Annotated in this window: 103 protein-coding genes and 3 tRNA genes (2 of these 106 cut by a window edge); 45 read left to right on the forward strand and 61 right to left on the reverse strand. The window is 60.6% G+C overall.

Annotation, left to right across the window (positions count from 1 at the left end):
- From algW to AC1Q9F_RS08800, 3 genes are all read left to right on the forward strand, one after another.
- Positions 1–312 carry the end of a Do family serine endopeptidase AlgW gene (gene algW / locus AC1Q9F_RS08790; protein WP_492619533.1) on the forward strand. It extends 846 nt beyond the left edge of the window, so the window shows 312 of its 1,158 coding nt (coding positions 847–1,158); the start codon falls outside the window, past its left edge; it ends in the stop codon at positions 310–312.
- A gap of 87 nt (positions 313–399) precedes the next feature.
- Complete coding sequence (locus AC1Q9F_RS08795) at positions 400–2,505, forward strand: TonB-dependent siderophore receptor (RefSeq protein ID WP_492619532.1); 2,106 nt, start codon at positions 400–402, stop codon at positions 2,503–2,505.
- A 12-nt stretch (positions 2,506–2,517) separates the two neighbouring features.
- Complete coding sequence (locus AC1Q9F_RS08800; protein ID WP_492619531.1) at positions 2,518–3,237, forward strand: DUF4198 domain-containing protein; 720 nt, start codon at positions 2,518–2,520, stop codon at positions 3,235–3,237.
- A 48-nt stretch (positions 3,238–3,285) separates the two neighbouring features.
- Here AC1Q9F_RS08800 and hisC read toward each other — a convergent pair whose 3' ends face one another.
- The 10 genes from hisC to AC1Q9F_RS08850 all read right to left on the reverse strand — a co-directional run bounded on the left by hisC (position 3,286) and on the right by AC1Q9F_RS08850 (position 11,236).
- Positions 3,286–4,338, reverse strand: coding sequence for a histidinol-phosphate transaminase (hisC, locus tag AC1Q9F_RS08805; RefSeq protein ID WP_492619530.1), 1,053 nt, complete (start codon positions 4,336–4,338; stop codon positions 3,286–3,288).
- 2 nt (positions 4,339–4,340) lie between these two features.
- Positions 4,341–5,666 carry a histidinol dehydrogenase gene (gene hisD / locus AC1Q9F_RS08810; protein WP_108559608.1) on the reverse strand — a complete coding sequence of 442 codons (1,326 nt, stop codon included), beginning with the start codon at positions 5,664–5,666 and terminating at the stop codon, positions 4,341–4,343.
- Positions 5,667–5,789: 123 nt separating this feature from the next.
- The gene (gene hisG / locus AC1Q9F_RS08815; RefSeq protein WP_007953554.1) at positions 5,790–6,425 is read right to left on the reverse strand and encodes an ATP phosphoribosyltransferase; all 636 of its coding nucleotides are present in this window, start codon (positions 6,423–6,425) and stop codon (positions 5,790–5,792) included.
- 127 nt (positions 6,426–6,552) lie between these two features.
- Positions 6,553–7,818, reverse strand: coding sequence for a UDP-N-acetylglucosamine 1-carboxyvinyltransferase (murA, locus tag AC1Q9F_RS08820; protein ID WP_207985041.1), 1,266 nt, complete (start codon positions 7,816–7,818; stop codon positions 6,553–6,555).
- Between the two features lie 22 nt (positions 7,819–7,840).
- A complete protein-coding gene (locus AC1Q9F_RS08825; RefSeq protein ID WP_007953556.1) occupies positions 7,841–8,080 on the reverse strand; it encodes a BolA family protein in 240 nt (79 codons plus the stop codon).
- A 115-nt stretch (positions 8,081–8,195) separates the two neighbouring features.
- Entirely contained in the window at positions 8,196–8,501 is a 306-nt protein-coding gene (locus AC1Q9F_RS08830; protein WP_207985040.1) for an STAS domain-containing protein, read from the reverse strand.
- Positions 8,498–9,148 (reverse strand): MlaC/ttg2D family ABC transporter substrate-binding protein, encoded by a 651-nt coding sequence (locus AC1Q9F_RS08835; protein ID WP_007953558.1) that lies wholly within the window; start codon positions 9,146–9,148, stop codon positions 8,498–8,500. The genes AC1Q9F_RS08830 and AC1Q9F_RS08835 overlap by 4 nt, the downstream gene beginning before the upstream one ends.
- Positions 9,149–9,159: 11 nt before the next feature.
- Positions 9,160–9,627 carry an outer membrane lipid asymmetry maintenance protein MlaD gene (gene mlaD, locus AC1Q9F_RS08840; protein ID WP_007953559.1) on the reverse strand — a complete coding sequence of 156 codons (468 nt, stop codon included), beginning with the start codon at positions 9,625–9,627 and terminating at the stop codon, positions 9,160–9,162.
- Positions 9,627–10,424 (reverse strand): lipid asymmetry maintenance ABC transporter permease subunit MlaE, encoded by a 798-nt coding sequence (mlaE, locus tag AC1Q9F_RS08845; RefSeq protein WP_007953561.1) that lies wholly within the window; start codon positions 10,422–10,424, stop codon positions 9,627–9,629. The genes mlaD and mlaE overlap by 1 nt, the downstream gene beginning before the upstream one ends.
- Positions 10,424–11,236 (reverse strand): ATP-binding cassette domain-containing protein, encoded by an 813-nt coding sequence (locus AC1Q9F_RS08850; protein ID WP_085746930.1) that lies wholly within the window; start codon positions 11,234–11,236, stop codon positions 10,424–10,426. The genes mlaE and AC1Q9F_RS08850 overlap by 1 nt, the downstream gene beginning before the upstream one ends.
- A gap of 275 nt (positions 11,237–11,511) precedes the next feature.
- On the opposite strand from AC1Q9F_RS08850, the gene AC1Q9F_RS08855 reads away from it, so the two are divergent.
- From AC1Q9F_RS08855 to AC1Q9F_RS08900, 10 genes are all read left to right on the forward strand, one after another.
- Positions 11,512–12,486, forward strand: a complete 975-nt coding sequence (locus AC1Q9F_RS08855) for a KpsF/GutQ family sugar-phosphate isomerase (RefSeq protein WP_011332477.1) — start codon at positions 11,512–11,514, stop codon at positions 12,484–12,486.
- Complete coding sequence (locus AC1Q9F_RS08860) at positions 12,487–13,011, forward strand: KdsC family phosphatase (RefSeq protein WP_011332476.1); 525 nt, start codon at positions 12,487–12,489, stop codon at positions 13,009–13,011.
- 8 nt (positions 13,012–13,019) lie between these two features.
- On the forward strand, positions 13,020–13,592 hold the full coding sequence (gene lptC / locus AC1Q9F_RS08865; RefSeq protein ID WP_127796935.1) for an LPS export ABC transporter periplasmic protein LptC: 573 nt from the start codon (positions 13,020–13,022) through the stop codon (positions 13,590–13,592).
- Positions 13,579–14,124 carry a lipopolysaccharide transport periplasmic protein LptA gene (gene lptA, locus AC1Q9F_RS08870; protein WP_207985039.1) on the forward strand — a complete coding sequence of 182 codons (546 nt, stop codon included), beginning with the start codon at positions 13,579–13,581 and terminating at the stop codon, positions 14,122–14,124. The genes lptC and lptA overlap by 14 nt, the downstream gene beginning before the upstream one ends.
- Positions 14,124–14,849, forward strand: coding sequence for an LPS export ABC transporter ATP-binding protein (gene lptB, locus AC1Q9F_RS08875; protein WP_007953572.1), 726 nt, complete (start codon positions 14,124–14,126; stop codon positions 14,847–14,849). Before lptA ends, lptB begins: the two co-directional genes overlap by 1 nt.
- A gap of 186 nt (positions 14,850–15,035) precedes the next feature.
- Positions 15,036–16,529 (forward strand): RNA polymerase factor sigma-54, encoded by a 1,494-nt coding sequence (locus tag AC1Q9F_RS08880; RefSeq protein ID WP_011332472.1) that lies wholly within the window; start codon positions 15,036–15,038, stop codon positions 16,527–16,529.
- Positions 16,530–16,602: 73 nt separating this feature from the next.
- Positions 16,603–16,911 carry a ribosome hibernation-promoting factor, HPF/YfiA family gene (hpf, locus tag AC1Q9F_RS08885; RefSeq protein ID WP_007953578.1) on the forward strand — a complete coding sequence of 103 codons (309 nt, stop codon included), beginning with the start codon at positions 16,603–16,605 and terminating at the stop codon, positions 16,909–16,911.
- A gap of 11 nt (positions 16,912–16,922) precedes the next feature.
- A complete protein-coding gene (ptsN, locus tag AC1Q9F_RS08890) occupies positions 16,923–17,387 on the forward strand; it encodes a PTS IIA-like nitrogen regulatory protein PtsN (protein WP_007953580.1) in 465 nt (154 codons plus the stop codon).
- Between the two features lie 2 nt (positions 17,388–17,389).
- Positions 17,390–18,247, forward strand: a complete 858-nt coding sequence (rapZ, locus tag AC1Q9F_RS08895) for an RNase adapter RapZ (protein ID WP_207985037.1) — start codon at positions 17,390–17,392, stop codon at positions 18,245–18,247.
- A 15-nt stretch (positions 18,248–18,262) separates the two neighbouring features.
- Positions 18,263–18,538, forward strand: coding sequence for an HPr family phosphocarrier protein (locus tag AC1Q9F_RS08900; RefSeq protein ID WP_007953585.1), 276 nt, complete (start codon positions 18,263–18,265; stop codon positions 18,536–18,538).
- 39 nt (positions 18,539–18,577) lie between these two features.
- On the opposite strand, the gene AC1Q9F_RS08905 is transcribed toward AC1Q9F_RS08900, so the two are convergent.
- The 6 genes from AC1Q9F_RS08905 to pmbA all read right to left on the reverse strand — a co-directional run bounded on the left by AC1Q9F_RS08905 (position 18,578) and on the right by pmbA (position 23,857).
- The gene (locus AC1Q9F_RS08905; protein ID WP_492619529.1) at positions 18,578–19,471 is read right to left on the reverse strand and encodes a ZIP family metal transporter; all 894 of its coding nucleotides are present in this window, start codon (positions 19,469–19,471) and stop codon (positions 18,578–18,580) included.
- A gap of 30 nt (positions 19,472–19,501) precedes the next feature.
- Positions 19,502–20,113, reverse strand: coding sequence for a superoxide dismutase (locus AC1Q9F_RS08910; protein WP_207985036.1), 612 nt, complete (start codon positions 20,111–20,113; stop codon positions 19,502–19,504).
- 1 nt (position 20,114) lies between these two features.
- Complete coding sequence (locus tag AC1Q9F_RS08915) at positions 20,115–20,555, reverse strand: DUF2753 family protein (protein WP_492619528.1); 441 nt, start codon at positions 20,553–20,555, stop codon at positions 20,115–20,117.
- A gap of 27 nt (positions 20,556–20,582) precedes the next feature.
- Positions 20,583–21,959 carry a class II fumarate hydratase gene (locus AC1Q9F_RS08920; RefSeq protein WP_492619527.1) on the reverse strand — a complete coding sequence of 459 codons (1,377 nt, stop codon included), beginning with the start codon at positions 21,957–21,959 and terminating at the stop codon, positions 20,583–20,585.
- Complete coding sequence (locus AC1Q9F_RS08925; protein ID WP_085711791.1) at positions 21,940–22,347, reverse strand: FagA protein; 408 nt, start codon at positions 22,345–22,347, stop codon at positions 21,940–21,942. Before AC1Q9F_RS08925 ends, AC1Q9F_RS08920 begins: the two co-directional genes overlap by 20 nt.
- A 163-nt stretch (positions 22,348–22,510) precedes the next feature.
- Complete coding sequence (gene pmbA, locus AC1Q9F_RS08930) at positions 22,511–23,857, reverse strand: metalloprotease PmbA (RefSeq protein ID WP_039769277.1); 1,347 nt, start codon at positions 23,855–23,857, stop codon at positions 22,511–22,513.
- Between the two features lie 108 nt (positions 23,858–23,965).
- Here pmbA and yjgA point away from each other — a divergent pair, with 108 nt between their 5' ends.
- Positions 23,966–24,490, forward strand: coding sequence for a ribosome biogenesis factor YjgA (gene yjgA, locus AC1Q9F_RS08935; protein WP_007953598.1), 525 nt, complete (start codon positions 23,966–23,968; stop codon positions 24,488–24,490).
- 51 nt (positions 24,491–24,541) lie between these two features.
- Here the strand turns inward: yjgA and tldD are convergent, their stop codons facing one another.
- The 8 genes from tldD to mreB all read right to left on the reverse strand — a co-directional run bounded on the left by tldD (position 24,542) and on the right by mreB (position 35,736).
- Positions 24,542–25,984 (reverse strand): metalloprotease TldD, encoded by a 1,443-nt coding sequence (tldD, locus tag AC1Q9F_RS08940; RefSeq protein WP_492619526.1) that lies wholly within the window; start codon positions 25,982–25,984, stop codon positions 24,542–24,544.
- Between the two features lie 5 nt (positions 25,985–25,989).
- Positions 25,990–26,850: a carbon-nitrogen hydrolase family protein gene (locus tag AC1Q9F_RS08945; RefSeq protein WP_207985034.1), complete on the reverse strand. Its 861-nt coding sequence runs from the start codon at positions 26,848–26,850 to the stop codon at positions 25,990–25,992.
- A gap of 58 nt (positions 26,851–26,908) precedes the next feature.
- Positions 26,909–30,712, reverse strand: a complete 3,804-nt coding sequence (locus AC1Q9F_RS08950; RefSeq protein ID WP_492619525.1) for a YhdP family protein — start codon at positions 30,710–30,712, stop codon at positions 26,909–26,911.
- A 75-nt stretch (positions 30,713–30,787) separates the two neighbouring features.
- Positions 30,788–32,245: a ribonuclease G gene (gene rng / locus AC1Q9F_RS08955; protein ID WP_007953605.1), complete on the reverse strand. Its 1,458-nt coding sequence runs from the start codon at positions 32,243–32,245 to the stop codon at positions 30,788–30,790.
- A gap of 57 nt (positions 32,246–32,302) precedes the next feature.
- Positions 32,303–32,899, reverse strand: coding sequence for a Maf family protein (locus AC1Q9F_RS08960; protein ID WP_492619524.1), 597 nt, complete (start codon positions 32,897–32,899; stop codon positions 32,303–32,305).
- Positions 32,900–32,942: 43 nt separating this feature from the next.
- Positions 32,943–33,434, reverse strand: a complete 492-nt coding sequence (gene mreD, locus AC1Q9F_RS08965) for a rod shape-determining protein MreD (protein WP_064593386.1) — start codon at positions 33,432–33,434, stop codon at positions 32,943–32,945.
- On the reverse strand, positions 33,434–34,558 hold the full coding sequence (gene mreC / locus AC1Q9F_RS08970; RefSeq protein WP_492619786.1) for a rod shape-determining protein MreC: 1,125 nt from the start codon (positions 34,556–34,558) through the stop codon (positions 33,434–33,436). Before mreC ends, mreD begins: the two co-directional genes overlap by 1 nt.
- 140 nt (positions 34,559–34,698) lie before the next feature.
- A complete protein-coding gene (gene mreB, locus AC1Q9F_RS08975) occupies positions 34,699–35,736 on the reverse strand; it encodes a rod shape-determining protein MreB (protein WP_002555108.1) in 1,038 nt (345 codons plus the stop codon).
- Between the two features lie 211 nt (positions 35,737–35,947).
- On the opposite strand from mreB, the gene gatC reads away from it, so the two are divergent.
- The 6 genes from gatC (at position 35,948) to AC1Q9F_RS09005 (ending at position 41,164) form a co-directional block, all read left to right on the forward strand.
- Positions 35,948–36,235: an Asp-tRNA(Asn)/Glu-tRNA(Gln) amidotransferase subunit GatC gene (gene gatC / locus AC1Q9F_RS08980; RefSeq protein ID WP_007953612.1), complete on the forward strand. Its 288-nt coding sequence runs from the start codon at positions 35,948–35,950 to the stop codon at positions 36,233–36,235.
- Between the two features lie 16 nt (positions 36,236–36,251).
- Positions 36,252–37,703 (forward strand): Asp-tRNA(Asn)/Glu-tRNA(Gln) amidotransferase subunit GatA, encoded by a 1,452-nt coding sequence (gatA, locus tag AC1Q9F_RS08985; protein WP_492619523.1) that lies wholly within the window; start codon positions 36,252–36,254, stop codon positions 37,701–37,703.
- A gap of 10 nt (positions 37,704–37,713) precedes the next feature.
- On the forward strand, positions 37,714–39,159 hold the full coding sequence (gene gatB / locus AC1Q9F_RS08990; protein ID WP_230735433.1) for an Asp-tRNA(Asn)/Glu-tRNA(Gln) amidotransferase subunit GatB: 1,446 nt from the start codon (positions 37,714–37,716) through the stop codon (positions 39,157–39,159).
- A 145-nt stretch (positions 39,160–39,304) separates the two neighbouring features.
- Positions 39,305–39,679: a septal ring lytic transglycosylase RlpA family protein gene (locus AC1Q9F_RS08995; RefSeq protein WP_039769262.1), complete on the forward strand. Its 375-nt coding sequence runs from the start codon at positions 39,305–39,307 to the stop codon at positions 39,677–39,679.
- A 46-nt stretch (positions 39,680–39,725) separates the two neighbouring features.
- Entirely contained in the window at positions 39,726–40,787 is a 1,062-nt protein-coding gene (locus AC1Q9F_RS09000) for a calcium/sodium antiporter (RefSeq protein ID WP_492619522.1), read from the forward strand.
- Positions 40,784–41,164 (forward strand): carboxymuconolactone decarboxylase family protein, encoded by a 381-nt coding sequence (locus AC1Q9F_RS09005; protein WP_011332452.1) that lies wholly within the window; start codon positions 40,784–40,786, stop codon positions 41,162–41,164. The genes AC1Q9F_RS09000 and AC1Q9F_RS09005 overlap by 4 nt, the downstream gene beginning before the upstream one ends.
- Before the next feature lie 9 nt (positions 41,165–41,173).
- On the opposite strand, the gene AC1Q9F_RS09010 is transcribed toward AC1Q9F_RS09005, so the two are convergent.
- The 5 genes from AC1Q9F_RS09010 to kdgD form a co-directional block, all read right to left on the reverse strand.
- Positions 41,174–42,115 carry an AEC family transporter gene (locus AC1Q9F_RS09010; RefSeq protein WP_085746914.1) on the reverse strand — a complete coding sequence of 314 codons (942 nt, stop codon included), beginning with the start codon at positions 42,113–42,115 and terminating at the stop codon, positions 41,174–41,176.
- A gap of 97 nt (positions 42,116–42,212) precedes the next feature.
- Complete coding sequence (gene garD, locus AC1Q9F_RS09015) at positions 42,213–43,766, reverse strand: galactarate dehydratase (protein WP_007953621.1); 1,554 nt, start codon at positions 43,764–43,766, stop codon at positions 42,213–42,215.
- An 11-nt stretch (positions 43,767–43,777) separates the two neighbouring features.
- On the reverse strand, positions 43,778–45,142 hold the full coding sequence (locus tag AC1Q9F_RS09020) for an MFS transporter (protein WP_127796921.1): 1,365 nt from the start codon (positions 45,140–45,142) through the stop codon (positions 43,778–43,780).
- A gap of 99 nt (positions 45,143–45,241) precedes the next feature.
- The gene (locus AC1Q9F_RS09025; RefSeq protein WP_007953623.1) at positions 45,242–46,681 is read right to left on the reverse strand and encodes an aldehyde dehydrogenase family protein; all 1,440 of its coding nucleotides are present in this window, start codon (positions 46,679–46,681) and stop codon (positions 45,242–45,244) included.
- Positions 46,682–46,742: 61 nt separating this feature from the next.
- Complete coding sequence (kdgD, locus tag AC1Q9F_RS09030) at positions 46,743–47,654, reverse strand: 5-dehydro-4-deoxyglucarate dehydratase (protein WP_007953624.1); 912 nt, start codon at positions 47,652–47,654, stop codon at positions 46,743–46,745.
- Between the two features lie 236 nt (positions 47,655–47,890).
- On the opposite strand from kdgD, the gene AC1Q9F_RS09035 reads away from it, so the two are divergent.
- The 3 genes from AC1Q9F_RS09035 (at position 47,891) to AC1Q9F_RS09045 (ending at position 49,869) form a co-directional block, all read left to right on the forward strand.
- Positions 47,891–49,189: a phospholipase gene (locus AC1Q9F_RS09035; protein WP_492619521.1), complete on the forward strand. Its 1,299-nt coding sequence runs from the start codon at positions 47,891–47,893 to the stop codon at positions 49,187–49,189.
- A gap of 11 nt (positions 49,190–49,200) precedes the next feature.
- A complete protein-coding gene (locus tag AC1Q9F_RS09040; RefSeq protein ID WP_492619520.1) occupies positions 49,201–49,392 on the forward strand; it encodes a hypothetical protein in 192 nt (63 codons plus the stop codon).
- Positions 49,393–49,494: 102 nt separating this feature from the next.
- Positions 49,495–49,869 (forward strand): hypothetical protein, encoded by a 375-nt coding sequence (locus AC1Q9F_RS09045; RefSeq protein WP_492619519.1) that lies wholly within the window; start codon positions 49,495–49,497, stop codon positions 49,867–49,869.
- Positions 49,870–49,873: 4 nt separating this feature from the next.
- Here the strand turns inward: AC1Q9F_RS09045 and AC1Q9F_RS09050 are convergent, their stop codons facing one another.
- From AC1Q9F_RS09050 to AC1Q9F_RS09065, 4 genes are all read right to left on the reverse strand, one after another.
- A complete protein-coding gene (locus tag AC1Q9F_RS09050; protein ID WP_207985026.1) occupies positions 49,874–50,620 on the reverse strand; it encodes a FadR/GntR family transcriptional regulator in 747 nt (248 codons plus the stop codon).
- A 105-nt stretch (positions 50,621–50,725) separates the two neighbouring features.
- Positions 50,726–52,453: an ABC transporter ATP-binding protein/permease gene (locus AC1Q9F_RS09055; protein ID WP_207985025.1), complete on the reverse strand. Its 1,728-nt coding sequence runs from the start codon at positions 52,451–52,453 to the stop codon at positions 50,726–50,728.
- A 96-nt stretch (positions 52,454–52,549) separates the two neighbouring features.
- The gene (locus AC1Q9F_RS09060; RefSeq protein WP_003221630.1) at positions 52,550–53,110 is read right to left on the reverse strand and encodes a response regulator transcription factor; all 561 of its coding nucleotides are present in this window, start codon (positions 53,108–53,110) and stop codon (positions 52,550–52,552) included.
- Positions 53,103–54,365, reverse strand: coding sequence for an ATP-binding protein (locus AC1Q9F_RS09065; protein WP_011332442.1), 1,263 nt, complete (start codon positions 54,363–54,365; stop codon positions 53,103–53,105). Before AC1Q9F_RS09065 ends, AC1Q9F_RS09060 begins: the two co-directional genes overlap by 8 nt.
- Before the next feature lie 315 nt (positions 54,366–54,680).
- Between AC1Q9F_RS09065 and AC1Q9F_RS09070 the strand changes: the two genes are divergently transcribed.
- Entirely contained in the window at positions 54,681–55,397 is a 717-nt protein-coding gene (locus AC1Q9F_RS09070; protein WP_096818907.1) for an SIMPL domain-containing protein, read from the forward strand.
- A gap of 74 nt (positions 55,398–55,471) precedes the next feature.
- Here AC1Q9F_RS09070 and AC1Q9F_RS09075 read toward each other — a convergent pair whose 3' ends face one another.
- On the reverse strand, positions 55,472–55,774 hold the full coding sequence (locus tag AC1Q9F_RS09075; RefSeq protein WP_492619518.1) for a DUF6124 family protein: 303 nt from the start codon (positions 55,772–55,774) through the stop codon (positions 55,472–55,474).
- A 954-nt stretch (positions 55,775–56,728) separates the two neighbouring features.
- Here AC1Q9F_RS09075 and AC1Q9F_RS09080 point away from each other — a divergent pair.
- From AC1Q9F_RS09080 to AC1Q9F_RS09120, 9 genes are all read left to right on the forward strand, one after another.
- Positions 56,729–58,330: an ABC transporter substrate-binding protein gene (locus AC1Q9F_RS09080; RefSeq protein ID WP_492619517.1), complete on the forward strand. Its 1,602-nt coding sequence runs from the start codon at positions 56,729–56,731 to the stop codon at positions 58,328–58,330.
- A 260-nt stretch (positions 58,331–58,590) separates the two neighbouring features.
- Positions 58,591–60,216 carry an ABC transporter substrate-binding protein gene (locus tag AC1Q9F_RS09085; protein WP_492619516.1) on the forward strand — a complete coding sequence of 542 codons (1,626 nt, stop codon included), beginning with the start codon at positions 58,591–58,593 and terminating at the stop codon, positions 60,214–60,216.
- Positions 60,217–60,515: 299 nt separating this feature from the next.
- Positions 60,516–62,114, forward strand: coding sequence for an ABC transporter substrate-binding protein (locus AC1Q9F_RS09090; protein ID WP_179692654.1), 1,599 nt, complete (start codon positions 60,516–60,518; stop codon positions 62,112–62,114).
- 177 nt (positions 62,115–62,291) lie between these two features.
- The gene (locus AC1Q9F_RS09095; RefSeq protein ID WP_179692655.1) at positions 62,292–63,710 is read left to right on the forward strand and encodes an OprD family porin; all 1,419 of its coding nucleotides are present in this window, start codon (positions 62,292–62,294) and stop codon (positions 63,708–63,710) included.
- 78 nt (positions 63,711–63,788) lie between these two features.
- On the forward strand, positions 63,789–65,384 hold the full coding sequence (locus AC1Q9F_RS09100; protein ID WP_492619515.1) for an ABC transporter substrate-binding protein: 1,596 nt from the start codon (positions 63,789–63,791) through the stop codon (positions 65,382–65,384).
- Positions 65,385–65,457: 73 nt separating this feature from the next.
- Positions 65,458–66,468 (forward strand): ABC transporter permease subunit, encoded by a 1,011-nt coding sequence (locus AC1Q9F_RS09105; RefSeq protein WP_007953665.1) that lies wholly within the window; start codon positions 65,458–65,460, stop codon positions 66,466–66,468.
- 11 nt (positions 66,469–66,479) lie between these two features.
- Positions 66,480–67,406 carry an ABC transporter permease subunit gene (locus tag AC1Q9F_RS09110; protein ID WP_115076533.1) on the forward strand — a complete coding sequence of 309 codons (927 nt, stop codon included), beginning with the start codon at positions 66,480–66,482 and terminating at the stop codon, positions 67,404–67,406.
- Between the two features lie 10 nt (positions 67,407–67,416).
- A complete protein-coding gene (locus tag AC1Q9F_RS09115) occupies positions 67,417–68,385 on the forward strand; it encodes an ABC transporter ATP-binding protein (RefSeq protein ID WP_007953667.1) in 969 nt (322 codons plus the stop codon).
- Positions 68,385–69,365: a peptide ABC transporter ATP-binding protein gene (locus tag AC1Q9F_RS09120; RefSeq protein ID WP_007953682.1), complete on the forward strand. Its 981-nt coding sequence runs from the start codon at positions 68,385–68,387 to the stop codon at positions 69,363–69,365. Before AC1Q9F_RS09115 ends, AC1Q9F_RS09120 begins: the two co-directional genes overlap by 1 nt.
- Positions 69,366–69,472: 107 nt before the next feature.
- Here AC1Q9F_RS09120 and AC1Q9F_RS09125 read toward each other — a convergent pair whose 3' ends face one another.
- The gene (locus AC1Q9F_RS09125; protein ID WP_492619514.1) at positions 69,473–69,733 is read right to left on the reverse strand and encodes a hypothetical protein; all 261 of its coding nucleotides are present in this window, start codon (positions 69,731–69,733) and stop codon (positions 69,473–69,475) included.
- Positions 69,734–70,000: 267 nt separating this feature from the next.
- Positions 70,001–71,584: a peptide chain release factor 3 gene (locus tag AC1Q9F_RS09130; RefSeq protein ID WP_085608055.1), complete on the reverse strand. Its 1,584-nt coding sequence runs from the start codon at positions 71,582–71,584 to the stop codon at positions 70,001–70,003.
- 358 nt (positions 71,585–71,942) lie between these two features.
- Between AC1Q9F_RS09130 and AC1Q9F_RS09135 the strand changes: the two genes are divergently transcribed.
- The 5 genes from AC1Q9F_RS09135 (at position 71,943) to AC1Q9F_RS09155 (ending at position 77,253) form a co-directional block, all read left to right on the forward strand.
- The gene (locus AC1Q9F_RS09135; protein WP_172667905.1) at positions 71,943–72,632 is read left to right on the forward strand and encodes an ABC transporter permease; all 690 of its coding nucleotides are present in this window, start codon (positions 71,943–71,945) and stop codon (positions 72,630–72,632) included.
- 21 nt (positions 72,633–72,653) lie between these two features.
- Positions 72,654–73,547, forward strand: a complete 894-nt coding sequence (locus AC1Q9F_RS09140; RefSeq protein ID WP_492619513.1) for a glycine betaine ABC transporter substrate-binding protein — start codon at positions 72,654–72,656, stop codon at positions 73,545–73,547.
- 13 nt (positions 73,548–73,560) lie between these two features.
- A complete protein-coding gene (locus tag AC1Q9F_RS09145) occupies positions 73,561–74,214 on the forward strand; it encodes an ABC transporter permease (protein WP_007953690.1) in 654 nt (217 codons plus the stop codon).
- On the forward strand, positions 74,211–75,365 hold the full coding sequence (locus AC1Q9F_RS09150) for an osmoprotectant ABC transporter ATP-binding protein OsmV (RefSeq protein WP_007953692.1): 1,155 nt from the start codon (positions 74,211–74,213) through the stop codon (positions 75,363–75,365). The genes AC1Q9F_RS09145 and AC1Q9F_RS09150 overlap by 4 nt, the downstream gene beginning before the upstream one ends.
- Positions 75,366–76,089: 724 nt before the next feature.
- Positions 76,090–77,253: a type III PLP-dependent enzyme gene (locus AC1Q9F_RS09155; RefSeq protein ID WP_007953693.1), complete on the forward strand. Its 1,164-nt coding sequence runs from the start codon at positions 76,090–76,092 to the stop codon at positions 77,251–77,253.
- A 60-nt stretch (positions 77,254–77,313) separates the two neighbouring features.
- On the opposite strand, the gene AC1Q9F_RS09160 is transcribed toward AC1Q9F_RS09155, so the two are convergent.
- Complete coding sequence (locus AC1Q9F_RS09160) at positions 77,314–78,015, reverse strand: tetratricopeptide repeat protein (protein WP_207986175.1); 702 nt, start codon at positions 78,013–78,015, stop codon at positions 77,314–77,316.
- Between the two features lie 57 nt (positions 78,016–78,072).
- Positions 78,073–78,753: a Fe2+-dependent dioxygenase gene (locus AC1Q9F_RS09165; protein ID WP_115076523.1), complete on the reverse strand. Its 681-nt coding sequence runs from the start codon at positions 78,751–78,753 to the stop codon at positions 78,073–78,075.
- 207 nt (positions 78,754–78,960) lie between these two features.
- Between AC1Q9F_RS09165 and AC1Q9F_RS09170 the strand changes: the two genes are divergently transcribed.
- Together AC1Q9F_RS09170 and AC1Q9F_RS09175 are read left to right on the forward strand one after the other, a co-directional pair.
- On the forward strand, positions 78,961–81,288 hold the full coding sequence (locus tag AC1Q9F_RS09170; protein ID WP_207985017.1) for a TonB-dependent receptor: 2,328 nt from the start codon (positions 78,961–78,963) through the stop codon (positions 81,286–81,288).
- 132 nt (positions 81,289–81,420) lie between these two features.
- On the forward strand, positions 81,421–83,949 hold the full coding sequence (locus tag AC1Q9F_RS09175) for a PepSY domain-containing protein (RefSeq protein WP_492619512.1): 2,529 nt from the start codon (positions 81,421–81,423) through the stop codon (positions 83,947–83,949).
- Between the two features lie 121 nt (positions 83,950–84,070).
- Here the strand turns inward: AC1Q9F_RS09175 and AC1Q9F_RS09180 are convergent, their stop codons facing one another.
- Genes AC1Q9F_RS09180 through ptsP form a run of 4 tightly spaced genes read right to left on the reverse strand, consistent with a single transcriptional unit; the run spans position 84,071 to position 91,219 of the window.
- Entirely contained in the window at positions 84,071–85,612 is a 1,542-nt protein-coding gene (locus tag AC1Q9F_RS09180) for an alkaline phosphatase D family protein (protein ID WP_492619511.1), read from the reverse strand.
- A gap of 59 nt (positions 85,613–85,671) precedes the next feature.
- Positions 85,672–87,405, reverse strand: a complete 1,734-nt coding sequence (locus AC1Q9F_RS09185) for a PTS fructose-like transporter subunit IIB (RefSeq protein WP_492619510.1) — start codon at positions 87,403–87,405, stop codon at positions 85,672–85,674.
- Between the two features lie 11 nt (positions 87,406–87,416).
- Positions 87,417–88,358: a 1-phosphofructokinase gene (gene pfkB, locus AC1Q9F_RS09190; RefSeq protein ID WP_492619509.1), complete on the reverse strand. Its 942-nt coding sequence runs from the start codon at positions 88,356–88,358 to the stop codon at positions 87,417–87,419.
- Positions 88,358–91,219, reverse strand: a complete 2,862-nt coding sequence (gene ptsP, locus AC1Q9F_RS09195; RefSeq protein ID WP_492619508.1) for a phosphoenolpyruvate--protein phosphotransferase — start codon at positions 91,217–91,219, stop codon at positions 88,358–88,360. Before ptsP ends, pfkB begins: the two co-directional genes overlap by 1 nt.
- Positions 91,220–91,525: 306 nt before the next feature.
- On the opposite strand from ptsP, the gene cra reads away from it, so the two are divergent.
- Together cra and AC1Q9F_RS09205 are read left to right on the forward strand one after the other, a co-directional pair.
- Entirely contained in the window at positions 91,526–92,521 is a 996-nt protein-coding gene (cra, locus tag AC1Q9F_RS09200; protein ID WP_492619507.1) for a catabolite repressor/activator, read from the forward strand.
- Between the two features lie 3 nt (positions 92,522–92,524).
- Complete coding sequence (locus AC1Q9F_RS09205) at positions 92,525–93,301, forward strand: TatD family hydrolase (protein WP_492619506.1); 777 nt, start codon at positions 92,525–92,527, stop codon at positions 93,299–93,301.
- Here the strand turns inward: AC1Q9F_RS09205 and AC1Q9F_RS09210 are convergent, their stop codons facing one another.
- From AC1Q9F_RS09210 to AC1Q9F_RS09230, 5 genes are all read right to left on the reverse strand, one after another.
- Positions 93,302–93,691, reverse strand: a complete 390-nt coding sequence (locus AC1Q9F_RS09210) for a hypothetical protein (protein ID WP_007953715.1) — start codon at positions 93,689–93,691, stop codon at positions 93,302–93,304.
- 155 nt (positions 93,692–93,846) lie between these two features.
- Positions 93,847–95,877 carry a methyl-accepting chemotaxis protein gene (locus AC1Q9F_RS09215; RefSeq protein WP_492619505.1) on the reverse strand — a complete coding sequence of 677 codons (2,031 nt, stop codon included), beginning with the start codon at positions 95,875–95,877 and terminating at the stop codon, positions 93,847–93,849.
- A gap of 156 nt (positions 95,878–96,033) precedes the next feature.
- Positions 96,034–96,867, reverse strand: a complete 834-nt coding sequence (ampE, locus tag AC1Q9F_RS09220) for a regulatory signaling modulator protein AmpE (RefSeq protein WP_492619504.1) — start codon at positions 96,865–96,867, stop codon at positions 96,034–96,036.
- Positions 96,864–97,424, reverse strand: coding sequence for a 1,6-anhydro-N-acetylmuramyl-L-alanine amidase AmpD (gene ampD, locus AC1Q9F_RS09225; protein WP_492619503.1), 561 nt, complete (start codon positions 97,422–97,424; stop codon positions 96,864–96,866). Before ampD ends, ampE begins: the two co-directional genes overlap by 4 nt.
- A gap of 64 nt (positions 97,425–97,488) precedes the next feature.
- Positions 97,489–99,678: a DUF1631 domain-containing protein gene (locus AC1Q9F_RS09230; protein WP_492619502.1), complete on the reverse strand. Its 2,190-nt coding sequence runs from the start codon at positions 99,676–99,678 to the stop codon at positions 97,489–97,491.
- A 255-nt stretch (positions 99,679–99,933) separates the two neighbouring features.
- Between AC1Q9F_RS09230 and nadC the strand changes: the two genes are divergently transcribed.
- Entirely contained in the window at positions 99,934–100,782 is an 849-nt protein-coding gene (gene nadC / locus AC1Q9F_RS09235; protein WP_007953729.1) for a carboxylating nicotinate-nucleotide diphosphorylase, read from the forward strand.
- A gap of 51 nt (positions 100,783–100,833) precedes the next feature.
- Here nadC and AC1Q9F_RS09240 read toward each other — a convergent pair whose 3' ends face one another.
- Positions 100,834–101,133, reverse strand: coding sequence for a DUF6388 family protein (locus AC1Q9F_RS09240; RefSeq protein WP_492619501.1), 300 nt, complete (start codon positions 101,131–101,133; stop codon positions 100,834–100,836).
- A gap of 276 nt (positions 101,134–101,409) precedes the next feature.
- Between AC1Q9F_RS09240 and AC1Q9F_RS09245 the strand changes: the two genes are divergently transcribed.
- Together AC1Q9F_RS09245 and AC1Q9F_RS09250 are read left to right on the forward strand one after the other, a co-directional pair.
- Entirely contained in the window at positions 101,410–101,913 is a 504-nt protein-coding gene (locus AC1Q9F_RS09245; RefSeq protein WP_207985004.1) for a hypothetical protein, read from the forward strand.
- Between the two features lie 340 nt (positions 101,914–102,253).
- Entirely contained in the window at positions 102,254–103,141 is an 888-nt protein-coding gene (locus AC1Q9F_RS09250) for a formyltransferase family protein (protein ID WP_492619500.1), read from the forward strand.
- Positions 103,142–103,297: 156 nt separating this feature from the next.
- Here the strand turns inward: AC1Q9F_RS09250 and AC1Q9F_RS09255 are convergent.
- The 13 genes from AC1Q9F_RS09255 to glmM form a co-directional block, all read right to left on the reverse strand.
- Positions 103,298–103,373, reverse strand: a tRNA-Thr gene (locus AC1Q9F_RS09255).
- Between the two features lie 129 nt (positions 103,374–103,502).
- Positions 103,503–105,608 (reverse strand): polyribonucleotide nucleotidyltransferase, encoded by a 2,106-nt coding sequence (gene pnp, locus AC1Q9F_RS09260; RefSeq protein WP_007953735.1) that lies wholly within the window; start codon positions 105,606–105,608, stop codon positions 103,503–103,505.
- Between the two features lie 194 nt (positions 105,609–105,802).
- Positions 105,803–106,072 carry a 30S ribosomal protein S15 gene (gene rpsO, locus AC1Q9F_RS09265; RefSeq protein ID WP_011332409.1) on the reverse strand — a complete coding sequence of 90 codons (270 nt, stop codon included), beginning with the start codon at positions 106,070–106,072 and terminating at the stop codon, positions 105,803–105,805.
- Between the two features lie 141 nt (positions 106,073–106,213).
- Entirely contained in the window at positions 106,214–107,131 is a 918-nt protein-coding gene (gene truB, locus AC1Q9F_RS09270) for a tRNA pseudouridine(55) synthase TruB (RefSeq protein ID WP_007953739.1), read from the reverse strand.
- 4 nt (positions 107,132–107,135) lie between these two features.
- Positions 107,136–107,537 carry a 30S ribosome-binding factor RbfA gene (gene rbfA / locus AC1Q9F_RS09275; protein ID WP_007953741.1) on the reverse strand — a complete coding sequence of 134 codons (402 nt, stop codon included), beginning with the start codon at positions 107,535–107,537 and terminating at the stop codon, positions 107,136–107,138.
- Positions 107,538–107,696: 159 nt separating this feature from the next.
- A complete protein-coding gene (infB, locus tag AC1Q9F_RS09280) occupies positions 107,697–110,216 on the reverse strand; it encodes a translation initiation factor IF-2 (RefSeq protein WP_207985001.1) in 2,520 nt (839 codons plus the stop codon).
- A gap of 27 nt (positions 110,217–110,243) precedes the next feature.
- Complete coding sequence (gene nusA, locus AC1Q9F_RS09285) at positions 110,244–111,725, reverse strand: transcription termination factor NusA (protein ID WP_003221546.1); 1,482 nt, start codon at positions 111,723–111,725, stop codon at positions 110,244–110,246.
- A 47-nt stretch (positions 111,726–111,772) separates the two neighbouring features.
- The gene (rimP, locus tag AC1Q9F_RS09290; RefSeq protein WP_039769696.1) at positions 111,773–112,231 is read right to left on the reverse strand and encodes a ribosome maturation factor RimP; all 459 of its coding nucleotides are present in this window, start codon (positions 112,229–112,231) and stop codon (positions 111,773–111,775) included.
- A 138-nt stretch (positions 112,232–112,369) separates the two neighbouring features.
- Positions 112,370–112,446: transfer RNA gene (locus tag AC1Q9F_RS09295), tRNA-Met, on the reverse strand.
- A 97-nt stretch (positions 112,447–112,543) separates the two neighbouring features.
- Positions 112,544–112,629, reverse strand: a tRNA-Leu gene (locus tag AC1Q9F_RS09300).
- A gap of 22 nt (positions 112,630–112,651) precedes the next feature.
- Entirely contained in the window at positions 112,652–113,035 is a 384-nt protein-coding gene (gene secG, locus AC1Q9F_RS09305) for a preprotein translocase subunit SecG (RefSeq protein WP_011332406.1), read from the reverse strand.
- A gap of 4 nt (positions 113,036–113,039) precedes the next feature.
- Positions 113,040–113,795, reverse strand: coding sequence for a triose-phosphate isomerase (gene tpiA / locus AC1Q9F_RS09310; protein ID WP_492619499.1), 756 nt, complete (start codon positions 113,793–113,795; stop codon positions 113,040–113,042).
- A gap of 65 nt (positions 113,796–113,860) precedes the next feature.
- Positions 113,861–114,968 carry the 3' portion of a phosphoglucosamine mutase gene (gene glmM, locus AC1Q9F_RS09315; protein WP_492619498.1) on the reverse strand. It continues 230 nt past the right edge of the window, so the window shows 1,108 of its 1,338 coding nt (coding positions 231–1,338); the start codon falls outside the window, past its right edge; it ends in the stop codon at positions 113,861–113,863.

Here is a 114,968-nt window from a genome sequence, read left to right on the forward strand (position 1 = left end):
GGCATCGAAGTGCAACCATTGACTCAGGAACTGGCCGAGTCGTTCGGTCTGTCGGGCCGTCCGGGGATCGTGGTGGCGGGGATTTTCCGCGACGGCCCGGCACAGAAGGCCGGCCTGCAACTGGGTGACGTAATTCTCAGCATCGACGGCGAACCGGCCGGTGATGGTCGCAAGTCGATGAACCAGGTGGCGCGGATCAAGCCGACCGACAAGGTCACGATTCAGGTGATGCGCAATGGCAAGGAGTTGAAGCTGACCGCTGAAATCGGCCTGCGTCCGCCGCCGGCTCCGGTGAAGGAAAAAGAAGAGTAAGACTTTGTTCGCGTCATTGGCGCGAATAACAGACATTCTCAACAGGCATGTTATATTGTTTCAATTAGCACATTGGAACAACATAACATGTCGTCTCGAAAAAAGGCCTCCCTCCTCGGCCTGACCCTTGGCCTGCTTGGCGATCCCGTGTTTGCCGATGAACCGCAAACGCTCGAACTCGACGCCATCAGCGTCACCTCCGATTACGAATCCCCTACCGGCCCGGTCAAAGGCTACCGCGCTACCCGCTCGTCCAGCGCCACCAAAACCGACACCGCAATCCGCGATATTCCGCAGGCCATCAGCGTGGTGCCCGCCAGCGTACTCAAGGATCTGGGCAGCACCAGCGTCGAGCGCGCGCTGGATTTCGCCGGTGGCGTTTCAAAGCAAAACAACTTCGGCGGCCTGACACTTTACGAATACAGCGTGCGCGGCTTCACCACTTCCGAGTTTTACCAGGACGGCTTCAGCGCCAACCGTGGTTACCCGAGCACACCGGACGCTGCCAACATCGAGCGCATCGAAGTGCTCAAAGGACCGGCCGCCAGCCTTTACGGCCGAGGCGATCCGGGTGGTACGGTGAACATCGTTACCAAGAAACCGCAGCCCGAAGCGTTCACTACCCTGCAAACCAGTGCCGGCAGTTGGGATCGTTATCGCACCGCGCTGGACGTCAACACGCCGCTGAATGATCAGGGTGATGTGCTGTCGCGAATCAACCTCGCGGTCGAGGACAACAACAGCTTTCGCGATCACGTCGACAGCAAACGCGTATTCCTCGCCCCCTCTTTCAGTTGGCAGTTGAACCCGGACACCAGCCTGCTGGTGGAGAGCGAATTCGTGCGTCATAGCTCGACCTTCGACCGCGGCATCGTTGCGCCAAACAATAAATGGAGCGGCGTCTCGCGCTCGACATTCCTGGGTGAGCCGAACGACGGCAACATCGACAACCACAACAACAGACTGCAAGCCACGCTTGAGCACCACCTCAACGATGCCTGGAAACTGCGCCTGGCCAGCCATTACAAGGAAGGCAAACTGTGGGGATTCGCCTCCGAAAACCGTCCTTTGAATGCCGATGGCCACACAATCAACCGCCGCTATCGCGAACGCGATACCAACTGGCACGACAGCATCACCCAGCTGGAACTGCGCGGCCTGTTCGACCTCGGCACCTGGCAGCACGAACTGCTGATCGGCAGCGAGTACGAGAACTTCCGCAAGAACGAGCGCGTCACCACCATCGCCGGCGGGCCTTACGCCATCGATATCTATAACCCGGTGTACGGCCAGCCCAAACCCAACGGCGCACGCTCCGGCACAGACTTCTTCGAACACGTCGAAAGCCATGCGCTGAACCTGCAGGATCAAATCGTCTTCAGCGAAAAACTGCGCGGGATGATCGGGGCGCGATTCGAGCACTTTGAGCAAAACATCGATGACCACAGCCGCAACACCACCAGCCGCCAGAGCCACGATGCACTCACCCAACGTGCCGGCCTGCTCTATCAACTGACACCGGACACAGGCCTGTTCGCCAACGCCTCGACCTCATTCAAACCGAACAACGGCCTCGATGCCGCTGGCAAATCCTTCGATCCGGAGGAAGGTGTGGGTTACGAAATCGGCATCAAGAACGAGCTGTTCGACGAACGGTTAAGCAGCACCCTCGCCTTCTTCCATATCGACAAGGAAAACGTCCTCGCCCTCGACCCTGGCACCGACACCAGCCGCGCCATGGGCAAGGCCCGCAGCCGGGGTTTCGATCTGAAAGTCACCGGGCAAGTCACCGACGCCGTCAGGGTGATCGGCGCCTTCGCCTGGATCGACGCCGAAGTCACCAAGGGTGATGCAGCGATCCCCACCGGTAGCCGCATCCTCGGAGTGGCCAAACGCAGCGGCAGCCTGCTGGGTGTCTATGAGTTTCAGGACGGCCGCTTGCGCGGCTCGGATATCGGCGCGGCGTTCACCTACGTCGGTGACCGCTCGGGTGAGTCCGGCAGCGATTTCGAGCTGCCGGCCTATCACACCGTCGACCTGCTGGCCCATTACAAGGCCAGCGACACCGTCACTCTCGGCCTGAATCTGAACAACCTGTTCGACGAAAAGTATTACGAGCGCTCGTACAGTAACTACTGGGTCAACCCCGGCGAGCCGCGCAATTTCACGGTCAGCCTGACACTCAACCTGTAAAAGGACGTCACCATGCAATACGGCAAATCCCTGCTGCTCATCGCCGCGCTGTTCGCCACACACGCCTCGGCCCATGGTTTGTGGACCGAACAACGGCGCGGCAATATCGAAGTCGTCTACGGCCACGGTGCCGAGGACAATGCGTTCAAACCGCAGAAAGTCAGCGGGGCGTGGGCCTTTGACACGAGCGGCAAGATGATTCCCGTCAGTGTGCAGCGCCTGGCAGATCACGCCCGCCTGCAACCGTTGAAACCGCCGGCGGTGATGGCCGTAGCCCTGAACAATGGCATGTGGTCGCAAACCGCCGACAAGAAATGGGTGAACGAGGGGCGCAGCAAAGTCCCAGGTGCCATCGAGTCGACCGAGACCCTCAAGTACAGCCTGGCGATTTATCAGCCGGGAGCGAAGCTGCCCAAACTGGATCAGATCAAATTGCTGATCCTGCCAGAGGTCGATCCGCTGACCGTCGGGCCGGGGAAATCATTGCCGGTGCGTGTGTTGCTGGATGGCAAACCGGCCGCGGGCGTGAAGTTGATCGGTGACTACCGCAGCGCGCCGAATACCTTGAGCACTGAAACCGACAAGGAAGGCCGCGCGCAGTTGCTGGTGCGCAATGAGGGATTGAATGTGATTGCGGCGCAGGTGGAAGTGCCGGTGAAGGACAGTTCAGAAGTGAGCAGCAGAGGGTTGTTCAGTTCGTTGACGTTCCTGGGCGAACCGCATCACGAATAAACCAACGCTGATCCCTGCGGGACGAAACCCACAGGGATCAGCGTCGTTTCAGAGTTCGCCCAGGCCGTCGATCAACGCCTGATTCTGCTCCGGCGTACCGATCGAGATCCGCAGGAACTGGGCAATCCGCTCCTGCTTGAAGTGGCGCACGATCACGCCCTGCTCACGCAGCTTGGCCGCCAGCCCCGCCGCATCGTGTTGCGGATGACGGGCGAAGATGAAGTTTGCCGCCGACGGCAGCACTTCAAAGCCCTTGGCCTGCAACTGTGCAACCACCCACTCGCGACTCTCGATGACCAGTGCGCAGGTCTTGTCGAAATACTCGCGATCTTCGAACGCCGCGGCCGCGCCGACATTGGCCATGCGATCGATCGGGTAGGAGTTGAAGCTGTTCTTGATCCGCTCCAGCGCCTCGATCAGGTCCGGATGGCCGACCGCCAGGCCGACCCGCAGGCCCGCGAGCGAACGGGACTTGGACAGGGTCTGGGTGACCAGCAGGTTCGGATAACGGTCGACCAGGCTGATCGCGGTTTCACCGCCGAAGTCGATGTAGGCCTCGTCGACCACCACCACCGAATCCGGGCTGGCCTTGAGAATCTGCTCGACCGCTTCCAGCACCAGCAGGCAACCGGTCGGTGCGTTCGGGTTAGGGAAGATGATCCCGCCGTTCGGTTTGGCGTAGTCCGCCGGGTTGATCTGGAACTGCGCATCCAGCGGCACCGCATCGAAATCGATGCCGTAAAGGCCACAGTAGACCGGATAGAAGCTGTAGCTGATGTCCGGGAACAGGATCGGCTGATCGTGTTGCAGCAGGCCGTGGAAGATGTGCGCCAGCACTTCGTCCGAACCGTTGCCGAGGAACACCTGATTGCTTTGTACGCCGTAATACTTGGCGACGGCGTTCTTCAGCAGGTCACTGTTCGGATCAGGGTATAGACGCAGGTTGTCGTTGAGTTCGGTCTGCATCGCCGCCAGGGCTTTTGGCGACGGGCCGTAAGGGTTTTCGTTGGTGTTGAGTTTGACCAGACGGGTCAGCTTCGGCTGCTCGCCCGGCACATACGGCACCAGATCCTTGACGAACGGGCTCCAGAATTTACTCATGTTCAGTTCCCCTTCACGTCGTCTTTGATGCGGTATTCGGCGCTGCGCGCGTGGGCGCTCAGCGATTCGCCACGGGCCAGGATCGATGCAGTCTTGCCCAGCTCGGAAGCACCGGCCTCGGAGCAGAAGATGATCGACGAACGTTTCTGGAAGTCATACACGCCCAGCGGCGAGGAGAAACGCGCGGTGCCGGACGTCGGCAACACGTGGTTCGGACCTGCGCAGTAGTCGCCCAGCGCTTCGGAGGTGTGGCGACCCATGAAGATCGCGCCGGCGTGGCGGATCTGCGGCAGCCAGGCCTGCGGGTCGGCGACCGACAGTTCAAGGTGTTCCGGCGCGATGCGGTTGGCGACTTCGATGGCCTGGGCCATGTCGCGCACGTGGATCAGGGCACCACGGCCGTTGATCGAGGTTTCGATGATGGTCGCGCGATCCATGGTCGGCAGCAGTTTGTCGATGCTGGCGGCGACCTTGTCGAGGAACTCGGCGTCCGGGCTGACCAGAATCGCCTGGGCGTCTTCGTCGTGCTCGGCCTGGGAGAACAGGTCCATGGCGATCCAGTCGGGGTCGGTCTGGCCGTCGCACACCACGAGGATTTCCGACGGGCCGGCGATCATGTCGATGCCGACCTGACCGAACACGTGACGCTTGGCCGTGGCGACATAGATGTTGCCCGGGCCGACGACCTTGTCCACCTGCGGCACGCTTTCGGTGCCATAGGCCAATGCGGCAACGGCTTGCGCTCCACCGATGGTGAACACCCGGTCGACGCCGGCGATGCACGCCGCCGCCAGCACCAGCTCGTTGACTTCACCGCGCGGGGTCGGCACCACCATGACCACCTCGGTCACGCCGGCGACCTTGGCTGGAATCGCGTTCATCAACACCGATGACGGATACGACGCCTTGCCGCCCGGCACGTACAGACCGGCGCGGTCCAGCGGCGTGACTTTCTGGCCCAGTACCGTACCGTCGGCTTCGGTGTAGCTCCAGGAGTCCTGCTTCTGTTTTTCGTGATAGCTGCGCACGCGGGCAGCGGCTTTTTCCAGCGCTTCGCGTTGCGGGACAGTGATGCGGGTCAGAGCCAGCTCCAAGCGCTCGCGCGGCAGGATCAGGTCCGCCATCGAAGCGACTTCGAGGCCGTCGAATTTCTGGGTGAACTCGACCAGCGCCGCGTCACCGCGCTCACGCACAGCCTTGATGATGTCCAGCACCCGCTGATTGACCGAGTCGTCAGACACACTTTCCCAGCTCAGCAGATGATCCAGATGATGCGCGAAATCCGGGTCAGCAGCGTTGAGTCGGCGAATTGCAGTCGGTGCGGTCATAGCGAGAGCCTCATAGGAATGGCAAAAACTCAGGCGCCCGAAACTACCATTCGATCCGCTTGGGCACCTGAGATTCTGGCTATGAGGCGGATAGACGGCGCAACTTAACGTCGCGCAGGTAAATCAGCCGCGGTGTCGAGACTCCACTGCCTTGCGCAGGGTGTCGATCAACGCCTGGATACGGGCGTGTTGCATTTTCATCGAAGCTTTATTGACCACCAGACGCGAGCTGATCGTGGCTATCAGTTCCTGGGGTTCCAGGCCGTTGGCGCGCAGGGTGTTGCCGGTGTCGACCACGTCGATGATCTTGTCGGCCAGGCCGATCAGCGGTGCCAGTTCCATCGAGCCGTACAGCTTGATGATGTCGACCTGACGACCTTGTTCGGCGTAGTAACGCTTGGCGACGTTGACGAATTTGGTGGCGACGCGCAGGCGGCCCTTGGGCTCGACCGCGCCGACCTTGCCGGCGGTCATCAGCTTGCACTGGGCAATCTGCAGATCCAGCGGCTCGTACAGGCCCTGGCCGGTGTATTCCATCAGCACGTCTTTACCGGCAACGCCGAGGTCGGCCGCGCCATGCTCGACATAGGTCGGCACGTCGGTGGCCCGCACGATCAACAGGCGAACGTCTTCCTGGGTCGTGGGGATGATCAGCTTGCGGCTCTTGTCCGGATTCTCGGTCGGCACGATGCCCGCTTCGGCGAGAAGCGGCAGGGTGTCGTCAAGGATGCGGCCCTTGGACAGTGCGATGGTCAACATGGGAAACGTCAGTCCTTATCAAGGTACTCATGTCCGGTCGCAATCGGCGCCGGACATACATCGAGGGCGTTACCACCCCCGATCAAAACGAATTCAACGGACACTTCCCTGTGTCCAGATGCAGCGATTAGCCCGGAACGCGACGGATCTTGGCGCCCAGCATCTGCAGTTTTTCCTCGATGCACTCGTAACCACGGTCGATGTGGTAGATGCGGTCGATCAGCGTATCTCCTTCAGCCATCAGGGCCGAAATTACCAGGCTTGCCGAAGCCCGCAGGTCGGTAGCCATGACCGGCGCGCCCTTGAGGATTTCAGTACCGGTGACAATGGCCGTGTTGCCTTCGACCTGGATCTTGGCGCCCATGCGGTGCAGTTCGTACACGTGCATGAAGCGGTTTTCGAAGATCGTCTCAATTACGGCGCCAGTGCCTTCGGCAATGGCGTTGAGCGAGATGAACTGCGCCTGCATGTCGGTCGGGAACGCCGGGTACGGCGCGGTGCGCACGTTGACCGCTTTCGGGCGCTTGCCGTGCATGTTCAGCTCGATCCAGTCTTCGCCGCTGGTGATTTCGGCGCCGGCTTCACGCAGCTTTTCCAGAACAGCTTCGAGAATGGTCGGATCTGTATCCTTGACCTTCACGCGGCCACCGGTGACCGCAGCGGCTACCAGATAGGTGCCGGTCTCGATACGGTCAGGCATGACTTTGTAGAAGGTCGAACCCAGACGCTCGACGCCGTCGATGGTGATGGTGTCGGTGCCGGCACCGGACACCTTGGCGCCCATGGCGTTGAGGAAGTTCGCCAGGTCGACCACTTCAGGTTCGCGGGCGGCGTTCTGCAACACGCTACGGCCCTTGGCCAGAGCGGCGGCCATCATGATGTTTTCGGTACCGGTCACGCTGACGGTATCGAAGAAGAAGTGCGCGCCGCGCAGGCCGCCTTCAGGCGCCTTGGCCTTGATGTAGCCGCCTTCGACGTCGATGACTGCGCCCATGGCTTCCAGGCCACGGATGTGCAGGTCGACCGGACGCGAACCGATGGCGCAGCCACCAGGCAGTGCGACTTCGGCTTCACCGAAACGTGCAACCATCGGACCCAGTACCAGGATCGAGGCACGCATGGTTTTCACCAGTTCGTACGGAGCGACCAGGGTCTTGATGGTGCGCGGGTCGATTTCGACGCTGAGCTTTTCGTCGATCACAGGCTCGATGCCCATGCGACCGAACAGCTCGATCATGGTGGTGATGTCGTGCAGGTGCGGCAGGTTGCCAACGGTAACCGGGCCATCGCACAGCAGGGTGGCGGCCAGGATCGGCAGGGCGGAGTTCTTCGCCCCGGAGATGCGGATCTCGCCATCAAGACGAGCGCCACCGGTAATAATCAATTTATCCATAAGAATCTCGACGCCCTAGGGCTCAGGTGCGCTCGGCCCAGGCCGCGCTGCTGAAAAATTTCATAGTGACCGCGTGGATGCTGCCATCGGCGATCCAAGGGTTCAAATGGGCATAGATGCTTTGCTGACGCTTGACCGGGCTCAACGCCGCCAGTTCATCACTAATCACGTTCAGCTGAAAGTTGCAGCCTTCGCCTTCAACTTCCACCTGCGTTCCTGGCAGCTTTCCTTCAAGGAAGCTCTTCACTTCTACGGCCTGCATGCTCAACCTCAATCGGCGCCCTGTGCGCACGGGTCGGACATCATACAAAAAAGCCCCGCGCCTGCGAACCCCGCTGCGCAGGACTCTGACGGGGGGCTTCTCTATTGATGCGGGTTCAGGGTTGCGCCAACAGCTCGGTCAGTTCGCTGACCTGAGCAATTTCACGCATGTCTTCGGGCATCCCGCGGATGCTGACCGCCTTGCCGGCGGCCTTGGCATCGCGAATGAAGCACAGCAGCAGCGACAGACCGACGCTGCTGGACTTCTCCACCGCCGAGCAATCGATCACCAATGCCGGGGCATTGCACGACTTGATCAGCGCCCTGCCCTGCTCGCGCAGGTCAGGGGCGGTGCGGTAATCCAGCACGCCGCTGAGCTGCAGTTCACTGGCTTGATCCAGACGAATGGCCGACTCGGTCATTGGGCTGGCTTCTCGTTCTGCTCGGCCGACTGCTTGGCCTTGGCGACTTCACCGGCCCAGCCGTTGATGGTCTTGTCCAGGTCGTTGCCATTGCGCTGCATCGCGTCGGCGAACTGGTCACGGAACAGCTTGCCGATGTTGATGCCGTTGATGATCACGTTACGCAGCTTCCACTCACCGTTGATCTTCTCCAGGGTGTACGACACCGGGTAGATCGCGCCGTTGTTGCCCTTGACGGTCATGCCGACGCTGGTGCGGTCGCCCGACTCATCCTTGGGCGCATCGACGGTGATGCCCTGGTTGTTGTACTCGAGCAGCGCGTTGCCGTAGAACTGGAACAGGCCGCGCTTGAAGTTTTCCTCGAAGGTCTTCATCTGCGCCGGGGTTGCCTTGCGCGAATACTTGACCGTCATGATGCTCTTGGAAATGCCCTCGGCATCCACGACCGGCCCGACGATGGTGTTCAACGCGGTGTAGAAGTCAGCCGGGTCCTGCTTGTACTTCTCTTTATTGGCAGCCAGATCAGCCAGCATCCGGTTGGTGGTGTCCTGAACCAGGTCATGCGCCGAAGGCGCCGCCACGGCATTGGCCACCAGCGGCAGCGCCGCAAGCAACACCAACAGGCCACGTCGCAAGGTAGAGATCATTCAAAAGCTCCTCATTTGGCGTCTTTGCTAACGGTATTGAGCAGGAATTTACCGATCAGGTCTTCCAGTACCAGAGACGACTGCGTGTCGTGGATGGTTCCACCATCCTTCAGGCGGGTGTCTTCCCCGCCCACGCTGATACCGATGTACTTCTCGCCCAGCAGACCCGCTGTCAGGATAGATGCTGTGGAGTCGGTCGGCAGGTTGTCGACGCTTTTATCCACTTGCAGGGTTACCCGACCGGTGAAGCTGTCGCGGTCCAGATCGATCGCGGTGACCTTGCCGATGGTCACACCCGCCATGGTCACTTTGGCTCTGACCGTCAAACCGGCGATATTGTCGAAATAGGCGTAAAGCTTGTAGGTATCGGTGGTCGAAGTCGGAGACAGGCCACTGACCCGCAGGGCCAGCAGCAACAAGGCCAGGATCCCTGCCAGCAGGAACAGGCCGACACCGATTTCCAGGGTGCGGTTTTGCATCAGAAATCTCCAAACATCAAAGCGGTCAGAATAAAGTCCAGGCCGAGTACTGCCAGCGAGGCGTAAACCACGGTCTTGGTGGTGGCACGGCTGATCCCCTCGGAAGTGGGTTCGCAGTCATAGCCTTGAAATACGGCGATCCAGGTGACGACAAAAGCGAATACTGCACTTTTGATGATGCCGTTGAGCACATCGTCACCGAAGCTCACGCTGTTCTGCATGTTCGACCAGTAGGAACCTTCGTAGACGCCCAGCCAGTCGACGGCGACCCACGAACCGCCCCAGATGCCGACCACGCTGAAGATCATCGCCAGCACCGGCAGGGAAATGAAGCCGGCCCACAGACGCGGAGCGATGATGTACTTGAGCGGGTCGACGCCGATCATTTCCAGGCTGGACAACTGCTCGGTGGATTTCATGTTGCCGATTTCCGCCGTCAGTGCCGAACCGGCACGACCGGCAAACAACAGTGCGGTTACCACCGGCCCCAGCTCACGCAACAGGGTCAGCGCCACCATCTGCCCGACAGCCTGCTCCGAGCCATAGCTCGACAGGATGTTGAAGCCCTGCAGCGCCAGCACCATGCCGATGAAAATCCCGGACACCACGATGATCACCAACGACATCACGCCGACGGAATGCAGCTGCTTGACCAGCAGGCCAAAACCGCCACCGATGCCGCCACGCCCGAGCAAGGCATGAAACAGGAACAGGGTCGAACGCCCGAACACTGCGACGCTGTCGATTCCGGCAAGGCCGAAACGACGCACACGCTCCATTAATGTAATTCTGCGCATCAGCGGCGCTTCCCCAGAAGATCGGCGCGGTAATCCGGCGCTGGAAAGTGATACGGCACCGGGCCGTCGGGTTCACCGGTCATGAACTGGCGGATACGCGGATCATCCGAGTTCATCAGTTCGTCCGGCGTACCCTGCCCCAATACCTGCCCATCACCGACCACATAGATGTAGTCGGCGATGCTCGCGGTTTCGGCGAGGTCGTGGGAGACCACGATGCTGGTGATCCCCAGGGCATCGTTGAGCAGACGGATCAGGCGGACCAGAACGCCCATGGCAATCGGATCCTGGCCGACGAACGGTTCGTCGTACATGAGGATTTGCGGATCGAGAGCAATGGCCCGGGCCAGGGCGACACGGCGCTTCATGCCGCCGGACAGTTCGTCGGGCATCAGTTCGATCGCACCGCGCAAGCCCACCGCCTGCAATTTGAGCAGCACGATGTCGCGGATCATCTCGTCCGGCAGGTCGGTATGAACGCGCAGCGGAAAGGCGACGTTCTCGAACACATCGAGATCGGTGAACAGCGCACCGCTCTGAAACAACACGCCCATGTGCTTGCGCGCATCGAACAGGTCGCTGCGCGACAGCTTCGGCAGGTTCTGGCCGTTGACCCAGACCTCGCCTTTGGATGGCCGCAACTGGGCGCCCATCAGGCGCAGCAGTGTGGTCTTGCCACACCCGGAAGGCCCCATGATGCCGGTGACCTTGCCGCGCGGGATGCGGATATCGACGTTATTGAAAATGCTCCGCGCACCGCGCTTGAAGGAGACTCCCTTCAGCTCGACCGCGTAGGCGTTATCGGCACTCATCTAAACTCCTTGCGATGCAGCCTCTCACTCGGACGCCTGGCTTTCTTGAGAAAGCCCCTACATCCCGGGCAGGCCGAACTGGCGGCGAACTATATCACTGCAATGGGCAAGCGCCCAAGGCCTGCACCGGCCCGCATTCGGCGAGTTGAAGGGCCTGGAGCCTTATTTACAGAGTTTTGGTAACGAGGAATGACAAAGCACGACGAACTTGCGTGAGGCTTTTCAACATAACCGCTATAATCGCCGCCTTTTCATCGGGCTATACGATTTCTGACATGAGCCAAACCAGCGACCTGATTCAATCGGCACAACGCACCATCCGCCTCGAAGTGGAAGCCGTACAAGGCTTGTTGCCCCATATCGACGCCGATTTCGTACGCGCTTGCGAGATGATTCTGGCCAGCAAGGGCCGTGTAGTGGTGGTCGGCATGGGCAAGTCCGGGCACATCGGCAACAAGATTGCCGCGACCCTGGCGAGCACCGGCACCCCGGCATTTTTCGTGCACCCGGCCGAGGCCAGCCACGGCGACATGGGCATGATCACCCGTGACGACGTGATTCTGGCCCTTTCGAACTCCGGCTCCACCAACGAAATCGTTACCCTGCTGCCACTGATCAAGCGCCTGGGCATCCAGCTGATCAGCGTCACCGGCAACCCGCAATCGCCGCTGGCCAAGGCCGCCGAGGTCAATCTCAACGTTCACGTCGAGCACGAAGCCTGCCCGCTGAACCTGGCGCCGACCTCCTCGACCACCGCAGCTCTGGTCATGGGCGACGCGCTGGCCGTGGCGCTGCTGGAAGCGCGCGGCTTCACGGCCGAAGACTTTGCCTTTTCCCACCCGGGCGGCGCACTGGGCCGACGCCTGCTGCTGAAAGTGGAAAATGTCATGCACGCCGGTCAGGAGCTGCCGCAGGTACAGCGAGGCACCCTGCTCAAGGACGCATTGATGGAAATGACTCGCAAGGGTCTGGGCATGACCGTCATTCTTGAAGCCGACGGCAAACTGGCCGGGATCTTCACCGACGGCGACCTGCGCCGCACCCTGGATCGCAGCATTGATATCCACAGCGCGACCATCGACCAGGTGATGACCGTGCACGGCAAGACCGCCCGCGCCGAGATGCTCGCCGCCGAAGCCCTGAAAATCATGGAAGACCACCGAATCAACGCGCTGGTTGTCGTGGATGAGGAGGATCGCCCGATCGGCGCCTTCAACCTCTCCGATCTGCTGCGCGCAGGAGTGATGTAAATGAGCACCGATCTGCTGCAACGCGGCAAAGCCATCAAACTGGCGGTTTTCGACGTCGACGGCGTCCTCACCGACGGGCGCCTGTACTTCCTTGAAGACGGCAGCGAGTTCAAGACTTTCAATACACTCGATGGCCAGGGCATCAAGATGCTGATGAACGCTGGCGTACAGACCGCCATCATCAGCGGTCGCAAGACCCCGGTGGTCGAACGTCGGGCAAAGAACCTGGGGATCCCGCACCTGTTTCAGGGGCGCGAAGACAAACTGGTCGTTCTCGACGGTCTTCTGGAGCAACTGGGCCTAAGCTATGAACAAGTGGCCTATCTCGGTGACGATCTGCCCGACCTGCCGGTGATCCGCCGCGTGGGGCTGGGCATGGCCGTGGCCAACGCCGCTGCCTTCGTGCGCGAACACGCTCACGGCGTTACCCAGGCCCGTGGCGGCGAAGGTGCCGCCCGCGAATTCTGCGAACTGATCCTGCGCGCCCAAGGCAGCCTCGACGCCGCCAACAACGCGTACCTGTGAGTCCAACCATGTTTAGCAAAAAGTTTCGCAACATCCTGCTGTTCGGTTGCATCGCAGCGATATTCGGTGCGGTGGGCTACTGGAATATCAGCCCGGAACGCTTCCTCGACAAACCGCCGGTCTCGGCAGAAGAAAGCCCGATCGACTGGTATGCGACCAATACACACACGATCCAGTACCTCGAAGACGGCAAAGTGCAGTACGAAATGACGTCCGAGAAGGCCGAGCACGTCAAGGTGACCGACATTACACTGGTCACCAAGCCTGATCTGAACATGTTCCGTGGCACCGATTTCCCGTGGCACGTGACCAGTGAGCGGGGCGAAGTGAATTCCGGTGGCACCGAGGTCGAGCTGATCGACTCGGTACGCGTCAAGCGCACCGACGAAAAGAACCGCGACACCCTGATCACCTCCACTCGCATGACGGTGTTTCCGCAGCAGCAATATGCGCAGACCCAGCAACCCGTTAGAATCGACGGCGCTGGCGGTGTATCGACTGGCGTAGGAATGAAAGCGTATTTGAAGGAAAGCAGGATACACCTGCTATCGAACGTAAGAGGACAGTATGAGGCTCGTTAAAACCCTCCCTATTTTGCTCAGTCTGGGCGCAGCACTGGGAAGCGTGAGCGCCTGGGCTCTGCCGAACGATCAAGAGCAGCCAATCCGCATTCAGGCCGACGATGCCCAGCTGGACGACAAGAATGGCGTTGCCACCTATAAAGGTGACGTGATCATCACCCAAGGTTCGATGATCGTCAAAGGCAACACCGTGACCATGACCCGTGCGCCGAACGGCGACATCGACGTCGTGACGTCGGTGGGCAACCTCGCTTATTTCGAACAGTTGCAGACTGCCGGCGACGCCAAACCTGTCCAGGGCTACGGCGTGACCATTCAGTACCACGCGCAGCAGAACCGCGTTGTGCTGATCGACAAGGCCAAGGTCATCGACAAGGACAACAACGTCACTCAAGGCGAAAAAATCGTCTATGACACGGTGAAGAAACTGGCCAGCGCCGGTCGAGCCACTGGCAGCAAGGTTACCGAAGCGCGTCCGCGTATCGACATGGTGATCCAGCCGAAGAAGAAAACCGACGAGAAAACCCAGTAATGGCAACTCTGAAAGCTCAGCACCTGGCCAAGGCCTATAAAAGCCGCCAGGTCGTGCGCGACGTCAGCCTGTCGATCGACAGCGGTCAGATCGTCGGCCTGCTCGGCCCCAACGGCGCCGGCAAGACCACCTGCTTCTACATGATCGTCGGCCTGGTCCAGGCCGATCAGGGTCGCGTACTGATCGACGATCTGGACGTCAGCCACCAGCCGATGCATGGTCGCGCCAAGGCCGGTATCGGCTATCTGCCGCAAGAAGCGTCGATCTTCCGCAAACTGTCGGTGGCCGACAACATCATGGCCATCCTCGAAACCCGTCAGGAACTCGACAAGGCCGGTCGTCGCAAGGAGCTGGAGAGCCTGCTGCAGGAATTCCACATCAGCCATATCCGCGACAACCTCGGCATGAGCCTGTCCGGTGGTGAGCGCCGCCGCGTGGAGATCGCCCGCGCACTGGCCACGGCACCGAAGTTCATCCTGCTCGACGAACCGTTCGCCGGTGTCGACCCGATCTCGGTCGGCGACATCAAACAGATCATCCATCACCTCAAGGCCAAGGGCATTGGTGTACTGATCACCGACCACAACGTCCGTGAGACGCTGGATATCTGCGAAACCGCTTACATCGTCAACGACGGCCAGTTGATCGCCGAAGGCGACTCCGCGACCATCCTCGCCAACGATCTGGTGAAGGAAGTCTATCTGGGTCACGAGTTCCGCCTGTAAGCGCGACAGCATTCGACCAGCCGTCCGGGTGCTGTAACGTTGAAGCGCCTTTTTATACGCTTTTATTGTTACAGCGCTCTAGGCAAACACGACAGTTTCAGGCATATAATTTGCTTAAGTTTGGCGCTCCGGCGCCCTGTAGTGGATGGCGCATAGCGCCGGCGAATAAGGTGTTAAGCCCCTGCCATGAAACCATCGCTAGTCTTGAGAATGGGCCAGCAGCTGACGATGACACCGCAGCTGCAACAGGCCATCCGCCTGCTCCAATTGTCGACCCTGGATCTGCAACAGGAAATCCAGGAGGCTCTGGAATCCAATCCGATGCTCGAACGCCAGGAAGACGGCGACGACTTCGACAACTCCGATCCCATGGCCGACAACGCCGAACAGAAGCCCAACACCGAGATCCAGGAACCCTCCTATCAGGAGACCGCGCCGACAGTCGACAACCTCGAAGACGGCGAATGGAACGAGCGAATCCCCAACGAACTGCCCGTCGACACCGCCTGGGAAGACGTCTACCAGACCAGCGCCAGCAGCCTGCCGAGCAGCGACGATGACGAGTGGGACTTCACCACCCGCACCTCCGCCGGCGAGAGCCTGCAAAGCCACCTGCTGTGGCAGTTGAACCTGGCACCGATGTCCGACACCGATCGCCTGATCGCCGTTACCCTGATCGATTGCATCAACAATCAGGGTTACCTCGACGAAACCCTCGAAGAAATCCTCGACGCCTTCGATCCGGAACTCGACATCGAGCTGGACGAGATCGAAGCCGTCCTGCACCGCATCCAGCAATTCGAACCGGCCGGCATCGGCGCACGCAATCTGGGCGAATGCCTGCTGCTGCAATTGCGCCAGCTGTCGGCCAAGACCCCTTGGCTGGCCGAGGCCAAGCGTCTGGTCACCGATTACATCGATTTGCTCGGCAGCCGCGACTACAGCCAGCTGATGCGGCGCATGAAACTCAAGGAAGACGAGCTGCGCCAGGTCATCGAACTGGTGCAGAGCCTCAACCCGCGCCCGGGCTCGCAGATCGAATCCACCGAAGCCGAGTACGTGGTGCCTGACGTCATCGTGCGCAAGGACAACGAACGCTGGCTGGTCGAGCTGAACCAGGAGTCGGTGCCGCGCCTGCGGGTCAACGCCCAGTACGCAGGCTTCGTGCGCCGCGCCGACACCAGCGCCGACAACACCTTCATGCGCAATCAGTTGCAGGAAGCCCGCTGGTTCATCAAGAGCCTGCAGAGCCGCAACGAAACCCTGATGAAAGTGGCCACCCAGATCGTCGAGCACCAGCGCGGCTTTCTGGAATACGGCGACGAAGCCATGAAGCCGCTGGTGCTGCATGACATCGCTGAAGCAGTAGGCATGCACGAGTCGACGATTTCCCGGGTGACCACGCAGAAATTCATGCATACCCCACGGGGCATATATGAACTGAAATACTTTTTCTCCAGCCATGTGAGCACCTCCGAAGGCGGTGAATGCTCGTCCACGGCGATCCGCGCGATCATCAAGAAACTGGTTGCCGCGGAAAATCAGAAAAAGCCGTTGAGTGACAGCAAGATCGCTGGTTTACTGGAGGCACAAGGCATTCAGGTGGCTCGCCGCACCGTCGCCAAGTACCGCGAATCCCTCGGGATCGCGCCTTCGAGCGAACGCAAGCGGTTGATGTAAGCCACGTTACAGCGTTCCAGTGGCAGGCTCTTCGGCCTGCCGCTTTATGCACTGGCAACGAAGGAGAAGCTGTATGCAAGTCAACATCAGTGGACACCAACTGGAAGTTACCCAACCTCTCCGTGAATACGTTGAGCAAAAGCTCAAGAGGCTTGAGGGACATTTCGACAAGATCACCAACGTGCAAGTCACGATGTGCGTCGAAAAGCTGAAGCAGAAAATCGAAGCCACGCTGCATATTCCCGGCAACGAGGTCGTCGCAAACGCGGAACATACCGATATGTACGCTGCGATCGACGCGCTGACCGACAAGCTTGATAAACAACTCAAAAAGCATAAGGAAAAGACCCAGAGCCTGCTCCAGGGCGCTACCGGTCGATAACCCCCACCCCCATGATCCGACTTGAAAGTATCCTGACCCCCGGCCGTTCCCTGGTGAACGTGCCGGGCGGCAGTAAAAAGAAAGCCCTCGAACAAATTGCCAACCTGATCGCCCGGGAAGTCCCGGATCTGGAGATGCAAGATGTCTTCGAGGCATTGATTGCTCGTGAAAAACTGGGTTCCACCGGTTTTGGCAACGGCATCGCCATTCCTCACTGCCGCCTCAAGGGTTGCGAAGCGCCAATCAGTGCGCTGATGCACCTTGACGCTCCTATCGATTTCGACGCTATCGACGGCGCGCCTGTGGACCTGCTGTTCGTCCTTCTGGTGCCGGAAGCCGCCACCGACGCGCACCTGGAACTGTTACGCCAGATCGCCAGCATGCTCGACCGCAAAGACGTGCGCGACAGACTGCGCAGCGCGCCAAGCAACGAAGCGTTGTACCAGGTTGTACTGGAAGAACAGAACAGGCCGTAACCATGCGCTTGATCATTGTCAGTGGCCGTTCCGGCTCGGGTAAAAGTACCGCCCTGGATGTCCTTGAGGACAACGGCTACTACTGCATTGACAACCTGCCGGCCGGTTTGCTGCCAGATCTCGCCGAGCGCGCGCTGGTCCACACCGAAATGCTCCAGCCGCTGGTTGCCGTCTCGATCGATGCGCGCAACCTGCCGAGCCACCTGTCGCGGTTTCCCGAGCTGCTTGAGGAAGTCCGCAGCCGGCATATCCAGTGCGATGTCCTGTACCTGGACGCCGATGACGAAACGTTGCTCAAACGTTTTTCGGAAACCCGTCGTCGTCACCCGCTCAGCAATGCCAACCGCTCGCTGGCCGAAGCCATCAACGACGAAACCGCCCTGCTGGGCCCGATCGCCGACCTGGCCGACCTGAAGGTCAACACCACCAATCTGAACCTCTACCAACTGCGCGATACCATCAAGCTGCGACTGCTGAACCAGCCGGAGCCGGGCACCGCGTTTCTGGTGGAGTCGTTCGGTTTCAAACGCGGCATGCCGGTGGATGCGGATCTGGTGTTCGATGTACGCTGCCTGCCCAATCCGTACTGGAAACCGGAGTTACGTGCGCAATCCGGGCTCGATGAGCCTGTGGCCGAATACCTGGCAGCGCAGCCGGAAGTCGAAGAGATGTTCCAGGACATCTATGCCTATCTGTTCAAATGGCTGCCGCGCTTTGCTGCCAGCAATCGTGCCTACGTGACCATTGCCATTGGCTGTACCGGCGGACATCACCGTTCTGTCTACCTGACCGAACGCCTGGGTCAGGCCTTGCAAAAAACCCTGAAAAACGTCCAGGTCCGCCACCGCGACCTCAGCTAAAGGATTCACACCGCGATGCCTGCTCGTGAAATCGAAATCATCAACAAGCTGGGCCTGCACGCCCGCGCATCGGCAAAGTTCGTCGGAGTGGCGGGCCAGTTTCCCGATTGCACGATCAGAGTGGGCCGCACCCCGGAAACCACGGTTGACGGTAAAAGCATCATGGCAATGATGATGCTCGCTGCGGGCAAGGGCACCAAAATCCACCTGAGTACCGATGGCCACCAGGAACAGGAAGCCATGGACGCGCTGGTGACACTGATCAACAACTACTTCGACGAAGGTGGTTGAAAACGTTTGAGGCGAGGGAGTCAGCTCCCTCCTCCCGGTTCATCCCAACGCAGTATCCATCACCATCATCAGACAGAAGCCGATCAACAACCCCAGGCTTGCCAGCTTCTCGTGACCATTGCGTCGCGATTCCGGGATGACCTCATGAGTCACCACCAGCAACATGGCACCCGCCGCCAACGCCAATCCCAAAGGCAGCAACAACTCGGCAAGACTGACCAGCCACGCGCAGAGCAGCGCGAACACCGGTTCGACCAGACCTGACGCTGCACCAATCAAAAACGCCTTGACCCGCGACATCCCGGCACCGGCCAGTACCAGTGCAATCACCAGCCCTTCCGGCACATCCTGCAAGGCAATGCCCATTGCCAGGCTGTCTGCGTCCGGCATACCACCGCCGGCCGATACTCCGACCGCCATGCCTTCCGGGATGTTATGGGCAATGATGGCGAACACGAACAACCAGATCCGCGGCGGAATGACCGGATGCTTGACGGTACCGATGAGCATTTCCGGCGAAGCGCCCGACACCCGGCGATCAACCAGATACAGGCCGAAAGCTCCGAGCATGATGCCGAAGCAGATCAGGCCGCTGGCGCCCCATGGGCTCAGGCCCAGACTTTCGGCGGCGGCAATTCCCGGCACGATCAGCGAAAACGCAGTTGCTGCCAGCATCACACCGGCGCCAAAACCCAGCAGCGTATCGCCCAACGCCTGGGGCATATTGCGAATCACCAGCACCGGAACGGCTCCCAGTGCGGTGCCGAGGGCGCAGATCGCGCCGCCCTGCAATGCCCGGGACAATCTCGGCTCCAGATTCAGCCATTCCAGTCCGTGGGCAACCAGCAAGGTCATGCCCGCCAACAGCAATAGCGATCCAATTGCGTAACGAAACATACGCCCACTTCCGATCGCCAGTGTTTCAGTGCCCATAGTCAGCCTTGGATTGTTTTTATAGGAGACTTAAACCAGTGCGGCCTGATAGCGCGCAGCGACTTCCGGCCAGTTGATCACGTTGTAGAACGCGCTGATGTATTCCGGCCGACGGTTCTGATAACGCAGATAGTAGGCGTGCTCCCACACGTCGAGGCCGAGAATCGGCGTATTGCCGTTCATCAGCGGGCTGTCCTGGTTACCGCTGCTTTCCACCACCAGCTTCTTGTCCGGCGTCACGCTGAGCCACGCCCAACCACTGCCGAAGCGGGTCAGCGCGGCTTTGGTGAAGGCTTCCTTGAAGCTGTCGAGGCCACCCAGTTGCTCATCGATCGCCTTGGCCAGCGCGCCGTCCGGCTTGCCGCCACCGCCGGGCACCATCACTTCCCAGAACAACGAATGGTTGGCGTGACCGCCGCCCTGGTTGATCACCGCCGCGCGGAGCTTTTCCGGCAACTGCTGGACGCTGGCGACCAGTTTCTCCACCGGCCACTCCGCGAACTCGGTGCCCTCGACCGCAGCGTTCAAGTTATTGATGTAGGTCTGGTGATGCTTGGTGTAATGGATCTCCATGGTTTGCGCATCGATGTGCGGCTCCAGTGCGTCGTAGGCGTAAGGCAAGGCTGGCAGGGTAAAAGCCATTTCAATGGACTCCATGGTGCTGTGGGGCAGGCGCGCGGCGCGCATTGCCGGTATCTGGGTGCAGCAAACGCTGGGTGCGCGGGTATTCGCCGTGTTCGCTGATGAAATTGAGCAGCTCGACGTAGGTTTTGCTGCTCTGGCGCAGCGCTGCTTCACGCAGCGCCGGGCGCAGGCGCTCGTCCTGCATGGTCTGCAACAGCCGTTGATGGATCGCACAGAGATATTCGGCGCTCTCCTCCGGCTGATTCAGGCGCAAATGCAGATCGGCCAGGTTGTGGTGGGAGATGACGCAGGCCGCCACCGCTTCGTCGGCGTCGGCCCAGCGCTCGAACAACACCTGCGCCAAGGCCAATGCTTGCAGGTAGGCCTCGCGGGCATCAATCAGCTCGCCCAGCATGAAGCAGCGATTGGCCCGTTCGATCGTGCGTTTCCAGTGCTCCATGGTGAACCTCCAAAGCGGTTGCAGTGCTTACACGCCGCCGGCGGTGAGTTTCTCGGGATTGAGCAACTCTTCCAGCTGGCTGCGCGACAGGTCGGTGTGTTCCAGCGCGACGTCGATCACCGGGCGACCCTGTTTGTAGGCCTGCTTGGCGATCTCGGCGGCTTTCTGGTAACCGATGATCGGATTGAGCGCGGTGACCAGAATCGGATTGCGCGACAGCGCTTCCTTGAGGCGTGACTCGTTGACCTTGAAGCTGGCGATGGCCTTGTCAGCCAGCAAACGGCTGGAGTTGGCCAGCAACTCGATGCTGCTCAGCAGGTTCTGGGCGATGATCGGCAGCATCACGTTCAGTTCGAAATTGCCCGACTGACCGGCGATGGTGATCACCGAATCGTTGCCGATCACTTGCGCGGCCACCATGGCGGTGGCTTCCGGGATCACCGGATTGACCTTGCCCGGCATGATCGAAGAGCCCGGTTGCAGGCCTTCCAGTTCGATTTCACCGAGACCGGCGAGCGGGCCGGAGTTCATCCAGCGCAGGTCGTTGGCGATTTTCATCAACGACACGGCGGTGGCCTTGAGCTGGCCCGACACGGCCACGGCTGTGTCTTGCGAGCCGATCAGCGCGAACAGATCCTTGCCCGGGGTGAATTGCACGTTGGTCAATTGACTCAACTGGCGGCTGAATCGCGCGGCGAATTCCGGATGCGCATTGATCCCGGTGCCGACCGCCGTACCGCCCTGGGCCAGAGATTGCAGGCTTGGCAGCAAGTCCTGCAGGTGACCGACGTTGGCCTTGAGCTGCTGCGCCCAACCGTTGAGCACCTGACTCATGCGCACCGGCATGGCGTCCATCAAGTGAGTGCGGCCGGTTTTGACGTGGTGATGCACTTGGTCGGACTTGCGTTCGATCACTTGCACCAGATGCAACAGCGCCGGCAGCAACTGTTCGTGCAGGGCCAGTGCCGCACTGACGTGGATGGTGGTCGGGATGATGTCGTTGCTGCTCTGCCCGCAGTTGACGTGATCGTTGGCGTTCACCGACTCTTCGAGCAGACGGCTGGCCAGGGTGGCAATCACTTCGTTGGCGTTCATGTTGGAGCTGGTGCCTGAACCGGTCTGGAAGATATCCACCGGGAAATGCTGCATGAAGTCGCCTTCCAGCAGCCCTTGGGCGGCATCGCTGATGGCTTTGCCTTGAGCGGCGCTGAGCTGGTTGAGTTCGACGTTGGCGCGCGCGGCAGCGGCTTTGGCCAGAATCAGGGCGCGGATGAACTGGGTCGGCATCGGTTTGCCGCTGATCGGGAAATTATCCACTGCGCGCTGGGTCTGCGCGCCGTAGAGAGCGTCCACCGGCACCTGCAGTTCGCCCATGCTGTCGCGCTCAATACGTGTCTTGGTCATCTGAAAATCCTTGCACCAGTTCAATAAGAGGAATCGAGGGTTGCAACTCGCAGGTGGCGAGCTGCCAGGTGTAGCTTTGCCAACGTTTGAGCCGGCACTTGCACAGTGACAGGCGCTCCATTTCACGCAGCGGTCGCCAGGCTTGATCGAGACAGAGGCTGCGCCAGTGCCACGGCAACGCAATGTCGGTGGCCGTGTCGAGCAGCAGACGGAAAGAGGTTTCAGCGACCGTCCAGGGCGAGGTCGCCGTGCAGCAGGCCAGATATCGGCCTTCGGCCAGGTAGTGCTCGATCAGGCGCGGTTCGTCGGGATCCATTGCGCAACGGATCTGGCGACTCATCCAGCGCCAGCTTTCGAGGTACGGCTGCTCGTGCAAGGCAGAACTCATGATCCTGGGCTCATCCGATAATGAGATTTATTATTAGATGATAATGAGAACCAAAACAAGAGCAGCTTTTTTGCTGTCTTCATCAGCCCGAAAAATTTGCGGACACAAAAAAAAGGCGTGCCACCCAATCGGGTGACACGCCTTTTTGGTATCTGCCTGCGGCTTAGCTGCCCGCGACAGTCATCTTCTCGATCAACACCGAACCGGTGCGAATGTTGCTGCGCAGCTCCAGATCGTTACCGACCGCGACGATCTGCTTGAACATGTCGCGCATGTTGCCGGCGATGGTCACTTCCTGCACCGCGAACTGGATTTCACCGTTCTCGACCCAGAAACCCGCCGCACCGCGCGAGTAATCACCGGTCACCATGTTCAGACCGTGGCCCATCAACTCGGTGACCAACAGGCCACGCCCCATGCGCCGCAGCAATGCAGCCTGGTCTTCATCGCCATGGGTGACGAACAGGTTGTGCACGCCGCCCGCGTTGGCGGTGCTTGGCATGCCGAGTTTGCGACCGGAATAAGTGCCAAGGATGTACGAGACCAGCTCGCCTTTCTCGACGAACGGTTTGGCGTAAGTCGCCAGGCCGTCACCATCGTAGGAAGCACTGCCCATGGCACGCATCAGGTGCGGACGCTCGTCGATAGTCAGCCATTCCGGGAACAGCTTCTGCCCCAGAGTGCCTTCCAGAAACGACGATTTGCGGTACAGACTGCCGCCGGAAATCGCCGACAGGAAGCTGCCGAACAACCCACCCGCCAGTTCCGCCGAAAACAAAACCGGCACTTCGCAGGTCGGCACCGGGCGCGCACCCAGACGGCTCGCAGCCCGCTGCGCCGCGCGCTGACCAATGCTCACCGGATCCGCCAGCAAGCTGCCCTGACGGTTCACGTCATACCAGTAATCACGCTGCATCTGGCCATCGGCCTCGGCGATCATCACGCAGCTCAAGCTGTGCCGGGTCGACGCATAACCACCGATAAAACCGTGGCTGTTGCCGTACACGCGGCACCCCTGATGGGTGCTCAACGTGGTGCCATCGGCATTCTTGATGCGCGCATCGGCGTCGAACGCGGCAGCTTCACAGAGCAACGCCTTTTCGATGGCCTGCTCCGGGGTGATGTCCCATTGGTGGAACAGATCAAAATCCTGAATATCCCGGGCCATCAGCGCGGCATCGGCCAGCCCCGAGGCTTCGTCTTCGGAGGTGTGCTTGGCAATCGCCAGCGCCGCAGCGACGGTTTCGCGAATCGCATCCGGCCCGGTGGCGGAGGTGCTGGCCGAACCCTTGCGCTGGCCGACGTACAGCGTGATGCCAAAACCCTGATCGCGGTTGAACTCGACCGTTTCGACTTCACGCTGGCGCACCGAGGTCGACAGGCCCTGCTCCAGCGACACCGCTACTTCGCAGGCACTGGCGCCCTGACGCTTGGCTTCGGCGATGATCTGCTCGACCTGTTCCTGCAGTGCCGGCAATGCCTGTGGGCCGACGCTTTCAACTGCACTCATGCTCATCTCCACTCAAATTCTGCTTTCGGCTGGGGCCTTCGAGCGACCGGGCCGGACAAGCGGCCCCCGACTGGTTATCATGGCGGCGTTTCTTTGCGGACTGCCACCATGGTTGATTCTTACGACGACTCCCTCGATACGGGAGAAAAAAGCAAATCCCAGGTCAAACGCGAGCTGCATGCTCTGGTTGACCTTGGCGAGCGCCTTACAACGCTCAAGCCCGACTTGCAGGCAAAACTGCCATTGACCGACGCCTTGCGCCGGGCCCTGGCCGATGCGCCCAAGCACACCGCGAACATCGCGCGTAAACGGCATTTGCAGTTCATCGGCAAACTGATGCGCGATCAGGACACTGACGCGATTCTCACCCTGCTCGATCAACTCGATGCCTCTACCCGTCAGTACAACGAGCGTTTCCACAACCTCGAACGCTGGCGTGACCGCCTGATCGCCGGTGACGATGCCGTGCTGGAGAAATTCGTCGTCGATTACCCGGACGCCGATCGCCAGCAACTGCGTTCCCTGATCCGTCAGGCCCAGCACGAGGTTGCGCAAAACAAACCTCCTGCCTCGAGCCGCAAGATCTTCAAGTACATCCGTGAGCTGGACGAGACTCAACGCGGTCTGCGTTGATATTCGCCACCGGGTGGCCGCACTGCGCGCCACCCGAAGCTCCATTCCTTCTTATGCGCCCGTGCCACCCACGGTGATCGCATCGATTTTCAGGGTCGGCTGACCTACGCCCACCGGCACTGACTGCCCGTCCTTGCCGCACGTGCCCACACCGCTGTCCAGCGCCAGATCGTTACCGACCATCGACACCCGGCTCATCGCTTCCGGACCGTTGCCGATCAACGTTGCACCTTTGACCGGTGCGGTGATCTTGCCGTCCTCGATCAGATAAGCCTCGCTGGTGGAGAACACGAATTTACCGCTGGTGATGTCGACCTGACCGCCGCCAAGGTTGGCGCAGTAGATGCCCTTCTTCACCGACGCGATGATTTCCGCCGGATCGCTCTGGCCGCCGAGCATGTAGGTGTTGGTCATCCGTGGCATCGGCAGGTGCGCGTAGGATTCCCGGCGACCGTTGCCGGTGCGGGCCACGCCCATCAGGCGCGCATTGAGCTTGTCCTGCATATAGCCCTTGAGCACGCCGTTTTCGATCAGCGTGGTGCACTCGGTCGGGGTGCCTTCGTCGTCGACGCTCAGGGAACCGCGACGACCGCTCAGGGTGCCGTCATCGACGATGGTGCAGAGTTTCGAGGCAACCATTTCGCCCATGCGCCCGCTGTAGGCGGAACTGCCCTTGCGGTTGAAGTCGCCTTCCAGACCATGACCGACCGCTTCGTGCAACAGCACGCCGGACCAACCCGAGCCCAGAACCACCGGCAAAGTGCCGGCCGGGGCAGGAATCGCTTCCAGGTTCACCAGCGCCTGACGCAGCGCTTCACGGGCGTAGCCCATGGCACGGTCTTCGGCGAGGAAATAACGGTAGTCGGTACGCCCGCCGCCGCCATGGCCGCCACGCTCGCGACGGCCGTTCTGCTCGACAATCACACTGACGTTGAAACGCACCAGCGGACGCACGTCCGCAGCCAGGCCACCGTCGGTCGAAGCCACCAGAATACGTTCCCAGACCCCGGCCATGCTCACGCTGACCTGCTGGATACGTGGATCGAGGGCGCGGGTGGCAATGTCGATACGTTTGAGCAGTTCGACTTTTTCAGCGCGGCTCAGGACTTCCAGCGGGTTATCCGGCGCATACAACTGGGCGACGTCCTGGGTGCTGAACGCCTGTACCGTGCCATTCTGCCCGGCGCGGGAAATTGAACGGGCCGCACGGGCCGCTGCGCCGAGGGCTTCGAGGGTGATCGCGTTGCTGTAGGCGAAACCGGTTTTCTCACCGGACTGCGCCCGCACGCCAACACCCTGGTCGAGGTTGAAACTGCCTTCCTTGACGATGCCGTCTTCCAGCGACCAGGACTCGGAAATCTGTCCCTGGAAATACAGGTCAGCCGCATCGATGCCTGGACCCGCCAGATCACCGAGCACGCCTTGCAGGCTCTCGATCGTCACGCCGCCGGGCGCCAACAGGTGATCACTGACTGAGGACAACAACTCGCTCATAGGTTTTACGCCTTAAATTCGTGTTCTGAAGCAGGTCGCTGTGCGCCCTGCGAAAAAAACCGCCGATGACCCGTCACCGGCATTCGCGCCCGGATGGACGCTTGTTCATTGCTGTCGCGTTCGGCCAGCAACACGGCTTCGCCTTGCTCCTGCTGCGCCAGCACGCGGCCCCACGGATCGACAATCGCCCCGTGGCCAAAGGTTTCCCGCGGCCCCGGATGCGTTCCGCCCTGAGCGGCCGCCAGCACATAGCACTGGGTTTCAATGGCCCGCGCGCGGATCAGTACATCCCAGTGCGCCGCCCCCGTCACTGCGGTGAAGGCCGACGGTGCGGTAATCAGTTCGGCCCCGGCTGCGCGTAATTCGCTGTACAGCTCCGGGAAACGCAGGTCGTAGCACACCGTCAGGCCGATTCGGCCGACCGGCGTGTCCGCGACCACCACGCCACTGCCATAAGCATAGTCATCGGATTCGCGGTAACGGCCGCGATTGTCCGCTACGTCGACATCGAACAGGTGCAACTTGTCATAGCGCGCAACGATTTCGCCCTGATCGTTCACCAGCAGCGAACAGGCATGGGACTTGGCCTCGGGCTGCCCCACAGGCGGCAACGGCAACGTGCCGGCCACAATCCATAACCTGAGGTCGCGGGCGGTCTGTTTCAACCACGGCAGTATCGGGCCTTCGCCGAGCGCTTCGGCGCGACCGATATCGGCGATGTCGCGACGGCCCATGGCGGCGAAGTTTTCCGGCAGCACGGCCAGCTTCGCACCGGCGCTGGCTGCTTGTTCGAGCAAACGTCGGGCATCGCGCAGATTGGCCAGCACATCGCTCTGGCTGACCATTTGAATCACCGCTAAAGACATGGCGCACTCCGCAAGAGGTATGCGGCCATGCTACTCCATCGGTTCAGGGGCTGGCTGCTCAAAAAGGCTTGTCGAAGGTGATTTTCGGCTCTTTCCACGGGCCTTTGACGGTGTATTTGACGCTGGCGAACCGTGCCACGCGATCGCCGATCAATTTGTCGATCAGGAACAAGGCACCGCCGACCGCCGGCGCACCGACAATCAGCGCAGCAATCGGCAGGTTGTTGGTCACAGGCAAAGTCACCAGCAATTTGGCATCCACCTTGTCGCCCACCAGATCCAGCGTGCCGTCCAGTTCCAGGTTGCTCGAAGGACCGGTCAACTTGATCGGCTCTTTCGTCACATAAACGCCATTGGTCGCCACCAGCAATCCCTTGACCCGGTCATAGCTCAAGCCCTTGCCGAACAGGTCGGAGAAGTCGAGTCGCAAACGCCGGCCAATCGAGTTGAAGTTGAGCAGACCGAATACGCGCAATGCCTGAGCGCCGCCCTCCACTTCAACAAACTGGCCTTTGTTCAACGACGCATCGAGGGTGCCTGAGAAGCGCTTTGTAGCCAGCCACGCCGGCGAGCCCGGCCAGCGGCCGTCGACATCCATGTGGAATTCTTCGCTGGTCACACTCGGCGCAAACCCCCAACCCTTGAGCACATCGGCGAGGTTCTTGCCACCGATCCGCCCCTTGTACCAACTCGTCGTAGCACCGGGCGTGCCTTCCCAGCCGCCGCTGCCCTGCAGGAGGATGCCCTTGAGGCCCAGATCGAGGTTGTTCAGGGCGATGCCCTTGGCGGTCGGCCGAACCTTGAGCGACCAGCCACCGACCAGGTCCTGGCCCTGGAACAATTGATTGATGGTGATATCCAGCGCCGGAATCTTGCTCGGATCGACCGAAGCCAGTGGATCCGGCGCATTCTCGTCGGCCTGCACCGTCGGGTCCGGTGCCGGCAACCGCACGTATTGCAGGTTCACCGCAATCGGCGCGCCCTTGGCGTCGGGAATGCCAGCCGTGCCTTTGGCCTGCTGACTGTCGAGGGCCAGAGCCCAGGCGCCGGGCTTGCGACTCACCTGCACTGCCGCCTGATCCAGCGTGGTGCCGAAGGCCGTGAGCTTGCCGATCTTGAAATCCGCGCTGCTGAGCAACTGCTTGGCGTTGCCGCCCGGATCCTGGCCAGCGTACTTGTCCAGCAGATCCTGCCAGGGTTTGACGTCCAGCTCGGACAACACGCCGCGTATTCGCAAGCCTTTGTTACCCGGCAATACCGCTTCGCCGGCGCCGAGGAACAATTCGCCCCGACCATCGGCGAAATTGCTTGGTGGCGCGGCGAAGGTGAAGTTGGCCAGTTGATCGTAATTGACCCAGTAACGCCGCTCTTGCCCCTGCAACGTCATACGGAACACCGTGTCACGCCCGACATCGGCGGCCATGCCGAACGGCGCGGGCAGATCCACCGCCACGCCCTTAAGGCTGGAGTTGACCATCAACTGGCTGTCGGCACCGTCCAGATTCAATTGCAGTTGATAAGGGATAGTCCCGGACACCGGCAACGGTTGAGTCACGCCCAGCCAGTCGGTGAGTTTCTTGACCTCGACCTGCCCCGACGCCGCCACCCGGGTCTTGAGTTTGCCGGGGCCGCCGTCGGCGAAGATCTGCGCTGTGACCGATTTGTCGAAGGCCCGGACACTGATGTTCTGCCCGCTCAGGCCCTTGGCGCTGTCGAAGCGGAAATCACCCTTGAGCTGGCTCAGTTCGAGCTTCGGCTCCGCCAGCTTCAATCGCGCATTGGCGGTTTTGAAGTCGACGAGGATTTTCGGCTGATCGCCCTTGGCCAACGGCACATCGAGTTTCAGCTTGCCTTGCAGATCACCCTCGCCTTCCCAGCCGGCGAAGGTGTCGGCGGTACCGATCGGCGCCTCCTGAAGAATCTTCAGGCCATCGCCCAGCCCACCCGCGAAGGTGCCGTCGAGGAACATATGGCTGTGCTCGCCGCTCGGCACATGGGGAATATTGACGAAGACATCGCTGACCTGGGTATTGAGCAACTGCCCCTTGCTGGCAAGAATCCGCACGCCGCTGTCTTCGATGAACACGTCACCGCTGACCTTGCTCACGTGCGGCCAGCCCGGCTGGAACGCCAGCTCGGCGTCGTGCACCTTGAAGAACAGACTGATGCTGCGATCCGCTTCCCCGGCGTTCTTGTTCAGCGAACCCTGATACTGGAAGAAGCCCTGATCCACCGCGCCCTTGAGAATCGCCGTGCGCAGCCACTCGTCGAGGGCCGGGCTCAGGACTTCCGGCAGGTACTTGGCGGTGTAACGACCGTCGCCGTCCACCAGACCGACCCGCAGATCCATGTAGTCTTCCTGGCTGTGATCGAAATGCAGGCGGATCAGGAAGTCGCCGGCAATCTTGCCTTCCTCGCCGAGCACCTTCAGGTAGGGCGCGATCAGGGTGAAACCTTCTTTATCGAGCTTCCAGGTCAACCGCGCGTTGGCCTGAATGTATTGCCACGGCTTGGCGAAAATCGGATCGAGGTGCAGGACGAAATCCTTGCTGTCCATGCGCAGCTCGCCGCCACCGAGGTTACCGGTAAGACTGCCGCTGACATTCCGCGCTGCCGGGGCGCCGTGATAGGCATCGAACCCGACTTGTTCGAGGTTGGCGGCGAAGCCGAATTTGCTGTCGTCGGTGGCGTTCGGCCGGAAATCCAGCAGCACGTTACGCAGACCGCCGGTCACTTTCAGGCGCTCGACCACGGTGGCGAAGCCTTGAGGCAACGGACCGAGGGCATTGAGCAAAGGCGTGATCGGCGTCAGGTCGAGCCGGTCGGCCTGCAGATGCCAGAGTTCTTCGTTCTTGTCGGTGGCGGCAGTCTGTTTGATCTGGACATGCGACTCCCAGCGAGTTTCGCCGAAGTTCATCGCCAGCGAATCAAGCGTGACAGTGGCCCCTTCGGGACCGCGCTGGAAGTAGCCGTTGAGCGCCAGATTGTTGATCTGGATCGGCTTGCGTTCGGCGTAGGCGCCGGTCAGTTGCGGCGCATTGAGACGGATCGCTCCACTCTGCAACGCCCCCTCGCGCCAGTTGACCCACAGCTCGCCACCGGCCTTGATCTCGGAAAAATTCCATTGCTGGGTCAGGCGCTCGGGCAGCCATTTCGACCAGTCGCTCTGCGGCAGGCTGACATAACCTTCCACTTCGCTGTTCTGCCACTGACTCGGACGAATCCGCGTGCGCAGGCTCAGCGCCACGGGCTGGCCGTCAGGCAGGGTCAGTCGTGCATCAAGGCGCTGACGGCTGGTGCCGGTCTTGAGATTGAGGCCGACATACGTGAGGGTCAGCGGTGCCTGTTCCCGCGGCTGCAAGGTCACCTGGCTGTCGAGCACCGACAGTTGCTGAATCATTTGCATGCGGTTGAACAGTTGCTCGGGATCCATGGGCTGATCCTGCTGCACCGGCAAGCCTTCCAGCGCCCACTGTCCGTCTTCGCCTTCCTTGAGGCTGATCTTCAGACCGTTGAGCTCAAGGTGGGCGATGCGCACTTCGCGGGCCAGCAGACTGGCCCAGAGGTCAGGCACTGCGCGCACCCGATCCAGGCGCAAGGCATTGGCGCCGCTGCCGACCATCACATCGTGAGCCAGCAGGATCGGTGCAAACCCGCTCCAGTTGCCTTCCAGCTCGCCGATCTGCAACGGCATGCCCAGGGCGGAACTGGCCTTGTCTTCGATATCGGTGCGGTATTCGGCCACCAGTGGCGTGAGTTCCCGGCCGAGACTGACGTACAACGCCATCAATACCAGAACCAACGCGCACAGGCCCAGACCCCAGCGGGTTAGTGCGGCCAAAATGCGTGTCAGACGTTCCATGTCAGTTGGCTCCCATGGCAAAAATACTGCAAAAAGCTGAGGCCAGCCGTTTCAGGAAAAGGGTGACGCAGGGGTTCAGAGCAGCACCACGTCATATTGTTCCTGGGAATACATGGTTTCTACCTGGAAGCGTATGGTGCGCCCGATGAAACCTTCAAGTTCGGCCACGTTACCGGACTCTTCATCGAGCAGGCGATCCACCACTTTCTGGTTCGCCAGCACCCGATAACCCTCGGCCTGATAGGCCCGGGCTTCGCGCAGGATCTCGCGGAAAATCTCGTAGCAAATGGTTTCCGGGGTTTTCAGCTTGCCCCGGCCCTGACAGCTGCTGCACGGTTCGCACAGCACCTGTTCGAGGCTTTCGCGGGTGCGCTTGCGCGTCATCTGCACCAGGCCCAACTCGGTAATACCAATGATGTTGGTCTTGGCGTGATCGCGCTCCAGTTGTTTCTCCAGGGTACGCAGCACCTGACGCTGGTGCTCTTCGTCTTCCATGTCGATGAAGTCGATGATGATGATCCCGCCCAGGTTGCGCAGGCGCATCTGCCGGGCAATCGCGGTCGCGGCTTCGAGGTTGGTCTTGAAGATGGTTTCTTCGAGGTTGCGATGACCGACGAACGCCCCGGTGTTCACATCAATGGTGGTCATGGCTTCCGCCGGATCGATCACCAGATAGCCGCCGGACTTCAGCGGCACTTTGCGTTCCAGGGCTTTCTGGATTTCGTCTTCGACGCCGTACAGGTCGAAAATTGGTCGTTCACCCGGGTAGTGCTCCAGACGATCGGCGATTTCCGGCATCAGTTCGGCGACGAACTGCGTGGTTTTCTGGAAGGTTTCCCGAGAGTCGATGCGGATCTTCTCGATCTTCGGGCTGACCAGATCGCGCAGGGTGCGAAGCGCCAGACCGAGGTCTTCGTAGATCACGCTCGGTGCGCCGATGGTCTTGATCTGTTCGTTGATCTGATCCCACAGGCGGCGCAAGTAGCGGATGTCCATCAGGATCTCGTCGGCCCCTGCGCCTTCGGCGGCAGTACGCAGAATGAAACCGCCAGCCTCCTTGATGCCTTCTTTGGCCACGCAATCGCTGACCACCTGCTTGAGGCGTTCGCGCTCGGCTTCGTCTTCGATCTTCAGGGAAATGCCGACGTGGGCGGTGCGCGGCATGTACACCAGATAGCGCGACGGGATCGACAGCTGCGTGGTCAGGCGCGCACCTTTGGAACCGATCGGATCCTTGGTGACTTGCACCACCAGGCTCTGGCCTTCGTGCACCAGAGCGCTGATGCTTTCTACCGCCGGGCCTTCGCGCAGGGAAATTTCCGAGGCATGAATGAAGGCTGCGCGATCCAGGCCGATGTCGACGAAGGCCGCCTGCATGCCCGGCAGAACCCGCACCACCTTGCCTTTATAGATGTTGCCGACGATCCCGCGTTTTTGCGTACGCTCGACGTGCACTTCTTGCAGCACACCGTTTTCGACCACCGCCACGCGCGATTCCATCGGCGTGATGTTGATCAGAATCTCTTCACTCATGGCAGGGTCTCGTTCAGGCATGTTCACGATAAAGGCCGCATCTTGTCCGTTCGACGCTTATTGCGCGTTCAGGGTTTGCCAACAGGGTATGCCGAAATGGCCAAGCAGTTCTGCGCTTTCGCACACCGGCAAGCCGACGACCGCCGAGTAACTGCCATCGAGGCCGGCGACGAACACCGCGCCAAGCCCTTGAATGCCATAGCCACCCGCCTTGTCCCGGGGTTCGCCGCTGGCCCAGTAGGCAGCGGCTTCTTCGCGGCTGATCGACCGGAACCGCACCAGACTGCGCACCACCCGCGACTCGCAGCGCTCGCCGTCGAGCACGGCAATCGCCGTCAGCACTTCATGCTCCTTGCCGGACAACATCATCAGCATGGCGCATGCGTCGGCTTCGTCCAACGGTTTGCCAAGAATTTTGCCGTCCAGCACCACGGCGGTGTCGGCGCCCAGTACGCAAAACGCTACGTCGCAAACGACGGTGCGCCGCCCGGCCTCGGCCTTGCCGCGCGCCAGGCGCTCGACGTAGGCCGATGGGGATTCATTGGCTAAAGGAGTTTCATCGATGTCCGCGCTGATGGCGGTAAACGGAATGCCGATCTGCGTGAGCAATTCACGCCGACGCGGCGATCCTGAGGCGAGGTAAAGCTTTTTCATCAAGACATCTCCCTGTCGAGGTGCGGGCAAATGCCTGACCGAATCAGTTGATTTTGTAGCGCCGGCGCAATCCACGCAGAGCGAAGCTGACCCATGGCCATAGCAAGGCACTGACCAGTGCCGGCAGGACCAGCGCGAGGGTCGGCTGACGGTTGCCGGTCAAGGCACTGAGCCAGAGTTGTACGAGCTGGGCGAGGCCGAAGATCACCAGGATCACCAGGCTCTGCTGCCACATCGGGAACATTCGCAGGCGTTGCTGCAACGACAGCACCAGGAACGTGATCAGGGTCAGGATCAAGGCATTCTGACCGAGCAGATCGCCCTGCAGAACATCTTCGGCCAGTCCCAGGCAGAACGCCGTGACCATGCCGACGGTGTGCGGCAAATACAAAGCCCAGAAGGTCAGGAGCAAGGCCAGCCACAGCGGGCGCAGGATTTCCATGAAAATGGGCAATGGCGACACGCTGAGCAGAATGCCGACAATAAACGTCAGCCAGACAATCCAGCCATTACGCGATGCGGTAGCCCCGACCATTATTCTTGCCTCCCGGTGGTCGCCGGCGCAGTGACTGGCGGTTTGGCCGCTGGTCGAGCCGCCGGCTGATTCGCCGGTGGTTTGCTGGCCGCTGGTGTGGCTGCAGGCGGTTTGCTTGCAGCGGGTTTGGCCGGTGTAGTGCTGGCGGCAGGCGCAGCCGGCGACGTCGCCGTGGCAGGAGTTGCTGCTGCGGCAGGCGGGGTGACGATTTTCGGCACCGTGGACGGAATCACCGGACCGCCACCGAAGGCATCAAGGTTTTCCTGAGCCTGCGCAGCATCGTTGGCACGTTCTTCGGCGGTGCGGTTGTCACTGAATACCAGCAGCAGGTAACGGCTGCGGTTCAGTGCGGCGGTCGGCACGGCGCGAACAATGGCGAATGGCTGGCCGGAATCGTGTATCACTTCCTTGACCGTCGCCACCGGATAACCGGCCGGGAAACGCTGACCGAGACCGGAGCTGACCAGCAGATCGCCTTCCTTGACGTCGGCAGTGTCCGCCACGTGGCGCAGTTCCAGACGCTCGGGGTTACCGGTGCCGCTGGCAATCGCCCGCAAACCGTTACGGTTCACCTGCACAGGAATGCTGTGGGTCGAGTCGGTCAGCAGCAGCACACGGGAGGTGTACGGCATCAGTTCGACCACCTGCCCCATCAGGCCGCGAGCATCGAGCACCGGCTGACCGAGCACCACGCCATCACGCTCACCTTTATTGATGATGATGCGATGGGTGAAAGGGTTGGGGTCCATGCCGATCAGCTCGGCCACTTCGACCTTCTCGTTGACCAGCGCGGAGGAATTGAGCAACTCGCGCAGACGGACGTTCTGCTCGGTGAGGGCGGCAAGCTTCTGCATGCGACCCTGCAACAGCAGGTTCTCCGACTTGAGTTTTTCATTTTCGGCGACGAGCTCGGTGCGACTGCCGAACTGGCTGGCGATACCTTCCCACAACCGTCCGGGCAGGTCGGTAATCCAGTAGGCGTCCATCAGCACCAGCGAGGCCTGGCTGCGTACGGGTTTAAGCAGGCTGAAGCGCGCGTCAACGACCATCAGCGCGACCGACAGTACGGCCAGCACCAACAAGCGCACGCCCAGTGAGGGGCCCTTGGCGAAAAGCGGTTTAATAAGCCGCTCCTCCCAGGCAAATGTTCTGTTTATTCATACGGCATCAAACCGGCCTGGATGAAGACTGACAGAAGATAAACGCCAACAGGCAGCACTGCAAAGTGCTGCCTGTGCGCTCACCCACGTATTGCACCCGGCGATTATTCGCTGGAGAGCAGGTCCATGGTGTGCTTGTCCATCATTTCCAGTGCACGGCCACCACCGCGAGCAACACATGTCAGCGGGTCTTCGGCAACGATCACCGGCAGACCGGTTTCCTGGGCCAGCAGCTTGTCGAGGTCACGCAACAGCGCGCCACCACCGGTCAGCACCAGACCACGCTCGGCGATGTCGGAAGCCAGTTCCGGCGGCGATTGCTCCAGAGCACTTTTCACGGCCTGAACGATGGTTGCCAGGGACTCTTGCAGAGCTTCCAGCACTTCATTGGAGTTCAGGGTGAATGCGCGTGGAACGCCTTCGGCCAGGTTGCGACCGCGAACGTCGACTTCGCGAACTTCGCCGCCCGGGTAGGCCGTGCCGATTTCCTGCTTGATGCGCTCGGCGGTGGATTCGCCGATCAGGCTGCCGTAGTTGCGACGCACGTAGGTGATGATCGCTTCGTCGAAGCGGTCGCCGCCAACGCGTACGGATTCGGCATAGACCACACCGTTCAGGGAGATCAGCGCGATTTCGGTAGTACCACCACCGATATCCACGACCATCGAGCCGCGGGCTTCTTCAACCGGCAGGCCGGCACCGATCGCAGCAGCCATCGGCTCTTCGATCAGGAACACTTCACGGGCACCGGCGCCAAGGGCCGATTCACGGATGGCACGACGCTCAACCTGGGTGGACTTGCATGGAACGCAGATCAGCACACGAGGGCTGGGCTGCAGAAAGCTGTTTTCGTGAACCTTGTTAATAAAGTATTGCAGCATCTTTTCGCAGACGCTGAAGTCGGCGATCACGCCGTCCTTCATCGGACGAATGGCAGCAATGTTGCCCGGCGTACGGCCGAGCATGCGCTTGGCCTCGGTGCCGACAGCGACGACACTTTTCTGGTTACCGTGTGTCCGAATGGCCACAACCGATGGCTCATTCAGGACGATACCGCGCTCGCGCACGTAAATAAGGGTGTTGGCAGTGCCCAGGTCAATGGAAAGATCGCTGGAAAACATGCCACGCAGTTTCTTGAACATGGGAAAGGGACCCTAGGCAACGCGTGGGTAAAAAAGTGCGGCAAACTCTAACAACGACAGGGATTTTGGGCAAGGCGCCAATATGTTAAATTGGCCGCTTTTCTGTGCACCAAGCCCCACAATCGCGGCCTTATGACCGTAGAAGTGCGGTAGTGTTCCGACAATCTAACACACGGACGCCGTCCGTCCTGTTTTCCACTGGAGAAACCCGATGGCGCTAGAACGCTCCGACGTGGAAAAAATCGCTCATCTGGCCAGCCTTGGCCTTAATGACGCCGATCTTCCACACATCACTTCGGCCCTCAACAGCATTCTCGGGCTGGTCGACGAAATGCAGGCGGTCAATACCGACGGTATCGAGCCGCTGGCCCACCCGCTGGAAGCCAGTCAGCGCCTGCGCGCCGACGTCGTGACCGAAAGCAATAACCGCGAGGCTTATCAGTCCATCGCACCAGCGGTCGAAAACGGCCTGTACCTGGTTCCGAAAGTCATCGACTAAAGGGAAAGAGCCTGCAATGCATCAATTGACTCTGGCCGAGATCGCCCGCGGTCTCGCCGATAAAAAGTTTTCCTCCGAAGAGCTGACCAAAGTCCTGCTGGCGCGCATTACCCAGCTCGATCCGCAGCTCAACAGTTTCATCAGCCTCACCGAAGAGCTGGCCCTCGAGCAGGCGAAAGCCGCCGACGCGCGCCGGGCCAATGGTGAGAGCGGCGCGTTGCTTGGCGCGCCGATCGCCCACAAGGACCTGTTCTGCACCCAGGGCATTCGCACCAGCTGCGGCTCGAAGATGCTCGACAACTTCAAGGCCCCGTACGACGCCACCGTTGTGTCGAAGCTGGCCGCTGCCGGTACCGTGACCCTGGGCAAGACCAACATGGACGAATTCGCCATGGGTTCGGCCAACGAGTCGAGCTGGTACGGCGCGGTGAAAAACCCGTGGAACCTGGAACACGTACCGGGCGGTTCGTCCGGTGGTTCGGCGGCGGCGGTTGCCGCTCGTCTGTTGCCAGCCGCAACGGCCACCGACACCGGTGGTTCGATCCGTCAGCCGGCTGCATTCACCAACCTCACCGGCCTGAAACCGACCTACGGTCGCGTTTCGCGCTGGGGCATGATCGCTTACGCCTCCAGCCTCGATCAGGGCGGCCCTCTGGCTCGCACTGCCGAAGACTGCGCGATTTTGTTGCAAGGTATGGCCGGCTTCGATCCGAACGACTCCACCAGCATCGATGAGCCAGTGCCGGACTACGCCGCCGGTCTGAACGGTTCGCTGCAAGGCCTGCGCATCGGCGTGCCGAAGGAATACTTCGGTGCCGGTCTCGACCCGCGCATTGCCGACCTGATCCAGAACAGCATCAAAGAGCTGCAGAAGCTCGGTGCCGTGATCAAGGAAATCAGCCTGCCGAACATGCAGCACGCGATTCCTGCGTACTACGTGATCGCTCCGGCAGAAGCCTCCTCCAACCTGTCGCGTTTCGACGGCGTGCGCTTCGGCCACCGCTGCGAAGATCCGAAGAACCTGGAAGACCTGTACAAGCGCTCCCGTGGCGAAGGCTTCGGCCCTGAAGTGCAGCGCCGGATCATGGTCGGTGCCTACGCGCTGTCCGCCGGTTACTACGACGCCTACTACCTGAAAGCGCAGAAGATCCGTCGCCTGGTGAAGAACGACTTCATGACCGCATTTAATGAAGTCGACATCATCCTCGGCCCGACCACGCCAAACCCGGCCTGGAAACTCGGCGCCAAGAACAGCGACCCGGTCGCTGCCTACCTGGAAGACGTCTACACCATCACCGCCAACCTCGCGGGCCTGCCGGGCCTGTCGATGCCGGCCGGTTTCGTCGACGGTCTGCCGGTTGGCGTACAGCTGCTCGCGCCGTATTTCCAGGAAGGTCGCCTGTTGAACGTTGCCCACCAGTATCAGTTACACACTGACTGGCACACCCGCACCCCAACCGGCTTCTGAGGAGACACACATGCAATGGGAAGTCGTGATCGGGCTGGAGATTCACACCCAGCTCACCACCCGGTCGAAAATCTTTTCCGGTAGTTCCACCACGTTCGGCTCCGAGCCGAACACCCAGGCCAGCCTGATCGACCTGGGCATGCCCGGCGTGCTGCCGGTGCTGAACCAGGAAGCGGTGCGTATGGCGGTGATGTTCGGTCTGGCGATTGATGCCGAGATCGGCCAGCACAACGTGTTTGCCCGTAAAAACTATTTCTACCCGGATCTGCCGAAGGGCTACCAGATCAGCCAGATGGAATTGCCGATCGTCGGCAAGGGCCATCTGGACATCGCCCTGGAAGACGGCACGGTCAAACGCGTCGGCATCACCCGCGCACACCTGGAAGAAGACGCCGGCAAGAGCCTGCACGAGGAATTCAGCGGTGCCACCGGCATCGACCTGAACCGTGCGGGCACGCCGCTGCTGGAAATCGTTTCCGAGCCTGACATGCGCAGCGCCAAGGAAGCCGTGGCCTACGTCAAGGCGATCCACGCGCTGGTGCGTTACCTGGGCATCTGCGACGGCAACATGGCCGAAGGCTCGCTGCGTTGCGACTGCAACGTGTCGATCCGTCCGAAAGGCCAGGCCGAGTTCGGCACCCGCTGCGAGATCAAGAACGTCAACTCGTTCCGCTTCATCGAGAAGGCGATCAACTCCGAGATCCAGCGTCAGATCGACCTGATCGAAGACGGCGGCAAAGTGATCCAGCAGACCCGTCTTTACGATCCGAACAAGGACGAAACCCGTCCGATGCGCAGCAAAGAGGAAGCCAACGACTACCGTTACTTCCCCGATCCGGACCTGCTGCCGGTGGTCATCGAGGATTCGTTCCTTAATGACGTGCGCGCCACCCTGCCGGAACTGCCGCCGCAGAAACGCGAGCGCTTCCAGAGTGCTTTCGGTCTGTCGGCCTACGACGCCAACGTGCTGGCCACCAGCCGTGAGCAGGCGGACTACTTCGAGAAAGTCGCAGCCATCGGCGGCGACGCCAAACTGGCGGCGAACTGGGTGATGGTCGAGTTGGGCAGCCTGCTCAACAAGCAGAACCTGGACATCGAGGATTCGCCGGTTTCGGCCGAGCAACTGGGCGGCATGCTGCAGCGCATCAAGGACAACACCATCTCCGGCAAGATCGCCAAAGTGGTGTTCGAAGCGATGGCCAACGGCGAAGGCAGCGCAGACGAGATCATCGAAAAGCGCGGCCTGAAGCAAGTCACCGACAGCGGCGCAATCTCGGCAGTGCTGGACGAAATGCTCGCGGCCAACGCCGAGCAGGTCGAGCAATACCGCGCGGCGGACGAAGCCAAGCGCGGCAAGATGTTCGGCTTCTTCGTCGGTCAGGCCATGAAAGCCTCCAAAGGCAAGGCCAACCCGCAGCAAGTGAACGAACTGCTGAAAAGCAAGCTCGAAGGCTGACGATGGCCCAGCGCCCGAGGATCGTTCCCACGCTCTGCGTGGGAATGCCGCCTCGGACGCTCCGCGTCCATTTCGGTGTGACGCAGAGCGTCACGGGGTGCATTCCCACGCCGGAGCGTGGGAACGATCACTTGGGAGCTTTTGAATGAAACGTCTGCTCGGCGCCTGCGCCCTGCTCTCTTTGCTGGCCGGTTGCGCCAGCACCGACACCATCGACCCGCACGGTTACGACCAGACCGGCGTCGCCTCCTATTACGGAGCCAAACACCACGGTAAACGCACCGCCAGCGGCGAAGCGTTCAACCAGAATTCCCTGACCGCCGCCCACCGCCAGTTGCCGTTCGGCACGCGGGTGAAGGTCACCAACCTGAAAAACGATGAGTCCGTCGTGGTCCGCATCAATGACCGTGGCCCGCACACCCGTGGCCGCCTGATCGATGTTTCACGTGCGGCGGCCGAACAGCTCGGTATGCTGCGCAGTGGAACCGCCCGGGTTCGGGTCCAGGCCCTCGACGACTGATGGAGCGTCCACCATTTTCGGACTGACCGACTTACCCCTGATCAGCGTGATCGAATTGCTCAGCGGGCTGTTCCTGCTGATCGCCGGCGCCGAACTGATGGTGCGCGCCGCCGTGCGCCTGGCCGCGCGTCTGCATGTACGACCGCTGATCATCGGCCTGACCATCGTCGCCCTCGGCAGCAGCGCCCCGCAAATGGCCGTCAGCCTGCAAGCCGTGCAGGCGCACACGCCGGACATCGCCGTCAGCAGCGTGATCGGCAGCAGCATTTTCAACATTCTTGTCACCCTCGGCCTGTCGGCGCTGATCATTCCGCTGCGGGTGTCGCGGCAACTGGTGCGCCTCGATATCCCGTTGATGATCGGCGCCAGCCTGCTGGTGTTTGTGCTGGCGTGGAATGAAGAACTCGGGCGCTTCGACGGTATTCTGCTGCTCGGCGCCCTCGCCCTTTACCTCGGGTTGTTGCTGCGCCAGTCGCGGCACTCGACCCGTCCGCATTCCGATCAACCGCACGAGCCACAGGCCCCCTGGTTCACCAGCCTGCTGATGATTATTGGCGGCCTGGGCATGCTGGTGCTCGCCGGGCATCTGCTGCTGGGGGCGGCCGTGGTCGTGGCCACCGATCTGGGATTCTCCGAGCGGGTGATCGGCCTGACCGTGGTCGCGGTCGGCACCTCGCTGCCGGAACTCGCCACCTCGCTAATCGCCGCACTGCGCGGTCAGCGGGACATTGCCGTCGGCAACGTGATCGGCGCCAACCTGTTCAACCTGCTTGGAGTGCTGGGCCTCACCGCACTGATCGCGCCGACGCCGCTGTCGGTCTCGCCGAACGCACTGGATTTCGACCTGCCGGTGATGCTCGGCGTCGCCGCGCTGTGCCTGCCGGTGTTCTATTCCGGCTACCGCGTGACCCGGGCCGAAGGTCTGTTGCTGCTCGGCTTGTATCTGGCGTACGGGCTGCACGTGGTGTCGTTCACCACCGGCATGCCACTGGCCGGCAAACTCGAGCGATTGATGCTGTTTTATGTGCTGCCGACGCTGCTGACGTATCTGTTTTTCACGTCCGTGCGCGCCTGGCGCCGCCAACACCACAAGAGGGATGTGCCATGACCGAATCGAAGAAATCCGGGGTTGAAGTCCGCCGTCAGGTAATGGGCGACGCTTTTGTCGACCGCGCGCTGGGCAACGCCACCGAGTTCACCCAACCCTTGCAGGATTTCGTCAACGAACACGCTTGGGGCGGCGTGTGGAATCGCGAAGGTTTGCCGCTGAAAACCCGCAGCCTGATCACCCTTGCCGCGTTGACCGCGTTGAAGTGCCCGCAGGAGTTGAAGGGTCACGTGCGCGGCGCGTTGAACAATGGCTGCACGGTCGATGAGATCCGTGAAGCGCTGCTGCATTGCGCGGTGTATGCCGGCGTGCCGGCGGCGATCGATGCGTTCCGCGCGGCGCAGGAAGTGATCGACAGTTACCAGAAGCCGGAATAACCGCCGGCCTCAGATCCACCCGCCCCACTGCAAGAAGAAGATCCCGATGTTGGTGGTGATCGCCGCCATCAACGTGGTCAGCACGATGATCGCCGCCGCCAGTTCATGGTTGCCCTGGGCGGCACGGGCCATGACAAAACTGGCGGCGGCGGTCGGGCTGCCGAAGTACAGGAACAGAATCCCCAGCTCCGCCCCGCGAAAGCCCCACAGCCATGCGCCCAGTGTGGCGATCACCGGCAGGCCGATCATCTTCACCAGACTCGAACTGAGCGCCATGTTGCCGCTCTTGCGCAGTGCCGCCAGCGACAGCGTGCCGCCAATGCAGATCAGGGCCAGCGGCAACGTGGTCTGCGCCAGGTACTGGCCGGAGGTTTCCAGCCAGCCCGGCAGACCGATCTTGAAATAAGCGAACGGCGCTGCCGCGATCACGCTGATGATCAGCGGATTGCTGACCACGCTTTTGCAGATGCTCCACGGGTCGGACTTGATCACCGGGCTGTAGACCGCCAGCACGATGGTCGACAGGGTGTTGTAGAAGAGGATCACCAGCGCTGCGAGAATCGCTCCGAGGGAAATCCCGTAGTCGCCGTACATACTCGCCGCCAGCGCCAGGCCAATCACCCCGTTGTTGCCGCGAAACGCGCCTTGGGTGTAGATGCCGCGATCCTCACGCGGACAGCGGAAAATCGCCCAGCCCCAGGCCACGGCAAAACTGGCCAGCGTGGCCAGTGCGAAATAGATCAGGAGTGCCGGTTGCAGCGCGGCGTGCAGGTCGGCGTGCAGGATGCCGAGAAACAGCAGCGCCGGCATAGTGACGTTGAACACCAGCGACGAGGCCGTGTGGATGAAGTTGTCGTTGATCCAGTCGATGCGCTTGAGTAGCACACCCAGAAAAAGCATGGCAAACACCGGCGCGGTGATGTTCAGGGTTTCGAGGAAAATTGCCAGCATGCCGGGGAGCCTTGGAGGTGAGCGTCGTTAGGGGGCTAATGATAAGCCACTTTCACCCCGTTCGTTCCCACGCTATGCGTGGGAACGATCAACATACTCAGGTGATAGGCGCCGGATTGAACAACGTAATGTCGTTATGCAGCTTGTGCTTCTCCGCCCACGTCTGCTGCTTGCCGCTCGCCACATCCAGGTAGTAGTGGAACAACTCCCAGCCCAATTCCTCGATCGACGCGCGCCCGGTAGCAATCCGCCCGGCATCGATATCGATCAGATCCGGCCAGCGCTGCGCCAGCTCCGTACGGGTCGAAACCTTCACCACCGGCGCCATGGCCAGACCATAAGGCGTACCGCGCCCGGTAGTGAACACGTGCAGGTTCATCCCCGCCGCCAGTTGCAAGGTACCGCAGACAAAATCACTCGCCGGCGTTGCGCAGAAAATCAAACCCTTCTGCTTGAAACGCTCCCCAGGGCCGAGCACGCCGCTGATCGCGCTGCTGCCGGACTTTACGATCGAGCCCAACGACTTCTCGACGATGTTCGACAACCCGCCCTTTTTGTTGCCCGGCGTGGTGTTGGCGCTGCGATCCGCTTCACCCTTGGCCAGGTAACGGTCGTACCAGTCCATCTCGCGCACCAGTTCCTCGGCAACGGTTTTGGTCTGAGCCCGTGAAGTCAGCAGGTAGATCGCATCGCGCACTTCGGTGACTTCGGAAAACATCACCGTCGCCCCCGCCCGCAGCAGCAAGTCCGAGGCATAACCCAGCGCCGGGTTGGCGGTGATCCCGGAAAACGCATCGCTGCCGCCGCACTGCATACCGAGGATCAGCTCGGACGCCGGCACGGTTTCCCGGCGGCGTTGGTCGAGTTTCTTCAAGCGGACTTCGGCCAGCTCCATGATCTGCTCGATCATCTCGGTGAAACCGTGACTGGAATCTTGCAAGCGATACAGCCACGGCTCGCTCAGATCCACCGACGCATCGTCCTCGTGCATCACCTGCCCGGCCTGCAACTTCTCGCAGCCCAGGCTGATCACCAGCGCCTCGCCACCGAGGTTCGGGTTGCGCGCCAGATTGCGCACGGTGCGGATCGGGATGTAGGCGTCGGTGGCCGTAATGGCCACACCGCAACCGTAACTGTGGGTCAGTGCCACCACGTCATCGACGTGCGGGTACTTCGGCAACAGCTCATCCTTGATCCGCTTCACCGCGTGATCCAGCACCCCGGTGACGCATTGCACGGTGGTGGTGATCCCGAGGATGTTGCGCGTGCCGACGGTGCCGTCGGCGTTGCGATAACCCTCGAACGTGAAACCTTCCAGCGGCGCCTGGGCGGCCGGCACATCGGTGGACAGCGGAAGGCTGTCCAGCGGTGGCGCGGTCGGCATGCGCAGTTGATCTTCCTTGACCCAGCTTCCACGGGGAATCGGCTGCAACGCGTAGCCGATGATCTGGCCGTAGCGAATCACCGTGCCGCCCTCGGGAATGTCCACGAGGCTGACCTTGTGACTCTGCGGCACGAAATCCACCGTCACCAGACCGTCGGCAAATGCGGTGCCGGCCGGCACGCCCTGGTCGTTGACCACTACCACTACGTTGTCCCGCTCGTGCAGGCGGATGTAGCGCGGCGAGTCGGAATGTTCAATCAACTGCATGACGCCGCTCCTCAGGAATGCGCTTGAGACAATTTACCAGCCGCTTCGGAACCACCGTTGGTTGGCGGCTCTTTCAGGACCACACGCTTGATCGGGCCGACGATCACCAGGTAGCTGAACACCGCCACCAGCGCGTTGGCGCCGACGAACACCAGCGCCCATTTGAACGAACCGGTGGAGCTGATGATGTAGCCGATGACGATCGGGGTAGTGATCGACGCGATGTTGCCGAAGGTGTTGAACAGGCCACCGCTCAGACCGGCGATCTGTTTCGGCGAGGTGTCGGACACCACCGCCCAGCCCAGCGCACCCACGCCTTTGCCGAAGAATGCCAGGGCCATGAAGCCGACCACCATCCATTCAACGTCGACATAGTTGCAGGCCACGATACTGCTCGAAACCAGCAGACCGGCAATGATCGGCGCCTTGCGGGCGAAGGTCAGCGAATGGCCCTTGCGCAGCAGGTAATCGGAAATCACCCCGCCGAGGACGCCGCCGATAAAGCCGCAGATCGCCGGCAACGAGGCAATGAAACCGGCCTTGAGGATGGTCATGCCGCGTTCCTGCACCAGGTACACCGGGAACCAGGTCAGGAAGAAATAGGTGATGCCGTTGATGCAGTACTGGCCCAGATAAACGCCGAGCATCATGCGGTTGGTCAGCAGCTGGCGGATGTAATCCCATTTCGGGCCGTCTGCCTTTTTGCCTTGTTTCTGGTCCATGTCGACCATGCCGCCGTTGTCGGCGATGAACTTCACTTCCGCTTCGTTGGCCATCGGGTGTTGGCGCGGGCTGTGGATAACCTTCAGCCAGACCAGCGAGAACACGATGCCGAGCAGGCCCATGACGATGAACACATGTTCCCAGCCGAAGGTGTAAACGATCCAGCCCATCAGCGGTGCGAACAGCACGGTCGCGAAGTATTGCGCCGAGTTGAAGATCGCCGAAGCGGTGCCGCGTTCAGCGGTCGGGAACCAGGCCGCGACGATCCGCGCGTTGCCGGGGAACGATGGCGCCTCGGCCAGACCGACCAGGAAGCGCAGCATGAACAGCGCGACGATGGCCGTGGACATGCCGAACTCACCGACGAAGCCTTGCAGCACGGTGAACAGCGACCAGGTGAAGATGCTCAGTGCATAGACTTTTTTCGAGCCGAAGCGATCGAGCAGCCAGCCGCCGGGGATTTGCCCGGCCACGTAGGCCCAACCGAAAGCAGAGAAGATGTAACCGAGGGTGACCGCGTCGATGCCGAGGTCTTTTTGCAAACTGGAACCGGCGATCGCGATGGTGGCGCGGTCGGCGTAGTTGATCGTGGTCACCAGGAACAGCATGAGCAGGATCAAATAGCGGACGTGAGTCGGCTTGGACGATTGCATGTAGATGTACTCCCACTGATTATTTTTATGCGGGTAAAACATTCTTTGGTCTTGTGCCGCGCAGGGCCTCAGGCGAAGGCCCGGCGCGGGTGCAGCGATTTACGAACCGATGTAGCTGGTCTTCACGACCGTGTAGAACTCTTGCGCATAGCGGCCTTGCTCACGTGAGCCATAGGATGAACCCTTACGGCCACCGAACGGAACGTGGTAATCGACACCGGCGGTCGGCAGGTTGACCATCACCATCCCGGCCTGGGAATGACGCTTGAAGTGGTTGGCGTACTTCAGCGACGTGGTGGCGATACCCGCCGACAGACCGAATTCGGTGTCGTTGGCCATGGCCAGTGCAGCCTCGTAATCGGCCACGCGGACGATGTTGGCCACCGGACCGAAGATCTCTTCGCGGCTGATGCGCATCGAGGCTTCGCTGTCGGCAAACAGCGTTGGCGCGAGGAAGTAGCCCTCGGTGTCGCAGGTCACCAGACCGCCGCCGCTGACCACACGCGCACCTTCGGACTGGCCGATGTCGATGTATTTCAGGTCCTGTTCAAGCTGCGCTTGCGAGACCACCGGACCGATGTCGGTACCGGCCTTCAGCGCGTGGCCGACCTTGATCGACTTCATGCGCTCGGCCATGGCTTCGACGAACTTGTCGTGAATGCCGGCGGTAACAATCAGTCGGCTCGACGCCGTGCAACGCTGGCCGGTGGAGTAGAACGCGCTCTGCACCGACAGCTCGACCGCCTGCTTGAGGTCGGCGTCGTCGAGAATGATCTGCGGGTTCTTGCCGCCCATTTCCAACTGAACCTTGGCCTGGCGCGACACGCAGTTGACGGCGATCTGACGGCCCACACCGACGGAACCGGTGAAGCTGATGCCATCGACTTTCGGGCTGTTGACCAGCGCTTCACCGACCACGCGGCCACTGCCCATCACCAGATTGAACACGCCAGCCGGGAAGCCTGCGCGGGAGATGATTTCGGCCAGCGCCCAGGCGCAACCCGGCACCAGATCCGCCGGTTTCAACACCACGCAGTTGCCGTAGGCCAGGGCCGGGGCGATTTTCCACGACGGGATGGCAATCGGGAAATTCCACGGAGTGATCAGGCCGACCACGCCGAGGGCTTCGCGGGTGACTTCGACGTTGACGCCCGGGCGCACCGACGGCACGTAGTCGCCGGAAAGACGCAGGCACTCGCCAGCGAAGAACTTGAAGATGTTGCCGGCGCGGGTCACTTCGCCGATGGCTTCGGGCAGGGTCTTGCCCTCTTCCCGGGCCAGCAGGGTGCCGAGTTCTTCGCGGCGGGCGAGGATTTCGGTGCCGACTTTATCAAGCGAGTCGTGGCGGGCCTGAATACCCGAAGTCGACCACGCCGGGAACGCGGCGCGCGCGGCGTCGATGGCGGCGTTGACCTGAGCCAGGTCAGCCTTGGCGTAATCGCCGATGGTGTCGCTCAGCTCGGACGGGTTGATGTTGACCGAGTAATCGTTGCCGGCGACCCATTCACCGTTGATGTAGTTGTCATAGCGCTTGGTCACGAATCATTCTCCTGACGCAAAAGGCCGCTGATTGCTCAGCGGCCTTGTTTATAGAGTTGTGTTACTGCGCACCTTGCTTGTCGATCAGCGCGGCAAGCATTTCGTACTCTTCGCGGGTCAGGTCGGTCAGCGGAGCCCGCACCGGGCCTGCGTCATAGCCGGCGATTTTGGCGCCTGCCTTGACGATGCTCACGGCGTAACCGGCTTTGCGGTTGCGGATGTCCAGGTACGGCAGGAAGAAGTCGTCAATGATCTTGCCGACGGTGGCGTGATCTTCGCGGGCAATCGCGTGGTAGAAGTCCATCGCGGTTTTCGGGATGAAGTTGAACACCGCCGACGAGTAGACCGGCACGCCCAGGGCCTTGTAGGCAGCGGCGTAGACTTCGGCGGTCGGCAGACCACCGAGGTAGCTGAAGCGATCACCGAGGCGACGACGGATCGACACCATCAGCTCGATGTCACCCAGACCGTCCTTGTAACCGATCAGGTTCGGGCAGCGCTCGGCCAGACGTTCCAGCAGCGGCGCGGTCAGGCGGCAGACGTTGCGGTTGTACACAACCACGCCGATGTTGACCGATTTGCACACCGCCTCAACGTGGGCGGCAACGCCGTCCTGGCTGGCTTCGGTCAGGTAGTGCGGCAGCAGCAACAGGCCTTTGGCGCCCAGACGCTCGGCTTCCTGTGCGTATTCGATGGCCTGGCGGGTCGAACCACCGACACCAGCGAGGATCGGCACGCTGCTGGCGCAGGTGTCGACGGCAGTCTTGATGATTTCCGAGTATTCGCTGGCAGCCAGGGAGAAGAATTCACCGGTGCCACCGGCGGCGAACAGGGCTGAAGCACCGTACGGGGCCAGCCATTCCAGGCGTTTGATGTAGCCAGCGCGGTTGAAATCGCCCTGGGCATTGAAATCGGTCACCGGGAACGACAGCAGGCCGGCGGAGAGGATGGACTTCAGTTCTTGTGGATTCATTATTCGAACACCCTGGTAGCAACGTTTTTTTGTGAGTAGACCGTTCAGCCTTCGCCGAAGTTGTAGGTCATCGTACAACTTAAAAGATAACCGTCAACTGCATTTCATCGCTGGGGGGCATTTTTTGTCGGACAAGATTTCTTTTTGACGTAGGAGATTTCTCGACTAGGCTCGATTTAACTGTATATGCATACAGTTAAATAAAAACCTGCCGACGACATATCAAGGAGAAAGAAATGTCCGGTCTACAAACAAAATGCCTTGAAAAACCCACACCGGTCATCGCCCGCTTCGATGATCTTTTCACCCCCGGCGGCATCGCTTTCAGTGCCGAAAATCCACACCTGTTGCTGCACATCGCCGACTCGCACAGCGATGTCGAACCCGCGACCGCCCTGCCCGCTCAAGACTTGAAAGGCAAACCGCAGTTGCGCTTCGAAGGCGCGGAACACGCGGCTATCGGCGATAGCACCCGGCTGCGTTTCGTTGAAAACGCTGAGCCGGTGCTCGCGCAAAATGTGCCGCTGCATCTGCCGAACGGGTTGGCTCTGACCTATGGCCAGGTGCTCGCGCTGGGTGGCGATTTCTACGGAATCGCCGACCGGCCGATCAACGAAGGATCGACCCCGGCTGATCGCATTCAGCGCTTCACGGCGGCCTTCGACACCCTCGCCGCGCTGCCCGCTTCAAAGGCCGAAGCGATACAGATTCTCGCGATCATGCAAAAGGAGATCGACGCGGTTAAACAGGCGATCAAGGACGGCAAGCAACCCCATGAGGCTTATGACGCTTTGGGAGATACGTTGTCGGAAGAGTGGAACAAGATCACTGGTGGAGGCAGTTTTGTTTCGGCGCTGTTCCCGCTCGGTCGCTATCTGAAACTGGCAGCGAACAACGCCGACCACTTCGGCGAATGGGCCCGACAGGCCTACATCGCCGGGCACACCGCCGCCCTGCAAACCGCCGCAGCCGCCCACGCCAGTCAGGACGAGCGGCAACTGGAACGGGCCTACGCGATGAACGCGTTCGCCGACCACTACCTCTCCGACCTGTTCTCTTCCGGGCATTTGCGAGTGCCGCGCAAGGCCATGGCTGCAGCGGTAACGCCAAGCGACCTCGGTTCACTCATCACTCGCTTCATGCACGACGAAGACAGCAAGTTCGGCCTCAAGGTGCGCAACGGCCATGGCGAGCAATGGCGGGCTTTCGGTGACAAGCGCTACTTCGACGCCACGGACGCCGACAACCGAAATCAGGTGAATCTGGCGGTGCAGGACTCGGCGGACGAGGTGTATGCCGCTTATTCAAGCGGCAATGTGCCGACCACCTTCAACGCGCTACAACGGCTGCCGGACCTGACAGCCGTGCTGGATCCGGCCAACAACTTCTCGCCACTGTTCCGCCTTCAAGGCAACAAGGTCCTGCGGCGCAAGGACGTGAACAACCTCAACGACACCGCCACCGTCGACGACTGGTGGGGCTGGAGCACTTACCTGCTGCTCAAGGACTATCACCCAACCGGCAACACGAATTAAGGAGCGATTCGATGAGCATCAAATTGAGAGTTGAACTGGCCTCGGGCCAATCATTGAAAGGTGCGCCGCTGCAATTGCTGCGCGACGGCGTGGCCATCGCCCGGGCATCGGTGGATTCTCTGGGCCAGGCGACGTTCGACGTCAGGCCCGGCCCGGGCAAACTCGCGGTCAGGGTGGATCGATCGATTCTGCCCCACAGCTGAAATGCCCGGACAAGATTGCCCCGGCGCGTCTCACCGATTCGCCGGGTAAAGTGCGACGACTGCCGCGAAGGATCGCGGCAGATCTTTCAAGGAGAACGAAGCATGACGTTTGCCGCTGCACACCTTCCGCAATTCCCCGACCACGCCAGCGACTCGATCATCCTGCGGTTATCGACTCTGGATGACGACCTGATCGTTCAGGTACCCGATGGCCAGAACACACCGCCGAACTGGGATGTGTACCCGATCCTCGGTGACGATCCGGAAGAGCCTGAATGGCTGGGCCTGTCGGAACCGACCGGCGTCTGGGACGACGCACTCGACGACATGGTCGGCCTGACGGGAATCGAACTGAGCATCCCCAAATTCGAGCTGGAAAAGTACCTGAACAGCACCGTCGAACTGCGCTACAAGTTTGCTGATGAAGCCAGTCTGGAGCCTTGTTCGGAACCGCTGAAACTCTACATCGAAGCCTGATGTCTCAACCCTGCGCCTGCGCCTCTTCATGCGCCTGACGCAGCCGTTCGCGGCTGTTGGTCAGGTGCAGGCGCATGGCCGCGCGGGCGGCATCGGAATCCTGGCGGGCGATGGCCTCGTAGATTTCCTCGTGCTCGCGGCTCAGGCGATTCATGTAGTGCTGCTGATCGTCATGGGCCAGGCGCGCCGAGTTCAGCCGCGTGCGCGGAATGATGCTGGTGCCCAGGTGGGTCATGATGTCGGTGAAGTAGCGGTTGCCGGTGGACAGGGCGATTTGCAGGTGAAACTGGAAGTCCGACGCCACCGCATCGCTGGCGTGGGCCACGCTTTCGTTCAGCGCATCGAGGGCGGCGCGCATGGCGGCCAATTGTTCGGTGCTGCGCCGTTGCGCGGCGAGACCGGCCGATTCGACTTCGAGGCTGATCCGGAATTCGAGAATCGCCAGCACGTCACGCAGGGTGACCACGGTGGCGGGGTCGATCCGGAAGCCACTCGGGCTCGGCGTATCGAGCACGAAAGTGCCGATGCCGTGCCGGGTTTCAACCTGACCTGCGGCCTGTAGCCGGGAAATCGCCTCGCGCACCACGGTGCGGCTGACGCCATGGGCTTCCATGATCGCCGACTCGGTGGGCAACTTGTCACCGCGTTTGAGCAAACCGTCGCGGATCTGCTCGGTCAGCACCGTCACCAGTTCCTGAGCCAGGCTGCGGCGCTTGCGAGGGAGGCGCGGGGTGTTGATCGGGTTTTCCATGGTCTGCGTTTGTCTCGAAAAATCGGCTTGAGGGGCATCATAGCGTAAGCGGGTTGTACGATCACCGTCCTCTGTGGGAGCAAACTCCCACAGAGTCAGAACCTGTCACGCGGTCACGGTCTGTTCCACCAAGTGCCCGCCATCGATCCGCACATGCCGTGGATGGAAGCGCTTGAGACTGCTGCGATGGCCGACGCTGACGATGCTCAGGCCCGGCAACTGGTCGATCAGCGCCTGATACAGCGTGGCTTCGTCTTCTTCATCCATCGCCGACGTCGCTTCGTCCATGTACAGCCATTGCGGTGCATAGAGCAGCGCGCGGGCGAAGGCTAGACGTTGCTGTTCACCCGGCGAGAGCATGCGCTGCCAGTGATTGGCTTCGTCCAGTCGAGCCACCAGATGCGGCAGACGGCAGGTTTCCAGCACTTGTGCATAACGCTCAGGCGCGTAGGTGTCGCCCGGTTGTGGATAACTCAAGGCTTCGCGCAGGGTGCCGATCGGCAGATACGGCTTTTGCGGCAGGAACAGATAACGCGATGCCGGCAAGCGAATGCTGCCGTGCCCCGCCGGCCACAAATGCCCCATCGCCCGCAGTAGCGTGGACTTGCCGCTGCCGGAACGGCCGCTGAGCATCACCCGATCGCCCTGCTCCACGGTCATGTCGGCGCTGGTCAGCAGATGACGGCCATCGACGAGGTCCAGCCCCAGGTTGTGCACCCTCAGTTCGCTGCCCTGATTCTGTACATCGATGGCTGGCATCCGCTGCTCATTGTCGGTCATGGCCTGACGGAAACTCAGCAGACGATCACAGGTGGCGCGCCAGGAAGCGAGGTTCTGGTACGCACTGATGAACCAGCTGAAACTCTCCTGAACATTGCCGAATGCCGAGCTGATCTGCATGAGTTCACCGAGCTCGATCTTGCCGGCGAGGTAACGCGGCGAGGCGACGATGAATGGGAAAATGATCGCGGCTTGGCTGTAACCGGCTGTGAAAAACGTCAGGCGCTTGGAGACTTTCATGATGTCCCAGAAGTTGTGCCAGACATTGCCGAAACGGCCGCTCAAGCGACGATTCTCATTCGGTTCGCCGTTGTACAGAGCAATGCTTTCGGCATTTTCCCGAATCCGCACCATGGAAAAACGCAGGTCGGCTTCGAAGCGTTGTTGTTGGTTGTTCAGACCGATCAAACGACGACCGATCAAATGCGTCAGCCAACTGCCCACCACCGCGTAAACCAGCACGCACCAGAACATGTAGCCGGGAATGGTGATGCCATAGACTTCAATGCTGCCCGACACGCCCCAGAGAATGATCGAGAACGACACCAGGCTGACGATATTGCGCAGCAGCCCGATACCCAGTTCAAGGGTGTTGGAGGTGAAGTTATTGAGATCTTCGGAAATCCGCTGATCCGGGTTATCGGTGTAACCGCCCTGCTCCAGCTGGTAGTAGTTCTTGTCGGCGAGCCAACGCGAAAAATGCTTTTCAGTGAGCCAGGCGCGCCAGCGAATCGTCAGCATCTGCGTCAGATAAAGCCTGTAAACTGCACCGACAATCGCCACGGCCGCAATGCCACAGAAATACAGAATCAGCTGCCAGAACGCCGCCTCATCCTTCTTTTGCAGCGCATTGTAAAAATCCTTGTACCAGGTGTTGAACCACACCGAGATGCCCACGCTCAGCAGCGAGAGCGCGATCACCGCGATCAGCAACGTCCAGGCCTTGCCCTTCTCTTCACTGCGCCAGTACGGCGTGATGATCGCCCACACCTTGCGAAAAAACTGCCCGCGCACAGCATCGTTGACCGCGGAATATTCAGCGTTCTGATTCATGGAAAAGGCTCGATAAAGAAAAGAACAGACACGCACCGATCATAGTTGATCGGTGCGTTTTATCGCGAGGGCTGGCGATGGTCGTTCAGCGCAGGTTCAGCGACGAACCGGGCGCTTCTGCAGTTTGCGCTGCAGGGTGCGGCGGTGCATGCCCAGGGCGCGGGCAGTGGCGGAGATGTTGCCTTCGTGCTCGGTCAGCACGCGCTGGATGTGCTCCCACTGCAGGCGATCCACCGACATCGGGTTTTCCGGCACCAGGCTGTCGAGGTCGGCGTGTTCGGACAGCAACGCTGCCAGCACGTCGTCGGCGTCGGCCGGTTTGCACAGATAGTTGCAGGCGCCGCGCTTGATCGCTTCGACTGCGGTGGCAATGCTCGAGTAACCGGTGAGGATCACCACGCGCATTTCCGGGTCCAGCTCCAGCAGCTTCGGCAGCAGGACCAGACCGGAGTCACCGTCCATTTTCAGGTCCAGCGCGGCATAGTCCGGCAGATCGGCCTGGGCGATGGTCAGGCCTTCTTCGGCGGAACCGGCGGTGCTGACGCGGAAACCACGGCGAGCCATGGCGCGGGCCATCACCCGGGTGAAGGTCGCGTCGTCATCGACCAGCAGCAAATGCGGCAGTTCTTCGCCTTCGACTTGGATTTCGTCACTCATGTTGCTCTCCTCGGGCGCCGTGGGGCAGGCGCAGCTCGGTGAGCGTGCCGCCTTCCTCATGACTATAGAGTTTCACTGAGCCGCCGGCGCGTGTCACGCTGGCCTTGCTCAAAAACAGGCCCAGGCCGAAACCTTTGCCCTTGGTGGTAAAAAACGGTTTGCCGATCTGCTCGGCGATGGCCAGCGGCACACCGGCGCCATGATCGCGAATGCTGATGGTCAGGTCTTCGGCGGTCCAGTCCAGGGTCACTTGAAGGTTTTCCGGACAGGCGTCGGCGGCGTTGTTCAACAGATTCAACAAGGCCTGGGTCAAATCCGGCGGCGGCGCCACACGCGGCAACGGGCCCTGGCCCAGACGCTGGAAGCGATAACTGGCTTCCGGGCGCATCAGGTGCCAGCGATTGAGCGCTTCGTCGAGCCACTCGGTAACATCCTGCATCTCCACCGCCATCCGGCGATTGGCTTCGGCGGCGCGCACCAGTTGTTGCAGGGTCTCCTTGCAGAGCTTGACCTGATCCTTCAGCACCTTCAGGTCTTCCTGAAGCATCGGGTCGTGATGATCCTGCTGCATTTCGTTGAGCAACACGCTCATGGTCGCCAGCGGCGTGCCAAGTTCATGGGCGGCACCGGCCGCCTGAGTCGCCACGGCCAGCAATTGCTGATCGCGCAGGCCCTCCTCACGACGGATCGCACGCAACTCTTCCTGCCGGCGCAGCTCTTCAGCCATGCGCGCAGCGAAAAACGTAATCACCGCTGCCGCGAGGGCAAAGCTCAGCCACATGCCGTAGATCTGCAGGTTCTCCCGGGCGACCGGCAGGGTTTCCAGCGGATAGAAATGCGTCAGCATCAGCGTGTACAAGGCCAGCGCAATGCCCGACAGCACCACCGAATAACGCCATGGCAGCGTTACCGCAGCGATGGTCAGCGGCACCAGATAATACGAAACGAACGGGTTGGTCGAACCACCGGAGAAATACAGCAAGGCACTGTGGATAACCAGATCGCAGGCCAGTTGGAGCGCGTATTCGAGCTCGGTGACTGGCCACGAAGTTCGCAGGCGCACGGCGGTGAACACACACAGCAGAATCGAACAGCCGAGGGTCATCACCAGCTGCACCCACGGCAACGGCAACAGATCCAGCCAGTAGGCCAGGCCCACGGAACCGGCCTGCGCGGCGAGCACCAGGGTGCGAATGAAAGTCAGCCGCCAGAGGTTCTGGCGAGTGGCGGAAGTCAGTTGTACGGGGGCGAGCATGAGCTCTCCTGATGAGCGCTCCAGGCGGATCGCACGGAGTATAACCAAGGCGCGGGCTCGAGAGGCGAAAGTGCGGCAAACGACCACATGGCGCAAAGTTTTTCTGCGGCTATAAGGGCCCCTTCGCGAGCAAGCTCGCTCCCACAGGGAACGCGTCCCAAATGTGGGAGCGAGCTTGCTCGCGATTGGCTGCGCAGCAGCCACCAGCCATCTGTATAGAAGTTGTAACTGGGCGAACCGGATCATAAAAGCTAGAGTCTGATGGTTTCACGCAGGCCCCCGAACCATCACCTGCGCCCTCATCAAGGAGCTTTCATGCACACATTTCGCCGCAGCGCCGCCCTTCTCGCCCTGACCGTCGGCAGCGTCGCCAGCCTTCCGGCCCTGGCCGCCGATGAGCTGCACTACAACCAGATTTCCCTGCGCGCCGAAGTCAGCCAGGAAGTGGCCCGCGACCTGATGATCGTGACCCTCTACACCGAAGAACAAAACACTGACCCGGCCAAACTCGCCGCCGACGTCAGCACCACCATGAACAAGGCCCTGGCCCAGGCCAAGCAAGTCAAAGACATCACCCTGCGCCAGGGCAGCCGCAACAGCTACCCGATCTACGACACCAAGGGCCAGAAAATCACCGGCTGGCGCGAACGCGCCGAACTGCGCCTGGAAAGCGCCGACTTCGCCGCCCTGTCCAAACTCACCGGCGAACTGCTGACTGACCTGAAAATGGGCGGCATGGACTTCGCCATCGCCGACCCGACCCGCAAGGCCAGCGAAGACAAACTGCTGAAAGAAGCCGTCACCGCCTTCAAGGCCCGCGCCCAACTGGCCACCGACGCCCTGGGCGGCAAGGGCTACAAAATCGTCAACCTGAACCTCAACAGCAACGGCTTCCCACAACCGTACATGCGCGCCCCGATGATGATGAAAGCCGCCGGCATGGACGCAGCGCCGGTCACGCCTGAAGTCGAAGCCGGTACCAGCCAGGTCAGCCTGACGGCCGATGGCTCGATTGAAGTGTTGATGCAGTGATTGAATGACAGCTGAATGAAAAACCGGCGATCAGAGAATGATCGCCGGTTTTTTTGTGCCCGGGATTTGGGTCGTCAGGTTTGCGGATCAACCCGATCCAGCGCGCGGTTCACTGCAAGCTCGGCCAGCATGATGATCTGCTGGATGCCGAGCGCCGTACTGCGCTGCGGGCCGCTGAGTTCGTTGGCGAAATTGCTCGCGATGGTACTGGCCGACGCCAGGGACTCGCAGGCATTGGCCAGCAGGCTTTCGGTGTCGACGCTGGGCGTGACCATGTACATCGTGCTCGGGCGCGGTTTGGACGGATTGGGGCAGAGATAAAAATCGAGGGCGCGTTTGATGGCTTCGCGGTTGCGGGCGAGGTCTTCGGCGCGCATGGCTTCTTCGAGTGGGGTGGATGATTCGAGGGGGGGGGTCGGGGACAACCTTGTTCATTGATTAACTCCTTGCTGACTTGAAGCCACCAAATGCCGTTCTCACGCGGCGAAGAGGTGGCAGCTATGTGCGGGGTGAGAAACCGGGCAAGGAGATTCCGGCCAGACCGAAGTCTGCCCGCACACGGCCGCCATAAATCAATTACAGGCAGCAGAAATGCTGGCGGCAATTATGGTCGGACTGGCGTTTGAATAACACTCGCTTGCCTGGGTTCTCACACCCAATCACAGAGTTTTCTGCGACAACCAAAGACTAGGGATCGTGGTTCCGACGGACAACCTGAAAACCTTGTGGGAAGGTTCGGTGAATCCCACACATCTTTAAACGTCCGAAAATGGAACGCGGAGCGTCCCGGGCTGCATTCCCACGCAGAGCGTGGGAACGATCAAGCAGTCCGCAGTTGCTTTCCGCTTTCCGCTTTCCGCTTTCCGCTTTCCGCTTTCTGCTTCTCGCTTCTCGCTTTCCACCACTCAACACGATGAGCGTTAGCTCGAGTAAAGCTCTTGATCCTTTGGCCCCTTCGGCAGGCTGAGTGGAGGGATTTATCCGGGGGTGGGAGCGCAGCGACCGTGCGGCGAAGCCGCATGCATCGAGAGGAGGTGCAGCGAAGCAAACCGTAGGCGATGCCCCCGGATGAATCCCGGAACGAAGGAACCCCGAGCCCCAGCGAGGGGCCGAACGCCGGGGCCCAAGACCTTTGGTTACTTTGGGGCGTTTGCCAAAGTGACCCGCCGTAAGGGCGGAACCATAAGCCGCAGCACCCGAAAAAACGGATATGCCCAAAAACCGCTGGATATACCGAGATAGACGCATCCCCTCAAAAAACGATATTTCCGATCCCCCTCAAATCCCCGCTAACCTCAAAGAACAACCACCTAAAAACCCACGGGCCAGACATGCAAAGATCCACCCTCAAACCACTCCTGATCACCCTGGCCCTGACCGCCATAACCCCAATCGCCAACGCAGCAACGACCTTGGTCTACTGCTCCGAAGCCAGCCCCGCAGGCTTCGACCCCAGCCAATACACCAGCGGCACCGACTTCGACGCCTCCGCCGAAACCGTCTTCAACCGCCTAACCCAATTCAAACGCGGCGGCACCGAAATCGAACCCGGTCTGGCAACCAACTGGGAGGTAAGCCCGGACGGCCTCCAATACACCTTCCACCTACGCCAAAACGTAAAATTCCACACCACCGACTACTTCACCCCCACCCGAACCTTCAACGCCGACGACGTCCTGTTCACCTTCCAGCGCCTGCTCGACCCGGAAAACACCTTCCGCAAGGCCTACCCCGCCGAATCCCCCTACTTCACCGACATGGGCCTGAACACCACGATCAAATCCGTGGAAAAGCTCGACGAAAACACCGTGCGTTTCAACCTGAACAACGTCGACGCCGCCTTCGTGCAAAACCTCGCCATGAGCTTCGCCTCGGTGCAATCGGCCGAATACGCCGCGCAACTGTTGAAGGAAGGCCACGCCGCCGACCTCAACCAGAAGCCGGTCGGCACCGGCCCCTTCGTGTTCAAGCGTTACCAGAAGGACGCGCAGATCCGCTACGCGGCGAACAAGGACTACTGGAAACCCGAGGACGTGAAACTCGACAACCTGGTGTTCTCGATCACCCCGGACGCCGCCGTTCGCCTGCAAAAGCTCAAGACCGGCGAATGCCAGGTCAGCGGCTACCCGCGCCCGGCCGACATCGAAGTGATGGAAAAAGACCCGAATCTGCGGGTGTTGAAGCAGGCCGGTTTCAACCTCGGCTTCCTCGCCTACAACACCACCCATCCGCCGCTGGACCAGCTCAAAGTGCGCCAGGCGCTGGACATGGCCATCGACAAACCGGCGATCATCAAGGCTGTTTACCAGAGTGCCGGTCAGCTGGCGCAAAACGCCTTGCCGCCAGCGCAATGGTCATTCGATCCGAACATTAAAGACGCGCCGCACGACCCGGTAAAAGCCAAGGCGCTACTCAAGGAAGCCGGGGTTGCACCCGGTACAACCATCAACCTCTGGGCCATGACCGTGCAGCGCGCTTCGAACCCGAATGCGCGGATGTCGGCACAGATGATCCAGCAGGATTGGGAGAAGATCGGTATCAAGGCCAACATCGTCAGTTACGAATGGGGCGAGTACATCAAGCGCGCCAAGAATGGCGAACACGACGCGATGATCTACGGCTGGACCGGTGACAACGGCGACCCCGACAACTGGCTGGGCGTGCTTTACAGCTGCGCGGCAGTGAACGGCAGCAACTACGCCAAATGGTGCGATCCGGCCTACGACAAGCTGGTGCAGCAGGCCAAGGTGTCCACCGATAAATCGCAGCGGGTAAAACTGTATCAACAGGCGCAACTGATCCTTAAACAGCAGGTGCCGATCACGCCAATCGCCAACTCCACGGTGTTCCAGCCGCTGCGCAAGGAAGTCACCGACTTCAAGATCAGCCCGTTCGGTCTAACCCCCTTCTATGGCGTAGGTATAAATAAGTAACACCCGGCCCCAATCCGGCGCGCACAACGTGACCAATGCACCGTTTTGGGGCTTCGTTTGCACCGTAAAAACCGGCCGCAAACGGTCAAATGCGTCAGAAGTTATACGGATGCGACATTAAGGTACGTTCGTGCCACGCTTTGACGCCGCCGAGCGCTCTGGATCTTGCATTGGGTATGGGCCCTGCATAAGTATCCGCAGGCACGACTCACGAGGTCGTACCTCACAACTAAAAAATGACAACAAATCATGAGGCCAACATGCTTAAACACGCGGTCATTCCGTTTTTAGTCGGCGCAGGCTTGTTAGCCTCCGCACCTTTCGCCACCGCTGCGACTAACCTGGTGTTCTGCTCCGAAGGCAGCCCGGCCGGTTTCGATCCAGGCCAATACACCACCGGAACCGACTTCGACGCCTCAGCCGAAACCATGTTCAACCGTCTGACCCAGTTCGAGCGTGGCGGTACCGCCGTGATTCCTGGTCTGGCGACCAAGTGGGACATCTCGGATGACGGCCTGACCTACACCTTCCACCTGCGTGAAGGCGTCAAGTTCCACACCACCCCGTATTTCAAGCCGACTCGTGAGTTCAACGCCGACGACGTGCTGTTCACCTTCAATCGCATGATTAACAAGGATGACCCGTTCCGTAAGGCGTACCCGACCGAATTCCCGTACTTCACCGACATGGGGATGGACACCAACATCACCAAGATCGATAAAGTCGACGACCACACCGTCAAGTTCACCCTGAAAGAAGTCGACGCCGCGTTCATCCAGAACATGGCCATGAGCTTCGCGTCTGTTCAGTCCGCCGAGTACGCAGCCCAGCTGCTGAAGGAAGGCAAGGCTGCCGACATCAACCAGAAGCCGATCGGCACTGGTCCGTTCGTGTTCAAGAGCTACCAGAAAGACTCCAACATCCGCTACACCGGGAACAAGGACTACTGGAAGCCTGACGACGTGAAGATCGACAACCTGATCTTCGCCATCACCACCGACCCGTCGGTACGTATCCAGAAGCTGAAAAAGAACGAGTGCCAGGTCACCCTGTTCCCTCGTCCGGCTGACCTCAAGGCGCTGAAAGAAGACCCGGCGCTGAAGATGCCTGACCAGGCTGGTTTCAACCTGGGCTACATCGCCTACAACGTGATGGACAAGGTCAAGGGCAGCAACGAGCCGAACCCGCTGGCCGACCTGCGCGTTCGTCAGGCGCTGGACATGGCTGTAAACAAGCCACAGATCATCGACTCGGTTTACCAGGGCGCCGGCCAGCTGGCCGTGAACGCCATGCCGCCGACCCAGTGGTCCTACGACACCACCATCAAGGACGCCAAGTACGATCCTGAGAAAGCCAAACAGCTGCTCAAGGAAGCCGGCGTCAAGGAAGGTACCGAGATCGTCCTGTGGGCGATGCCGGTTCAGCGTCCGTACAACCCGAACGCCAAGCTGATGGCTGAAATGCTTCAGTCCGACTGGGCGAAGATCGGCCTGAAAGTGAAGATTCAGAGCTACGAGTGGGGCGAGTACATCAAGCGTTCCAAAGGTGGCGAGAACCAGGGCATGCTGATTGGCTGGAGCGGTGACAATGGTGATCCGGACAACTGGCTCAACGTGTTGTTTGGTTGCGACTCCCTGAGTGGCAACAACTTCTCCAAATGGTGCGACAAGAAATTCGACGGCCTCGTGAAAGAAGCCAAGCGCACCACTGACCAGGCCAAGCGCACCGAACTCTACAAAGAGGCGCAGCACGTCCTCAAAGATGCAGTCCCTATGACACCTATCGCTCACTCGACGGTGTATCAACCCATGCGCGCCAACGTGCAGGACTTCAAGATCAGCCCATTCGGCTTGAACTCCTTCTACGGCGTCAGCGTCAGCAAATAAAAGAAGCAGCGGCGACGTTTTCAGCGTCGCCGCTGTTTTTTTTGCCGAGAAGCCAGGAATTTGCCTACAACCTTTTCCGCCCCGCCTTACCGGGACGGTTCAGGACGTGTTGCCTTTTCCTACGAGGCTTTAGGACAAAGCGCATTTACTGCCAGACCCACGGCCCCTACCGTCGGGTTCTGACCAGTGACTGTGTGGGCTATCGGTTTTGCTGCCGTATTGGTTTGAGCTCAATGCAGCCACCACATCCCTGGACGGGATCGCGGCGCATTGAAAAACACTAAAAAAGAGGGAGCGTCATGCGCCATACCTTGGTTTTTTCCGCATTGCTGGGCGCCGGTCTGTTGGCCGCCACGTCCGCCAGTTTCGCCGCCAGCAACAGTCTGGTGTTCTGCTCCGAAGGCAGCCCGGCCGGTTTCGATACCGCGCAGTACACGACGGCGACCGATAACGACGCCGCCGAACCGCTGTACAACCGTCTGGCCGAGTTCGAAAAAGGCGCGACCAATGTCGTACCGGGCCTGGCAACCAGCTGGGATATTTCCGAGGATGGTCTCAAGTACACCTTTCACCTGCGTGAAGGTGTGAAGTTTCATACAACGCCGTACTTCAAACCTACGCGTGATCTCAACGCCGACGACGTGCTGTTCACGTTTAACCGCATGCTCGATCCGCAACAGCCATTCCGTAAGGCTTATCCGACCGAGTTCCCGTATTTCAACGGGATGAGCCTCAACAAGAACATCGCCAAGGTCGAGAAGACCGGGCCGCTGACCGTGCAGTTCACGCTCAACAGCGTCGACGCCGCGTTCATCCAGAACATCGCCATGAGCTTTGCCGCCATCCTGTCTGCCGAATACGCCGACAAGCTGCTGGCCGAAGGCAAGCCGAGCGACATCAACCAGAAGCCGATCGGCACTGGTCCGTTCGTGTTCAAGAGCTACCAGAAAGACTCGAACATCCGTTACACCGGCAACCCGCATTACTGGGATCAGAGCCGGGTGAAGCTGAAGAACCTGATTTTCGCGATCAATACCGACGCCTCGGTACGTGTGCAAAAGCTCAAGGCCGGCGAATGCCAGATCACCCTGCACCCGCGCCCGGCCGATGTGCCGGCACTGAAGAACGATCCGAAACTGCAATTGATCGAGAAGCCGGGCTTCAACCTCGGTTACATCGCCTACAACGTGCGTCACAAGCCGTTCGATCAGCTCGAAGTGCGTCAGGCGCTGGACATGGCGGTGAATAAACAGGGAATTCTCAACGCTGTTTATCAAGGCGCCGGCCAACTGGCTGTGAACGCCATGCCACCGACCCAATGGTCCTACGACGACACGATCAAGGACGCCGCCTACAACCCGGAAAAAGCCAAAGAGCTGCTCAAGGCTGCCGGCGTCAAGGAAGGCACCGAGATCACCCTGTGGGCAATGCCGGTACAACGTCCGTACAACCCGAACGCCAAACTGATGGCCGAGATGCTCCAGGCCGACTGGGCCAAGATCGGTCTGAAAGTGAAGATCGTCAGCTACGAATGGGGCGAGTACATCAAGCGCACCAAGAATGGCGAGCACGACATCAGCCTGATCGGCTGGACCGGTGACAACGGGGATCCGGACAACTGGCTCGGCACGCTCTACAGCTGCGACGCCATCGGCGGCAACAACTACTCCATGTGGTGCGATCCGGCTTACGACAAGCTGATCAAGCAGGCCAAGGTCGTCACCGACCGTGACCAGCGCACCGTGCTCTACAAACAGGCCCAGCAACTGCTCAAGCAGCAAGTGCCGATCACGCCTGTCGCCCACTCGACGGTCAACCAGCCGCTGAGCGCCAAAGTCGAAGGGTTCAAGGTGAGCCCGTTCGGTCGCAACGTGTTTTCGGGTGTCAGCATCGATTAAACAAAAAACCGATTAGCCGCAATGCTGAGGGGGCCGTCTACCCCCTCACGCAAGCGCTTTGCCGAAATTCGCCAATCAGGCCTTTTGCAAACGTTTGCGATGTGTGAATGAGTTCTAAACCAATAACCGGCCAACCCAAAAAAGCCGGCATAAAAAGAAAGTAAAGGAGCTTCACCCATGAAACTGAGCAGCACCGCGATACTGGCCCTGGCCATCAGCAGCATCACCGCTACGGCTTATGCCGAAGAGCAGAGCCAGGCATTCACCCCGGTGACCGTCAACACCAAGAGCGCCCAGGCTGAAGCAACAGGCTTCCTCGAAGGCCAGTCGATCAGCGGGACTACCCGTAACTGGTACGCCAACGAACAACTGAAACGTGGCGGCAAGTTCGCCTACAAAAAAGATGGTTCGCTGGCCGAAACCGACCGCCGGATCAACTGGGTACAGGGCACTATCGTCAAGTACAACTCGGGCTTTACCGAGGGCACTGTCGGTTTCAGCACCGAGATCGCTGCTTACAACGCCATCGCGCTGGAACGTGACCGCGAGAACCTGGCCGCCGGTAACGGTGGCGCGCCAAAAACCGGTCCGGCTTCGGGCAACAACCGTACCCTGACCCGCAAAGACAATGGCGATGCTGTCGGCCAGTGGAGCAAGCTGGGACTGGCGAACGTCAAGGCACGCGTTTCCAACACGACGCTGACTGCCGGTCGCATGAACTTCAGCAGCCCGCAAGTCGATGTGATCGGTAACCGTGCGCTGCCTTCGAGCTTCGAGGGTGTCGCGATCCATAGCGAAGAACTGAACAACCTGTCCTTCGACCTGGCCACCTTCGACCGTGTTTCACCACGTTCGGAACAGAGCCTGCAGAAATTCCGTACCGAGTACGGCAACGGCCGTGTGGAATCCGACCACGTCAACACCGCCGGTATCTCTTACCAGCCGTTCGCCAGCCTGACCACCAGCCTCTGGGGTACACAGGTCGAAGATATCTGGAACCAGTACTACTTCGGCGCTACCCATGTGCTGGGTGACAGCTCCATCGTCAGCCTGACCACTGGCCTGAACTACTACAAGACCGTTGATGAAGGCAAAAAGAAACTGGGTGAAATCGACAACGACACCTACTCGCTGTCGCTTGGCCTGACCCACCAGGCCCACAGCCTGACCTTCTCGTACCAGGAAGTGAACGGTAACGAATACTTCGACTACCTGCACGAAACCAACGGTATCTACCTGGCCAACTCCCTGCTGTCGGACTTCAACGGCCCGAACGAGAAATCCTTCCAGGTGGCCTACGGTCTGAACATGGCCGAATACGGCGTACCGGGCCTGAAATTCAACATCTACCAGGCGCGCGGCTGGGGTATCGACGGCACTCACTACAAGGGTGGCGGCTACGACGGCGTGCAGGCAATGGACGGTGAAAACCACTACGAATACGGCATCGGTGCAGCCTACGCCGTGCAGAGCGGCCCGCTCAAGGCCACCACCATCCGTGGTACTTACACCGCTCACCGCGCCAGCGAAAACCAGGCTGACGGCAGCATCAACGAGTTCCGTCTCGTGACCACCATCCCGTTCAACATCCTGTAAAAACGCACGCCGACGGCTGACTCAGTGACGAGTCGGCCGTTCGGCTTTTTGTCTTCAACCGATTGCAGAGGGTTCTTGATGAAAATGCTTCCCCTACGTGCAGCCATCGCGGCTGCGTTGCTGAGTGTCGCTGTCGGCGTCTCGGCCAAACCCTTGGTGGTCTGCACCGAAGCCAGCCCGGAAGGCTTCGATATGGTCCAGTACACGACTGCAGTCACTGCCGACGCGGTGGCCGAAACCATCTTCAACCGTCTGGCGGACTTCAAGCCCGGCACCACCGAAGTGATTCCGGCGCTGGCCGAATCCTGGGACATCAGCGAAGACGGCCTGACCTACACGTTCCACCTGCGCAAAGGCGTCAAGTTTCACACCACCGAATATTTCAAGCCGACCCGCGACATGAACGCCGACGACGTGGTCTGGAGTTTCCAGCGTCAGCTGGACCCGAATCACCCGTGGCACAAGCTGTCGAGCGTGGGCTTCCCGTACTTTGAAAGCATGGGCTTCAAGGAACTGCTCAAAAGCGTCGAGAAAGTCGACGACAACACCGTCAAGTTCACGCTGACCCGTCGCGAAGCGCCATTCCTGGCCGACATCGCCATGGCGTTCTCCTCGATCTACCCGGCCGAATACGCCGACCAGTTGCTCAAGGCCAACAAGACCGGCGATCTGAACAACAAACCGGTCGGCACCGGCCCGTTCATCTTCCAGCGTTACGCCAAGGACGCCCAGGTACGCTTCAAGGCCAACCCGGACTACTTCCGCGGCAAGCCCCCGGCTGACGCGTTGATCCTGGCGATTGGCACAGACAACAACGTACGTTTGCAGAAGCTCAAGGCCAATGAGTGCCAGATCGCGCTGTATCCGAAACCGGATGACATTCCGAGCATCAAGAAAGACAGCAACCTGAAAGTCGATGAAATGGACGCGATGACCGTCTCGTACATCGCCATGAACACCCAGCACAAGTACATCAGCGACGTGCGGGTGCGCAAAGCGATCGACATCGCCTTCGACAAGGAAGCCTACGTCAACGCCCTGTTCGGCAAAGGCAACGCCTCGGTCGCGGTCAACCCGTACCCGCCGACCCTGCTGGGCTACAACCACGATCTGAAGAACCCGCCACGTGACCTCGACGCCGCCCGCAAGCTGCTCAAGGAAGCCGGCGTACCGGAAGGCACCGTGTTTACCCTGTTTACCCGCAACGGCGGTGGCCCGACCAACCCGAACCCGATGCTCGGCGCACAGATGATGCAGGCTGACCTGGCGAAAGTCGGGATCAAGATCGACATCCGCGTGATGGAATGGGGCGAGATGCTCAAACGCGCCAAGGCCGGCGAGCACGACATGGTTTCGGCCGGATGGGCGGGCGACAACGGCGACCCGGATAACTTCCTGACGCCTATGCTCAGTTGCGAAGCTGCCAAGAACGGCGAAAACTACGCTCGCTGGTGCAACGAGAAATTCCAGGCCCTGCTCGACGAAGCACGGGCTAAAGTAGATCCGGCCGAACGCGCCAAACTGTATGAAGAGGCGCAAGTCATCTTCAATCAGGACCAACCGTGGATCAGCATGGCCCACACCCGCATGTTCACCGCAATGCGCAACAACGTAGAGGGTTATCACATCAGCCCTCTGACAACCAATAACTTCGCCACCACCCAGGTGAAGTAGATAAGAAACTCCCGGCCTCCCTGACCCCAGGGTCGCCGGGCACGCCTAACCGGCTGATGAGGTACCACACACGATGTTTAGTTTTATTGCCCGCCGACTGGGGTTATTGATCCCCACGTTTTTCGGCATCACCTTGCTGACTTTCGCGTTGATTCGCATGATTCCCGGCGACCCCGTGGAAGTGATGATGGGCGAACGTCGGGTCGACCCCGAAATGCACGCTCAGGCAATGGAACGCCTCGGTCTGAACAAACCGTTGTACGCCCAGTACCTGGACTACATCGGCAAACTGGCCCATGGCGATCTCGGCGAATCCCTGCGCACCCGTGAGAGCGTATGGACCGAGTTCACCTCCCTCTTCCCGGCGACCCTGGAACTGTCCATGGCCGCCCTGCTGTTCGCCGGTATCCTGGGCCTGCTGGCCGGGGTGATTGCGGCCCTCAAGCGAGGATCCCTGTTCGACCACGGGGTAATGGGCATCTCCCTCGCGGGTTATTCGATGCCGATTTTCTGGTGGGGCCTGATCCTCATCATGTTCTTCTCGGTGAGCCTGGGCTGGACCCCGGTGTCCGGGCGGATCGACCTGCTTTACGACATCGAGCCGCGCACCGGCTTCATGCTGATCGACACCCTGCTGGCCGATGACATGGGCGCGTTCCTCGATGCCCTGCACCACCTGATCCTGCCGGCCATCGTGCTGGGCACCATTCCGCTGGCGGTGATCGCGCGGATGACCCGTTCGTCGATGCTCGAAGTATTGCGTGAAGACTACATCCGTACCGCCAAGGCCAAAGGCCTGTCGCCGTCGCGCGTGGTGTTCGTGCACGGCCTGCGCAACGCGCTGATTCCGGTACTGACCGTGGTCGGCCTGCAAGTCGGCACCCTGCTGGCCGGTGCGGTCCTGACCGAAACCATCTTCTCCTGGCCCGGCATCGGTAAATGGCTGATCGAAGCCATCGGCGCCCGGGACTACCCGGTTGTACAAAACGGCATCCTGTTAATCGCCTGCCTGGTGATTCTGGTCAACTTCGTGGTGGACATCCTCTACGGCTTTGCCAACCCACGCATCCGTCATCAGCGCTGAGGTCAATACCCATGAGCACTCCAACTTCCTCAGTAGTCACCGCCGCCACCGCCGTGGATCAAAGTCTGCTGTACCCGTCACCGTACAAAGAGTTCTGGCAGGCCTTCGCCAAGAACAAGGGCGCCGTCGCCGGCCTGCTGTTCATGCTGCTGGTGATTTTCTGCGCGATCTTCGCGCCGTGGGTCGCCCCGCATAACCCGAGCGAGCAATACCGTGACTTCCTGCTGACGCCGCCGGCGTGGCTCGAAGGCGGGCAGATGCAGTTCCTGCTCGGCACCGATGAACTGGGTCGCGACCTGCTGTCGCGTCTGATCCAGGGTTCGCGCCTGTCGCTGCTGATCGGTCTGTCGTCGGTGGTGATGTCGCTGATCCCGGGGATCCTGCTGGGTCTGTTCGCCGGTTTCTTCCCGAAAATGATTGGCCCGACCATCATGCGTCTGATGGACATCATGCTGGCCCTGCCATCGCTGCTGCTGGCTGTGGCGATCGTCGCCATCCTCGGCCCAGGCCTGATCAACACCGTGATCGCGATTGCCGTGGTTTCGCTGCCGTCCTACGTGCGTCTGACCCGTGCCGCCGTGATGGGTGAGCTTAACCGCGACTACGTGACCGCCGCGCGCCTGGCCGGTGCCGGTCTGCCGCGCCTGATGTTCATCACCGTGCTGCCGAACTGCATGGCACCGCTGATCGTTCAGGCGACCCTGAGCTTCTCCTCGGCGATCCTCGATGCCGCCGCCCTGGGCTTCCTCGGCCTCGGCGTCCAGCCGCCAACCCCTGAGTGGGGCACCATGCTGGCTTCGGCCCGCGACTACATCGAACGCGCCTGGTGGGTGGTGAGTCTGCCTGGTTTGACCATTTTGCTCAGCGTGCTGGCAATCAACTTGATGGGCGACGGCCTGCGCGATGCGCTGGACCCGAAACTCAAGAACGCCGCCTGAGGAGATTCCCATGTCACTGTTAGAAATCAAGAATCTCAACGTTCGCTTCGGCGACAAGAACGCCACCCCGGTCGTCGACGGCCTCGACCTGAAAGTCGACAAGGGCGAAGTCCTGGCGATCGTGGGCGAGTCGGGTTCCGGCAAGTCCGTGACCATGATGGCGCTGATGGGCCTGATCGAGCACCCGGGGATCGTCACCGCCGACTCGCTGAGCTTCGACGGCAAGAACATGCTCAAGCTGAACAACCGCCAGCGTCGGCAGATCGTCGGCAAAGACCTGGCGATGGTGTTCCAGGACCCGATGACCGCGCTGAACCCGAGCTACACCGTCGGTTTCCAGATCGAAGAAGTGCTGCGCCTGCACCTGAAAATGTCCGGCAAGCAAGCGCGTAAACGTGCGATCGAACTGCTGGAAAAAGTCGAAATCCCGGGCGCTGCCAGTCGTATGGACGCCTACCCGCACCAACTGTCCGGCGGCATGAGCCAGCGTGTGGCGATTGCCATGGCGATTGCCGGCGAGCCGAAACTGCTGATCGCGGACGAGCCGACCACTGCACTCGACGTGACGATTCAGGCACAGATCATGGATCTGCTGCTGGCGTTGCAGAAAGAGCAGAACATGGGCCTGGTGCTGATCACCCACGACCTCGCCGTCGTGGCCGAAACCGCCCAGCGCGTGTGCGTGATGTACGCCGGTCAAGCCGTTGAAGTCGGTCAGGTGCCGCAACTGTTCGACATCCCGGCCCACCCGTACAGCGAAGCGCTGCTCAAGGCGATTCCGGAACACAGCCAGGGTGCCGAGCGTCTGGCGACTCTGCCGGGCATCGTTCCCGGCCGTTACGACCGCCCGCAAGGCTGCCTGCTGTCGCCGCGCTGCCCGTACGTGCAGGACAGCTGCCGCGCGCAGCGTCCGACCCTTGACCCGAAAAGCAACAGCCTCGCCCGCTGCTTCTATCCGTTGAACCAGGAGGTGGCGTAATGGCCGTCGTACTTACCGCCCGCGACCTGACCCGTCACTACGAAGTCTCCCGTGGCCTGTTCAAGGGCCACGCGACCGTGCGCGCCCTGAACGGCGTGTCGTTCGAGCTGGAAGCCGGCAAGACCCTCGCCGTTGTCGGTGAATCGGGCTGCGGCAAATCCACCCTCGCCCGCGCCCTGACCCTGATCGAAGAGCCGTCGTCCGGTTCGCTGAAAATCGCCGGGCAAGAAGTGGCCGGCGCCGACAAGGCTCAGCGCAAACAACTGCGCAAAGACGTGCAGATGGTGTTCCAGAGCCCGTACGCCTCGTTGAACCCACGGCAGAAAATCGGTGATCAACTGGCTGAACCGCTGCTGATCAACACCAACCTGAGTGCTGCCGAGCGTCGCGAGAAAGTCCAGGCGATGATGAAGCAGGTCGGCTTGCGTCCCGAGCACTACCAGCGGTATCCGCACATGTTCTCTGGCGGTCAGCGTCAGCGTATCGCGCTGGCCCGCGCCATGATGCTGCAACCCAAAGTGCTGGTGGCGGACGAACCGACCTCGGCGCTGGACGTGTCGATCCAGGCGCAGGTGCTGAACCTGTTCATGGACATGCAGCAGGAGTTCAACACCGGTTACGTGTTCATCTCGCACAACCTGGCGGTGGTACAGCACGTGGCCGATGACGTGATGGTGATGTACCTCGGACGCCCGGTGGAAATCGGTCCGAAGCACGACATCTACGCCCGTCCTCTGCACCCGTACACCCAGGCGCTGTTGTCGGCGACCCCGACCATCCACCCGGATCCGGACAAGCCGAAAATCAAGATCGTCGGCGAGCTGCCCAACCCGCTGAACCCGCCACCTGGCTGCGCGTTCCACAAGCGCTGCCCGTACGCCACCGCGCGTTGCAGCAGCGAGGAGCCGGCCCTGCGCCAGCTCGATACGCGTCAGGTTGCGTGCCACTACGCCGAGCAATTCCTCGACGGCGCGGCATGAAAAAACCCGCCCTGTTTCCCGGGGCGGGTTGTTGATGAGTTGACCAAACCCCTTCTGCCCCGATTGCGCATCGATCGGGAAAGAAGGGGTTTTCTTTTGCCCGGAATCTACGTCTGGCTGTCGCCATCGTCCGGATCGTCGGTGTCCGGCTCATCGGTGGTCGAATCGTCATCGTCGGCGCTGCCGCCCTGGCCCTGATCGCCCGGCTCGGACTCCGACTTGGCCAGCATCAGCGCGCTGTGCCCCACCTGCCCATTGAATGCCTGGGTATCGTGATCCTCGCACTCGGCCCAGGCCGTCGCGGTGCCGAGGGACAGCATCACCATCACTTTCAACAGCAGCAAAACGCGTAGCAACCTGTTTTTCATAGCCGAGTCCATCCTGTTCCAGGTGAGAAATTCATGCTGACCTGACGCTGATTGAAATCTAGTTCCGATCCGCCGGGTTCACCAGATAGGACGCTAACCAACGCCCGGAAATGCCATGCATGGACAGACCGCTTTCGAATAACGCCCATAACCGGATCGGCTAAGCGAGGTCGCTTCCTCCTATCGCTTGCTGAGCAACCGATCTGCAGCCAATAAAAAGCCCCCGAGGCTTATGCATCGGGGGCTTTGGATGGAGCCGTTCAGCGCTTAGTGATGCTCGCGCGTCGCACGGAATTTCACGTCCGGCCAGCGCTCTTCCATCAGGGCCAGGTTGACCCGCGTTGGCGCGAGGTAGGTCAGGTGACCGCCGCCGTCCAGTGCCAGGTTTTCCACGGCCTTGTTGGAGAATTCCTCGAGCTTCTTCTTGTCGCTGCATTCGATCCAGCGCGCGGAGTACACGGTGATCGGCTCGTAGGAGCACTCGACCTTGTATTCCTCTTTCAGGCGGCTGGCGACCACATCGAACTGCAGCACACCAACGGCGCCGAGGATGATGTCGTTGCTGCGCTCCGGGAAGAACACCTGGGTCGCGCCTTCTTCGGCCAACTGTTGCAGGCCCTGGCGCAGTTGCTTGGATTTCAGCGGGTCGCGCAGGCGTACGCGGCGGAACAGTTCCGGGGCGAAGTGCGGGATACCGGTGAAGCCCAGGGTTTCGCCTTCGCTGAAGGTGTCGCCGATCTGGATCGTGCCGTGGTTGTGCAGACCGATGATGTCGCCGGCGTACGCCTCTTCCAGCTGTTCACGCTCAGAGGAGAAGAACGTCAGGGCGTCGCCGATGCGCACGTCCTTGCCGGTACGCACGTGGCGCATTTTCATGCCTTTTTCGTACTTGCCGGAGCAGATACGCATGAAGGCGATGCGGTCGCGGTGTTTCGGGTCCATGTTCGCCTGGATCTTGAAGATGAAGCCCGAGAACTTCTCTTCCACCGGCTCCACGGTGCGCTCGTTGGCTACGCGTGGCAGCGGGCGCGGGGCCCAGTCGACCACGGCGTCGAGCACATGGTCGACACCGAAGTTGCCCAGTGCGGTACCGAAGAACACCGGGGTCAGTTGACCGTCGATGAACTCCTGCTGGTTGAACTCGTGGCAGGCGCCCTGCACCAGTTCCAGCTGCTCGAGGAAACGATCGTACTCGTCGCCCAGATGCGCGCGGGCTTCGTCGGAATCGAGCTTCTCGATGATCTTGGTTTCGGTGCGTTCGTGACCGTGACCGGCGGTGTAGACAATGATGTAGTCGTCCGCCAGGTGGTACACGCCCTTGAAGTCGCGGTAGCAACCGATCGGCCAGGTGATCGGCGCAGCCTTGATCTTCAGAACGGCTTCGATCTCGTCGAGCAGTTCGATCGGGTCGCGGATGTCACGGTCGAGTTTGTTGATGAAGCTGACGATCGGCGTGTCACGCAGACGGCAGACGTCCATCAGCGCGATGGTACGTGGCTCAACACCTTTACCGCCGTCGAGAACCATCAGGGCCGAGTCCACCGCGGTCAGGGTGCGGTAGGTGTCTTCGGAGAAGTCTTCGTGGCCCGGGGTGTCGAGCAGGTTGATCATGTGTTCGCGATACGGGAACTGCATGACCGACGTAGTAATCGAGATGCCCCGCTGCTTTTCCATCTCCATCCAGTCGGATGTCGCGTGGCGATCGGATTTGCGGGATTTCACCGTACCGGCCACGGCAATCGCCTTGCCCATCAGCAAGAGCTTTTCGGTGATGGTGGTTTTACCGGCATCGGGGTGGGAAATAATGGCGAAAGTGCGGCGTTTCGCGACTTCGGCGGCCTGTCTGGTCATGGGAAATCGCCTGGCGGTGATTCAAAAAAGGGCGGCGATTATAGCCCAACTCGATTCAATAACCGAACCGTTGAGCACATTAAGGGTGGCCAAATGCTGCCTCAGATGGGAACCTTTTAAAGCACGGAGACGTCCATCCCCTGTTACGACAATTCGTCAGGGGCTGAAAAATCAGCAAGTTAGCCTGACGAGGCTGCGCTCATGGCTCGCTTTCAGGCCGCTTTTGCCGGGCTGAAAAAAAGCTGCTTCTCGCGAACGCTGACTTCGGCAGCCAGGAATGGCCTTGCCACACGGAGCAGCGCTCGCCGACTACAAAAAAAGGAGTCCGCCTGTGGCTATCCGCTATGGCAAAGGGCTGATGGGAGGTGCGGTGGTGATCGCGCTCCTGGCCCTGCTGGTCCACTGGATCGGCATCAACACGATCGAACACTACCGCGACGATTTGTTGTTTTACCTGCAAGCTCACCTGATTCTCGTCCTCGCTTCAATGCTGGCCGCCCTGGTCGTGGGCATTCCCGCCGGTATCTTCCTGAGCCGTCCGACCATGGTCGGCCGCGCCGAACGCTTCATGCAGATCTTCAACATCGGCAACACCGTGCCGCCGCTGGCCGTGCTCGCGATTGCCCTGGGGATTCTCGGCATCGGCAGCGGTCCGGCGATCTTCGCCCTGTTCCTCGCCTCGCTTTTGCCGATTGTGCGCAACACCTATGAAGGCCTGAAAAACGTCCAGGGCTCGCTGAAAGAAGCCGCTGTCGGCATCGGCATGACTCCGCGCCAGGTGCTGTGGAAAGTCGAGTTGCCCAACGCCGTGCCGATCATCGTCGGTGGTGTGCGGGTGGCGCTGGCGATCAACGTCGGTACGGCGCCGCTGGCCTTCCTGATCGGCGCCAACAGCCTCGGCAGCCTGATCTTCCCCGGCATCGCCCTGAACAATCAGCCGCAATTGCTGCTCGGCGCCGCGTGCACCGCGCTGCTGGCCCTGCTGCTCGATGGCGTGGTCACCCTCGCCAGCCGTCTCTGGCTGGAACGCGGTCTGCGCCCGTCTTAAGGCTTTTGCGAAGGAATGAACATGAAACGACTTAGCTTGATCTTAGGCTGCGCCCTGCTTTTCGCAGGATTGGCCCAGGCGGCGGAAAAGCCGCTCATTCGCCTCGGCGCCCGGGTGTTCACCGAGCAGACCCTGCTCGCGGAAATCACCGCGCAATACCTGCGCAGCAAAGGCTACGACGCGCAGATCACCGGCGGTCTGGGCAGCAACCTGGCCCGCAGCGCCCACGAAACCGGACAGCTGGACATGCTCTGGGAATACACCGGCGTGTCGCTGGTAGCCTACAACCATGTCACCGAAAAACTCGACAGCGAACAGTCCTACGCCCGGGTCAAAGAACTCGACGCGAAAAAAGGCCTGGTCTGGCTCACACCGTCGAAATTCAGCAACACCTACGCCCTCGCCCTGCCGAAAAAAGTGGCCGAGCAATACCCGCAGATCAGCAACATCAGCCAGCTGAACGACGTGTTGAAGGCTGAAGCCAAGACCAATCACCTGGTGGCGCTGGACACCGAGTTCGCCAACCGCTCCGACGGCCTGGACGGCATGGTCAAGCTCTACGACATGAACCTGACCCGCCAGAACATCCGGCAGATGGACGCGGGCCTGGTCTACACCGCGCTGCGCAACGGTCAGGTGTTTGCCGGTCTGGTCTACACCACCGACGGTCGCCTCAACGCCTTCGGGCTGAAGCTGCTGGAAGACGACAAGCATTACTTCCCGGACTACACCGCCGCGCCAGTCGTGCGTCAGGCCTACCTCGACGCGCACCCGAAACTCGCCGAGCAACTCAAGCCGCTGGCCGAACTGTTCGACGACGAAACCATGCGCCAGCTCAACGCGCGGGTCGATGTCGATCACGAGAGCCCGTCGAAAGTCGCTGCCGATTTCCTGCGCCAGCATCCACTGAACTAAAGGAGGAAAAGTCATGGAATTTTTGAACGCCTTTTCCCACCTCGACTGGCAGCAGGTGATGCACCTGACCTGGCAGCACATCACGCTGGTCGGCATCGCCGTCAGCCTGGCGATCCTCATCGGCGTGCCGCTGGGCATTTTGATGACGCGCTTCCCGAGCCTCGCCGGTCCCTTGCAGGCCAGTGCCACGGTGCTGCTGACCGTGCCGTCGATTGCCCTGTTCGGCCTGCTGCTGCCGTTCTACTCGAAATTCGGCCAGGGCCTCGGCCCGATGCCGGCGATCACCGCCGTGTTCCTTTATTCACTGCTGCCGATCATGCGCAACACCTACCTCGCCCTGACCGGCGTCGAACCGGGCATTCGTGAAGCCGCACGCGGCATCGGCATGACCTTCGGCCAGCGCCTGCGCATGGTCGAGTTGCCGATCGCAGTGCCGGTAATCCTCGCCGGTGTGCGTACCGCCGTGGTGATGAACATCGGCGTGATGACCATCGCCGCGACCATCGGCGCCGGCGGCCTCGGTGTGCTGATCCTCGCCTCCATCAGCCGCAGTGACATGTCGATGCTCATCGTCGGCGCGCTGCTGGTCAGTCTTCTGGCGATCTTCGCCGACCTTATTTTGCAGTGGCTGCAACGTTCGCTGACTCCAAAAGGACTCCTCAAATGATCGAACTTCAAAACCTCAGCAAGACCTTCCAAAGCAACGGCAAAGATGTGAAAGCCGTGGACTCGGTAAGCCTGACCGTCAATGAAGGCGAAATCTGTGTGTTCCTCGGGCCATCGGGTTGCGGCAAAAGCACCACGCTGAAAATGATCAACCGCCTGATCAAGCCGACCTCGGGCAAGATCCTGATCAACGGCGAAGACACCACCGACCTCGACGAAGTGACCCTGCGTCGCAACATCGGCTACGTGATCCAGCAGATCGGCCTGTTCCCGAACATGACTATCGAGGAGAACATTGTCGTCGTGCCGAAACTGCTCGGCTGGGACAAACAGAAATGCCACGACCGCGCCCGCGAACTGATGAGCATGATCAAGCTTGAGCCCAAGCAGTATTTGCATCGTTATCCGCGTGAGCTGTCCGGCGGCCAGCAGCAACGTATCGGCGTGATCCGTGCGCTGGCGGCGGATGCGCCGCTGTTGCTGATGGACGAACCGTTCGGCGCGGTCGACCCGATCAACCGCGAGATGATCCAGAACGAATTCTTCGAGATGCAGCGCGCGCTGAACAAGACCGTGATCATGGTCAGCCACGACATCGACGAAGCGATCAAGCTCGGCGACAAGATCGCGATCTTCCGTGCCGGCAAGCTGCTGCAGATCGATCATCCGGACACCCTGCTTGCCCATCCGGCGGATGATTTCGTCAGCAACTTCGTCGGCCAGGACAGCACCCTCAAACGCCTGCTGCTGGTGAAAGCCGAAGACGCCGCGGACAACGCGCCGTCGGTGAGCCCGGAAACCCCGGTGGCCGATGCGCTGGAGTTGATGGACGAGCATGACCGTCGCTATGTCGTCGTGACTGACGCTGAGAACAAGGCGCTGGGTTATGTGCGCCGTCGTGATCTGCATCGTCAGACCGGCACCTGCGCGCAATTCCTGCGCGAGTTCAACGCCACGGCGGCATACGACGAGCATTTGCGCATCCTGTTGTCGCGCATGTACGAGTTCAATCGGGCATGGTTGCCGGTGATGGATGCCGAGCGAGTGTTCCTCGGCGAGGTTACCCAGGAGTCGATTGCGGCGTACCTGAGTTCGGGTCGATCGCGCGGAATGAAGACCAATATTGTGTCGCCAGCCGAGGCGGTGGCCTGATCAAAAGCAAAAGGGCTGTTCAACAGCCCTTTTTTTCGACCGCCGGATCCTCCAGGCCGGGATTTTTTCGCCGACGATGAGCCGGCAAGAAATATCAACACACCAGAGCGCCGAACCCGGCCGAATTTGTCAGCTTCAACCAGCAAATCCCCTCTCACCTGCCCTTCTCGCCGCCAACGTCGCCGATGTTGAAGTGATCGTACTTACCTGAGAGTTGGCGCACATCAGCATCGAACGTGCAGGTATTTTTAACACCTGAAAATTATTGCGGAACATCTGACCGTCATCTCGGTCGGCTACAAAGAGTGATATCCGCGACGCACGTCAGAAGCGTGCAAAAACGCGACATTTTTAGTTGATCTCAGGCCCCTCACGCCCTAAAGTTCGCGCCGAACGTCCATGCTGGAAACGATCCATCCGGCTCAAGTACTGACGACGAGACAGCAAGGCCAAGGGCAGCGACCCCAGATCGTTTGAGAGCGTAGCGAGCGCAGGCAAGACAAGGCGGGAAGAGGCGAGGAAGCGGAGTTTACTGGTTGTAAATGAGCATTCCGAGCCTCTTCCCAACGCAGTATTGCCAAGCGCAGTAGCTCTCAAACGATCTGAATGGCCTTTTTGCTTTCGGCGCCATTGCCTTGGGAAGTAGGCGAACCAAAGTGGGGATACGGAGGGCGTTCATTTGCACCCATTGATTTCACGAGTTTGCCCATAGGAGCTCCCAAGTATGTCGATCCAGGTCGAAGACTATTTCGCGCGCGAAACCTTTCAGAAAATGAAGGCGTTCGCCGACAAACAGGAAACCCCGTTCGTGGTGATCGACACCGCGATGATCGCCCAGGCCTACGATGACCTGCGCGCCGGTTTCGAATTCGCCAAGGTCTACTACGCGGTCAAGGCCAACCCGGCCGTCGAGATCATCGACCTGCTCAAAGAGAAAGGTTCGAGCTTCGACATCGCCTCGATCTATGAGCTGGACAAAGTGCTGAGCCGTGGCGTCAGCGCGGACCAGATCAGCTACGGCAACACCATCAAGAAATCCAAGGACATTCGCTACTTCTATGAGAAGGGCGTGCGTCTGTTCGCCACCGACTCGGAAGCCGACCTGCGCAACATCGCCAAGGCCGCACCGGGCGCCAAAGTCTATGTGCGCATCCTGACCGAAGGCTCGACCACGGCTGACTGGCCACTGTCGCGCAAATTCGGCTGCCAGACCGACATGGCCATGGACCTGCTGATCCTCGCCCGCGACCTGGGTCTGGTGCCATACGGCATCTCGTTCCACGTCGGCTCGCAACAGCGTGACATCAGCGTCTGGGACGCGGCGATCGCCAAGGTCAAAGTGATCTTCGAGCGCCTGAAAGAAGAAGACGGCATCCACCTGAAGCTGATCAACATGGGCGGTGGCTTCCCGGCCAACTACATCACCCGCACCAACAGCCTGGAAACCTATGCCGAAGAAATCATCCGTTTCCTGAAGGAAGACTTCGGTGATGACCTGCCGGAAATCATCCTGGAGCCAGGTCGTTCGCTGATTGCCAACGCCGGCATCCTGGTCAGCGAAGTGGTACTGGTTGCCCGTAAATCCCGTACCGCCGTCGAGCGTTGGGTTTATACCGATGTGGGCAAGTTCTCCGGCCTGATCGAAACCATGGACGAAGCGATCAAGTTCCCGATCTGGACCGAGAAGAAAGGCGAGATGGAAGAAGTCGTGATCGCCGGTCCGACCTGCGACAGCGCCGACATCATGTACGAAAACTACAAGTACGGCCTGCCGCTGAACCTGGCGATCGGTGATCGTCTGTACTGGCTGTCGACCGGTGCGTACACCACCAGTTACAGCGCCGTAGAGTTCAACGGTTTCCCGCCGCTGAAATCGTTCTACGTGTAAGCGTTGCTGGCGTAATGCAAAAAGCCCATGACGTGTCATGGGCTTTTTTGTGGCTGCGATTCAGGTGTTCTGTAACTCGGTGCAACGGTGAGCGTAGGCCTGCGCCAGTGCCTGGATTCGCGGATCGGTTGCGCTCGCCAGCGTCTGGCTCGCCACGCGCAGGAAATTCAGGTTGCCGCCGGCCAGCGCTTTCTCCAGCCAGATGAGCGCGTCATCGATCCGCCCCTCATCTGCCAGCACCGCTGCATAGCTGAATTGCCCGCGAAAGTCCCCGCCCTCGGCCGAACGTCGATACCAGTCACGAGCCGCTGCGGGATCCGCCGCACACACCTGCCCTTCCTCCAGATAACGCCCGAGCAGGTTCATCGACTTGGCATGCCCGATCTCGGCCGCGCTTTGATACAGCGCCATGGCCTGAAGATGATCGACCGCTACACCGCGCCCGGTCGCGAGCAGATTGGCGAGGTTGTACATCGCCCAGTCCAGTCCGCCGTCAGCGGCGATTCGATAATGTTTCACCGCATTCGCGGCATCGGCCGGACATCCCCAACCGTGCTCATTGCAGCGGCCGAGCATGTTGCGCGCCATCAGATGACCCTGCCCTGCGGCGATTTCAAACCAGCGCAATGCCAGCGGCTGATCCTGAGCAATCCCATGACCATCGAGCAGGATCTGCCCGAGCAGTGCCTGCGCTTCCAGCACGCCCTCACCCGCCGCCAGCAGAATTGCCTGAGCGGCGCGGGCCGGGCTTTCTTCGAGCATGGCCGTGAGGCGTTCGCCGTCGAGGACTTCTTCGCGACGTAACCGAAAGTCCGCCACTTACACCTCGACCCAGCGACGCAGCAGGTTGTGATAAGTGCCGGTGAGGCGGATCAGCGAAGGGTGATCGGGCATGTCCTGAGTCAGTTGCTGGATCGCACCGTCCATCTCGAACAGCAACGCGCGCTGGCTGTCTTCGCGCACCAGACTTTGAGTCCAGAAGAACGAGGCATAACGCGCGCCGCGAGTGACTGCGTTGACCTTGTGCAGGCTGGTGCCGGGGTACAGCACCATGTCGCCGGCGGGCAATTTCACTTGCTGGGTGCCGAAGGTGTCCTGGATTTCCAGCTCGCCGCCGTCGTAGTCCTCGGGCTCGCTGAAGAACAGCGTGGCGGACAGATCGGTGCGCACTCGCTCGATGCTGCCCTTGGGCTGACGCACCGCGTTGTCGATGTGGAAATCGAAACTGCCGCCCGCCGTGTAACAGTTAAGTAACGGCGGGAACACTTTGTGCGGCAGCGCGGCGGACATGAACAGCGGGTTTTTCCACAGGCGCTCAAGCATCGCGGCGCCGATTTCCTTGGCCAGCGGATGGCCTTCCGGAAGCTGCAGATTGTGCTTGGCCTTGGCCGATTGATAGCCGGCGGTGATCTTGCCATCGGCCCAGTCGGCCTGTTCCAGAGCCTCGCGGATGCGCTGCACTTCTTCTTTCGCGAACAGCCCGGGGATGTGCAGCAGCATGGCAATGTCACCTGATGGCAAAGAGGCGGCAATGGTATTGATTCTTATTGGCTGTGTAAAACCCGCTAGACGAATGAACTGGCAAAAACCGTAAGGTTAAATTGTAAAGAATGTAAATTCAGTGCGAATAACAATGTTTCGCAATTGATACGAATACCTGTTTACCCTATATTCCGCCGCCTCAAATCCTTGGGGAGGGGAATAAAAATGGCACGTCAACAAGCACAATTACCGGTCAGTTCACCACGTCTGCTCGCTTCCGCCATCGGCGTGGCAATCACCGCCGGCTCCGCAGGCCACATGGTGTTCGCCGCCGAAAAAACCGACAGCAAAGCCACCGGCAATGCCATCGCCCTGGACGCCACCGCCATCACCGGCGAAGCACAGGACTCGACGTCCTACCAGGTCGAGAAAGCCTCCTCGCCCAAGTACACCGCGCCGCTGGTCGATACCCCGCGCTCGGTCACCGTTATCCCGCAACAAGTCCTGAAAGACACCGGCGCCCTGAACATGCAGGACGCGCTGCGCACCGTACCGGGCATCACTTTCGGTGCCGGTGAAGGCGGCAACCCGCAGGGCGACCGCCCGTTCATCCGCGGTTTCGACGCCCAGGGCGACACCTACCTCGACGGCGTGCGCGACACCGGTTCGCAGAGCCGCGAAATCTTCGCCGTAGAAAACATCGAAGTCAGCAAGGGTCCGAACTCCGCCATCGGTGGTCGCGGCGCGGCTGGCGGCAGCATCAACCTGGTGAGCAAGAAAGCGCACCTTGGCAACTCTTTCGACGGTGGTTTCACCTGGGGCTCCGACCAGACCCAGCGTTACACGATGGATGGCAACTACCAGTTCAGCGACACCGCTGCCGGCCGTCTGAACCTGATGAGCCACGAGAGCAACGTCGCCGGTCGCGACAAGGTCGACTACGACCGTTGGGGCATCGCGCCGTCCCTGGCCTTCGGCCTGGGCACCGACACCCGCGTCAACCTCGACTACTACCATCTCGAAAGCAACGACACCCCGGATTCCGGCATTCCTTACACCATCCCGGCCGGTGGCTCGGCGGCGCGCACCAAGTCCAACCCGGACAAGCCGTACGCCGGCGGCGATCACAGCAACTTCTACGGTCTGGACCGCGACTTCCGCAAAGGCCGCACCGACACTGCGACCTTCGCCATCGAGCATGACCTGAGCGACTCGCTGACCATCAAAAACACCCTGCGTCACGGCACCAGCATGCAGGATTACATCCTGACCCAGCCGGACGACAGCAAGGGCAACGTCAACAACGGCAGCGTCTGGCGTCGTGCGAACACTCGCGTGAGCAACACCGAGACCACCACCAACCAGACCGACCTGTTCGGCAACTTCTACCTCGCCGGTTTCAAGAACAGCTTCTCCACCGGTGTCGAATACACCCGTGAGGAAAGCCGGAAGTCTTCGTACAACGTCAACACCGACACCACGCCGCGCACCACCAACGTGGCGTCCAGCACCAACTGCACGCCAGCGATGATCGGCGCGCCGAGCGGCTACAACTGCACCTCGCTGTCGAACCCGAACCCGAACGATCCGTGGAACGGCGCCATTTCGCGCAACTACGCCGGCACCGACACCCAGTCCGATACCTACGCGCTGTATGTGTTCGACACCCTGGAGCTGTCCCAGCAATGGCTGGTGAACATGGGCCTGCGTTACGACCACTTCGAAACCGGCTATAAGACCTACACTGCCGCTGGCAACACCACCGCCAAAGGTGCCGACACCAGCGAGTTCGTCACCGGTCAGTTCGGTATCGTCTACAAACCGGCAGAGAACGGCAGCATCTATGCGTCCTACGCCACCTCCGCCACGCCACCGGGCAGCACCTTGGGCGAAGGCATGGACGGCAACCCGCTGGGCGGCACGCCGGATCGCAACGGCAACCTGCTCAAGAGCGACATGGAGCCGGAAACCACCAAGAACTACGAAATCGGTACCAAGTGGGATCTGCTGAACGATCGCCTGTCGCTGACCGCCGACATCTTCCGCACCGAGAAAGAAAACGCGCGTGTCCAGGTTGATACCACCTCGTACGAAAACGCCGGCAAGACTCGTGTACAAGGTATCGAGTTGTCCGCCAGCGGCAAGATCACCGACAAGTGGCAAGTGTTCGCCGGTTACGCCTACATGGACAGCGAACAGGTTGACGGTGGCGACCTGCCGGCCAACAAGGCCAACAACGGTAACGAGCTGCCTAACACGCCGAAAAACAGCGCCAGCCTGTGGACCACTTACCAGGTCACGCCGAAGCTGACCATCGGTGGCGGTGCGTTCTACGTGGATGACGTATTCGGCAGCGTGGCCAACACCACCATGGTCGATTCCTATGTTCGCTACGACGCGATGGCGGCGTACAAGTTGAGCAAGAACGTCGACCTGCAACTGAACGTGCAGAACCTGACCAACGAGACCTACTACGACAAAGCCTTCTCGACTCACTTCGCCAACCAGGCGGCGGGCCGTACGGCATTGCTGAGCACCAACTTCCACTTCTGATCGAAGAGGGAAGTACCGAGCCCCGTTCATTCATTTGAGCGGGGCTTTTGTGCGTAATAAAGAACGTTTCTCGATAAGCCACGGCATAATGCACGCCGTGAACACAATTTCCGAACGGACAAGGCAAGCGACGTGTTGAAGAAAACCCTGTTCCAGTTGCACTGGTTTTTTGGCATCACTGCCGGGCTGGTGCTGGCCCTGATGGGCATCACCGGCGCTGCCTATTCGTTCCAGGACGAAATTCTCAAAGCCCTCAACCCCTCCGTATTGCAGGTCGAGAAACAGGTCGCCGGCGTCCTCCCGCCTGCCGACCTGGTGGCGCAGATCGAAGCGGCCTCTGGCAAGAAAGTCTCGATGCTCTCGGTCGAGACCGAAAGCGGCAGCGCCGGCCGCGTCTGGTTCACCCCGCCCAAAGGTGAACGCCGGGGCGAGATGCGCTACTTCGATCCCTACACCGCCGAGTTCAAGGGCGACGCCACCGGCCAGGACTTCTTCGGCCTGATGCTGCAACTGCACCGGTTCCTCGCCATGGGCGATACCGGCCGCAACATCACCGGCGCCTGCACCCTGATGCTGCTGTTCTTCTGCCTGTCCGGTCTGTACCTGCGCTGGCCGCGCCAGTGGAACAGCTGGCGCGTGTGGCTGACCCTCGACTGGAAGAAAAAGGGTCGCAGCTTCAACTGGGATCTGCACTCGGTGTTCGGCACCTGGTGCATGCTGGTTTACCTGCTGCTGGCACTGACCGGACTGTCCTGGTCCTACGAGTGGTACAACAAAGGCCTGACCAGACTGCTTTCCGATGCGCCGCAAAACGAACGCGTGCGCGGCGGTCGCGGCCCGGCCCCCGAAGGTCCGGCGCCGACTGCCGATTACGCCGCCATGTGGGTCAGCATCTACAGCGCCGCCGGTCCAGGCCTCGCTTCCTACAACATCCGCATGCCGCCAGTGGCCGGCCAACCGGCGACCGTGTTCTATCTGCTCGACAGCTCGCCCCATGACCGCGCGCTGAACCAGATCACCCTCGACCCGGCCACCGGCGTCGTCAAACGCGTCGACCGCTACGCCGACAAAAGCTTCAAGGCGCAGTTGCTGACCAGCATTTATGCGCTGCACGTCGGCAGCTATTTCGGCCTGGTCGGGCGGATCATCGTCACCGTCGCGGCGGTGTTGATGCCGCTGTTCTTCATCACCGGCTGGCTGTTGTACCTGGATCGCCGACGCAAGAAAAAGCAGATCAAGGACGCGCGCAAAGGCCTCGACCAACCGGCCGGCGATACGCCCGCGTGGCTGATCGGCTTTGCCAGCCAGAGCGGTTTTGCCGAACAATTGGCGTGGCAGACCGCCGGTCAACTGCAGGCAGCCGGATTGCCGGTGAAGGTGCAGCCGCTGGCGAATGTCAGCGAGCAGGATCTGCGTGAATCGAACAACGCGCTGTTCGTGGTCAGCACTTTCGGCGACGGCGAAGCACCGGATAGCGCTCGCGGTTTCGAGCGCAAGGTATTGAAGAACGCCTCGACTCTCGACAGCCTCAACTACGCGGTGCTCGGCCTCGGCGATCGTCAGTATCAGCACTTCTGCGGTTTCGCCCGGCGCCTGCATCAATGGCTGGGCGAGCATGGCGGCAAGACCCTGTTCGCCCCAGTGGAAGTCGACAGCGGCGATCCTTACGCCCTGCGTCACTGGCAGACCCAGCTCGGCCTGATTACCGGGCAAGCGCCGGTCGACACTTGGCAGGCGCCAAGCTACGAAAACTGGACGCTGGTGCGCCGCGAGCTGATGAACCCGGACAGCAGCGGCTCTCCGGTCTTCCTGCTCGGCCTGACCGCGCCGACCTCCCGCAGCTGGCTGGCCGGCGATCTGGTGGAAGTGCTGCCACGCAACTGCCCGTGGGCGATCGAGCATTTCCTCGACGGCCTCGGCATCCGTGGTGAAACCAGCGTCAAGGTCAACGGCCTGGAAGAGTCGCTGGAAGTCGCCCTCGCCACCCGCCAGTTACCCGAGCACCGCGCCCACCTGGTGGGCCTGCACGCTCAGGCGCTGGTCGATGCGATGGTGCCGCTGGCCATGCGCGAATACTCGATCGCCTCGATTGCCGCCGACGGCGTGCTGGAACTGATCGTGCGTCAGGAACAGCATGCCGACGGCAGCCTCGGCATCGGTTCCGGCTGGCTGACCGAGCATGCTCCGGTCGGCGGCAGCATCAGCCTGCGGGTCCGCCGCAACAGCGGTTTCCATCTGCCGAACGCTCCGGTGCCGATGATCCTGCTGGGCAACGGCACCGGCCTCGCCGGGCTGCGCAGCTTGCTCAAGGCGCGGATCGCCGACAATCAGCAGCGTCACTGGCTGCTGTTCGGCGAACGCAATCGCGAGCACGACTTCCTCTGTCGTGCAGAGCTGGAGGAGTGGTTGATCAATGGCGATCTGGAACGCCTCGATCTGGCGTTCTCGCGGGATCAGGCCGAGAAGGTTTACGTGCAGGATCGCCTGCGCGAATCGGCCGGCGAGTTGAAGAAATGGCTGGCGGACGGTGCGGTGATCTACATCTGCGGCAGCCTTCAAGGCATGGCGTCGGGCGTGGATCAGGTGCTCAATGAAGTGCTGGGCGCCGCTGAAGTCGAACGCCTGATCGAGCAGGGTCGCTATCGCCGCGACGTTTACTGAGCACACATAACAACTGTGGGAGCGAGCTTGCTCGCGATGACGGTTTTACATTCAACACATTCGTTGTCTGTTACACCGCTATCGCGAGCAAGCTCGCTCCCACAAATTGTTTGCGGTGAACTCAGGTCGGTGACAGCTTCTGCTCGAACACCGCAACACCCTCCAGATCCCGCAACACCACGCTCATCTCCCCGCTCTGCCCGTCAATGTTCACCTCACCGAAAAACTGAAACCCGGCAAACGGCGAGGCGTTCTGTACCGCCGGCGCCTTCTCGAACACCACCTGCGGGCCAAAGGTCTTGTCCAGCGGATTGGGGCCGAAACTGCCGGCGTTCAACGGCCCTGCGACAAATTCCCAGAACGGTTCGAAATCCTGGAACGCCGCACGATCCGGGTGGTAGTGATGCGCCGCGCAGTAATGCACGTCCGCCGTCAGGAACACGAAATTGCGCACCTGCTGCGCGCGCAAAAAGCCCAGCAGTTCGGCGATTTCCAGTTCACGTCCCTGCGCCGGACCTGGGTCGCCGTTGGCCACCGCTTCCCAGCGCGCAACACCGGGACTGACTTCGCCATCCGGCACGCCGAGACCGATTGGCATGTCGGCGGCGATGACTTTCCACTGGGCTTTCGAGGCCTTCAATCCGCGCTTGAGCCAGTTCAGTTGCTCACGCCCGAGGAACGGTTTTTCCGCCCCGAGATTGTCGTCGTTGGCGCCGCGATAACTGCGCATGTCGAGCACGAACACATCGAGCATCGGCCCGTAACTCAGCTTGCGATAGATCCGCCCACCGCCATCGGCGGCCTGCAAACGCATCGGCGAATATTCGAGCCAGGCCTGACGCGCACGACCGACCAGGGTGTGGATATTTTTTTCCTGATAACGCTCGTCGAGCTGCTTGCCCGGCGACCAGTTGTTGACCACTTCATGGTCGTCCCACTGCCAGATCTGCGGCACTTCGGCATTGAAGCGACGGACGTTTTCGTCCATCAGGTTGTAGCGGTAATTGCCGCGATAATCGTCGAGGGTCTGGGCGACCTTGCTTTTGGCTTCGGTGGTGAGGTTGCGCCAGATCCGGCCACCTTCCGTGGTCAGTTGCGTCGGCACCGGGCCGTCGGCGTAGATGGTGTCGCCGCTGTGGATAAAGAAGTCCGGCAGGCGCATGCGCATGGCTTCATAGATGCGTATGCCGCCGATATCGGGGTTGATGCCGAAGCCCTGGCCTACGGTGTCGCCGCTCCAGACGAAGCGGATATTGCGCCGTGCCGTCGGTGCGCTGCGCAAGTGGCCGAGCCACGGTTCGCTGGCGACGCCAGTGCGGGCGTCCTTGAAATACACGCGATAGAAAATCGCCTGATCGGCGGGCAGCCCGGTGAGTTCGACGCGGGCGGTGAAATCGCTGCGGGCATCGGCCAGCGCCGAGACGACGCGGCGCGGATGGCGGAATTGGCTGCGGGTGTCCCACTCCACCACCATCTGCGCCGGGCGGTCGGCACGGCTCCAGATCATCGCGCGGTCGCCCTGCAGGTCGCCAGATTGCACGCCGTCAGTGAGTTGCGGTCGATCCTTGACCGAGGCGATGACGGCCGGGGCCAGCCCCGGCATCAGCAGTCCGGCGCCGACGGCTTGCATCACGCGCCGGCGACCGGGATTGAAATCGCTCATGGTGTTCTCCCTGAAAAAAGGAAAACTTAAGCACCGCTAGATGAAAGGGGTGTGACACCTCACGCCTTCGCGGGCTCCAGCGCCAGCTCCACGGCTTCCGGCCGCTTGACCATCGCGTACACAACCGCCGTCAGCAGGCTGCCCGCGACGATTGCCAGCAGATACAGCAGCGCATGGTTGATCGCGTTAGGGATCGCCAGCACGAACAGCCCACCGTGGGGCGCCATCAGTTTGCAGCCGAAATACATCGACAGCGCACCGGTCAACGCACCGCCGGCAATGCTTGCCGGGATCACCCGCAACGGGTCTTTCGCAGCAAACGGAATCGCCCCTTCGGAGATAAAGCAAAGCCCCAGCACCAGCGCCGCTTTACCGGCTTCGCGCTCGGTCTGGGCGAACTTGCGCCGGGCGATGAACGTGGCGATGCCCAGACCAATCGGCGGCACCATGCCGGCGGCCATGGTCGCGGCCATCGGTGCATAACTCTGCGAGGCCAGCAGTCCCACCGAGAACGCATAGGCAGCCTTGTTGATCGGCCCGCCGAGGTCGACGCACATCATGCCGCCCAGCAGCACACCGAGCAGGATCGCGTTGGTGGTGCCCATGCTGTCGAGGAAATGCGTCAGCGCCGCGAGCATCCCGGCCACCGGTTTGCCGACCACGTAAATCATCACCAGCCCGGTGAACAGACTGGCGAACAACGGGATGATCAGAATTGGTTTCAGCGCTTCCAGGCTTTGCGGCAGCGCCACGTATCGACTGATCGCCTTGGCCGCGTAGCCTGCGATAAAGCCGGCAACGATCCCGCCAATGAAGCCGGCGCCCAAGGTGCTCGCCAGCAAACCACCGATCATCCCCGGCGCCAGACCGGGACGGTCGGCAATCGACCAGGCGATGTAGCCGGCCAACAACGGCACCATCAATTTGAACGCGGTCTCGCCGCCGATCTGCATCAGCGCCGCCGCCAGCGTGCCTTCTTCCTTGAACGCGGTGATGCCGAACACGAACGACAAGGCGATCATCAGACCGCCCGCCACCACCATTGGCAGCATGAACGACACACCCGTCAGCAGGTGTTTGTAGACGCCGCTTTTCTCCTGCTTGGCCGGCGCTTTGCCGTCGCTCGCAGCACTTTCCTGCTTGCCTTCGGCCAGGGCTTTTTTCAGCGTGGCCTCGGATTGCTTCAAGGCGATCCCGGTGCCGCAGCGATAGATTTTCTTGCCGGCGAAACGCTCGGTCGCGACTTCAATGTCAGCCGCCAGCAGCACCACGTCAGCCTCGGCAATCGCGGCAGCGCTCAGCGGATTTCGCGCGCCGACCGAGCCTTGGGTTTCGACTTGCAGATCAAAGCCCAGACGCTTGGCGGCTTGCTGCAAGGCTTCGGCGGCCATGAAGGTATGAGCGACGCCGGTCGGGCAGGCGGTGACCGCGACCAGTCGCGGTGCTTGAGCACTGGCAACCACGGGCGGCGTTTCGGCAGCGACGTAAATCTCGGCCTCGACGGCGCCACGCCGCAGTACTTCTTCGACATCCTGCAGGGCTTGCGCCGGCGCGATCCGAAAGACTTTCTTGCCGATGAACCGGGTCATGTCCACAGGTCCCGTGGCCACCAGCAACACCCACTCGGCGGCCTCGATGGTGGCCGCCGACAACTCGCGTTCCGGGTGCGCGGCATCCACCACTTCGACGCTGGTGCTCCAGCCCTGACGCTGGGCCGCGGCATCCAGCAACCGGGCGCACAGCACACTGGTGACCATGCCGTTCGGGCAGGCCGTGACAATGGCTAACTTCATGACAAACCCTCTTATTGTTCTGTCAGGGGGCGCACGCGCACGCCCTGTTCGAGCTGCGTCAGTTGCGCAGCATCGTGAATACCGAAACCGATCTGGGTCACCGCCTGCGCCGCAATCGCGGTGGCCGTGCGCAGGGTTTGTTCCGGCGTATCGGCGCTGAGCAAGCCGTGAAGCATGCCGGCCAGCAACGAATCGCCGGCACCGACCGTGCTGGCGACGCTGACCTTCGGCGGCGTCGCATGCAGCGCCGAGCCGACGCTGAACCAGTTCACACCTTCGGCGCCGTGGGAAATCACCACATGCTCGATGCCTTGGGCGTGCAGCCGATTGGCCGCCTCGGCCTGAGACGCGTGGGACACCACTTCACAGCCCAGCGCATCGGCCAGCTCTTCAGTGTTCGGCTTGATCAGCCACGGGCCGGCCTTGAGCGCCGCGCGCAAGGCTTCGCCGCTGGTGTCCAGGGCGACTTTCAGGCCTAACGCCTTCAAGCGCTCGACCAGTTCGCGCAACCACTGTGCAGTGACTCCGCGCGGCAGACTACCGGCGACCACCACCGCGTCATGCCCCGGCGCGATCTGCACCAGACGATCCAGCAACGCCTGTTGCGCCACCACGCCGACCACCGGACCCGGGCCGTTGATGTCGGTGATGCGTCCGTCCTGTTCCGCGACCTTGATATTGCTGCGGGTCTCGCCGGGCACCCGGATAAACGCATCAGTGAAACCGCGCTTGGCGAACAGGTTTTCGAACGCTTGCAGATTGTCTTCGCCGAGAAAGCCGCTGACCGTCAGTTGATGACCGAGGTCGGCCAGCACCTGTGCGACGTTGACGCCCTTGCCGGCGGCGTGGGTGTGCATCTCGTCGCTGCGGTTGACCTGACCGGCCTCAAGACGTGGCAACTGCACCGTGAGGTCCAGCGCCGGGTTGAGGGTCAGGGTGAGAATCTTGGCCATTACAGGGCCTCCACTAATGCGCGCACTTCGTTGGCGCTGCCCACGGCCAGGGCTTGTTGAGCAAGGGTTTGGGTCTGGGTCAGGCTGAGTTCACGAATGCGTGCCTTGACCTCGGCGATGCTGCGCCCGGAGACGCTCAGTTCATCCACGCCAAGGCCGACCAGCACCGGCACCGCCAGCGGATCCGCCGCCAGTTCGCCACACACACCGACCCATTTGCCGTGGGCATGGGCCGCGCGCACGGTGATGTCGATCAGTTGCAACACCGCCGGGTGCAGGCCGTCCGCCTGGGCGGACAGGGTCGGATGACCACGGTCGATGGCCAGGGTGTATTGGGTCAGGTCGTTGGTGCCGACGCTGAAGAAATCCACTTCTTTGGCCAGCACTGGCGCAAGCAAGGCAGCGGACGGCACTTCGATCATGATCCCCAGTTGCAGATCGGCAACCGGGATTTCCAGGCGCAGGCGTTCGGTCATGTCGCGGGCCTGACGCCACTCTTCGACGCTGCCGACCATCGGGAACATGATCCGCAATGGACGGTTGTCCGCCGAACGCAGCAAGGCGCGCAACTGCGCTTCCATGATCTGCGGACGTTGCAAGGTCAGGCGAATACCGCGCACACCGAGGAACGGGTTTTCTTCCTTGGCGATCGGCCAATACGGCAGCGGCTTGTCACCGCCGACATCAAGGGTACGCACCACCAGCGGCCGACCGGCGAGGCCATCGAGGACGCGGCGGTATTCGGCTTCCTGAGTCGCCTCGTCCGGCGCTTGCGGATGGGCCATGAAAATCAGTTCGGTGCGCAGCAGGCCGATGCCTTCGGCGCCCTGCTCCACCGCGCTGATCACACCGGCGCTTTCGCCGATGTTGGCGAACACTTCCACGGCGTGGCCGTCGGTGGTGTGCGCTGGATGATGGCGTTGTTCGGCAGCGGCTTTCAGGCGTTGCTCGCGGGTGTCGCGTTCTTCGCTGGCGCGTTGCAGGGTCGCGGCATCCGCGTCCACATGCAGGCGACCGCGCTGGCCGTCGAGCAGCAGCGGCGTGCCCGGTTTCAGCAGCAATACCGCTGCGCCCGCACCGACCAGCGCCGGAATGCCCAGTGCGCGAGCGACGATGGCGCTGTGAGCGGTGGCGCCACCACGGGCGGTGAGAATCCCCGCGACCCGCGCCGGATCCAGACGCGCCACGTCGGACGGGCCGACTTCATCCATCACCAGAATGTACGGTTGCTCTGGCTCGGCGGGCGTCTGCACGCCACACAGTTGCGCCAACACCCGGCGGCCGATGTCGCGCAGATCGGCGGCGCGTTCGGCGAGCAACGCGTCCTGCAACGCTTCCTGTTGTTTCGCGGCGGCCTCGATCACGGCCATCCAGGCTGCTTCGGCACTTTCGCCCTGCTTGAGGCGGGTGTCGACTTCATCGGTGAGTTCCGGGTCGTCGAGCATTTCCTGGTGGGTGATGAAAATCTCGCGGATCGCCTTGGCCTTGCTGCGTTCGATCAGGCCCTGAATGTCCTGACGCACGTCGGCCAGCGCTTGCTTGAGACGCTCGCGCTCGATGGCGGCGGACTCGCCGCGCAACGGGTAATCGATGGTTTGCTGAACCTGAATGTGTGCCGGGCCGATGGCGATGCCGGGGGCGGCAGGAATCGCTTGCAGCAGGCTGCCGGAGGCCGGGGCGCTCAGGACTTCGGCAATGTCGGCGATCACTTCGCGCTGCTGACTCACGGCCGGCAGCGGCTCGACTTCTTCGCCGAGGCCTTCTTCGATGGCGGCCAGCAACGCCGGCAATGCGTCGGCGGCGATGCTCGGTTTGGCGATGATTTCCAGCACCTGCCCGCGACGGGCGCCCAGGCTCAGCAGTTTGCTCAGGCTTTTCACCGATACGGCGCTGTCCTGACCGTCGACGATGCGCACACGGATTTCACCGTCAAAACTCTTCGCCAGTTGCGCGAGGATTTTCGCCGGCCGCGCGTGCAGACCATGGGCGTTGGCCAGCGCAATTCGCGCACTTGGCCAGTCGGCCGGCAACTCACCGCCGAGCACTTCGAGGACTTTGCGGCTGCTGGTGGCGCGGCCCAGTTCATGGCCGCGACCTTCGATCAGCAACGCGCACAAACGCTCAAGCAACGCCTGATGCGCTTCACCGAGGCTGGCCAGACAAAACAGACCGCTGAGCGGCTGGCCGAGGTAGCGCATCGGTTTGTCCGGCGTGACGAACGCCAAGCCTGGACGCTTCACGGTCTGCTCGCTATGCAGCCACCACAGGCCATCGCCCAGCGGTAGCGCTTCGACCTGCTGCAATACACCGGCGAACCCGTTGCTTACGCAATCGGCCTGACGTAGCAGACGTGCCCCGCGCCAGACCAATTCTTCGAAATCGTCGGCGGAGACCCCGAGGCCGATCATCTGCGCATCCAGCGCCAGCTCCTGTGGCGCGCCTTGCAGCAGTTTCAGCAGCGCTTCGGGAGAACTCGCGCGGCGCAGGGCCTGGCCCAGATCGGTCTCGCCGAGGGCACGAGTCAGCAGTTGCAGCAGGCGCAGGTGTTCGTCGGATTTGGCGGCGATACCGATGGCCAGATAAACGATCTGGCCGTCGCCCCAGTCCACGCCGTCGGGAAACTGCATCAGACGCACGCCGGTGGCGAATACCTGATCGCGGGTTTCGGGCGTGCCGTGGGGGATCGCAATGCCTTGACCGAGGAAGGTCGAGCCCTGAGCCTCCCGGGCCTGCAGGCCGGCGAGGTATCCGTCGGCGACCAGACCATCGGCGACCAGATGACTGGCCAGCAATTGCAAAGCGGCGGGTTTATCCACAGCCGACTGGCCCATGGATATCTGCTCTACAGTGAGCTCGAGCATGCGATCTCCTTTTTGGCGCGGTGGCGCGCCAGGTATTGTTTTGAATGGTTGCAGCTTAGGCGCTATGGGCCATCCTTTTCAGGAGGCAGTTTTGGCGGTTTCACGGCAGAACCGGCCAAAGGCGTCTAAAACGTAGAAAATACGCTTGCTGAAACGTTTAATCTAGATTGATCGGCACGTTACTCGATAATGTCCCATCCTTGAAGTCCAACTTGTCGGATGCGCTGAGACAATGGTCGCCTGCCTGAATCGGGTAGGATTGGCGAAAATGTCGCGGCAAGCTCGAAAAAACAAGGAAATCCCGGGTTGAAACTCAGTGATATCGCGCGGTTGGCCGGAGTGTCCGTGACCACCGCCAGCTACGTCATCAACGGCAAGGCCGAACAGCAACGCATCAGCACCGCCACCGTCGAGCGGGTGCGGGCGGTGGTCGATCTGCACGGCTTTACCCCCAATCCACAGGCGGCGGGACTGCGCAGTCGGCACACCCGGACCCTGGGTTTTATCCTGCCGGATCTGGAAAACCCCAGTTACGCGCGGATCGCCAAACTGCTGGAGCAAGGCGCCCGTGCGCGGGGCTATCAGCTGCTGATCGCCAGCTCCGACGATGCACCGGACAGCGAGCGGCAACTGCTGCAACTGTTCCGCGCCCGGCGCTGCGATGCGTTGATCGTCGCCAGTTGTCTACCGGCCGGTGACGACAGTTATCGCCAGTTGCAGGCCAAGGGACTGCCGATCATTGCCATCGACCGGGTGATGGATGCCGAACACTTCTGCTCGGTGGTCAGCGATGACCGCGAAGCCAGCCTGCACCTGACCGAAAGCCTGCTCGACCCGCAGCCGAAACAGATCGTGCTGCTAGGCGCGCGTCCGGAACTGAGCATCAGCCAGGAACGTGCGGCCGGGTTCAAAGAGGCTTTGGCCGGATTCAAGGGCGAAGTGCTGATCGAGCACGCCGAATCCTTCAGCCGCGAGTGCGGCAAGCAATTGATGGAAGAACTCCTGCAACGCCTCGGGCATTTGCCGGATGCGCTGGTGACCACGTCCTACGTGCTGCTGCAGGGCGTTTTCGACGCGCTGCATGACTTCCCGCTCAAAAACCGCCCGCTGCGCCTCGGCACGTTCGGCGACACCCAGTTGCTGGACTTCCTGCCGCTGCCGGTCAACGCCATGGCCCAGCAGCATCAGTTGATCGCCGACAAGGCGCTGGAACTGGCACTCGCGGCAGTCGAGCAATCGGACTACCAGCCTGGCGTGCAGGCCATTGCCCGTACCTTCAAGCAGCGTATTCACCGGGACTGAGCCGTGGAGCTGATCGACAGCCACACCCATCTGGACTTCCCCGACTTCGACGCCGACCGCGCGGCGCTGCTCACCGAAAGCCGCGCCCTCGGCGTGCGGCGGATGGTGGTGCTCGGGGTCTTCGAGGGGAACTGGCAGCGGGTGTGGGATCTGGTGCAAAGCGACGCCGATTTGTACGCGGCGTTCGGATTGCACCCGGTCTATCTCGATCAGCATCGGCCTGAAGACCTGCTTGCTCTGGGCGATTGGCTGACACGGCTAAAGGGTCATCGGCAGCTGTGCGCGGTCGGCGAAATCGGCCTGGACTACTTCATCGAAACCCTCGACCGCGAACGCCAGCAAGCGCTGTTTGAGGCACAGCTGCAACTGGCGGCGGATTTCGAACTGCCGGCGCTGATCCATGTGCGTCGCAGCCATGCGGCGGTGATTGCCACGCTCAAGCGCTTCAAGCTCAAGCGCGCCGGGATCATCCACGCCTTCGCCGGCAGCCTTGAAGAGGCGCGGGAATACATCAAGCTCGGTTTCAAACTCGGCCTCGGTGGTGCACCGACCTGGCCGCAGGCGTTGCGCATGCACCGGGTGCTGGCCGACTTGCCGCTGGACGCGGTGGTGCTGGAAACCGACTCACCGGACATGGCGCCTGCCATGTACCCCGGCATTCGTAATACGCCGGCGCATCTGCCGGCGATCTGCGACTCACTGGCCGCGTTGATGAACATCAGTGCGCAACAACTCGCCGCCGCCAGTACCGCCAACAGCTGCGACGTGTTCGGCTGGTAATCAGTCGGCGTGGGCCTTGGCCGCGTCGAGAATCAGTGTCAGGTGTTGTCGCTGCCGGGCATAACGAATGACCGCGAAGTACACGAAAATCGCGATCAGCGACGCGTTCAACTGCTCGGTGACGCTGAGCAACCCCACCCATTCCATCACCAAAGCCACCAGCAACGCGGTGCACACCGTCACCAGCGCACTGGCGCGCATTAGCCCGAGAGAGTCGAGCGAGCGAAAGCGTTTGATCTGCTTCGGACAGCGCAGCTCCAGGCTTTTCTGGCAGTGCGCACAGGTGAATGCTTCGTGGATCGATATGGCGTTGAGCTGCCAGGGTTTGAGCACCAGCGTGGTCTGGCAGTGGGCGCAGCGGCCCTGGACGCCCAGGGTTGCGACGGACATGTGCGATCTCCTCCAAGTGGTCAAAGAACTGAGCTTGGTTCATTGAAGACGAAAAACCAGCACCCGGAGGAAAACAGGATTTGGCTTACAGATGTAAGCAAAAAAGTACTACAAAGCATTCCGAAAAAACCTGCCTCACCAGGAGGCAGGTCGGTTCAAACCCGGAACGCGCTGATCAACTGCTTCAATTCGACCACCTGCGCCGATAACGCGCGGCTGGCATCTTCGGTCTGATGCGCACCTTCCGCTGTGCGCTCGCCGGCCCGGTTGATCTCGACGATGTTCTGGTCGATGTCGTGGGCGACAGCGGTCTGCTGCTCGACGGCGGCGGCGATCTGCTGGTTCTGATCGACGATCATGCCGACCGCGCCGAGGATGTTTTCCAGCGCCTGCTGGACTTTTTCCGACTGCCCCACCGTGCCGTTGGCCATCTGATGGCTGACGCCCATGGCCTTCACTGCCGCGCCGACGCCGCCGTGGAGTTTGCCGATCATCTGCTCGATTTCTTCGGTCGATTGCTGAGTGCGTTTGGCTAGCGTGCGGACTTCGTCAGCGACCACGGCAAAACCACGCCCCTGCTCACCGGCCCGCGCGGCCTCGATCGCGGCGTTGAGCGCCAGCAGATTGGTCTGCTCGGCGATACTCTTGATCACTTCCAGAACGCGGCTGATCGACTGACTGTCGCTGGCCAACTGATTGATCACCAGCACCGATTGATCGATTTCGCTCGCCAGTGCCGCGATGCTGCCCTGCTGCGATTCCACCAGTCCGCGACCGCTAATGGTTTCGTCGTTCACGCTGTGGGCGCTGCTGACCGCAGCCGCTGCACTGCGTGCCACCTCCAGCGACGTCGCCGACATCTGGTTCATCGCGGTGGCCACTTGCTCGATCTGCGTGCGTTGCCCGGCGACCGCCTGATTGCTTTGCGCCGAGACGTTTTCCACTTGCCCCGCCTGTCGCTCGACCTCACCAACGGTGTGGCCGACCCGTTCGATCAGGTCATGGATTTTCCTCACCGTACCGTTGAACACTTCGCCCAGCTCACCGAGTTCATCGCGGCTGTTGGCGCGGAAATTCACTGTCATGTCACCCGCCGCGACCTTATCCATCATGGCGCCGAGGTTTTTCAGGGTGGCGCGGGTCGACGCGTAGAAGCCGCCGTAGAGATAGAAAATCAGCACAAACACCACCGACAACGCCACGGCTTGCAGCACCATGTGCGTACGGTTTTGCCCCAGACGCTGTTGCAACTGGGTGTCGAGGAATTTCAGGGTGGCGTCGTTGAGCTGGTAGGTCTGAGCCATCAACCCGGTGACCTGGTCATAAAAGCCCTGCCATGGCGCGTCGAGCGTTTCGGCCATCACCACTTGCTCTTCGATCAGGGTGCCGGCCTGTTTCAGCGTCGCCTTGCTGGCATCCGCCGGTGCACTCAGAGAATCACGGGCGGCTTTGCTGGAGCCCAGCGCATCCTGCAATTTCAGGCCATATTCGGCCTGAAGTTTTTCGATCTGCACCAGCAACTCGTCAAAACGGGTGCTCGACGAACTGTTGAGAAAGCCCTGGCCCAATGAATACGAGCCCATCGCCCGACCTTCGCCCAAGGCCTGGGTGACGGCCGGCGTGGTCGCGGTGATCAGCTCGCTGAGCTGGCGTATGTCGCCCTGATTGTCGCGACTCAATCCGGCCTGGCTGGCCACGATCTGGCTGAAAATCTGCGCATTGCCCAGCAATTTGCCGATCAGCGCACTTTTACTTTGCAGGGAATTTTCCGCTTGCTGGTTCTTGAAGGCAGCGATCATTTCATCGCGCTTGGCTTCGAAGAACTTGATCTGCTCCGGATCCTCCGTCATGGGCGTCAGCCCTTGCAGGCGCGCCAGGACGTTTTGCTCAAGGCTGGTGATCTGCGCCTCGACATTGCCGGCCTTGCCGGACTGGCCGAGGGTGACATTGATCTGCACCAGATTGTTGAGGGTTTCCAGATCCCGGCGCAGGGTCAGGCTGCTGCCCAGCAGGTCGAGGCTCTGCAGCTCCACCCGGGTGCCCTGGAATTCGCGATAGGAATCGCGCACCAGATAGAAATTGGTCACCAGCATCGGCACCAGGAACAGCACGCTGATCAGGCTGAACTTCATGCCGAAGCTCAAGCGGTTCATCAGCGAGACGGCGGGATAGAGCAAGCTCTTCACTGGAAGTCTCCCTTGGTTTTTTCTTGTTTTTATTGGCAGGCGCGGGGCGACAGCAGATAGCCACTATCGGGCGCCATCTCTGTATAGCTCAAATCGAAGGGAGGTTTTGTAACTTAAGGTTAACGAGGGGGACTACCCCCTCGTCACGGGAAAGGCCTACGCGAGTACCGTCCACAGGGCAAAGCCGGCATACCACAGCACCGCCGCCCGCAGCAGCAGTTCCCACAGGCAGTCGAGGGTGTTGATGCCTTCGGGGCCGACAGCGGCCGGCGGAATTTCCCCGGCAGCCAGCCCGACCTTGTCGATCAGTTGGGCGGCGCTGATGTTCCAGTTCAGCAGCTCGTGCAGCATCACCCGGCTGACAGCGACGAAGTTGCCGACCAGAGCAAGACTCGCCGCCAGCAGGCGTACCGGCACCCAGTCGAAGGCGTGGCGCAGTTGCCCGGCCCGTTCGGCCACCGCCGGGTTCTGGGCGTTATCTTCCGCCAGCGCCAGCAGGCGATAGCTCAGCGCCGCGACGGGGCCGAGCAAGAAATACCAGAAAATCACCGCAAAGAAACTCTGGTAGGCCTGCCACAACAGATGCCGTTGCACTTGCTCCAGCAATTGTTCGCCGCTTTCGGCGCAGATGTTCAGGTCGCGTTTGGCGACATGGGCGGCGGCCTGCAGGTCCTCACGGCGCCAGGCGTCGCGAAACGGCCCGAGTTCGCCGAGCAGATCGCCACGCCCCAGGCTGTAAATCACCACCAGTAAATGCACCGGCAACGCCAGCAGACCGTAGGCCACCGGGTCCAGCACCACCAGCAGCAATCCCAGCAGCGCCACCGGCAACAGCACCAGGACGGTCAGCACCAGCCACGGCTGTTTGGCCAGCCCGCCGGTTTCCAGCTTGTGCAGTTCGCGGATCCATCCGCCATCGCGTTGAACCCGTTGGCGCAGGGCCGAGAACTTCTCGATCCATACCGCCAGCAGTAACACCAGAAAACTCATTGTCCTTCCTCTTGTGCCAGGGCGGCGCGGTAGCGTGCCCAGTCGAATGCGGGTCCGGGGTCGGTCTTGCGTCCGGGGGCGATATCGCTGTGCCCGCAGATGCGCTCGACGGTGATCGCCGGGAACGCCGCTTGTATCTGCCGGGTCAACGCAGTCAGCGCCCGGTACTGCGCATCGGTGAACGGCAGATCATCGGTGCCTTCCAGCTCGATGCCCAGCGAAAAATCGTTACAGGTTTCCCGTCCCTCGAACACCGAAACACCGGCATGCCAGGCCCGCTCAAGACAGGAGACAAACTGGGTGACCTTGCCGTCACGTTCGATCAGAAAATGCGCAGACACGCGCAGGTCGGCGATCCCGGCAAAGTAGGGATGTTCCGTGACATCCAGACGATTCTGGAAAAATTCCTGCACCTTGCCGGTGGCGAACTGCGCCGGTGGCAGGCTGATGTTGTGGATGACCAACAGGGAGACTTCGCCCGCCGGGCGTTCATTGAAGTTGGGCGAAGGGCAGACCTGCACCCCGTGACACCACCCGCTTGCGGGATCCAACTGCATACCGATTCCTTCAACGCCGACTGTGTTGGCGACCAGTATGCCGTGATCGGCCCCCGGCGCGCGATCACTTGCCGCGATTGAGCCGCCGCAGATTGCCGAGCACCGACTCCAGCGCCCGGTCGAACAGCAAGGTGTCGTCCAGCGCCCGCACCGCACCGCGACGAAACGCCAGGGCCAGTTCAGTGCGTTCGCGCTCCAGCACTTTCATCCCGGTGCGGTCGACGAACACGTACTTGTTGGTGGCCTCGATGATCGCAGCCAGTTTGCAGCGCAGGGTGTGTTCTTCGTCTTCCTCGAACGCCACCCAACTGCCCAGGCGCAACTGATCGACCTGGCGCAAACCTGCATCGTCGGCCGGCAAACGCGCCGGCGTTCGTGGCTGGAGGCCGTCGTCGGCCATCTGCAAGACAATCGCCTGCGACACCTCGATCATTTCCGGCAGTGCGGTCTGATCCGGCTCGCTGGACGGTTCGAGCAGGCGCACATGCAGCGCTTCAAGTTCACTGAAGAAGCCGCTGGTGGCAAACGGATCGAAGGCCGAACTGCTCAGGCCGTCGCGCAATGACTTGAGTAACCCCGGCACCAGCGCCAGCAGGCGCAGGCCGGCTTCGGCGTCGTCGTGGCGCTGCACGCTCCAGATCAATTGCTCCATGGTCTGCACGTCGGCCTGCCATTCGGCGGACTGATCGCCGTGCTTGAGGCAGGTCAGCAGCAGCACCTTGCTCCAGGCCTCCTGCACGAACGTCACCACCGACGGTGGCAGGACTTTGCCCAGCAAGGCCTGATTCAGCGCCTGCTCGACACGTTGGCGGGCCAGTTCGGTTTTCGCCCGGCCCTCTTCGGCATCGCGCAATCGCTGTTCAAGCAATTCGCTGCGACGGCGCTCGTCACTGGTGAACGCAAGGAAGTCTGCCAGCAACTCGGAAAAAATCGCCGGGTCATCGACGAAATCCGTCAGCAGGCGCTGCACCACTTGCTCGATGCGCAGGTACAGACTGTCGCGCGCATTGCCGTCGCACTCGCCCCAACCCATCGCCGCTTCGGCAATTTCGTTGAGCAGGCGACGCGCCGGGTGACTGCTGCGGCTGAAGAAGCTTTTGTCGATCACCGCGACCTTCAACATCGGGATCTGCAACCGGGCGATCAGCGCCTTGAGCGAGTCCGGCAGGTTGCGATCATCGAGGATGCAGTCGAAGACCATGGCCACCAGATTGATTACGTCCTCGTCAGCCCCGCCGACGATTCGTGATTTGCCGCTGCGCACGCTGACCCGGGTCAGCAACTGTTCAAGCTGATGACGTAGATCGAAGTCGTCCTGCACCGCCAGCGCCGGCACGTATTGCTGCAGGTGCGAAAGCAGGCGCAGCAAGTCGCGGGTGGAAATCGGCTGCGCCGGGGCGCTGGGTTCAAGGGTCGGCGCAACAGTGCCGCGCACGTGCAGCAGCAGCTCCTGCAACGCGGCGAAGACCTCTTGCACACCCGCATCGGTCTGGGTTTTGTCGACGCCCTCGAATTCGCTCTGCACGCTGGCCACGGCCTGATCGATGGCACGACGGGCCGGTGCCGGCTTGAGCTCAGGCAACACGCCCGTGGCGATCAGCAGTTGATTGGCTTCGGCGTAGAGTTGATCGGTATCGGCCAGCACATAGCGCTCGAACAGTTTGAGCAGGATCAGTTTGACCTTGATCTCCACCCCCAGATTGCGCCCGGCCTGCAGGAAGTATTCGCAAAGCATCGCCGGGCCCAGCGGGTTGTATTGATCGTCCAGGGTCTTGCCCAACAACGCATTGAATCGCGCAGTCAGCTGGTCGAGGGCGAACCCGTCGCGATTCAGCACGCGGCCGACCATGGTCTCGACCGCGACGTTGCGCTCCATGTCGTCGGTGCGCGCGGTAGTGTCCTCATTCTGCAAAGCATGAGAGAGGACGGTGGGGACGGGATCGAATTGAGTGAGGCCGACAAAGGCTTCGAAGAATTGCTCGAGAAAACCGCGCTCAATGTTCTTGCGCTTGAGGCGCAGGTCGCGCATGGCTTCGAAAAAGATGTTCTGCTCGACGTCGTTACGCGCCCGGTCGGCCATTTCGAACAAGGTGTCGTCGGCGTTATCGAACAGCTCCTGCAAACCATTGCGCAGGCGCTGGGCAGCCTTGTCGCGAACCTGAAGCAGAATCACAGGCAGGCGGGCGAGCGGCGAGTGAGTCGCCTGATCGGTAGTGGCCTTGTGCAAAGGCACTACATTCCCGTCGTTGTGCATCCAAGCCTCCTGAAACGGTGAATTGCCGACGTCAAAGTCATGGCGTCAAATGCAAGGCGGATTATCTTGCAAAAGATGTCCCCGGCGCCAGAGCCGTCAGGGTTTCCCCTATGCGCCGACACCTTGCAGTGACCACGACAGAATCGGGTTTGCTCAAAGAAAATCGACCGGATGCAGCGCTGCGTGGCTGTTCTCGCCTTGGGTTGGCCGACGCCATGCCCCTATAATCGGGCCACTTAGTTTGTGGAGCCCGTTATGCCGAATCTACGTCTCGCCGATTTGACCGCCGAAATCGAAGCCAACGTGCGCCGTGCGTTGCTCGAAGACATCGGCAGCGGCGACATCACCGCGCAACTGATCCCGGCCGAACGCCTGGCCAAAGCCACCATCATCACCCGCGACGCCGCCGTCATCAGTGGCACGGCCTGGGTGGATGCGGTGTTCCGCCAGCTCGATCCACGGGTGGCGGTGCACTGGCAGGTGCGCGATGGCGAACGGGTTTCGCCGAATCAGCCGCTGTTTCATCTGGAAGGCCCCGCCCGCTCGTTGCTGACCGGTGAACGCAGCGCGCTGAACTTCCTGCAGTTGCTGTCGGGTGTGGCGACCCGCGCGCAGTACCTGGCGGACTTCGTTGCCGAGACGTCGGTGAAACTGCTCGATACCCGCAAGACCCTGCCGGGCCTGCGTCTGGCGCAGAAATACGCGGTCACCTGCGGTGGCTGCCATAACCATCGCATCGGCCTGTACGACGCGTTCCTGATCAAGGAAAACCACATCGCTGCCAGCGGTGGCATTCCGCAGGCCATTGCCGCTGCGCACAAGATCGCCCCAGGCAAACCGGTGGAAATCGAAGTGGAAAGTCTGGAGGAGCTGAAAGAAGCGCTGGCCGCCGGTGCCGACATCATCATGCTCGACGAGCTGAGCCTCGATGACATGCGCGAAGCCGTGCGCCTGAACGGCGGCAAGGCAAAACTGGAAGCCAGTGGCGGCATCAACGAAAGCACGCTGCTGCCGATCGCACAGACCGGGGTGGATTACATCTCGATCGGCGCAATGACCAAGGACGTGAAGGCCGTGGACCTGTCGATGCGCCTGAGCATCTGAGTCGGCCACGCAATAAAAAACGCCAGCCCTTTCGAGGCTGGCGTTTCTGTTTCAGACCACCAGATTGTTCATCTCGCAGTATTCATCCCACTCGACGCCCAACACTTCGGCCGCTTCCTTGTGCAGTTCCAGGCGCTTGGCCTCGAACTCTTCAGGGGTGCTGGTGTACTTGAGCGTCAGTTCCCAAGGTTGCAGGCCCTGGGCTTCGGCTTCGTCTTCGAACGCCCACTGGATCTGGTCTTTCTGCTCATCGGGACTGAGATCCTTGATCTCGTCCATCAACTCCGACGCATCAAGTTTGTACTTCTCCAGCGCTTGTTCGTGGCGTTGCTCTTGAGTTAACTCGGTCATGGCGTTCTCGCTGATCATAAGAATGGAAGATGGATGTGGATCATCAAGGATCTCTCTGACGCGGATTGTCCGGCCTTCGGAACCATTCGGGATCATCTGAAAACTGCTGGGCGATGCTCATGCAGACAACGAATATAGGACGTTTGGCGAACGAATTACACGGGACTTTACATCTCTCTCACAAAAAGTTGACCCGCGGAACATAAAACGTATTCCTGAGTCATAGCGATGTGCCACTTCGGCACTCACCTTCGCTGTTCACAAGGAAACCCAGTGATGCGCAGCCTTTCGAAGATTTCTTCTGTTGTATCCGCCACCGCTTTGACCGCCCTGTTGGTCACCCTGGCCCTGCCGGCCAGCGCAATGGCAGTTGAACTGAGTAGCAGCAGCCCTTCTTATGGCGACCAGATATCCGCCATTCACAACGATTTCGGCAAAGACGTCGTGATCAAGAGCGGCATAGGTGTCGAGGAACTGAAAAAGATGCGTGACACCGTCAACGAGCAGTCGCGTCAGATCGAAGAATTCAAGCGCAGCAGCGGTTCCAGCTCGAGTTCCAGCGGCAGGGAAATCGAAGATCTGAAGAACAAGGTCAAGGAGCAGGATCGCCAGCTCGATACGCTCGGCCGCCAGGTCGAAGACCTCAAGCGCAACAGCGGTTCCAGCTCCAGCTCGAGCAACAGCGAAATCTCCAGCCTTAAGCAGAAGCTCAACGATCAGGATCGCGCAATGGATCAGCTCAAACGCACTGTCGAGGAGTTGAGCCGCAAGGTGAAATAAGGGGAAGTGGTGCCCGAGATACGAACCGCATCAAAGCCAATACGCCTGTGTTTGCCGGGCCTTACCGAATCTGACCAAAACTGCTGTGCCGGCCAGTGTACTTTTTTATACTGGCTGGCCCTTTTCCAGGTGGCGGAACAGCCTTCCATCCATGTGGCATGATGCGCGGTATTGCTGTCAACGTGGAACACCGATGAAGACCACATTCAAAAAGGGGGGAGTCTTCCCCCGCCTGTTCGGTGCAGCTCCTGGCCGAAGTGCACGGCGTGCTGCTGGTCGTCGGCGAAGAGCATCACAAGAAAAGCAACACCCTCAAATAATCAATTGCGAGTAAATGCACGTGAACGCATCGAATCCGTTGACCCTATTCGTAATGACCGAAAAAGGGCTGACTTTTACCGAGCAGGCCGTTTCTCAATTCAAAGACATAATTGAGCATGTCGTGATCGGCCAGGACAGTTCGGTACAGAACGATTATGCAAAGGAAATTGCAGCCGTTTGCGAATCGGCCGGGGTCAGATTCAGCTATCGGAAAGACTTCACCGGTATCACCAGCGAATACGCGATGGCCATTTCCTGGCGCTGGCTTATCCACCACCCGGCAGAGAAGCTGATTGTTTTCCACGATTCGCTGCTGCCGAAGTATCGCGGCTTCGCGCCGCTGGTCAATGCGCTGATCAATGGTGAAAGTCTGGTTGGCGTATCGGCCATTTTCGGCGCCAGCGAATACGATCGTGGGGATGTGATTCACCAGACCTCGGTGACTATCCGTTACCCGATCACAATCGCCGAAGCAATTACCGCTGTTGGTGGCTGCTACCTGCAGTCGGGAATGGCCGTCCTGAAAACCTTGGCCAGTGGTGAACCCCTTCTATCCAAGGCTCAGGATCACAGCGAGGCGACCTACAGCCTGTGGCGCGATGATGAGGATTATAAAATTGACTGGAGCCAGTCGGCGGAGAAAATCCGGCGCATGATTGATGCCGTAGGACACCCGTATAAAGGTGCCTTCTGCCGGGTTGACGGTGTTCCAGCGCGCATCCTTGCGGCGGAAGACCTTGATGACGTGCAGATCGAGAATCGAACCGCTGGGAAGGTGATATTCGTAGAGGAAGGGTTGCCGGTGGTTGTGTGTGGCACCGGCCTGTTGCGAGTAACCCACTGCGTCCACGATGAAAGCGGCGACACGCTGCTGCCGCTTGCAAAGTTCCGCGTGCGGTTCAATTGACAGGTGATGGTGGTGCATCGACGTCGATAACGTCAGAGAAAGCCCGTTCAGTGCGAAGCGCCGCAGACTCTGTGGCGCAACCGTGGCTGCAAATGTGTACGGAAAAAACCTCGACGCAAGCGTGAGAAACTCACCGGAAGGCGGTGAAAGCAGATGTGGTGCCCGAGACAGGAATCGAACCTGCGACCTTCGCGTTACGAGTGCGCTGCTCTACCGGCTGAGCTACACGGGCGGTGGGCTAAACCTAGCACTGGTCTTGCAGGTCGGCAACTTCACCGAATGACTCGATATTTCACGGACAAAAAAATGCCCCGCCGTTTTCACGGCGGGGCATTTTTATTGCGCTAAAGCGACGGGGTGATTAAACGCCCGAAGCCTTGGCCGCTGCCACGTCTTTGATGGACAGCTTGATACGGCCGCGGTTGTCCACGTCCAGTACCAGCACTTCCACTTCCTGGCCTTCTTTCAGGATGTCGGTCACTTTCTCTACGCGAGCGTCGCTCAGCATCGAGATGTGAACCAGGCCGTCCTTGCCTGGCAGGATGTTGACGAATGCGCCGAAGTCGACGATGCGCTCAACCTTGCCGACGTAGATCTTGCCGATCTCGGCTTCCGCGGTGATGCCCAGAACGCGCTGACGTGCTGCTTCAGCCGCTTCCTTGGTTTCGCCGAAGATCTTGATCGAACCGTCGTCTTCGATGTCGATCGAAGCCTTGGTCTCTTCGCAGATCGCACGGATGGTCGCGCCACCTTTACCGATAACGTCACGGATCTTGTCAGTATCGATCTTCATCGCGATCATGGTCGGAGCGTTGGCCGACAGTTCGGTACGCGACTGGCCGATGATCTGGTTCATCTGACCGAGGATGTTCAGGCGCGCTTCCAGGGCTTGGCCCAGAGCGATTTCCATGATCTCTTCGGTGATGCCCTTGATCTTGATGTCCATCTGTAGCGCGGTGACGCCTTTGGCGGTACCGGCTACTTTGAAGTCCATGTCGCCCAGGTGGTCTTCGTCACCCAGGATGTCGGTCAGAACAGCGAATTTCTCGCCTTCTTTAACCAGACCCATGGCGATACCGGCAACCGGTGCTTTCATCGGAACACCAGCGTCCATCAGGGCCAGGGAAGCGCCGCAAACGGAAGCCATCGAGCTCGAACCGTTGGATTCGGTGATTTCCGAAACCACACGGATGGTGTACGGGAACACGTCTGCAGCAGGCAACATGGCCGAAACCGAACGACGGGCCAGACGGCCGTGACCGATTTCGCGACGACCGGCGCCACCCATGCGACCACACTCGCCCACCGAGAACGGAGGGAAGTTGTAGTGCAGCATGAACGGGTCTTTTTTCTCGCCTTCCAGAGTGTCCAGCAGTTGTGCGTCACGGGCGGTGCCCAGCGTCGCGACGACCAGAGCCTGGGTTTCGCCACGGGTGAACAGTGCCGAACCGTGGGTCTTCGGCAGAACGCCGACTTCGATGTTCAGCGGACGCACGGTGCGGGTGTCGCGACCGTCGATACGTGGCTTGCCGTTTACGATGTTTTCGCGAACGGTGCGGTATTCGATTTCGCCGAAAGCAGCTTTGACGTCGGAAGCCGAAGGCTGGCCTTCTTCACCGGACAGCTTGGCTACAACCTGGTCACGCAACTCGCCCAGACGCGCATAACGGTCGGCCTTGATGGTGATGGTGTAAGCCTGGGAGATCGCTTCGCCGAACTCGGAACGGATAGCAGCCAGCAGCTCGGTGGCTTCTGGAGCAGGTGCCCAGGTCCAGGTTGGCTTGGCCGCTTCGGCAGCCAGTTCTTTAACGGCGTTGATTACGACCTGGAACTCGTCGTGAGCAAACAGTACCGCGCCCAGCATCTGGTCTTCGGTCAGCTCTTTGGCTTCCGATTCAACCATCAGCACGGCGTCCGAAGTACCGGCAACAACCATGTCCAGGCTCGAAGCAGCTTGCTGCTCGTAGGTCGGGTTCAGCAGGTAGCCGGTGCTTTCGTGGAAGGCAACGCGAGCGGCGCCGATCGGGCCGTCAAACGGAATACCGGAGATCGCCAGGGCAGCCGAGGTACCGATCATCGCAGCGATGTCCGGATCGGTCTTCTTGCTGGTGGAAACGACGGTGCAGACAACCTGCACTTCGTTCATGAAACCTTCCGGGAACAGCGGACGGATCGGACGGTCGATCAGTCGGGAAGTCAGGGTTTCTTTCTCGGAAGGACGGCCTTCACGCTTGAAGAAACCGCCAGGGATCTTACCGGCAGCGTAAGTCTTTTCCTGGTAGTGAACGGACAGAGGGAAGAAGCCCTTGCCCGGATCGGCTTGCTTGGCACCGACTACGGTCACCAATACGCTGACGTCGTCGTCAACGGTGACCAATACTGCGCCGGAGGCCTGACGGGCGATACGGCCAGTCTCGAGGGTAACGGTCGACTGACCGAACTGGAATTTTTTGATTACCGGGTTCACGGTGTCCTACCTTCTTTGTGGCTCTTGGGGGAACTGGTTTCTTGCGAAATTCTTGGGCAATGCCGGGAATCGGCCCGACGTCTGTCCGGGGTAAAACGTGTATCCAGATAAAACTTGAGGCTGGGAGCCTGCCATGCGCCAGCGGGAATCCCACTGACGCACGACAGACAACCAACCTCTAGCGCAATCGCTGATTAGCGACGCAGACCCAGGCGAGCGATCAGAGCGCTGTAACGGCTCACGTCCTTGCCTTTCAGGTAGTCCAGCAGCTTGCGACGCTGGTTTACCATGCGGATCAGACCACGACGGGAGTGGTGGTCTTTACCGTTGGCCTTGAAGTGACCTTGCAGTTTGTTGATGTTGGCGGTCAGCAGTGCAACTTGCACTTCTGGCGAACCAGTGTCACCAACAGCTTGCTGGTAGTCGGCAACGATTTGAGCTTTTTCTTGAACGTCGAGAGCCATGAGGCAATCCTTTTATCAGGAAACTGTTTCAAAAACAGTTTCAACAGGCCAGGGACAAATCCCTGTATCTATAAATGAGTAGTGACCGTGCCTGTTGACAGCCACACTCGCCGGCCTGCTGTTACACAGACCGGTTTCCGGTCATTCTGACCGAATCAGTCGACGCGGCGCGATGCGCCCGTCTTCGCTCACTTCACCGATACCGATGAAGCGACCGTTGTGATCCTGTACCCGCACCATGCCGAACTTCGGAGCATCCGGGGCACGTACCGGCTGGCCGTTGAGCCAGTAGAACGCGCTCGCTTCCGAGAACTGCAGCAACGGCCAATCCTGCAGGCCGCTGTCCGATGGCATCAGGAAGCGGTCGACCGCTTCGTTGCCGCCTTCGGCATGTACCGCTTCCAGCTCTTCGAGGGTCACGGTCTGCGCCAGGGTGAAAGGCCCGGCCTGGGTACGACGCAATTCAGCGACGTACGCGCCACAACCGAGTTGCTCACCGATATCCTCCACCAGGGTGCGAATATAGGTGCCCTTGCTGCAATCCACCGCAAGACGCGCAGTATCGCCTTCGAAGGCCAGCAATTCCAAGCGCGCAATAGTAACAGAACGCGGTTCGCGCTCCACTACTTCACCTGCACGGGCCAACTTGTACAGCGGCTGGCCATCACGCTTGAGAGCGGAGTACATCGGCGGTATCTGACTGATTTGCCCGCGAAATTTCGGCAGAACCGCTTCAATGTCGGCCTGACCAACGGTCACCGGACGCTCCTGCAAAACCTCACCTTCGGCGTCTGCCGTGGTGGTGGTCTTGCCCAGTTGCGCCAGGGTTTCGTAACCCTTGTCGGAATCGAGCAGGTACTGCGAAAACTTGGTCGCCTCGCCAAAGCAAAGCGGCAGAACGCCGGTGGCCAAGGGATCGAGACTGCCGGTGTGACCGGCCTTCTCGGCGTTGAGCAACCAGCGAACCTTCTGCAACGCGGCGTTGGAGGTAAACCCCAGCGGCTTGTCGAGCAGGATGATGCCGCTGACGTTACGGCGGATACGTTTGACCTGAGCCACCGAGTTACTCCTTGGTGTCTTCGGGTTCTGCCGCAGCCACGTGCTGATTGTCCTCAGCCACGGCGCGCTCGATCAGGGCCGACAGGTGCGCACCACGTACGACGCTTTCGTCGTAGTGGAAGTGCAATTGCGGCACGCTGCGCAGCTTCATTTCGCGGGCCAGCTGCATACGCAGGAAACCGGCGGCTGCGTTGAGCACCTTGATGCTTTGCGCGATGTCTTCGGCGTTGTCCTGCCCCATCACGGTGATGAAGATCTTCGCGTGACCGACGTCACGGCTGACTTCCACAGCGGTAATGGTGACCAGGCCGACGCGCGGGTCTTTGACTTCACGACGGATCAGCTGGGCCAGCTCACGCTGCATCTGATCGCCGATACGTTGGGTACGGCTGTATTCTTTTGCCATGATTTGTTACCTGTTACTGCCCCGCGGTGAAACCCGCAAGGTCTGAAAGCGGCAAACGCCCGGCCTGACAAAAGCCAGACCGGGCGTTGCGTTTAGAGTCCTGACGCCGTGCCGCGCACTTGCATGCGGCAGCCCGACGTGGCCCTTGAAGTGCGCGAGTCAGAGGCTGCGAGCAACCTGAACCTTCTCGAAGACTTCGATCTTGTCGCCGACTTTGACGTCGTTGTAGCTCTTCACGCCGATACCGCATTCCATGCCGGCACGTACTTCGGAAGCGTCATCCTTGAAGCGGCGCAGGGATTCCAGCTCGCCTTCGAAGATCACGATGTCTTCACGCAGTACACGGATCGGACGGTTACGGTGAACAGTACCCTCGATCACCATGCAGCCGGCGATCGCGCCGAACTTAGGCGAACGGAATACGTCACGGACTTCGGCCACACCGAGGATGTTCTCGCGAACGTCGCTGCCAAGCATACCGGTCAGGGCTTTCTTGACGTCTTCGATGATGTCGTAGATCACGTTGTAGTAACGCATGTCCAGACCTTCCTGCTCGACGATCTTCCGTGCGCCGGCATCGGCACGCACGTTGAAGCCGAACAGTACAGCGTTGGAAGCCAGTGCCAGGTTGGCATCGGATTCGGTGATACCACCGACGCCGCCACCGACCACGCGCACTTGCACTTCGTCGTTGCCCAGGCCATTCAAAGCGCCCTGCAAGGCTTCCAGCGAACCACGGACGTCGGATTTGAGGACGATGTTGAGCGTCTTCTTCTCTTCCTGACCCATGCTTTCGAAGATGTTTTCCAGCTTGCCGGCGTGAGCGCGAGCCAGTTTGACTTCGCGGAACTTGCCTTGACGGAACAGAGCCACTTCACGGGCTTTCTTCTCGTCGGCAACCACGCTCATCTCGTCGCCAGCGTCAGGCGTACCGTCCAGGCCGAGGATCTCGACCGGAATGGCCGGGCCCGCTTCCTTGATCGGCTTGCCGTTCTCGTCGAGCATGGCGCGCACGCGGCCATAGTTCGAGCCGACCAGCACCATGTCGCCTTGACGCAGCGTACCGTCCTGAACCAGAACAGTCGCTACCGGGCCACGCCCCTTGTCGAGGCGCGATTCAACCACAACACCACGGCCAGGAGCCGAAGGAGTGGCGGTCAGTTCGAGAACTTCAGCCTGCAGCAATACGGCTTCAAGCAGTTCGTCGACGCCGGTACCCATCTTCGCGGAAACCGGAACGAATGGAGTGTCGCCACCCCAATCTTCGGAGGTCACGCCGTGGGCCGACAGTTCGCTACGGATGCGATCGAGATCAGCGCCCGGCTTGTCGATCTTGTTCACCGCAACCACCAGCGGAACGCCAGCAGCGACAGCGTGCTGAACGGCTTCGATGGTTTGTGGCATCACGCCGTCGTCCGCCGCAACCACCAGGATCACGATGTCGGTCGCCTTGGCACCACGGGCACGCATGGCGGTAAACGCGGCGTGACCAGGGGTGTCGAGGAAGGTGACCATGCCGCGTTCAGTTTCAACGTGGTATGCACCGATGTGCTGGGTGATACCGCCGGCTTCGCCAGCAGCTACCTTGGCTCGACGGATGTAGTCGAGCAGCGAGGTCTTACCGTGGTCAACGTGACCCATTACGGTCACAACCGGCGCACGAGGAACCGCTTCACCTTCAAACTTCAGGGACTCGGCCAAGGAATCTTCCAGAGCGGTATCGCTGACCAGGGTCACTTTGTGGCCCAGTTCTTCGGCTACCAGTTGAGCAGTTTCCTGATCAAGCACCTGGTTGATGGTCGCTGGAGTACCCAGTTTGAACATGAACTTGATGATTTCAGCAGCCTTCACCGACATCTGCTGAGCGAGATCGCCAACAGTGATGGTTTCGCCGATCTTCACTTCACGCACGACAGGGCCGGTCGGGCTCTGGAAACCGTGGGCGTTGCGTTTTTTCAGCTTGGCCTTGCCGCGACCGCCGCGACGGAAGCCATCGCTTTCTTCGTCGGTAGTGCGAGGCGCCACACGTGGAGCCGGAGCCTTTTCCTTGACCGATGCGCGATGCGGAGCGTTTTTGCGCTCGCCATCACCACCGCCACGACGGTTGTTGTCGTCGGCACGTGGTTTGTCCGGACGGCGCTGTTCGTCACGCTTGCGAGTGTCGGCAGCTGGCGCAGCAGCCACAACCGGCGCGGCTTCGCGCACAGGTTCGGCCACTGGCGCAGGTGCAGCGACGGCTTCGGCAGGCGCGGACGGCGCAGCAGCAGGCTGGCGACGCGCTTCTTCTTCGGCGCGAACGCGGGCTTCTTCTTCAGCCTTCTGACGGGCAGCATTTTCTACTGCGCGACGCTCATCCAGTTCACGCTTGCGCTCGGCTTCGATTTCTTCCGGGCTACGCTGTACGAAAACTTTCTTCTTGCGGACTTCAACGCTGATGCTTTTGCTGCCAGCCACACGCAGGGTGCTGGTGGTTTTACGCTGCAGCGTGATCTTGCGTGGTTCTTCCACTTTCGCCTTGTGGCTGCTTTTCAAGTGGGTCAGCAGGGATTGCTTCTCACTGTCAGTCACATTTTCTTCGGCGGCGGTGTGCGGCAGACCTGCCTCACGCATCTGCTGCAACAGGCGCTCTACCGGTGTTTTGACCTCATCGGCCAGTTGTTTCACCGTGACTTGCGTCATGCACTTCTCTCCTCAGGCCGCGCCTAATTACTCGAACCAGTGGGCTCGGGCGGCCATGATCAACTTGCCGGCACGATCATCGTCAATGCCGTCGATGTCGAGCAGGTCGTCAATAGACTGCTCGGCCAGGTCTTCGCGGGTAATTACGCCGCGCACCGCCAGTTCCATCGCCAAATCCTTGTCCATACCCTCAAGCGAGAGCAGGTCTTCGGCCGGATGGGCGTCTGCCAGCTTTTCCTCAGTAGCGATGGCTTTGGTCAACAAGCGATCCTTGGCACGAGCGCGAAGCTCGTTGACGATGTCTTCGTCAAAGCCGTCGATGTTGAGCATTTCTTCCAACGGTACGTAGGCAATCTCTTCCAGGCTGGTGAAGCCTTCGTCTACCAGCACCTGAGCCAGTTCTTCGTCGACTTCCAGCTCGTCGATGAAGTTGCGCAGGATGTCGCCGGTTTCCGCTTGTTGCTTAGCCTGGATGTCCGATTCGGTCATCACGTTCAGGGTCCAGCCAGTCAGCTGGCTCGCCAGACGCACGTTCTGACCACCACGACCGATGGCCTGAGCCAGATTGTCTGCGCCAACGGCGATGTCCATGGCATGGGCATCTTCGTCAACGATGATGGCCGCCACTTCTGCCGGCGACATGGCATTGATCACGAACTGGGCCGGGTTGTCGTCCCACAGGACGATGTCGACACGCTCGCCACCCAACTCGCCCGACACGGCCTGGACACGCGAACCGCGCATACCGATGCACGCGCCTTGCGGGTCGATGCGTTTGTCCTTGGAGCGGACAGCGATCTTGGCACGCGAACCCGGATCACGGGATGCGGCCATGACTTCGATCAGGCCTTCAGCGATTTCCGGCACTTCGATACGGAACAGCTCGATCAGCATTTCCGGCGCGGTACGCGACAGGATCAGCTGAGGTCCGCGGTTCTCGGTGCGGATTTCCTTGAGCAGCGCACGCAGACGCACGCCAACACGGAAGGTTTCGCGAGAGATGATGTCTTCACGGGCCAGCAACGCTTCAGCGTTATTACCCAGGTCGACGATCACGTTGTCGCGGGTCACTTTCTTCACGGTGCCGGAGATGATTTCTCCCAGGCGCTCGCGATAAGCGTCAACCACTTGAGCGCGCTCGGCTTCGCGCACTTTCTGCACGATGACCTGCTTGGCGGTCTGCGCAGCGATGCGCCCGAACTCGATGGACTCGATCTTTTCTTCAACGACGTCGCCAACCTTGGCGCCAGGGTGCGTTTCAGCAACCTTGCTCGGCCAGGTTTCGATGGCCGGATCATCGAGATCATTCTCTTCGACGACCGTCCAGCGACGGAAAGTTTCGTAAGAACCGGTGTGGCGGTTGATTTCCACACGCAGATCAACTTCGTCTTCAAAACGCTTTTTGGTAGCAGTGGCCAGAGCCAGCTCCAGCGCTTCAAAAATTACGCTTGCCGGTACACCCTTTTCATTGGATACCGACTCAACAACCAGCAGTACTTCTTTGCTCATCGTACGCCTCGCCTTTCGCAAGCCATTGGATCCGCGGGATCCGCGTCTCAGTCAAAACTGGGAATAATGTTGGCCTTGTCGATCATATCGATCGGCAACAGGAACTCATGGTCATCTACCTGCACCACGACGTCCTGCTCTTCTACACCGCGCAGAAGGCCCTGAAAGTTGCGTCGACCTTCAAAAGGCGAGCGCAGCTTGATCTTCACTTGTTCACCGACATATTTGGCAAACTGCTCAAGAGTGAACAGTGGGCGTTCCATGCCTGGCGAGGAAACTTCAAGGGTGTATTCAACGGAGATCGGATCTTCAACATCCAGCACACCGCTGATCTGACGGCTGACGATGGCGCAATCGTCCACCAGTACGCCGCCTTCCTTATCGATATAAACGCGCAACATTGAGTGGCGACCTTGAGCCGAAAACTCAATACCCCAGCATTCATAGCCTAGGGCCACGACCACCGGGGCCAGCAAGGCCTGCAACTCTTCTAGCTTGCTCGACACCTGAACCCCCTCGTGCATGTATGTGCATGCTATGCAAAATAAAAAAATGGGCGAAACGCCCATCCTTGAAACGCCGTCGAACAGCGGCGTTGAAAGTGTCCAGCTAACAAAAAGCCCCTTAAAAGGGGCTCCTTAAACTGGTTGCGGGGGCCGGATTTGAACCGACGACCTTCGGGTTATGAGCCCGACGAGCTACCAGACTGCTCCACCCCGCGACAAAGCTGGGGCGGAAGTATACGACCGATCCCTTATAGGGTCAATGTAACCTTCCACCTGCAAGAAAGCCCGCAACAGCGGGCTCTCCTGACTAATTGGTACCGAGAAGGGGACTCGAACCCCTACACCCTATGGGCACAACCACCTCAAGGTTGCGTGTCTACCAATTCCACCACCTCGGCAATACTACGTTTGAAACCCTTCTTACTTCTGCTCTTGAGCTGGAGGTACGTCAGTCGCTGGAGTAGCCGACTTTTGCTCTTGAAGCACCGGGACATCATCAGAAGCCGGTTGTTGCTTTGGAACTTCCAACACTGCCGGGTTTGGCAAACCTGCTTGAGTCAGCTGATGAGCCTTCTCTTTAGCAAAGTATCCTAACCCCAAGCTGGTTATGAAGAAACCGGCGGCAAGTATAGCAGTAAACTTACTAAGAAAGGTAGAGGAACCTTGGCTTCCGAACACAGTATTTGAAGCACCTGCTCCGAAAGACGCGCCAGCATCCGCACCTTTACCCTGCTGCAGCAAAACCAGAGCAACTACGCCCAATGCACCCAGCAGATGAAAAACGACTACGACTGTTTCCAGCATTTTTTCAGTTTCCCGCGGCGCGACAAATCGCACCGAACTCATCTGCATTCAGGGAAGCTCCACCAATGAGCCCCCCATCGATATCCGGCATGCCGAACAGTTCGACCGCATTGGCCGCCTTCAAGCTGCCGCCGTATAGAAGCCGCACACCTCGTGCCACTTCAGAATTCTCTGCCGCCAACTGCTCGCGAATGGCTTTATGCACATCCTGAGCCTGCTGCGGCGTTGCAGTCAGCCCGGTACCGATCGCCCAGACCGGCTCGTAAGCGATCACTGCGTTGGCAAAAGCACCTACACCCAGCTCCTCGATGATACTGCCCAGCTGACGCCCGACAACCTCAAGAGTTTTTCCGGCTTCACGCTGCTCCAGGGTCTCCCCTATACACAACACCGGAATCAAGCCACATGCCTGTGCCGCTGCGAACTTGCGATTCAGCATTCCGTCTCGCTCGCCCATGATCTGACGGCGTTCGGAGTGCCCGACAAGCACCAGGGAACAACCTGCATCCACCAACTGACTCGGCGCAATCTCGCCCGTCAACGCACCTTGCATGGATTCCACCGCAGAATTCTGCGCACCGACCGAAATCGATTTGCCTTTCAAGCCATCAATCACTTGATTGATATACAAGCAAGGCGGGAATACCGCGACATCAACACCGCTCGGCAAGGCCAGATGACGAAGGCCGTTGATCAGCTCAGCGACGCTGGCGCGGGTACCGTGCATCTTCCAGTTACCAGCTACCATAGGGCGACGCATGCTGTACCTCGTCGGTCAAAGTGGGCGCAGATGTTACCCAACACAATCATGGCTGGCAAGCCGAATCAGGCAGAAACTTCAGTTACCAGTTTTGCCAGTTCTTCGGCATAGCCACGAACCTGGGTTTCGTCCTCGCCTTCGACCATCACACGCACCAGAGGCTCTGTCCCGGACTTGCGCAAAAGCACACGACCACGCCCGGCCATTGCCTGGGTTACGCGCGCACTCGCCTCCTTGACAGCCGCATTCTCCAGCGGGCTATCACCCCCACCGAAGCGCACGTTGATCAACACTTGCGGACACTTGCGCAACGCCTGACGAGCCTGAGCAAGCCCTTCGTTACGAGCTTTCAGCGCCATCAACACCTGCAAAGCCGCGATGATCGCATCACCTGTGGTGGTGTGATTGAAGCACACGATATGCCCCGAGTTCTCCCCACCGACCAGCCAGTTTCGCTCCAGCAGTTCAGCGATCACATACCGGTCACCAACATTGGCACGGACAAAAGGAATACCCAAATCTGCGAGCGCAAGCTCAAGCCCGAGATTACTCATCAAGGTACCGACCACACCACCTTGCAGCTTGCCGCGCTCATGCAGATCGCGCGCAATGATGTACAGCAGTTCGTCGCCATCGACAATCGCACCAGTGTGATCGACCATCAGCACCCGGTCACCATCGCCATCGAAGGCGATACCCAGATCTGCATGCTCGGACATCACTGCCGCCTGCAACTGCCCCATATGCGTGGAGCCACAGTTGTCATTGATGTTCAGACCGTTAGGCTGAGCCGACAGAACGACGACCTCGGCACCCAGCTCACGGAAAACACTCGGCGCAACCTTATAGGTAGCACCGTGTGCGCAGTCGATGACAATTTTCAGGCCGGAGAAACTGGTGCCGGTCGGCACAGAGCTCTTGCAGAACTCGATATAACGACCGGATGCGTCATTGATTCGCGACACCTTGCCGATCTTGCTCGATTCGACAACGGTCATCGGCGTATCGAGCAACTCTTCGATCATCAGCTCCAGGTCATCGGGCAGCTTGGTGCCCTTGCCGGAGAAAAACTTGATGCCGTTATCGTCATGCGGATTGTGCGACGCACTGATCACGATTCCGGCCTCGGCCTGGAACGTACGCGACAGGTAGGCGATGGCCGGAGTAGGCATC

The organism is Pseudomonas sp. GW823-FHT04A03, from assembly GCF_058796615.1.

What these genes read in the sequence shown, in the direction of transcription:
- AC1Q9F_RS09245 (WP_207985004.1), top strand. Translation starts at nt 101,410, where the DNA reads ATGCGCAGCCTTTCGAAGATTTCTTCTGTTGTATCCGCCACCGCTTTG.
- AC1Q9F_RS08905 (WP_492619529.1), bottom strand. Translation starts at nt 19,471, where the DNA reads ATGGGCACTGAAACACTGGCGATCGGAAGTGGGCGTATGTTTCGTTAC.
- AC1Q9F_RS08825 (WP_007953556.1), bottom strand. Translation starts at nt 8,080, where the DNA reads ATGCAGGCCGTAGAAGTGAAGAGCTTCCTTGAAGGAAAGCTGCCAGGA.
- murA (WP_207985041.1), bottom strand. Translation starts at nt 7,818, where the DNA reads ATGGATAAATTGATTATTACCGGTGGCGCTCGTCTTGATGGCGAGATC.
- AC1Q9F_RS09125 (WP_492619514.1), bottom strand. Translation starts at nt 69,733, where the DNA reads ATGAAAAACAGGTTGCTACGCGTTTTGCTGCTGTTGAAAGTGATGGTG.
- infB (WP_207985001.1), bottom strand. Translation starts at nt 110,216, where the DNA reads ATGACGCAAGTCACGGTGAAACAACTGGCCGATGAGGTCAAAACACCG.
- AC1Q9F_RS09100 (WP_492619515.1), top strand. Translation starts at nt 63,789, where the DNA reads ATGAAAATGCTTCCCCTACGTGCAGCCATCGCGGCTGCGTTGCTGAGT.
- AC1Q9F_RS08995 (WP_039769262.1), top strand. Translation starts at nt 39,305, where the DNA reads ATGAAACGTCTGCTCGGCGCCTGCGCCCTGCTCTCTTTGCTGGCCGGT.
- AC1Q9F_RS08860 (WP_011332476.1), top strand. Translation starts at nt 12,487, where the DNA reads ATGAGCACCGATCTGCTGCAACGCGGCAAAGCCATCAAACTGGCGGTT.
- tldD (WP_492619526.1), bottom strand. Translation starts at nt 25,984, where the DNA reads ATGAGCGAGTTGTTGTCCTCAGTCAGTGATCACCTGTTGGCGCCCGGC.
- AC1Q9F_RS09160 (WP_207986175.1), bottom strand. Translation starts at nt 78,015, where the DNA reads ATGCTCGAAGAAAGCCCGGCCCGCGCCGCTCAGGCAATTCTGCTGGCG.
- mlaD (WP_007953559.1), bottom strand. Translation starts at nt 9,627, where the DNA reads ATGCAAAACCGCACCCTGGAAATCGGTGTCGGCCTGTTCCTGCTGGCA.
- AC1Q9F_RS08835 (WP_007953558.1), bottom strand. Translation starts at nt 9,148, where the DNA reads ATGATCTCTACCTTGCGACGTGGCCTGTTGGTGTTGCTTGCGGCGCTG.
- mreB (WP_002555108.1), bottom strand. Translation starts at nt 35,736, where the DNA reads ATGTTCAAGAAACTGCGTGGCATGTTTTCCAGCGATCTTTCCATTGAC.
- ptsP (WP_492619508.1), bottom strand. Translation starts at nt 91,219, where the DNA reads ATGCTCGAGCTCACTGTAGAGCAGATATCCATGGGCCAGTCGGCTGTG.
- gatB (WP_230735433.1), top strand. Translation starts at nt 37,714, where the DNA reads ATGCAATGGGAAGTCGTGATCGGGCTGGAGATTCACACCCAGCTCACC.
- gatC (WP_007953612.1), top strand. Translation starts at nt 35,948, where the DNA reads ATGGCGCTAGAACGCTCCGACGTGGAAAAAATCGCTCATCTGGCCAGC.
- AC1Q9F_RS08880 (WP_011332472.1), top strand. Translation starts at nt 15,036, where the DNA reads ATGAAACCATCGCTAGTCTTGAGAATGGGCCAGCAGCTGACGATGACA.
- AC1Q9F_RS09020 (WP_127796921.1), bottom strand. Translation starts at nt 45,142, where the DNA reads ATGCAATCGTCCAAGCCGACTCACGTCCGCTATTTGATCCTGCTCATG.
- AC1Q9F_RS09240 (WP_492619501.1), bottom strand. Translation starts at nt 101,133, where the DNA reads ATGACCGAGTTAACTCAAGAGCAACGCCACGAACAAGCGCTGGAGAAG.
- AC1Q9F_RS09135 (WP_172667905.1), top strand. Translation starts at nt 71,943, where the DNA reads ATGGGAGGTGCGGTGGTGATCGCGCTCCTGGCCCTGCTGGTCCACTGG.
- gatA (WP_492619523.1), top strand. Translation starts at nt 36,252, where the DNA reads ATGCATCAATTGACTCTGGCCGAGATCGCCCGCGGTCTCGCCGATAAA.
- AC1Q9F_RS09095 (WP_179692655.1), top strand. Translation starts at nt 62,292, where the DNA reads ATGAAACTGAGCAGCACCGCGATACTGGCCCTGGCCATCAGCAGCATC.
- lptA (WP_207985039.1), top strand. Translation starts at nt 13,579, where the DNA reads ATGAGGCTCGTTAAAACCCTCCCTATTTTGCTCAGTCTGGGCGCAGCA.
- AC1Q9F_RS09040 (WP_492619520.1), top strand. Translation starts at nt 49,201, where the DNA reads ATGAGCATCAAATTGAGAGTTGAACTGGCCTCGGGCCAATCATTGAAA.
- AC1Q9F_RS09140 (WP_492619513.1), top strand. Translation starts at nt 72,654, where the DNA reads ATGAAACGACTTAGCTTGATCTTAGGCTGCGCCCTGCTTTTCGCAGGA.
- hisD (WP_108559608.1), bottom strand. Translation starts at nt 5,666, where the DNA reads ATGACCGCACCGACTGCAATTCGCCGACTCAACGCTGCTGACCCGGAT.
- AC1Q9F_RS09185 (WP_492619510.1), bottom strand. Translation starts at nt 87,405, where the DNA reads ATGAAGTTAGCCATTGTCACGGCCTGCCCGAACGGCATGGTCACCAGT.
- hisC (WP_492619530.1), bottom strand. Translation starts at nt 4,338, where the DNA reads ATGAGTAAATTCTGGAGCCCGTTCGTCAAGGATCTGGTGCCGTATGTG.
- AC1Q9F_RS09080 (WP_492619517.1), top strand. Translation starts at nt 56,729, where the DNA reads ATGCAAAGATCCACCCTCAAACCACTCCTGATCACCCTGGCCCTGACC.
- AC1Q9F_RS09115 (WP_007953667.1), top strand. Translation starts at nt 67,417, where the DNA reads ATGTCACTGTTAGAAATCAAGAATCTCAACGTTCGCTTCGGCGACAAG.
- ampE (WP_492619504.1), bottom strand. Translation starts at nt 96,867, where the DNA reads ATGAGTTTTCTGGTGTTACTGCTGGCGGTATGGATCGAGAAGTTCTCG.
- kdgD (WP_007953624.1), bottom strand. Translation starts at nt 47,654, where the DNA reads ATGAATCCACAAGAACTGAAGTCCATCCTCTCCGCCGGCCTGCTGTCG.
- AC1Q9F_RS09010 (WP_085746914.1), bottom strand. Translation starts at nt 42,115, where the DNA reads ATGCTGGCAATTTTCCTCGAAACCCTGAACATCACCGCGCCGGTGTTT.
- AC1Q9F_RS09075 (WP_492619518.1), bottom strand. Translation starts at nt 55,774, where the DNA reads ATGCGCGCCGAAGACCTCGCCCGCAACCGCGAAGCCATCAAACGCGCC.
- hisG (WP_007953554.1), bottom strand. Translation starts at nt 6,425, where the DNA reads ATGTTGACCATCGCACTGTCCAAGGGCCGCATCCTTGACGACACCCTG.
- AC1Q9F_RS09170 (WP_207985017.1), top strand. Translation starts at nt 78,961, where the DNA reads ATGGCACGTCAACAAGCACAATTACCGGTCAGTTCACCACGTCTGCTC.
- AC1Q9F_RS09120 (WP_007953682.1), top strand. Translation starts at nt 68,385, where the DNA reads ATGGCCGTCGTACTTACCGCCCGCGACCTGACCCGTCACTACGAAGTC.
- AC1Q9F_RS08910 (WP_207985036.1), bottom strand. Translation starts at nt 20,113, where the DNA reads ATGGCTTTTACCCTGCCAGCCTTGCCTTACGCCTACGACGCACTGGAG.
- AC1Q9F_RS09085 (WP_492619516.1), top strand. Translation starts at nt 58,591, where the DNA reads ATGCTTAAACACGCGGTCATTCCGTTTTTAGTCGGCGCAGGCTTGTTA.
- AC1Q9F_RS08830 (WP_207985040.1), bottom strand. Translation starts at nt 8,501, where the DNA reads ATGACCGAGTCGGCCATTCGTCTGGATCAAGCCAGTGAACTGCAGCTC.
- yjgA (WP_007953598.1), top strand. Translation starts at nt 23,966, where the DNA reads ATGGTTGATTCTTACGACGACTCCCTCGATACGGGAGAAAAAAGCAAA.
- rapZ (WP_207985037.1), top strand. Translation starts at nt 17,390, where the DNA reads ATGCGCTTGATCATTGTCAGTGGCCGTTCCGGCTCGGGTAAAAGTACC.
- AC1Q9F_RS09155 (WP_007953693.1), top strand. Translation starts at nt 76,090, where the DNA reads ATGTCGATCCAGGTCGAAGACTATTTCGCGCGCGAAACCTTTCAGAAA.
- garD (WP_007953621.1), bottom strand. Translation starts at nt 43,766, where the DNA reads ATGCAGTTGATTGAACATTCCGACTCGCCGCGCTACATCCGCCTGCAC.
- secG (WP_011332406.1), bottom strand. Translation starts at nt 113,035, where the DNA reads ATGCTGGAAACAGTCGTAGTCGTTTTTCATCTGCTGGGTGCATTGGGC.
- AC1Q9F_RS09130 (WP_085608055.1), bottom strand. Translation starts at nt 71,584, where the DNA reads ATGACCAGACAGGCCGCCGAAGTCGCGAAACGCCGCACTTTCGCCATT.
- AC1Q9F_RS09065 (WP_011332442.1), bottom strand. Translation starts at nt 54,365, where the DNA reads ATGCTCGCCCCCGTACAACTGACTTCCGCCACTCGCCAGAACCTCTGG.
- hpf (WP_007953578.1), top strand. Translation starts at nt 16,603, where the DNA reads ATGCAAGTCAACATCAGTGGACACCAACTGGAAGTTACCCAACCTCTC.
- AC1Q9F_RS08925 (WP_085711791.1), bottom strand. Translation starts at nt 22,347, where the DNA reads ATGAGTTCTGCCTTGCACGAGCAGCCGTACCTCGAAAGCTGGCGCTGG.
- lptC (WP_127796935.1), top strand. Translation starts at nt 13,020, where the DNA reads ATGTTTAGCAAAAAGTTTCGCAACATCCTGCTGTTCGGTTGCATCGCA.
- AC1Q9F_RS09070 (WP_096818907.1), top strand. Translation starts at nt 54,681, where the DNA reads ATGCACACATTTCGCCGCAGCGCCGCCCTTCTCGCCCTGACCGTCGGC.
- AC1Q9F_RS09055 (WP_207985025.1), bottom strand. Translation starts at nt 52,453, where the DNA reads ATGAATCAGAACGCTGAATATTCCGCGGTCAACGATGCTGTGCGCGGG.
- AC1Q9F_RS08945 (WP_207985034.1), bottom strand. Translation starts at nt 26,850, where the DNA reads ATGTCTTTAGCGGTGATTCAAATGGTCAGCCAGAGCGATGTGCTGGCC.
- AC1Q9F_RS08960 (WP_492619524.1), bottom strand. Translation starts at nt 32,899, where the DNA reads ATGAAAAAGCTTTACCTCGCCTCAGGATCGCCGCGTCGGCGTGAATTG.
- nadC (WP_007953729.1), top strand. Translation starts at nt 99,934, where the DNA reads ATGCCGAATCTACGTCTCGCCGATTTGACCGCCGAAATCGAAGCCAAC.
- mreD (WP_064593386.1), bottom strand. Translation starts at nt 33,434, where the DNA reads ATGGTCGGGGCTACCGCATCGCGTAATGGCTGGATTGTCTGGCTGACG.
- AC1Q9F_RS09230 (WP_492619502.1), bottom strand. Translation starts at nt 99,678, where the DNA reads ATGCACAACGACGGGAATGTAGTGCCTTTGCACAAGGCCACTACCGAT.
- AC1Q9F_RS09210 (WP_007953715.1), bottom strand. Translation starts at nt 93,691, where the DNA reads ATGTCCGTCGCAACCCTGGGCGTCCAGGGCCGCTGCGCCCACTGCCAG.
- AC1Q9F_RS09105 (WP_007953665.1), top strand. Translation starts at nt 65,458, where the DNA reads ATGTTTAGTTTTATTGCCCGCCGACTGGGGTTATTGATCCCCACGTTT.
- AC1Q9F_RS09045 (WP_492619519.1), top strand. Translation starts at nt 49,495, where the DNA reads ATGACGTTTGCCGCTGCACACCTTCCGCAATTCCCCGACCACGCCAGC.
- AC1Q9F_RS09090 (WP_179692654.1), top strand. Translation starts at nt 60,516, where the DNA reads ATGCGCCATACCTTGGTTTTTTCCGCATTGCTGGGCGCCGGTCTGTTG.
- AC1Q9F_RS09150 (WP_007953692.1), top strand. Translation starts at nt 74,211, where the DNA reads ATGATCGAACTTCAAAACCTCAGCAAGACCTTCCAAAGCAACGGCAAA.
- AC1Q9F_RS08795 (WP_492619532.1), top strand. Translation starts at nt 400, where the DNA reads ATGTCGTCTCGAAAAAAGGCCTCCCTCCTCGGCCTGACCCTTGGCCTG.
- AC1Q9F_RS09050 (WP_207985026.1), bottom strand. Translation starts at nt 50,620, where the DNA reads ATGGAAAACCCGATCAACACCCCGCGCCTCCCTCGCAAGCGCCGCAGC.
- AC1Q9F_RS08900 (WP_007953585.1), top strand. Translation starts at nt 18,263, where the DNA reads ATGCCTGCTCGTGAAATCGAAATCATCAACAAGCTGGGCCTGCACGCC.
- pfkB (WP_492619509.1), bottom strand. Translation starts at nt 88,358, where the DNA reads ATGGCCAAGATTCTCACCCTGACCCTCAACCCGGCGCTGGACCTCACG.
- AC1Q9F_RS08920 (WP_492619527.1), bottom strand. Translation starts at nt 21,959, where the DNA reads ATGACCAAGACACGTATTGAGCGCGACAGCATGGGCGAACTGCAGGTG.
- ptsN (WP_007953580.1), top strand. Translation starts at nt 16,923, where the DNA reads ATGATCCGACTTGAAAGTATCCTGACCCCCGGCCGTTCCCTGGTGAAC.
- rbfA (WP_007953741.1), bottom strand. Translation starts at nt 107,537, where the DNA reads ATGGCAAAAGAATACAGCCGTACCCAACGTATCGGCGATCAGATGCAG.
- lptB (WP_007953572.1), top strand. Translation starts at nt 14,124, where the DNA reads ATGGCAACTCTGAAAGCTCAGCACCTGGCCAAGGCCTATAAAAGCCGC.
- rng (WP_007953605.1), bottom strand. Translation starts at nt 32,245, where the DNA reads ATGAGTGAAGAGATTCTGATCAACATCACGCCGATGGAATCGCGCGTG.
- AC1Q9F_RS08915 (WP_492619528.1), bottom strand. Translation starts at nt 20,555, where the DNA reads ATGGAGCACTGGAAACGCACGATCGAACGGGCCAATCGCTGCTTCATG.
- pmbA (WP_039769277.1), bottom strand. Translation starts at nt 23,857, where the DNA reads ATGAGTGCAGTTGAAAGCGTCGGCCCACAGGCATTGCCGGCACTGCAG.
- AC1Q9F_RS09005 (WP_011332452.1), top strand. Translation starts at nt 40,784, where the DNA reads ATGACCGAATCGAAGAAATCCGGGGTTGAAGTCCGCCGTCAGGTAATG.
- AC1Q9F_RS09145 (WP_007953690.1), top strand. Translation starts at nt 73,561, where the DNA reads ATGGAATTTTTGAACGCCTTTTCCCACCTCGACTGGCAGCAGGTGATG.
- AC1Q9F_RS09035 (WP_492619521.1), top strand. Translation starts at nt 47,891, where the DNA reads ATGTCCGGTCTACAAACAAAATGCCTTGAAAAACCCACACCGGTCATC.
- AC1Q9F_RS08850 (WP_085746930.1), bottom strand. Translation starts at nt 11,236, where the DNA reads ATGAGTGCCGATAACGCCTACGCGGTCGAGCTGAAGGGAGTCTCCTTC.
- AC1Q9F_RS09060 (WP_003221630.1), bottom strand. Translation starts at nt 53,110, where the DNA reads ATGAGTGACGAAATCCAAGTCGAAGGCGAAGAACTGCCGCATTTGCTG.
- tpiA (WP_492619499.1), bottom strand. Translation starts at nt 113,795, where the DNA reads ATGCGTCGCCCTATGGTAGCTGGTAACTGGAAGATGCACGGTACCCGC.
- rpsO (WP_011332409.1), bottom strand. Translation starts at nt 106,072, where the DNA reads ATGGCTCTCGACGTTCAAGAAAAAGCTCAAATCGTTGCCGACTACCAG.
- AC1Q9F_RS09180 (WP_492619511.1), bottom strand. Translation starts at nt 85,612, where the DNA reads ATGAGCGATTTCAATCCCGGTCGCCGGCGCGTGATGCAAGCCGTCGGC.
- AC1Q9F_RS09165 (WP_115076523.1), bottom strand. Translation starts at nt 78,753, where the DNA reads ATGCTGCTGCACATCCCCGGGCTGTTCGCGAAAGAAGAAGTGCAGCGC.
- AC1Q9F_RS08855 (WP_011332477.1), top strand. Translation starts at nt 11,512, where the DNA reads ATGAGCCAAACCAGCGACCTGATTCAATCGGCACAACGCACCATCCGC.
- nusA (WP_003221546.1), bottom strand. Translation starts at nt 111,725, where the DNA reads ATGAGCAAAGAAGTACTGCTGGTTGTTGAGTCGGTATCCAATGAAAAG.
- ampD (WP_492619503.1), bottom strand. Translation starts at nt 97,424, where the DNA reads ATGCAGTTGGATCCCGCAAGCGGGTGGTGTCACGGGGTGCAGGTCTGC.
- mlaE (WP_007953561.1), bottom strand. Translation starts at nt 10,424, where the DNA reads ATGCGCAGAATTACATTAATGGAGCGTGTGCGTCGTTTCGGCCTTGCC.
- AC1Q9F_RS09110 (WP_115076533.1), top strand. Translation starts at nt 66,480, where the DNA reads ATGAGCACTCCAACTTCCTCAGTAGTCACCGCCGCCACCGCCGTGGAT.
- AC1Q9F_RS08950 (WP_492619525.1), bottom strand. Translation starts at nt 30,712, where the DNA reads ATGGAACGTCTGACACGCATTTTGGCCGCACTAACCCGCTGGGGTCTG.
- AC1Q9F_RS08800 (WP_492619531.1), top strand. Translation starts at nt 2,518, where the DNA reads ATGCAATACGGCAAATCCCTGCTGCTCATCGCCGCGCTGTTCGCCACA.